The following is a 115,343-nucleotide window of genomic DNA, read 5'->3' as shown; positions in this document are numbered from 1 at the left end:
CTGCGACCGCCATCGCGGCATCGAGAATCGCGTTCAGCGTGCGCGCGCGGGTGAACTTCTCCATGCCAGCCTGCATGGCATCGCCGTGCGCGCCCGGCAGCGATTTCTGCAGTGCGCCGAGGATTTCGACCCGCTTGATCGAGTCGATGCCGAGTTCCGCTTCGAGATCCTGATCGAGGCCGAGCATGTCGGTCGGGTAGCCGGTGCGATCGGCGACGATCGTCAGCAGTTGCGCCTGCATCGATGCGCGGTCGATCGTTGCCGTTGCTGCCGCCACCGGAGGGGCCGTCGACGCCATCGCCACGGTCACGGGTGCCGCAGCTGCCGGCATCAGCGACACCGCGGCATCGAGAATCGCGTTCAGCGTGCGGGCGCGGGTGAACTTCTCCATGCCGGCCTGCATGGCATCACCCTGCGAACCCGGCAGCGCCTTCTGCAGCGCGCCGAGGATTTCGACGCGCTTGATCGAGTCGATGCCGAGTTCCGCTTCGAGATCCTGATCGAGACCGAGCATGTCGGTCGGGTAGCCGGTGCGATCGGCGACGATGGTCAGCAACTGCGCCTGCATCGACGCCCGGTCGATCGTCGGAGCTGCGGCCTGCGCGACCGCCTCTGCGACAGCGACCGGGGCCGGTGCCGCCATCGCCGATGCCGGAGCCAATGATGCTGCCGCATCGAGAATCGCGTTCAGCGTGCGGGCGCGGGTGAACCTCTCCATGCCCGCCTGCATGGCATCGCCCTGCGCGGCCGGCAGCGCCTTCTGCAGCGCGCCGAGGATCTCGACGCGCTTGATCGAGTCGATGCCGAGTTCGGCTTCGAGGTCCTGATCGAGCCCGAGCATGTCGGTCGGGTAGCCCGTGCGATCGGCGACGATCGACAGCAAGGTCGCTTGCGCTGCGGCGCGATCGAAGGCGCTGACCATCGGCGCCGACGACGTCACCGCAGCGGACACTGCCGCCGGCGCTGCAACGGCCACCGCCGGAATGATCGCTTCGGCCGCATCGAGAATCGCCGTCAGCGTGCGGGCGCGCGTGAAGCGTTCCATGCCGCCCTGCATCGCATCCGATGCCGAACCCGGAAGCGACTTCTGCAACGCCCCGAGGATTTCGACGCGCTTGATCGAGTCGATGCCGAGTTCCGCTTCAAGATCCTGATCGAGACCGAGCATGTCGGTCGGGTAACCGGTGCGGTCCGCCACGATCGCGAGCAGCGTGCCGGTCAGCAGTGCGCGATCGATGGCGGGTGCCGCCGCTGCCGACGTCACCGGTGCCGAGACCGCCACCGGTGCCGCGCCAGCGCTGCCGACGCCGAGCTTCGCAAGATCGGCCTTCGCCGTTTCAAGAATGGCGTTCAGCGTGCGGGCGCGGGTATAGCGCTCCATGCCGGATTGCATCGAGTCACCGACCGCGGCCGGCAACTTCTTCTGGAACGCGCCGAGGATTTCGACGCGCTTGATCGAATCGATGCCGAGTTCGGCTTCGAGATCCTGATCGAGCCCCAGCATGTCCTGCGGGTAGCCGGTGCGATCGGCGACGATTTCGAGCAGCGCCGCCGTCGGGTCGAAACTGACGGTCGGTGCGGCTGCCCGTACCGGCGTCGAAACGGGCGCTGCGACCGGCTTCGGCGCTTCGACGCGTGCCGGCGCCATCGCCACCGGTGCGGCCGGTGGTGTCGCAGCCATCGGCCCGGCAACCGGCGTCGGGACCGACACTGGCATCGGCACCGACGGCAGCGCGGGGGCCGCTGGCATCGGCACGACGGCACCCGTGCCGCCGGTCAGGAACTGCGACACGACGCGCTCCTGCAGCTGCAGGAACTGCCGCATGGTCTGCTGATACGCCGCCAGTGCTTCGGCGCCCAGCGCCGGATTGGCCGCCGCCAGCGCGGGCTGAGCGGTCGGAGCCTGCACAGCCTGTGGTGCAGGCGCGGCGGCCGCGAGAGCCTGCACGATGACCGTGCGAGCGGCCTTGAGCTTGGCCTGCGCCTCGGCCAGCGTCTGCACGTCGTACGCTGGCAGCTTGCCGGTGCGGAACGTGGCATCGGTCTGCTCGCGCGCACAGCCGCCGCTGACCATCCAGGCATGTTTCGGAATCGCGTCCGGCTTGACCAGATCGGCGAGCTTGTTCAGATCCAGCGTCTGCGGATCACGGCCGTCGAACAGGCGGGTCAGCGCCAGCGGCACGCCGGCGGCCGTCAGTTCGGCAAGGCCGAGCAGCAGGCCGCGCAGGCCGCCACCCTGACCATCCAGCGACACACAGGTGAATGAGCCCTGAGCGTCCTTGCCGGCGAGCGTTGCCTTCGCCATGTTGGCGCAGGTGCCCTTGGGGCCGAGTTCGACGAACACGCGGGCGCCCGCGACATACATCGCTTCGATTTCGGCAACGAATTCGACGCTGTTCAGCAGATGGCCGTCGAGCGTGGCCTTGATGCCGGCGGCATCGGTCGGATACGGCTTGCCGGTGGTGTTCGAGTAGACCGTGCACTGCGGCGTCGACACCTCTGCAGCGGCAATCGCCGCCGACAGGCCGGTCTGCGCACTGGCAACGAGTTCGGTATGGAACGCCCCGCTGACCGCGAGCCGGGTGACGCGCACGCCGGACGCTTCCAGTGCCTTGGCTGCCTGTTCGACACCCGCGGCAGGGCCGGAAATCACTGCCTGTTCCGGTGCGTTGTGATTCGCGAGCTTGACGCCGGCGATACCGGCGATTGCCGCGGCCACGACGTCGCGACGCGCCTGTATCGCGGCCATCGCGCCCTTTTCGCTGGTCGCCGCCGCTTCGGCCATGCAACGGCCACGGACAGCGGACAGCGCGAGGAAGTCGGCAGCGTTCAGCGCGCCGGCGGCATGCAGTGCCGCGTATTCGCCGTAACTGTGACCGGCCACGGACTGCGCCTTGAGGCCGAGGCGGCTGGCGAGGCGGGTATAGCCCAGCGCCAGTGCGCCGATCGCCGGCTGGGCGACGCGGGTATCGGTCAGCGCCTTGTTCTGCGCCGCTTCGGCATCGGCATCGAAAGTCGCCGGCGGCAGGATCGTGCGCGACAGCAGGGTCGGGAACTCGCTGCGCAGCGTCGCGTCGGCAAACTCGAGCGCGCCACGCAGTTCGTCGACATACAGCGCGGTCTCGCGCCCCATGTTGACGTACTGCGAGCCCTGGCCCGGGAACAGGAAAGCGACGTTCGGCGCGGTGGCTGGCAGATTGCGGCCGAGGCGCACCGCCTGCGGCAACGGCTTGCCATTGCCGGCGAGGCTCGCGATGGTCGCTTCGAGATCGGCGAGCAGGCCGGTGAAGTCCTTGGCGACCAGCGCGATGCACAGCGGTGAGCCGACGCGGGCTTCCGCCTGCTTGGCCAGCGAATAGGCGAGATCGCGGAACTTGACGTTGCTGCCGATGCGCAGCGCCGACACGAAGCGACCGAGATCGGCAGCAAGTGTCGCCTCATCCTTGGCGCGGAACACGAACAGCTCGAACGGCCAGCGCGCGGCACCCGCCGGCGAGGCCGAACCGAAGCTGCCCTTGTACTCCTCGAGCACGGCATGGAAGTTGGTGCCGCCGAAACCGAATGCCGAGACGCCGCCGCGGCGCGGATGATCCGGATGCGCCAGCCACGGCCGGGCATCCTTCAGCAGATAGACCGGGGAATTCGGATCGGCGATCGTGTCGATCGGCTTGTCGACGCCGTAGTGGGCCGGCAGCGTGCGGTGATACAGCGACAGGGCGACCTTGATCAGGCCGGACACGCCGGCACTGGCCTTGGTATGACCGAGCAGGGTCTTGACCGAGCTGATCGCGACGGTCTTCGGCGCAGCGCCTTCGCCGGCGAGCGATTCGGTGATCGTCCGCGCTTCGGCCTTGTCGCCAACCGGCGTGCCGGTGCCATGCGCTTCGGCCATGCCGAGCGTGGCCGGCGAGAAGCCGGCGCGTTCATACGCGCGCTTCAGGGCGAGCTTCTGGCCTTCCGGACGTGGTGCGGTGAGGCCGAGCGCACGGCCATCACTGGAACCGGCAACGGACTTGATGACGGCATAGATGCGGTCCCCGGCAGCTTCGGCATCGGCCAGGCGCTTCAGCACGACCACGGCAAGCCCTTCGCTGATCGCGATGCCATCGGCGCCCTGATCGAAGGTGCGCGGCTTGCCGTTCGGCGACAGCGCCTGCGTCTTGGAGAAACACAGGAAGCCGAACGGGCTCTGCACGGTATCGATGCCACCGGCGATGGCGACATTGGTACGGCCGGCTTCCAGCTCGTTGACGGCGATCGAGATCGCGGCGAGCGACGAGGCGCAGGCCGCATCGATCGTGAAGTTCAGGCCGCCGAAGTCCATGCGGTTGGTCACGCGACCGGCCGCCACGTTCAACAGCGTGCCGGCGAACGATTCCTCGGTCCACTCGGGCAGACGTTCCCACACGGTCTTGTCGTCGATGTCGACAAAGCGCGGCAGCTCGGCGCGAACGGCGTACTGCGTGCCGAGGTCGCCCAAGCCACCACCGGCACCGAGGATGACGCTGGTGTTCTCGCGGTCGTAGTCGCCATCGGCCATGCCGGCGTCGCCGAGCGCGCGACGCGTGACTTCGAGCGTCAGCAGCTGCATCGGATCGATCGACTTCATCGACTTCGGCGGAATGCCGTAGCTGATCGGATCGAACGCGACTTCATCGAGGAAACCGCCCCAGCGCGAGTAGACCTTGTCGCGGGCGCGGCGGTCGGCGTCGAAGTACATCTTCCAGTCCCAGCGATCCTTCGGTACTTCGCCGATCACGCAGACCTGGTCAAGGATGTTTTCCCAATACTTCTCGGCGTTCGTCGCCTTCGGCAGCAGCGTGCCGATGCCGACGATCGCGATGTCCGACGGCTTCGCGACCTGTGCCTTCGACTTGCGCGAGCCAACGGCGGACTCGAGCATCGTCATGGCGTCGACGGTCACTTCGCGGTGCAGGGCGTCGATCGTGACCACGTCGTCGCGCATCGTCGCGACCTGGCCGATCATAAACATGCCGTCCTTGTACTGGTCGGCTTCGGACACCGTGACGATCTGGCCCGAGGCATCGCGGTTCAGGCCCTTCGAGGCCACGCGCATGCGGCCCATGTTCATGTCTTCGAGACGGTCGCGCAGTTCTTCGGCCGTTGCCCCCTCGCGCAGCAATTCCTTGCGTGCTTCGCGGAATTCGCGGAAGAACGGGGTATCGACGCAGCGCGTCGAATGACCGGGGCCCGTCTCGAAATTGACGGTCTTGTCGCAGGAGATCGCGGCGTCGCGGAAGCCCTTGACCACGGCACCGCTGTCGACGATTTCCTGCGTGAACAGATAGGCCGTGCCCATGATGCAGCCGACCTTCATGCCGCGCGCGGCGAGCGGCGCGGCGAGGGCGGCGAGCATCGCGCCGGACGCGGCGTTGTGGATGCCGCCAGCGAACAGGATGTGGTAATCGCCTTCGCTGCCCGGCTTCACGTCGGCCAGCAGCACCTCGATCATCTGCTCCCACAGCGGGAAGCTGGCGAGCGGGCCGATGTGACCGCCGCACTCGCGGCCTTCGAACACGAAGCGCTTGGCGCCCTGCTCGATGTACATCCTGAGCAGCGCCGGCGCAGGGGCATGGATGTAGGTCGGGATGCCTTCCTTCTCGAAGTGCGCAGCCTGATCCGGACGACCGCCCGCGATCAGCGCGAATGTCGGCTTGCACTTCCAGACCGCGGCAATCTGCTCTTCGCGCAGCGAGTGCGGCACGAAACCGAGCATGCCAACGCCCCACGGCAGTTCGACGCCGCCTTGCGTCATCTTGGCCTTGGTTTCCTGCAGCATCTCGAGCACCTGCGGGCCGCGCATCAGCGCCAGCGCCAGGAACGGCAGCGCGCCGTTCTTCGAGACCTGATAGGCGAACTCCGGCGAGTCCGACACGCGGGTCATCGGACCCTGCGCGATCGGGAATGTCGTGCTATGCGACTTGGCGAGCGCACCGTTCGGTGCCATGAAGCCGGTCGCGACGGCGGATTCGATGTGCTTGAGGCTGGCCTTGCGTACGGCCTGGATGAAGCGACCGACGCTGCGATACTGGCTGCGATAGGTCGCGGCCATGCCGATGCCCTGGCCCACCGGCATCAGCTGCTCGCCGCCCGCCCAGCCCAGCATCGGCGTCAGGCGAGCGCGCCAGTCGGCAAGCGACAGTTCGCCGGCCTCGACCAGTCGGTTGTCGTTGTCGGCAGCCTTCAGCGTGGCAGTGCCCGGACGCGTGTAGACGCGACATGGCTGATCCACCAGTTCGCCAAACAGGCGGGTCTCGGCACCATTCAGCCGCGACAGTTCGTTCTGCAGCGTTTCCGGCAGCGGCGATTCGGCCAGCAGCAGCAACTGGTCTTCGAAGACCACGCCAGCAGCGCCCATCGCGCGGCACGCCGCGGCGCTGTGCACGCCGATGCCGCCCTGCATGTAGATCGGCAGCGATGTCGATGTGACGGCCTTGCCGAGCAGCTTCTGGGCGAGGATGTAGCTCGTGTCAGCGCCCACCCATCCGCCGGCTTCGTGGCCTTTGGCCACCAGACCGTGATGCGCAAAGGTGAAGTGGCCCACGTCTGTGACATCGATCACTTCCGCCAGCACGCGGTGCTGGCCAGACAGCGCCAACAGGGCGGACACTTCCGCCTGCTGCGATGGGGTTCCGGTCAGGATCACCGTCAATGGCCGCGCACCGGATTCGGCCAGCAGTCGGCCCGCGAGTGCGGCGTGGGCGATGTCGATGCGCAGGCCGATGCGCGCATCGGTCGCTTCGCTCAGCTTCAGGAAGTTGGCAGCGCTGCGATCGTCATCGCGGCTGAACTCGAGATCCAGCAGGCCCGTGCCGCCTGCTCGTGCTGCGGCGACGGCGACGCCGGGGTGGGCCGCGTCTGCGGGCGCGATACCGAATACATCGAAGCTGTCGTGAAGCACTGCCGCTCTCCCCATTGATGACTCAGCAGAATGACGCGTTGGTTCGTGGTCGAAGCCGTCGCGTTATCGCTTTTTCCCTTCCAGGAACGGTACTTCAAGAACCTTTTCGTGAACGATGGGGCCGTGGCCGAAGTAGCCGCCTTCGCCGAAGCACTCGCCGTGATCGGCGGTGATGACGAAATGCGTGCCGACCGGTGCCTTGGCGATCAATGCGTCGAGTACTTCGTCGATGTATTCGACGCAACGGATCTGCTGCTTGTGCAGGTCGCGCATCTGCTCGTCATCGAAGAACTTGTCTTCGGTCTCGACGCCCATGTTGTCGTCCATGCGCTTGAACACCCCATGCACGCCGGAGATGTGCGGCATGTTCTTCGGGTCCAGCATGAAGGGGTAGTGCGTCTCGCCCAGATTCAGGAAGTAGAACTGCGGCTCCGACTCGTCGAACTCGATCTGCTTGACCATGCCGGCGAAATCGTTGTGATTCGCCATCAGCTTGTAGTCGTCGAAGTGCTTGTTCAGGTGCGAGAACGGATTGAGCACCGGCAGCGAGACCTTGGCCGAGGTTCGATAACCGTTCTGCTGCAGCACGTGCGGCAGCGACAGCTGGGGGACGAAGCTCTTGAACGACAGGTCCTTGATGCCGATACGGTCGACCCACAGCGAGAAATCTTTCTTGTAGACCTCCGACGCGAACACGCCCTGCGGGCTGGTGTGCGGGATCATCCCCATCAGGTAGGTGTAGTGCGACGGGCTGGTCCAGGACGCGAACGAATAGCGCTTCTGCCCACCTCCCAGTCGGTCCATGTTCGGACGCTTGGCGGCGAGGTAGCTGTCGTAGCGGCAGCTGTCCATGACGATGAAGACGAGATTGTTGGCCGTCATCGCTTACTTTTTTGTTGATTGATCGAATAGTGGTTGAAATCAGCTACTCGGCTTCCCCAAGCCGTGGTGAAACAGCGCTGCCCCGTGAAGACTGCACGGGATCGCGAACAAGGTGAAAAGGGTGTTGATTGACATTCGCCGGTGGCCGGCGGCGCAGACTTCGCGGTTCACCGCAAATCGTCGGAATTCTCGCCGTGGGGTGTTGGTCTTTGATGACGGACGTATGGCCATTTCACGAAAAGCGTATGCACCTTCCATTTAGCAATAAGTGCACCATGAACCAGCCTCATAGCCCAATGCCGACCGGTATGACCGACCGGCACTGCTGTTCCGATGACCGGTTGACACCGGCCGCAGCCGATGTCAACCGTGGATTGCGGCCGCAATCCCCGAAATGGTGGAGGTGGCGGGAATCGAACCCGCGTCCAACAACCTTCCGTCCTTCGCTCTACATGCTTAGCCAGTCTTTAGTTTTCATTGATTGCTCCCGGACGGGCACGGAACGCAATCACCTATTCACTTTGGGTTTTAGCGTATTGGCCAGTGACCTGCCTTTATCGCGAGTTGATGAGAGTCGACGGCTGCTTCCGGGGCATCAACACCACCGGGGCAACCGCTCACCGCGATTAAGCGGCGAGGGCGTAGTTAGCGTCGTTCGCAACTAGCTTGGTTGCTTTCAAGTTTTACGAGGGAGGAAAGCACCTCGGCATGCACGTTGGATTTCCAGTCACTGTCGAGACCATGTCACCCCCGTTACAGTAGAAATATACCACTGTTCGTTCTGACAAATCGTTCGGGATTGACGAAAATCAAGCCGACCGCAAGATTGTCGCGCAGTCTGTTGAAAACGCTTGCAATCGTTGCCGATCAAGAGCCTGCAAAACGCCTCCGGCAACTTGATTCTGACAGGACCGCGCGCACGGTTCGACGGCCAACTTTGCTAAGTGCGGTATCCGGAATCGATGTGTTCGATAATCGGGTGAAAATCCCAATTTTCGGTTTACGTGCGTACCGGTGGCCGGAATCGGAAAAAGCAACTTTCTCCGCCCGCGGAAGGGGCGTGCAGACGTCGATCCTGCGTCAATACAGTGCGAAGCCGGTGTCAATGCACAAGCTGGCGTCGACGGCAGTGCATGGCGGCTCAGGCGTCGTGGCGAAGGGCGCGGCCCTTCTCCCGCTGCCAGTCTCGATCCTTCTCGGTCGAGCGCTTGTCGTGCAGCTTCTTGCCCTTGGCGAGACCCACGGTCAGCTTGGCGCGGCCTCGTGTCCAGTGCAGGTCCAGCGGCACGATGGTGTAGCCGGCGCGGTCGACCTTGCCCATCAGCAGGTTGATCTGCTTGCGCTGGAGCAGCAGCTTGCGGGTGCGCGTGGCGTCGGGCACGACGTGCGTCGATGCCGACAGCAGGGGGGTGAAATGCGCGCCGAGCAGGAACGCCTCGGCGTTCTTGATGATCACGTAGGCTTCGGTGATCTGGGCCTTGCCGACCCGCAGGCTTTTCACTTCCCAGCCCAGCAGCTGAATGCCGGCCTCGAACGTGTCTTCGATGAAATACTCGAAACGCGCGCGCCGGTTCTGCGCAATGTCGCGATCCGCCTCGTCTTCCTTGCGCTTGCCGCCCTTCTTCGCCTGATTCATCGTTGCATTATAGGAGTGTTGAAGGCGCCGCCGATGGCCCGCGTGACGGCGAGTGTCGCGCTACATCGCGGCAGGCTCGGGGAGTTCGCGGGTGACAGATCGACTGCAGGTGGAAGTGGTTCAGGATCGCCCGGGTGCCCCGAGGCGGATCATGCTGGCGTTGCCGCCGGGTGCGACCGTGGCCGATGCGGTGGCGGCGTCAGGCTGGATGCCGGCAGGCGAGCAGTGGACGGCCGGCATCCATGGTCGCCTCCGCGTGCCGGGCGATCGTCTTGCCGATGGCGACCGGGTCGAGCTGTATCGGGATCTGCTGGCGGATCCAAAGCAGGCGCGCCGGCAGCGCGCACGGCTGTCGCGGCGCTGAGCAGCGTGGCTGCGCAGACCGCCTGACGCTCAGGGCGCAGCCGGCTCGGCTGCAGGCGGCGTCTGAACCTCGATCGCCTCCTTCTTCTGCTGCTCGGCCTGAATCCGCTCGACGTCGGGCGAGTCCAGCGGTCGCGCGGCCCCGGCGATCTGCACGCCTTCCATCCGGGCGAGCTTGTCGGCGTCGAAATACAGACTGATCGTGCGGCTCGATACCTTGCCGCGCGGGTCCTTGTAATAGCCGAAGTAGTCCCAGCGATCGGTCCGGAACGGCGAGGTGGCGATCGGTGTGCCGAGCAGGAACTTCACCTGCTCGCGGGTCTGACCAACCTTCAGCAAATCGAACTGCTTCTGGTCGATGACATTGCCCTGACGCGTCGGCAGCTTGTAAACGATCGAGCAGCCCGAAAGGCCGAGCACCAGCAGGGACATCAGGATCAGACGCATGGACAGGACTTGGTGTTGTGGCTGAAAAGCGAGGTGCGATAATAGCCGAACCTCCGCCCCCCGCACGCCAGCCGGCCCCAGACGCCGAGCGCGCCGCCATTCGTCGCCCAGGAAGCCCCATGGAATCACAGGATTTGCGCAATGCCGGACTGAAGGTGACGCTGCCGCGCCTGAAGATCATCGAAATGCTGGAGCACAGCCCGACGCGGCATCTGTCTGCCGAAGAGATCTACCGGCGGCTGATGGACGGCGGCGAGGACATCGGTCTGGCGACGGTCTACCGGGTGCTGACGCAGTTCGAAGCGGCGGGTCTGGTCACCCGCCACCACTTCGAGGGCGGTCACGCCGTGTTCGAACTGGAACGCGGTCATCACCATGATCACATCGTCTGCATGCAGTGCGGCCGGGTCGACGAGTTCGAGGACGAGATCATCGAAAAGCGCCAGCGCGAGAAGGCGGAATCGCTCGGCTTCAAGCTGATCGAGCACAACCTGATCATGTACGGCGAGTGCCAGAAGAAGGACTGCCCGCACCTGAAGACCGCGAGCAACCGTCGGCTCTGAGCGACGAGTGACGCGCCGGCGACGAATCAGCCGGCCGCGCGCTTCAGCAGGTCCCGGGCCAAGGTCACGGTGCTGCCGCCGCTGCCGTCGCCGCCGAGCATTCTTGACAGTTCGACGACACGGGTCGCGGCATCCAGCCGCCGCACGCGCGTGAAAGTGCTGCCGGCTTCGACCGCTTTGGCAATGCCGAAGTGGTCGACACCCTGGGCGGCAACCTGCGCCAGATGGGTGACGCACAGGACCTGGCGGCGTCCGCCCAGTTCGCGGAGTTGACGTCCGACGACGTCGGCGGTGACGCCGCCGATGCCGGCATCGACCTCGTCGAAGATCTGCGTTGCCGCTCCCGCGTCGGACAGCAGGCTGACCTGCAAGGCAAGGCTGATGCGGGACAGTTCGCCGCCGGACGCGACCTTGGCCAGCGGCCGTGGCGGCTGGCCCGGGTTCGCCGAGAAATCGAAGCGCACCAGATCGGTGCCGTGCGGCAGCGGCTTGTCGCGACCAAGCGCTTCCACTGCGATCACGAACTCGGCATTCGGCATCCCGAGCTCGCGCACGCGGCGCGTGACATCGGCCGACAGCGCATCCGCCGCCTTGCGCCGGGCAGCGGTCAGCGCCGAGGCCGCCGTCGCAAAGGCCGCCAAAGCTGCCTTGCGCTGAGCCTCGAGCCGTTCAAGCGCGCTGCCGGCATCTTCGAGGCCGGCCAGTTCCTCGCGCAGCGCGGCATGACGGTCCGGCAGATCGTCGGCACGCACGCGATGCTTGCGCGCCAGATCGTGGATCGCGGTCAGACGATTCTCGACTGCGGCCAGACGTTCGGGATCGAGGTCGAGCTTGTCGAGCAGCCGACGCAGGCTGTCCGCGGCCTCGCGCGCCTGCGCCTGCGCGCTGGCGGCCAGTGCTTCGGCTTCGGCAAACCCTTCATGCAGCGGCGTCAGACCGCGCAGCGCCGCGACGGCACTCGACAGCTGGTCGTAGATGCTGGCGTCGCCGCCGTACAGCAGCTGTTGCGCGCCGAATCCTTCGTCGAGCAGCCGTCCGGCATTCGCCAGGCGACGGTGCTCGGCGTCGAGTTCCGGCAACTCGTCGGTGTTGAGCGCCAGGGCGTCGAGTTCCTGAAGCTGGAAGCGCAGGTATTCCAGCTGGGCCGGATCGCGGCTCTGGGCTGCGTGCAGCTTCTCGATCTCGCGCTCGATCTGCTGCACTGCCTGCGCCGCGGCAGCGACCGGCGCCAGCAGCTGCGGATGGCGGCCGAACTCGTCGAGCGCGCCGCGCTGGGCGTCGGTCAGCAGCAGGCTGCGACTTTCGCCCTGCCCGAAGATCTCGACCAGCCGTTCGCCGAGTTCGCGCAGGTCGGTGGCCGACACCGGGCTGCCGTTGACGAAAGCACGGGTGCGGCCTTCGGCATAGACCACGCGGCGGATCGTGCAGTCGTCGTGATCGGCACCGTCGCCGAGCAGTTCGCGCTCGGCCAGCCAGGCCCGGGCGTCGAGGCAGTCGGCAATCGAGAACTCGGCCGAGACCTCGGCCTTGTCGGTGCCGGCACGCACCAGCGAGGAGTCGGCGCGCAGGCCGATGACGAGGCCCAGCGCGTCGATCAGGATCGACTTGCCGGCGCCGGTTTCGCCGGTCAGCACGGTGAAGCCGGCGTTCCAGTCCAGGCTCAGCTCGTCGATGATCGCGAGGTTGCGGATATGAAGATGGCGAAGCATGCGGTCAGTTCTTGCCGGGCACCGAACCGGACGCGGCACCGGCAGGGGCGCGGCCGGGCCCGTTGCCGGTCGGGTGGCGACCCCAGTCGAGCTTGTCGCGCAGCAGTTCGAAATAGCTGTAGCTGCGCGGATGGACCAGGATCAGGTCATGTTGCGAGCGGCGGATTTCCACCGCATCGCTCGGATTCAGCGCCGTGCCGATCTGGCCGTCGCAGGTCATCGTGGCACCGCTTTCGTTCACGCCGAGCACGATGCGCACGGTGCGCGACGCCGGCACCACGATCGGGCGATCGGACAGCGTGTGCGGGCAGATCGGCACCAGGGCCAGCGCGGCCAGCGCCGGATGCACCACCGGGCCGCCGCCGGACAGCGCGTACGCCGTGGAACCGGTCGCGGTGGAGACGATGAAGCCGTCGGCACGATGCTGGCTGATGAACTCCCAGCCGCCGGCGTCGCTGGCGAGGTAGGTCGCGAATTCGACCATCCGGATCGCAGCCTGATTGCGCACGACGACATCGTTGACCGCGAGCAGCGGCAGGCTCAGGCCGCCATCGGCCCGACGCACGCTGGCTTCGAGCACGACGCGGGATTCCTTGATGTATTCGCCTCGGAACAGGGCATCGAGCGTGTTCGACATGTCTTCCGGGCGAACATCGACAAGGAAGCCGAGGCGGCCCTGATTGACGCCGAGGATCGGCACGCCGGCGCTGGCGAGACTGCGGCCGGCATCGAGCAGGGTGCCGTCGCCGCCGATGACCACGACCAGATCGCAGCGCGAGGCCAGTTCGTCACGGCCGACGGCGGTCCCGGTGCTGGCCGGCACCAGGCGCGCGGTTTCGGAATCGATCAGGATGGTCCGGCGATGCTGGCGCAGCAGCCCGCACAACTGGATCAGCGTGTCGGTCACGCGCGGATCGCGCCGCTTGCCGATCACGCCGACGGTCTGGAAAGGGCTCTGGGGCACAGGGCTTGCGTGGGAGGCCGGGGGTGGGCGACGGGCGCGCTTGATAAATGCGTGAGGTGCGCAAATTATCATGCTCATGCGGCAAACGCTGCCCGGCTTTCAGGCGTCTGCTGCCGGCCTCGCGATCGCGAAAAAGCCCGTATTGTCAGGAAATCCTATCGTCATCGATGTCGTTTCGAAGCCCGCCATGTCCGTCAATCTCGATCCCCGCGCTGCCGAACTGCTGAAACTGCTGATCGAACGCCATCTGCAGGATGGCCTTCCGGTCGGTTCGCGGACGCTGGCGCGCGCGTTCGGGGTCGAACTGAGCCCGGCGACGATCCGCAACGTCATGGCCGATCTCGAAGACCTCGGCTTCGTCGCGTCGCCGCACACGTCCGCGGGACGGGTACCGACGCAGGCCGGCTATCGCTACTTCGTCGACACCTTGCTGGCGCCGGAACCATTGTCGGCAGTCGAGCAGTCGCGCATCGCCGAAGAACTGCTGCCGGGCAACAAGTCGCCGGCCGACATGCTGCAGACCGTTTCCGGCCTGCTGTCCCGACTGTCGTCGATGGCCGGCGTCGTCACCGTGCCGCGGCGCAACGTCACGGTGCTGCGGCGGATCGAATTCCTGAACCTGTCCGGTGGACGCGTGCTGGCGATTCTGGTCGTCAACCAGCGCGATGTGCAGAACCGCGTGCTCGACATGGGCCGCGACTACACGCCGCAGGAACTCGAACGCTGCGCCAACATCATCAACGAGACCTTCGCCGGGCGCGATCTCTACACCCTGCGCCGCTCGCTGGCCGAGGATTTCCAGGAAACCCAGAAGCGCGTGCAGCAGGTGCTCGGCGAGGCTGCGATGCTCGCCGAAGCCGCGCTGCGCGGCGACGAGGCCGAGGATTACGTGCTGGCCGGTGGCACCAACCTGCTGGCGTTCCAGGAACTGGCCGACATCAACCGGCTGCGACGGCTGTTCGACGTGCTGGACCAGAAGCGCGACCTGCTGGAACTGTTCGACCAGTGCCTCAACAGCACCGGCGTGCAGATCTTCATCGGCGGCGAATCCGGCTATCAGGTGCTCGACGGCTGCAGTCTGGTCACCGCGCCGTACACGATCGACGGGCAGGTCGCCGGCGTGCTCGGCGTGATCGGGCCGACCCGGATGGCCTACCAGCGGATCATTCCATTGGTCAGCGAGACCGCGCGGCTGCTGGGGACAGGCCTGGGCACCGGGATGGGACCCGGGCTGGGCTCGGGCCGGGTTCAGGGCTGAAGCTGCCGGCCGGCGGGGCCGCGCTCGCGCCAAAAGCGAGGCCGGAGCGCCCGTCACGGCGGTTTTGCCGCCGCGCGCGGGCTTGAAACCCGTCGCGGCATCCCCAACAGGTTGTCAGGGCAGGGCGCGGGGGCGCTCTGACCGCCACCCCTGCATCCAGAAAATCCAGTGGAATCAATCATGACGGATCAATCCGAAGCGACACCGGCTGCGCCTGACAATGACCTGCCGGCGACGGTGTCGATCGAAGAATACGAAGCGCTGAACGCGCGCCTGACCGAGGCAGAAACCGCCGCCGCGACGGCGCGAGACAGCCACCTGCGTGCCGTGGCCGAACTCGACAATGTCCGCAAGCGTGCCGAGCGCGAGATCGACAGCGCCCGCAAGTACGGCGCCGAGCGCGTGCTGGGCGACCTGCTGACCATCGCCGACAGTCTGGAACTCGGTCTGAAGGCAGCCAGCGCGCCGGAAGCGACGGCGAAGTCGATTGCCGACGGCATGGCGATCACGCACAAGCAGCTGCACCAGATGTTCGAGAAGTTCGCGGTGGCCGTGGTCGACCCGGCGGGACAGCCGTTCAACCCGGACCTGCACGAAGCGGTTTCGGCGATCCCGAGCAGCGACGTGCCGCCGAATCACGTGCTCAGCGTCATGCAGAAGGGCTACCGCCTGCACGACCGACTGCTGCGACCGGCGATGGTGATGGTCGCCAAGGCGCCACCGGCCGCCTGACGTCTCGTTTCGGTCTCTGTGACACGCCGCGCTTGAATTAGCCCGGCCCGTCAACAGATTGCCTTCATCTATAACCCAGCTGCATTCACGAATACCGGAGCTCACAAGAACATGGCCAAGATCATCGGCATCGACCTCGGCACCACCAACTCCTGCGTCGCGATCATGGAAGGCGGCACCGCCAAGGTCATCGAGAACGCGGAAGGCGAGCGCACCACCCCGTCGGTCGTCGCCTACCAGGAAGACGGTCAGACCACCGTCGGCCGCCCGGCCAAGCGCCAGGCCGTGACCAACCCGCACAACACGCTGTACGCCGTGAAGCGCCTGATCGGCCGTCGCTTCGACGACGCCGTGGTCCAGAAGGACATCGCGATGGTGCCGTACAAGATCGTCAAGGCCGCCAATGGCGATGCCTGGGTCGAGGCGCGTGGCAAGGCGATGGCCGCCCAGCAGATCTCGGCCGAAGTGCTGATCAAGATGAAGAAGACCGCCGAAGACTATCTCGGCGAGAAGGTCACCGACGCGGTCATCACGGTGCCGGCCTACTTCAACGACGCGCAGCGCCAGGCGACCAAGGATGCCGGCAAGATCGCCGGTCTCGACGTCAAGCGCATCATCAACGAACCGACCGCGGCCGCGCTGGCATTCGGCATGGACAAGGTCAAGGGCGACCGCAAGATCGCCGTCTATGACCTCGGCGGCGGCACCTTCGACATCTCGATCATCGAGATCGCCGAGGTCGATGGCGAACACCAGTTCGAAGTGCTGTCGACCAATGGCGACACCTTCCTCGGTGGCGAAGACTTCGACATGCGCGTCATCGACTACATCGTCGAGGAGTTCAAGAAGGAATCGGGCATCAACCTGAAGAACGATCCGCTGGCGCTGCAGCGCCTGAAGGAAGCGGGCGAAAAGGCCAAGATCGAGCTGTCGTCGACGAGCCAGACCGATGTCAACCTGCCGTACATCACGGCCGATGCCACCGGCCCGAAGCACCTGAACATCAAGCTGACGCGCGCCAAGCTCGAATCGCTGGTCGATGACCTGATCAGCAAGACGCTGGAGCCGTGCAAGATCGCGCTGAAGGACGCCGGCCTGTCAGCTTCGGAAATCCAGGAAGTGATCCTCGTCGGCGGCCAGACCCGCATGCCGAAGGTGCAGGACGCCGTGAAGAGCCTGTTCGGCCGCGAACCGCGCCGTGACGTGAACCCGGATGAGGCGGTCGCCGTCGGTGCCGCGATTCAGGGCGCGGTGCTGTCCGGCGAAGTGAAGGACGTGCTGCTGCTCGACGTCACCCCGCTGTCGCTCGGCATCGAGACGCTCGGCGGCAAGATGACCAAGCTGATCGACAAGAACACGACGATCCCGACCCGCAAGTCCGAAACCTTCACCACCGCCGACGACAATCAGGGCGCGGTAACGGTGCACGTGCTGCAGGGCGAGCGTGAAGTGGCCGCGGCCAACAAGTCGCTCGGCAAGTTCGACCTGACCGACATCCCGCCGGCGCCGCGTGGCGTGCCGCAGGTCGAGGTCACGTTCGACATCGACGCCAACGGCATCCTGAATGTCAGCGCCAAGGACAAGGCGACCGGCAAGCAGCAGTCGATCGTGGTCAAGGCGAACTCGGGCCTGTCGGACGAGGAGATCAAGAAGATGATCAAGGACGCCGAGGCGCACGCCGAGGAAGACCGCAAGTTCAACGAGCTGATCACCGCCCGCAACCAGGGCGACCAGATGATTCACGGTGTCGAGAAGTCCCTGAAGGATCTGGCGTCGGAAGTGCAGGACGACGAGAAGAAGCAGATCGAGGACGCGATCGCCGCCCTGCGTGAAGCGATGAAGGGCGACGACAAGGACGCCATCGCCGCCAAGACCGAGGTGCTGGCGACGGCGTCCGGCAAGCTCGCCGAGCGCGCGTACGCCAAGGCCGGCGCCGCGGCTGGCGCACCGGGTGCCGATGCCGGCGCCGGCGCCGCCCCGGGTGCGAAGGACGGCGACGTGGTCGACGCCGAGTTCACCGAAGTGAAGGACAAGAAGTAAGGCTTTGCGCGGGAGGCGGGAGGCGGGAGGCGTTGGGCGTGAAAAGCCGAACTCCTTTCGACTCCCGCCTTTTGCGTTGACCGGGATCTACCAGGGAATTTTCGCGATGCCACGTCTTTACGTCTCACGCCTCACGCCGCACGTCGCACCAACAAAATGAGCAAGCGCGATTACTACGAGGTGCTTGGCGTCGCCAAGACCGCTTCGGACGACGAACTGAAGAAGGCTTATCGCAAGCTCGCGATGAAGTACCACCCGGACCGCAATCCGGGCGACAAGTCGGCGGAGGAGAAATTCAAGGAAGCCAACGAGGCTTACGAAGTCCTGACCGACGGCAACAAGCGTGCGGTCTACGACAAGTACGGCCACGAAGGCATGCAGCGCGGCGGCGGCGGCGGTGCGGACTTCGGCGGCGGCTTCGCCGACATCTTCGGCGACGTGTTCTCGGACATCTTCGGTGGCGGCGGCGGGCGCGGCGGCCCGCGTCGCGGCGCCGATCTTCGCTATCGCATCGAACTGTCGCTGGAACAGGCGGTGTTCGGCGCGACCGAAACGATCCGCATCCCCACCGTTCGCGACTGCGAGCCCTGCCATGGCCACGGCACGGTCGACGGCAAGGCGCCACCGACCTGCTCGACCTGCCGCGGACAGGGTCAGGTGCGCGTGCAGCAGGGCTTCTTCGTGCTGCAGCAGAGCTGCCCGGCCTGCCGTGGCCGCGGCACGGTCGTTGCCGATCCGTGCAAGACCTGTCGCGGTGCCGGCAAGACGCGTTCGGAAAAGACGCTGGAAGTGAAGATTCCGGCCGGTGTCGACACCGGCGACCGTATCCGTCTGACCGGCGAAGGCGAACCGGGCGAAAAGAATGCCCCGGCCGGTGACCTATACGTGCAGGTGGAAGTGAAGCCGCACGAGATTTTCGAGCGCGACAACAACGATCTGCACTGCCAGGTGCCGGTCGGGTTCGTCGTCGCTGCCCTCGGCGGCGAAATGGACGTGCCGACGCTGAACGGCAAGGCCAAGCTGACGGTTCCGGAAGGCACGCAGAGCGGCAAGGTGTTCCGCCTTCGTGGTCTCGGCGTCAAGCCGGTGCGGGGTGGTCCGCAGGGCGATCTGCTGTGCAGCGTCGTGGTCGAGACGCCGGTGCACCTGACGCGCAAGCAGAAGGATCTGCTGAAGGAATTCGGCGAGACCGTCGACAAGGGCGGCGAACGCCACAGCCCGGCGGCAACCTCATGGCTGTCCAAGGCCAAGCAGTTCTTCGACGAGCACATCAAGCCGGGTTGATGGCGCTGCCATCCGCCGCGTGACCGATGATCGAGGTCAATTCCGGTGCCGCTGCGCGGCGGATTCCCGCAAGGCTGGCGAAGGCGCGTAATCTAACGCGCCTTCGCTGACTGCTTCGTCATTCGTTCATGAATCCAGCTTTAGCCGTCGCCATCCTCGGCGCCTCCGGGCGCATGGGGCGTGCGCTGATCGATGCCACGCTCCGCTCCTCCGAACTGACGCTTTCCGCTGCGATCGAGCGGGCCGGCAATCCGGTCGTCGGCACTGACGCCGGCGTGATGATCGGTGCCGCCGCCGCCGGCGTGCCGGTGACCGATGCCCTGTTGCCGGCGCTTGCGCAGTCGGCCGTTCTGGTCGATTTCACCGCACCGGCCGCCACCCTGGCGGCGCTCGAGGCGTGTGTCGAGATCGGCCGGCCGATCGTCATCGGTACCACCGGCTTCACGCCGGAGCAGAAGGTGCTGATCGGCAAGGCCTCGCGCAGCATTCCGGTGTGCATTGCGGCCAACTACTCGATCGGCGTCAATGTTGCGCTGAAGCTGGTCGAGGTCGCGGCCCGGACCTTGGGGCCGGAGTACGACGTCGAGATCGTCGAGGCGCACCATCGGCACAAGGTCGACTCGCCGAGTGGCACGGCACTGGCGCTGGGCGAGGCCGCGGCCGCCGGGCTGGGCCGCGATCTGCGCAGCAATGCCGTCTATGGCCGCGAAGGCCAGATCGGGGCGCGCAACCCGAACACCATCGGCTTCGCCACGGTTCGCGGCGGCGACGTCGTCGGCGATCACACGGTGATGTATCTCGGTGACGGCGAGCGGCTGGAAATCTCGCATCGGGCATCGAACCGCGCGAACTTCGCCACGGGCGCGCTGCGTGCTGCGGTCTGGATGGCCGAGCAGCCGCCCGGCCTCTATTCGATGCGCGACGTGCTGTCGCTGAACGACTGATTCGCGTCTGATCCGCACTTGAACGCGCCGATACCGGCTGTCGAGCCCGAGGTGATTGCCGATGCGCGGTGATCGCAAGACCCTGAGTCTGGGCATTGCCGCGCTCGGCGTCGTCTACGGCGACATCGGCACTAGCCCGATCTACGCGCTGCGCGAATGCTTTTTCGGCGAGCACAGCATCGAGGCGTCGTCGGCCAACGTCCACGGTGTGCTCAGCCTGATCACCTGGGCGCTGATCCTGATCGTCACGCTGAAATATCTGGCGATCGTCATGCGCGCCGACAACCGCGGCGAGGGCGGCACGATTGCGCTGGTCGCGCTGCTGAACCCGTGGCGCTCGCGACCGGGTTCGACGCGCAACATCCTGATGATGGTCGGCCTGTTCGGTGCCGCCTTGCTCTATGGCGATGGCGCGATCACGCCGGCGATCTCGGTGCTGTCGGCGCTTGAAGGACTCAAGGTGGCGACGCCGGCGTTCCAGCCGATCATCCTGCCGCTGACCGTGATCATCCTGATCGGCATCTTCTTCATGCAGAAGCGCGGTACCGGCGACATCGGTGCCCTGTTCGGCCCCGGCATGGCGATCTGGTTTGCCACGCTGGGTGCGCTCGGCATCGCCGGCATCATCGGCAATCCGGGCGTGCTGAAGGCAATCAACCCCTTGTATGCGCTGCACTTTTTCACCGACAACGGCTTCGCCGCGTTCATCATCCTGAGCTCGGTATTCCTGGTCGTCACCGGCGCCGAAGCGCTGTACGCCGACATGGGTCACTTCGGCCGCTCGCCGATCCGCCGCGCCTGGGGCTGTCTGGTGCTGCCGGCGCTGCTGCTGAACTACTTCGGGCAGGGCGCACTGATTCTGGGCAACCCGGACGTCCACAATCCGTTCTATCAGCTCGCACCCGGCTGGATGACCTATCCGCTGGTCGCGCTGACCACCTTCGCGACGATCATCGCGTCGCAGGCGATGATCACCGGCGCGTTCTCGCTGACGCGCCAGCTGGTGCAGCTCGGGCAGCTGCCGCGGATGAACATCGTCCAGACCTCCGGCGAGGAGCAAGGCCAGATCTACATTCCGGCCGTGAACTGGCTGCTGATGCTGGCCTGCATCACTTTGGTGCTGGTGTTCCGCTCGTCGTCGAACCTCGCGGCCGCCTACGGCATCGCCGTGTCGTCGACGATGGTGGTGACGACGATCCTGACTTTCTTCGTCGCTCGCCGGTACGACTGGCCGCGCCGCATCGTCTATCCGCTGGCGGCCCTGTTCCTGGTCATCGATCTCGGATTCTTCAGCGCGAACCTGTTCAAGATTGCCGATGGCGGCTGGGTGCCGCTGATGATGGCGGCGCTGATCTTCACGCTGATGACGACCTGGAGCCGTGGCCGCAAGCTGTTCCACCTGCGCATTGCCACCGCCGAGGACACGACCGACGAGCTGGCGCGGCGCGTCCGCGAAGACCCGCCGCACAAGATTCCCGGCACCGGCGTCTACATGACCGGCGACGATCACGCACCGGCCTATCTGCTGCGCCACCTGGAGCGCAACCGCGTGCTGCACGAGCGCATCGTGCTGCTGACGGTGCAGACGGTCGACGAGCCGCGCGTGCCGGCAGTCGAGCGCCTGCGCGGCTATGGCATCGCGCCCGGCATCTACCGGCTGGTGATCCGCTACGGCTTCATGCAGACGCCGAACGTGCCGGTGGCGCTGCGCTTCAGCGAGCAGCTCGGCCTCGACATCGACATCGACAACGTCACCTATTTCCTCGGTCGCGCGACCCTGATCCCGTCCGACGATCTGCCCGGCATGCCGCTGTGGCGCGATCACCTGTTCGCCTTCCTGGCCCACAACGCCACCCGCGCGACCGATTTCTACGGCCTGCCGCCGGAAGACGTGGTCGAGCTGGGCTTCCATGTCGAGATCTGAGCCATGTTCGCGATCACCCCCGCCACGGTCGATGACGTGCCGACCATCCTGCGGCTGATCCGGGCGCTGGCCGACTACGAAAAGCTGTCGCACGAAGTGGTGGCGACCGAAGACGGCCTGCGCGACGCGCTGTTCGGCGATCGCCCCGGCGCCGAATGTCTGATCGGCCGCGAGAACGGCGAGGCCGTCGGCTTCGCGCTGTTCTTCCACAACTTCTCGACCTTCCTGGGCCGCCGCGGCCTGTATCTGGAAGACCTGTTCGTCGATCCGGACCATCGCGGCAAGGGCTATGGCCGCGCACTGCTCCAGGCGCTGGCACAACTGGCCGTGGCCCGGCAATGTGGCCGGCTCGAGTGGTCAGTGCTGGACTGGAATGCGCCGGCGATCGGCTTCTATCGCAGCGTCGGCGCCGTCGTGATGGACGAGTGGCGCATCTGCCGGCTCACCGGTGACGGCTTGCGGACGTTTGCCGCAGACACCGGCAAGGCCACACGCTAATCTCGCGGCTGATCTCCTTCAGCCGGTTCCCACGATGATTCGAAATGCCCTGCGCGCAGCCGTCTCGGCTGCGGCGATGCTGTCGGTCTGGCCTGTGCTCGCGATGCAGAATCCGCGCAGCCACGATCTCGATGATCTGGTCGACAGTGTCACCGACCAACTGATCACCGATCGCCGCTACCTGCACGAACACCCGGAACTGTCGAATCGCGAGTTCGAGACCAGCCAGTACGTCGCCGGCAGGTTGAAGGCGATGGGTTATCAGGTTCAGACCGGCGTCGCCCGCACCGGCGTCGTGGCGGTGCTGCGCGGCGGCAAGCCCGGGCCGGTGGTGGCGCTGCGTGCGGACATGGACGGACTGCCCGTGGCCGAGGAAGTCGACCTGCCGTTCGCCTCGAAGGTCAAGAGCACCTATGACGGCAAGGATGTCGGCGTCATGCATGCCTGCGGCCACGACTCGCACATGGCCATCCTGCTCGGTGCCGCGAAGATCTTCGCGCAGCGCAAGGACCGGCTGCCGGGCACGGTCAAGCTGATCTTCCAGCCGGCGGAGGAAGGCAAGCCGAAGGGCGAGGAAGGCGGCGCGGAGCTGATGATCAAGGAAGGAGTGCTGAGCCAGGCGCCGGTCCCGGAAGTGATTTTCGGCCTGCACGTGCTCACCCAGTACGAATCCGGCCAGTTGGGCTTTCGCGCCGGTGGCCTGATGGCGAGCGCCGACAACTTCAGCATCGTCGTCCACGGCAAACAGACGCACGGTGCCATTCCATGGGGCGGCATCGATCCGATCGTGGTGTCGTCGCAGATCGTGCTGGCACTGCAGACCATCGTCAGCCGTCAGGTCAACATCACCGAAGCGCCGGCCATCGTCACCGTCGGCAAGTTCGATGGCGGCGTGCGCAACAACATCATTCCGGAGTCGGTGACGATGAAGGGCACGATCCGCGCGCTGGATCCGAAAGCGCGCGAGCAGATTCACGAGGCCGTGCGCCGCACCGCGACCAGGATCGCGGAAGCGTCCGGCGCCACCGCCGATGTGCTGATCGGCGACGAGACCGCGTATCCCGTCACCTATAACGACCCGGCGCTGACCGCGAAGATGCGGCCATCGCTCGCGCGGATCGCCGGCGCGTCGAATCTGGTCGAGACCACGCCGCAGACGGTGGCCGAGGATTTCTCGTTCTACCAGCAGAAGATCCCGGGCCTGTTCGTGTTCGTCGGCGTGCGCAAGCCCGGCGGCTCGCCTGACGAGTACGCCGCCAATCACTCGCCGCGCTTCAAGATCGACGAAGCCGGACTGCCGCTGGGCGTCAGGACGCTGGTCGGACTGACCCTGGACTACATGAATTCCCCGCTTCCCAAAACCACGAGCAAAACCCCATGAAAGCCATCTGGAACGGAACCGTCATCGCCGAAAGCAATGACACCGTCGTCGTCGAAGGCAACCACTACTTCCCGGCCGATTCGATCAAGCGTGAATACTTCGCCGACAGTGCCACGCACACGGTCTGCGGCTGGAAAGGCACGGCCTCGTACTACTCGCTGAATGTCGATGGCGCCGGCAACAAGGACGCCGCCTGGTACTACCCGGAACCGAAATCGGCCGCCGCCGAGATCAAGGGACGGGTCGCGTTCTGGAAGGGCGTGAAGGTCGAGGCCTGAGGCTTCGATGGCGGTGCTGCGCAAGGGACGCGGCGCCGGCTCGAACGACGAGGGCCGCTTCGAGTCGCGCAGCATCGAGAAGGTGGACGACGGCTGGCAGCGGGAAGAAGAACCACTGCCGTCGTTCGAGACCATCGTGCGGACGGTGCAGGCGAAATCGGTCCTGACCCGCAACGAGTCGCCGGACATCGGCTTCGACCAGTCGATCAATCCGTATCTGGGCTGCGAGCACGGCTGCATCTACTGCTATGCGCGGCCGAGCCACGGCTACGCCATTAAATACATGGCGAGAGTTCTTCGACACGCATAAAAAAACGACATCAGCTTGGCATAATGGCCAGTCGCCTTATGCCATTGGGTCATCCTCGCATAAGACTTGACGACGAACAGCGTTGACGTTCTTCCTCGTACCACTGAAAGGCAGACACCAAGCAGGTCATTGCCCGGGACTTTTGGGGATCTTCTAGCGGAACCATTGAGCTATTGCTGGTTTAGCAAGGAGGCCTCGTGACTTAGTGCACCGAGTCACATCCCTTCAGGGAGAATTCAAAGAGCAACATCTGGTCAAATACCGCGCATGTAGGCATTGGCCTTTTTTAGGATGGCCCGACCCCGAAAGCGTAAGGAAAAGCAAGTGAACGCAGTTGAGATCGAGCAAGCCATCACCGACCTCGCGGATCGGCCTTTTGAGTCCGCTGAGTTCCCCTACGGATTCCTTGAAGCATTCGGTAACAAGGAGACGACCATCAAACGTCTCCGCGCGGGGGCGTCGAACAAGTCTGACCTCGGCGGTGTTCTCCAAACCAACAACATCCACATCCTGACCTGCGACGCAGGGCGGGTCACGCAGACGCTGGCCGCCCTCAAGGCCAGCCCGGCGACGGCCAAGGCCAAGGCCAAGTTCATCCTCGCCACGGACGGTGCGGACTTCGAGGCAGAAGACCTGTCCAGCGGCGAGACCGTCGCCTGTGCTTTCAAAGACTTTCCCGACCACTTTGGCTTCTTCCTGCCGCTGGCGGGTATCAATACCGTCCGGCAAATCAGCGAAAACGCTTTCGACATCCGGGCCACCAGCCGCCTGAACCGCCTGTATGTCGAACTACTGAAAGACAATCCCGAGTGGGGCATGTCAGAGCGCCGCCACGACATGAACAAGTTCATGGCGCGGCTGATCTTCTGCTTCTTCGCCGAGGACACCGACATCTTCAGCGACGCCTTCACCGACACTGTGGCGACGATGAGCGCCAAGGATGCATCCAACACGCATGAGGTGATCGCCACACTGTTCCGAGCTATGAACATTGAGCGCGAGGACCGGGCCACTGCGGGGATTCCTCGTTGGGCTACCGATTTCCCCTACGTTAATGGGCAGTTATTCTCAGGCAGTGAAGAGGTGCCTCGATTCAGCAGAATCGCTCGATCCTACCTGGTGCACGTCGGCGGGCTGGACTGGACCCTGATCAACCCCGACATCTTCGGTTCGATGATCCAGGCCGTTACCGAGGACGAGGAGCGCGGCGAACTGGGGATGCACTACACGAGTGTCCCCAACATCCTGAAGGTGCTGAATCCGCTGTTCCTCGACGATCTGCGGGAGAAGCTGGAGGAAGCAGGCGATAACGTCCGAATGTTGCTAAACCTGCGCAAGCGCATCGCCAAGATCAGGGTCTTCGACCCGGCCTGCGGTTCTGGCAATTTCCTGGTCATAGCCTACAAGGAAATGCGCGCAATCGAGGCCGAGATCAACCGTCGGCGCGGCGAACCAGATATACGCTCATTGATCCCGCTCACGAATTTTCGCGGTATCGAGCTGCGCGACTTCCCCGCAGAGATCGCCCGCCTTGCGCTGGTCATCGCCGAGTACCAGTGCGACGTCCTGTACCGGGGTAAAAAGTTGGCGCTGGCCGTTTTTCTTCCCCTGCGCAACGAGAACTGGATCACCTGCGGTAACGCTTTACGGCTCGACTGGTTGGCAATTTGCCCTCCCACGGGGAGAAGCGTGAAGGTGCTTGCAGATGACCTGTTCGGTACTCCTTTAGATCAAGCAGAGATCGACTTCGAAAATGAAGGCGGCGAAACGTATATCTGCGGAAATCCTCCTTACAAAGGCAGCAATTGGCGAACCAAGGAGCAAACGCAGGAATTGAGTGATCTCTTTAGCCATCGAACAACGACGTGGAAGGCACTAGATTACGTCTGTGGGTGGGTAATCAAGGCTTCCGATTACAGCCGCTACGTTGCCGCCGCGAGTGCGTTTGTGATGACAAACTCGGTTTGCCAAGGTCTTCAAGCTTCGATTCTGTGGCCCCTCATTTTCGAGACCGGCCAAGAAATTGCTTTTGCACACACCTCATTCAAATGGTCAAACCTAGCGAGCCATAATGCTGGTGTTTCTGTGGTCGTCGTTGGCCTTGCGACTAAGATCATTGGTGAACGCAAGCTCTACGAAACGAATAGCGAAGGACAGCTTCACAGCAGGCAGGTAACGAATATCAATGCCTATTTATTGAACGCGAAAAATGTGTTCGTGGAAGGCGCTAAGAAGACCCTCGGATTTGATGCTGAGATTACAGATGGTAGCGGCGCATTGGACGGCGGGTTTCTGATTCTGGATCGCCATGCGCGGGACCAGATCATCCAAATGCAGTCGGGCCGATTTGCCAAATATGTGCTGCCTTACATGGGCTCCGGGGAGTTTATTAAAGGCACCCTACGCTGGTGTCTCTGGATCGAAGACCGACACCTCGATGATGCATTGCAATGCGAAGAAATTGCCCGTCGAGTCGCGGCCGTAAAAGCGTACAGAATCGCCGGTGGAACGCGAGCCAAAACGGCAGTATCGCGCCCGCACAAGTTCGCTTGGATAAATAAGCGCAACACACCGCAGATCATCGTACCAACAGTATTCTCGGAGAAACGTGAATACGTAACAGCCGGCTATTTAGATAATACGGTGGTCGTCAATAATGCGGCAAACATTGTTCAGAACCCACAACTCTATGTGTTTTCAGTCGTCTCTTCGTCACTACATATCTGTTGGGTAGAGGCAGTTTCAGGCAAGCTCGAAGATCGTATTAGGTATACCTCTGCTACTTGCTACAACACTTTTCCCTTGCCTGAGCTGACCGAAAAGAACAAAGCCGACCTCACTCGCTGCGCCGAGGAAATCATACTTTCGCGGGAGCGCCACTTCCCGGCGACTATCGCCGAACTCTACGATCCCGATGCCATGCCCGCCGACTTACGGATGGCGCATGATCGCAACGACGAAGTACTAGAGCGCATTTACATCGGCCGCCGCTTCAAGAATGATACCGAGCGGCTGGAAAAGCTGTTTGACCTCTACACCAAGATGACCGCTTCGGCTGCACCGGCCAAGGGCAAGAAGCGCAAGGCGGGAGCCAATGCATGAGCGACAGTACCAAGGCTGTACCGACCGTTTCCGTCACCTACGCTCGCAATGGCGCATCGGCTAAGGCCAATACCCTTGGCATGCGCCCCATGCAGGAGCGTGCCTACGAGAAGCGTGGAGAGCAGTACCTGCTCATCAAGTCGCCACCCGCCTCGGGTAAGAGCCGTGCGCTGATGTTCGTGGCACTCGACAAGCTCAAGAACCAGGGCATCAAACAGGCCATCATCGTTGTGCCCGAGAAGTCCATCGGGGCCAGCTTCAACGACGAGCCGCTGTCGAAGTATGGCTTCTGGTCCGACTGGCACGTTGAACCTAAGTGGAACCTGTGCAACGCACCGGGCAACGACAACGGCGGCAAAATCAAGGCGCTGGGCGCGTTCCTCCAAGGCGATGACAAGGTGCTGGTCTGCACCCACGCGACATTCCGCTTCGCAGTCGATGTCTACGGCGTAGAAGCGTTCGACGATCGCCTGATCGCGGTTGACGAGTTCCACCACGTTTCAGCGAGCCCGGACAACAAGCTCGGCTTGCACCTCGGGCAGTTCTTTGCACGTGGCAAGACCCACATCGTCGCTATGACTGGCTCCTACTTCCGCGGCGACGCCGAGGCCGTGCTCGCGCCTCAGGATGAGTCGAAGTTCGATACCGTCACTTACACGTACTACGAGCAACTGAACGGCTACGAGTACCTCAAGCAACTCGACATCGGCTATTTCTTCTACAGCGGGCCTTACATCGACGACATCCTCAATGTCCTCAATCCTGCAGAGAAAACCATCATCCACATCCCCAACGTCAATTCGCGCGAGAGTACGAAGGACAAGGTGAGGGAGGTGGAACACATCATCGAGGCTCTGGGGGAGTGGCAGGGCATCGACGCCGCCACTGGCTTCCAGCTCGTCAGGCGCCCTGATGGGCACATGCTGCGCATCGCCGATCTGGTCGATGACGATGGAGCGAAGCGGGACCGGGTGTCCGCGGCTCTGAAAGACCCGGCGCAGAAGAACAACCGGGACCATGTAGACATCATCATCGCGCTTGGCATGGCGAAGGAAGGTTTCGACTGGATTTGGTGCGAGCACGCACTGACCGTGGGCTACCGCGCCAGTTTGACCGAGATCGTGCAGATCATCGGCCGCGCTACTCGTGACGCGCCTGGTAAGACCCGCGCGAGGTTCACCAACTTGATCGCCGAGCCGGATGCAGCCGAGGAAGCTGTTGCCGAGGCCGTCAACGACACGTTGAAGGCGATCGCGGCGAGCTTGCTGATGGAGCAGGTTCTTGCTCCGCGCTTCGAGTTCAAACCCAAGAACCCCGATAGCGGCCCGACGCCGGGATTTAACTATGGCGAGGGGGGATACGACCCGGACCGCTGCAATGTCGGTGTCAACGAGCAGACAGGGGCGTACCAGATTGAGATCAAGGGCCTCGCCGAGCCCAAGAGCAAGGAGGCGGCACGCATCTGTCAGGAAGACCTGAACGAAGTCATCGCTGCTTTCGTTCAGGACAAGCCGACTATAGAACGCGGCCTGTTCGATGAGGAGCTGGTGCCTGAGGAGCTTACGCAGGTTCGCATGGGCAAGATCATCAAGGACAAATATCCGGATCTAGACGCCGAAGATCAGGAGGCCGTTCGCCAGCATGCCGTTGCCGCCCTCAATCTCACCCAGCAGGCCAAGCGGCTCGTCACCGAAGGCGAGAGTGACGGCTCGCCCAACACCGCCCTGATCGACGGTGTGCGCCGCTTCGCGATGGACGTGCGCGAGTTGGACATTGATCTCATCGATCGCATCAACCCCTTTGGGGAGGCCTACGCCATCCTTGCCAAGACCATGAGCGAGGACAGCTTGAAGCAGGTCGCGGCGGCCATTTCTGCCAAGCGCACGTCAATCACACCCGAAGATGCAAAAGTGATCGCCAAGCGCGCGGTGGAGTTCAAACGCGAGCGTGGGCGTACCCCATCGGTTACCGCACAGGATGCCTGGGAAAAGCACCTTGCCGAAGGCGCGGCCGCGTTCATGCGCTTCAGGGCGGAAGGACGCTATGAGTAACTCCGATCTTGACGACCTCGCGGCAGAGCTGGCCGAGTTCGCACCGCCTGAGAAGAAAAATGGACGCCCGGCCGGCGAGGAGCGCGTCATCGCTGGCTTCGAGGAAATTCAACGTTTCACCGAGGAGCACGGGCGTGCGCCGGGGCATGGCGAAGACCGCGACATATTCGAGCGCCTCTATGCCGTACGGCTCGACCGTCTACGCGCGCTCCCGGATTGCCGCGCCTTACTTGAGCCGTTAGACCATCAGGACTTGCTTGCTGGCGCGCCAACCGTAGCCGCTTCGGCGGACGATTCGATCGACATCGACGACCTGGCTGCCGAGCTGGCGGACGTGGCCGACGCAGACGACATCACGGTTCTGCGCCACGTCCGTACCAGCGCCGAAAAGCGTGCAGCCGAAGAGATCGCGGATCGCAAGCCCTGCGAGGACTTTGAAATCTTCCGCCCCTTGTTCGAGCGCGTGCAAACGGAAGTCAAGACTGGCTTGCGCCAATCCCAGTCCATCGAGGCGGGCCGCCGCGCGATCGAGGCCGGCGACTTTTTCGTTCTCGATGGCCTTACGCTCTACGTCGCCGAGGTCGGCGAGCCACTGAAGACGACCGCGGGGGAGGTGGACCGCCGCCTGCGCCTCATCTTCTCCAACGGCACCGAGAGCAATCTGCTGTTGCGCTCGCTCCAGCGCGCGTTCTACAACGACTCCGCCGCACGGCGGCTGGCCTCACCTGAGAGCGGGCAACTCTCCTTCGGCGGCGAGCTTGAGGCCGATGATGTCGAAAGCGGGACGATCTACGTCCTGCGCTCTCTGTCTGATCATCCCTACGTCGCGCAGCACCGCGACGTCATCCACAAGATGGGCGTGACCGGCGGAAAGGTAGAGACGCGCATTGCCAACGCCGAACACGAGTCCACATACTTGCTCGCGAAGGTCGAAGTGGTGGCGACTTATAAGCTCGCGGGCATCAACCGCACCCGGATGGAGAACCTGTTCCACAGGCTGTTCGCACCTGCGCGCCTGAACATCACCATCAATGACCGCTTCGGTCACCCCGTGCAGCCCGAAGAGTGGTTTCTCGTTCCGCTGTTCGTCATCGACGAGGCCGTGGCGCGCATCAAGGATGGCAGCATCACGGGATATCTCTACGATCCCAAGGCTGCAAAGCTGGTGACTGCATAGACATATGACTACGGAAGCCGAGGCGCTCGCGAACATCCTCGTTTGGTCTGCTGACGGCCCCGGCTGGCAGCGAGACGCGTTGCGCCGACTGGCAACGCAAGCAACTCTGCAGCCGGGCGAGACCGACGAACTAGCTTTCATTTGCAAGGGTGACCGCCAGGCGGTTCCACTACAAGCGGCGCACCTTCGCGGCCAGCACCGAGATCAGGGTGTAGTTAACCTACGTCAGGTGCATGGGGTGAGAAACGTCAACGCCCTTGCTCCCGACCAACGGCTTACGCTTCACCGGCTTGGATTAACGATCATCTACGGGGACAACGGATCGGGAAAATCTGGCTACGCGCGGATTCTCAAAAAGGTGTGCCGCGCGCGCATGTCCGGACGAACTGAGGAAATTGCAGCCGACATATATGACGTTTCGCCTGGCACCCCGAGCGCAACGATCGAATACTCGGTCAACGGTCAGAACCGTACTTGCGCTTGGCAGCTCGGACAGCCTGCTGATACTGCGCTTTCAGGCATCAGCGTGTTCGATGCCCGCACCGCGAACGTCCACGTAGACGAAACGAATGATGTGGCTTACACACCGGCACCGCTCAAGCTGCTTGGCGGGCTGGCGCAGCTTTGTAGATCGGTCAGGGACAAGCTGGCAGCCGAGATCGAGCAGATAAAGGACCAAACTCCCGAAGCAATAAGTACACCGGCATGCGGCAGGGATACAGCGGTCGGTAGGCTTCTGTCTCGGCTTACAGCCGGTACTGCTCCTGCGACATTAGAAGTATTGACCACGCTCACGCAATCAGAGCAAGACCGATTGGTTCAGCTGACGGCGGATTTGGCAGGTGATCCGGCTCGTGCCGCGCGCCAGCTTTCGGCGTTGAAAGGCAAAGTTGATGGATACGTTGCGAGTTTGGACCGGCTGTTCGCGTCAATTGGTGACGCAGCCGCTAATGACCTGCACCGTCTTGCCGTGGATAGCGATTCCGCGCGCCGAGCTGCAAGCGCCGCCTCCGATGCACTTTTCCGCGACGAACCATTGCCGCAGATAGGCTCGGAGGTTTGGCAGGCGCTATGGGACAGCGCCCGAGCATTTTCTGATGCGGATGCCTATCCAGAACTGCACTTCCCCGTAACAGCCCCCGGCAGCGTATGCGTGCTTTGCCAGCAGCATTTGACGCCCGTCGCCGCTGATCGTCTCAATCGCTTTGAGGCTTTCGTGCGCAACGATAGTCAGCAACGTGCCGAGGCTGCGCGCGTCGCTTACGACGCGAGGTTGGCAACTTTCGAGGGTGGGGCGATTTCGTTGGTCGAGCTTGCGAGCATCGTGGCGACCGTCCGCGATGAACTGCGTCAGGACGCTTTAGCGATGGAGATTCGGAGGGCGACCCTATGTGCACTGTGGCGTCATCGCAAGATCAGACGGTGCCACGCAAAGCTAGGTGCCGTTCTTGGCGCCGCTGTTGGGGGATATCCGCGAAATGCGCTTGTCGAACAAGCAGCGGGCATTGAGACTCGGGCGGCTGCCCTAGCTGCGGAGGCTGGTTCTCCAGCTCGTGCCGCCTTGCTTGCCGAAAAGTCCGAGCTTACGGATCGGAATTGGCTTTGTGGCATGAAAGCCGACGTTCTTGCCGAAATCGAACGCCATAGACGAATCGCCCGGCTTGAGGCCGCGCTACGGGACACTGCTACCAACCGCGTTACCACCAAGAGCACCGAGATCGCTCAGGCTTTGGTGACGGACGCTCTTCGTACACAGTTCGCTCGTGAGGCGGCGAGCTTCGAAATTGCTGGCCTTGCCGTGGAGCTTCGCCAGCAAAATAGCGTGCAGGGCATTCCCAGATTTAAGGTTGCCCTCACACGAAAGCCTAACGCTGCGGTAGGACAGGTCTTGAGCGAAGGTGAACATCGATGCGTCGCCTTGGCAGCCTTCATGGCTGAACTCACCACCACCGAAAACAAGTCAGGCATCGTCTTTGACGATCCCGTTTCATCGCTCGACCACATGCATAGGGAAGCAGTGGCAAAGCGATTGGTTGCCGAAGCCGCTCATCGCCAGGTCATCGTGTTCACTCACGACCTCGCATTCTTATACGATCTGAATCGTGCGGCAGACGATGCTCAGCCCAAGCCGCTGGTCGCGATTAGTTCTATCAGTCGGGGGGCTGACAAGGCGGGCTTTTGCCGCACCGAGCCGCCATTTAAAGCGCGTCGGGTCAATGACATAACCGCAAGCCTGAGCAACCAGCTTGCCGGTGAACGCTACCACTTTGACCAAGGCAATCACGACGAGTGGCGAAAGTCTGTCAAAACCATCGCAACATCATTACGCGATACGTGGGAGATCGCAGTCGAAGAAGCCGTAGGTCATGTCATTCGGCGCCTTTCCAACGAGGTGAAGACCCCTGGCTTGGTAAAGCTGACCGCGATTACTGTTCCCGACTGCGAGGGAATGCGCGATGCATATGGTCGGTGCTCCGAACTGTTGCATAGCGCCGCCGCCACGTTAAATCGTCCTTTGCCGAGACCGGAAGCACTTTCTGCCGAGATTGAAATGCTGGCCGCATGGTCAGAGAGCCTTCGGCAGCGTCAAGGTGCCGCGAAACTGTCCTGAGCCTGTGGTGTTGCAAACAGCACTGCTCCGGCGGCGAATTCTGCCCCTTCTCGGGGCTCATCCGTTGCACTGCAACTTTTGTAGCTACCCTTGCGGTGTAGGCCATGGCGCATGACCTTTGCCATCGTCGGTTTTGGGCGGCTCGATCCCGCCGGATGCCATGTCCGTGATGAGGTTGACGAGCAAGTTGGTATCGCGTGACCGCGCTGTCGCACCGTAACGGCGGCGACTTGAGATGGGCGTTCTGAGTTGCCAGTCCCCGCCACGACCCTCCTAGCCCTATTTCGACAGCGCCTCGCCAGTACGGGCGACCAACACCTCAGCCGCCACACCTAGCTGCTGTGACAGGGCAAAAAGAGTACTCAGGGTGGGCTGGCGTTCCCCGCGCTCAAGCAGGGACACATAGGTGCGATCCATACCACAAGCAAGGCCCAGGGCTTCCTGTGAAACGCCAACCCGCGCCCGGGCGGCTCGAAGCACATCACCGAACGCGATGGCAACAGGGTTGCGTTTCTCTGACTTGGCCGGCATCCGCCGACAGTGACTCGCCGACGACTATTGATCTACGGACTATAGTCTGCGACGCTATGGGGATACCTGGGCCTGCTTTGTCCCTCGGCGGTAAGTTTGAGGGCGGGAAGCTCAGTTTCTCGACGCACAGCGGACAGTCCGAATTGCGAGAGGAGCACGGCGGGTGCGTGCTTCGTGAACTTTCGACAAGACTGAGGGTAGCGCGTGTGCTTTCGATTGACATATGACGATTCTGAAATTTGCTTGGCTCTCCGCTTCGATGGGCACATCGAAGAACGCCTGCTTCAGATCATCGGCAAGGCTGAGCCACAAGCAGCAGCCGAACGGGGGCGGGTTGATTTGTCGAGGCGCATCGTCGATTTGGTGACCGCTTTGCTCGAAGGAGAGTTGCTGCCGCCTACCGAAAAGCAGCTCAAATATGCGGTAGCGATCGCTCAAGAGCTGTCACTTGTGCTTCCAGCCGAGGTGCTGCAGTACCGCGAGACGATGAAGGCATTTCTCGACACCCATGCAGAGCACTACCGTCGGCGTAAAGGCTACCTTGGACCAGATGCAGCGATTCGGCCGTGAGCAATGAGTCTCCGGAAGAAATCGCAGTGCGAGTCCGCACCGCACTCATTGACGAGGCGGCCAGTGACTACGGATCGGACTTTAAAGATAAGGAATATCCCGAAATCGTATGGTCTATGTACGGCCTGCTGCGTACCAATGAGATCGCTGTCATCGCCGAGGTTGGATCGTTGAAACTGGGAATGGCGCGTGTTTCCTCGGTGGTATGGCCGGCAATGATTGATCGAATCTTCGGCGTAGACATTGAAGATCGAAACCTAGCACTATGGCTGTCGAAAGAACTGTGGGACGTTCGCTCCAACCAGTTGGTTACGGAGGCGATGCGAGTTCGTCATTTATCGAAAATCTTGGGACAAAATCGATAGAGCGACAGTCGTTCTTCTGCGGAGCCTGGGATACAAAGCATGAAAATTAGCGACCAATTACTTAACCCGGTTGATTGGTACAACTTTGCCACCGACAAACTGCTTCTTGAGTAAAAGGACCTCGGTCTCAAGCTCTTTGATACGAGCATGTGCGGTGGTCAATAGCTCTATTTGCTTCGCTTGCTCAATATGATAACGGTGGACCCAGTCCGAGCTCGCTTTGAACCGCTGATGCCAATAATCAGCACGCTCGGTTACTCTTTGACGAACCACACGCTTCCCTGTAATAAGGCGGAGACTGACTTCTTTCAACCATGTGTGCACAGATCTAAGGGTCGTGCTTTTGTGAGTAGGACCATGAAGAGTTACCTCATGCACACCCGCCCGCCGGCAAAGTTCAGCTGCCGATAAGCGTCCGCCGTTGTACGGATAGACCCCTTCATTCTGCTCGATGTCTAGCTCGATCACCGATTTCGCTGTATGAATCCGCGCTAGGACAGTTTTGGTTCGAGATTTAGCATAATCTTTGAGAGGATCACGCTTTTCGCTCATTTAGTTGCTCCCCCGATTAATACTGCGGGATCTCCAAACCGGATAACCATGGGATGATCGGCCCAGGCCTGATAGACCTCATCCCATCGATATAGCCAATTTCGAAGTTGTCCTTGCCACATCGTAACCGTGATTGAGTCAATATCAACTGCGCGTTGAAGTTGCTCAACGATAAATTCAACCGTGTCGTGGCATTCCGTCTTATGTCGGGCAAGCAAAAGTTGATGCCCGCAACCTGATTGACAGTGTCCGGGATCTCGTCCCCCTTGCCGTAGTCCGCATGGACCAGTAATACCCATCGGCAATGTACAAATGACGCCCGGCATTACGATGGCCCACGTGCGGCCATCAGCAGTCAATGATTCTGCGAGCTCAAAAGCGTCGTTAGGATCAAGACAAGACTTCCGGCGTACCCGAAGAAAAGAGGCTTTGGCCTCACGTACCTTACTGGCAACAGGGCCACCAAGCTCATCTGGACTAAGGATGGCATCACGTGCCATAAGAACTACCAGTTCTCTCTGCATTCTAAGAGCATCGCCAATGATTGCTTTGTCCGCCGTCATGTATCCGAGGGTCATTTGAGGGTCATCGTGACCAAAACAATCCATCAATATCAACTGTGCATCCGTGAGCGCCAAAGCAATAATTCGCGCAAGAGTTTTTCTGAATCTGTGCGAGTGAAGTCTGCGACCGTCGAGAAGGTGGGCAAGTTTAAACGTATGAACTAACCCGTCCAGATCTTTATTAAGCCCTGCAAGCGGATCACCTAATCGACTCAAACGGCTGCTTCTAAGCATCAGCCATATTTGTCTATCGTCGTCTTGCACGCTGTTAGGGTCCGACATTGTTCTCGCCAGTGCTGCAAGACGGATCTGTTGTTTGAGCGCTTGCGCGACACGTGGTGGTGCTGGCCAATCACGAAGCCGACCCGATATAGCTTGTTGCGTTTTGTATAGATGAGCTTCAACTCTTGCAACGCCAAACGATTCAGTATACGAACTACTCGTGTAACTCAATAGTGTTGACACACGTGGTCCGCTTGCAAGAAGAAGAATCCACGCATGGCATGCTTGAAGAATTTTGCAGAGCCTTATTACCTCCATCCAAGAGCGGGGCGGCCAAGAAAACTTTGTAAAAACATTCCTCGATATAGTCCTCTTCATTACCAAATCAAAAGTCAATTCCTGAATTGGTGTACCTTGGAAGTCAATCCATACCCATTCAGATATCAACTGTCCTCGTGCTTTAATGACAAGCTGCTCTGTATTCCTTGCAGTTCTTCCGCCTCGGTCAGAGTGATAAAAACGATCTGGTGGTGCCTTCACACGTAGGCATGCGTCGACGCAATCCAAAAGCGTCGGACCAATATTAGTAATAAACCAAAGTACCCGTCGCCCGCACTGTGCCACGAACTCGTCAGGCAGAGGCTGATACTCGTCTGGATCATTTACCATGTTTTCTGGAGCGGACTCGCCGAATCGATTACGTTCTATTGAATTTTCATCAAATGTCCGCTTCCTCGGTGATTCCGAGAGAAAGCCACGGTGATGTAGGCCGCGCAGTCGAGTAGCAATGTCGGTCCCTTTTCGGCCCAGGACGGAGATAATTTGGCAATCGGTTAAATAGCCCCACCAAGAACTGCTCTGCGCAGTTAAGTTTGTGGAAAGTAACGGAAGCAATCTCAGAGCAGATTTTCCGTTGTATATAACCGTAGTTGCTTTGTCAGGTCTGCCTTTTCGGCCGCAAACGAGAGAGCAAAGCAACATGAATCGAAGTACCTCAGTCCACATTCGACAACCAAGATCGGTTGAAGTGTCAATAGAAACGGTATGGCCTGCAGGAGTCCTGAATGTCGGTGGCAACCAAGTCAGCGGGACTTCCCATACTCCCCAACGGTCGCCATAGCCAAGCATAGTCTGAGTTGACAGAAGTTCCCGTGGACTTGCATGTTGAATAGCAAATAGATCAAAGTTCGTTGCCAAACAGTGATCACGCCGGTGCAAAAGGTCTGGATGAATAGCATTAACCCTTTGCATTGCGCTCACTGCTTTGCTCCGAAACGTATGACTTTGTGCCTACCCGAAGCGATCTCTGCGCGCCAGTATTCCATCCACTTATTCACCTGACTAACATCCCATTGCTTCAAGCTTGCGTTAAGAACTTCGAGATCTGCTGCGTAGTGGGATTCAGCCCAAACAAGGCCGGTCGTTTGTCGTTGAAGCCAAGTAAGTTCCGCGGCCCTGCGCGCTAACGCGCTTCCGTCGACAGCTCGCCCTGATGGGCAACCGGCACATCGTTCTCCCGAACGGCAGTTCATCGAGCCATCGCGAGGATTGCCTGGGTCAATTTCGGCGGGAGGATGCGTCAAGTCGCTGCAAATATGGCCCGAGTAAGTAATTTCGCTTTCCGCGATGACTCGTCGATGAGCGGCTAGACGGCATAGATCAGATTCGGATGGATCAAAATCAAACTCTACTTTCGCACGCAAGATTACCGCGTCTACCCGTTCGTTTATTTCGATGCCATCAATGAGGACCGTTACTAGCCTATTGAGCTTGCGTTCGCTGGCGTGACGCCAGAGGCGATTACGAAGGTAGTGTCGCGTCGATGATATATGCTTATGGCCAAGTGCCCATTGGACGATTACCCAGCTATACCTAGAATCCGCGAAAACGTATGAAGCATAAATATCTCTCCAATCGCTTGCGGTCATTGATTCAGGTATTTTCCGATGTTCGGCTGCTTGGAGGTTATGCGCATGCACATGTTGTTGCCACCACACGCAAACTCGGCCTCCCAGAGTTATTACGCTCCCTTTGCCGGTGCTGTCGGCGGCAATCCAAGGTGATCGTTCCGCAATCTTGGGTTGTAATGATCGCGAAGGGTCGCTTTTGACGAGTTCACGAAGTACTGCAGTTCGATCTCGAAGTCTTTTAACTATTTGAAACGGGCCAGTCGTTGTTTTCTCCAAACTTACGGTCCATTGAAATTCCCTTGATCTTTCTTTCCATGCCGTAATCATCCACAGCTTCGAGCTTGCGGTCTCCCCGTGTGGTGTTGCCCAGTGAGCGCCGCTTACGTCAAGCGATGCGACTGTCGCTTCGTTCCATCCAGTCCGTGCCATGTAAAGAACTGCTAAGCATGCGATATCATTCGCATTGGGATACAGCCCATCCTGAAGCTCGTTGAGTGAAATATTCTTACCGGCGTTTCGATGACCGGCTGGATACCGCGGCCACCAACGAGGATAATTGTTTTTTGCGTCTGTTTTGAATCCAAGCGCTCTACGAAGGTTGCCGATATTGGGAAGCGGAGACCGCGTTTCATTAATAATGGCACGGTAAGTGGCGTGTGCATCTGCCAGCGTTGTCGGTGCGATGCCTCGAATTAGCTTGCCGCGCCCGTTTCTTGATGCTTGAAGGAGGTTTCGACCTATTGCTGCAAGGCGATCGGCATCTTCCCAGCGATCAAATATGTTGCGGGCCTCGATCTTCAAGCTGTGCATGGCCGTCTTAATCTCCTGCTCAGACGGTAGATCTTTTGTTGACGTTATGTCGGCTTTTGGAAACGGCTCCCAGAGCCATATTCGAGACTGGCCGACATTGTTTTGCCATGTAGATCTCAAGATTCGCCCCGCCATTCTGTATGCCTGGCCATCTGGTACAGGCCAAGCCTGCGTTGGTGGACGCAACCAGAGTGTGGAAAATGCGGGTGGGAGATCGTCGATCTTCTTTATTGACGGCCAACCTCGTTCTTCGTAGGCGTCGAGAAATCGAAATAGACTGCGCAAAGCAGTCCTAGCACTTTCGCAAATGCCGGGTGATTTACCATTTAGGTAAGAGGTTAGGACAGGCCATATTTGTTCGGCGAGCTCGGGGCGACCGCTAAATTTACCTTTCCAGCGTGCTTGCCCTTTTGCAACTTCGTTTGGTGCTCCTTTCCAAAGATCATTGAAATCGAAGCTTCGATGAGATTGGTTGGGGTATGAGCAGGCGATAACACCGTTTGAATGAAATTTATTCATCAAACGGAGGCAACTCGCCGTCATCACAAAAGCTTTGCCAGCGTAAAGCTGGGTGCCCGAATTCTTCTAGTAGTCGTAGATGCACTGCTCGGAGATAGATCATCGTTGTGTCGTCGTCTATATGTCCAAGTAGTGGGGAAAGTAGAAGGCGAACTTGGTCTCTCATCGCACCTTGAAGCCAGCTCAGTTCGGGTGTTCCCTTATAGGAATAGGCTTGATAATGCTCCCGAACATATTTGACAATTGTTTCAACGGCAAAATACTCGCGACCCACATGTGGATGCCAGCCATCAGGACATCCTGCGGTGTTGGTCCAAGCGGCATAAAACTGCTGGTTTGCAAACGGCTGTTGGCTATATTCAGACAACCAAAGACGCGTTGGCTTTTCTTTCCGTTCACGTTGTGAGCGCTCGCTCTTCGTAGCTGCTGATCTTACCCAGCGCGCAAGTTGCATGGGTCTCGTCGTTGATCGGTAGTGGTCAATCCGATCAGCTAGTTCAATCGGAACGAGAACCTCCCGGGGGTTCACTGATTCCATGCTGTTTGGCGATATCTTTGAGCCCTTTATTCCGTACCGAATTTTCATTGGCAGAAAGCCGGCCCTTAATATTTTAGGCCATCGGTCCCGTGAAGGAAGATCGTTTAGATGGAGTTGATTTACCTCCGATATTCGCATTCCTGTTTCGATGATCAGTTCTGCCATCAAACTTTTTACTGGATAGCGGATTCGCATTGCGTGTATCCAGGGACCTACCTCCTTCGGCGATGGGATCAGTAACTCGCTAGGCCGTTGGCGAATTGACCCAACTCTCACAATAGAGTCGACAGATGCTCGTGAACCTTTCGAGCGGCCCCTGTTTGTTCTTGCGGACCGGTCTGAGTACACCGGGATCAAGATAGGGCTTCTTATCTTCGAGCCTGAAGCTGAAGGAATTTCTGAAGCCCATGTTAGGAAAAAGCAACATTCCGAAATGAGCGCGTTGACTGTAGCTGGTATCAATGCTTTGCCCGATGCGGAGGAGTTGCCGAGTTGAAGGCCAATCTGCCATTGCATCACATCAGTTGAGTAGTCAATAGTTTTCCAATCTCTTCCGGTCGATTGACACCAATTCAGGAAGGCGGCGAGACGCCGCGCGATCGCCATGCATGTCGGAGGGGTTAGAAACTTCTTCCGTGATTCGATTGCCGGCCCACCCGTTCCTATACGAAGCCCCCATTCACACATCGCTCTTGCCCGTAGGTAACGGTTTGCTTCCGCCGGATAAAAGGCGTCTTCACCAATCAGGTACGGGACGTGTGCGAGCGAAGGAAAGCCTGCGCTAATCAGATCGGGCGCGTTTGGCAGCATTACGAAGATCGCCATAAGACTCAGGTAGGCATGAGCATTCACCGGATCTTAGGTCGAAACGCAACCTCCAAGCTCCGTCGCATAATGTCTGGTCAGGCATGCATATATCTGAACCTGTCGGCCGGACTCGATTTCGAGACCCGGCTGTTCGTCAAGGCCAACGCCGCCGACGTGCTGGAGGCCGAGCTTCGGCGGCGCAGTTACCGGCCGGTCTTCACGATGATCGGCGCCAACACCGACTGCTACCAGCCGATCGAGAAACAGCACCGGGTGACCCGCGGCATCCTCGAGGTGCTGACGCGCTTCCGGCATCCCGTCGGCATCATCACCAAGGGCACGCTGATCGAGCGCGACCTCGATCTGCTGGCCGATCTCGCGCGCGATCAGCTGGTGACGGTCGGCATCACGCTGACGACCCTCGAGCCGGCTCTGAAGCGGACGCTCGAACCGCGGGCGGCGTCGCCGGACGCGCGGCTGCGCGTGATGCGCAAGCTGGCCGACATCGGCGTGCCGGTGCGGGTGATGTTCTCGCCGGTGATTCCGTTCGTGAACGATGCCGAACTCGAGCGCGTGCTCGAAGCCGGCCGCGATGCCGGTGCAACCTCCGCCAGCTACGTGCTGCTGCGGCTGCCGCACGAGGTGAAGGACCTGTTCCGGGACTGGCTTCAAACGCATGCGCCACTGAAGGCCGCACACGTCATGAGCCTGATCAATCAGAGCCGCGGCGGCAAGGATTACGATTCGGGCTTCGGCACGCGGATGAAAGGCGAGGGCGCCTTCGCCGATCTGATTGCCCAACGCTACCGTCTGGCCTGCCGCAGGCTCGGCTTGGACCGGCCACGATTCACGCCGCGCTGCGACCTGTTCCGCGTTCCGGCCGCCGGCGGACAGGCGGAACTCGGCTTCTGAGTGCGCCCAGCGCGCGGCGCCGCTGCACCGATTTCGGGCGCGTCTGGATGGACGCAATCGCCCCCGGCCCGTAAAATGGCGTCTTAATCCTGCGAGGGGGGCCAACCATCAAAAGTCCGGCCCCCCTTCGCGTGTGCGCGACAGGAGAAACCTTTAGATAAATCAAGGACCTCAGCCGCCTCATGCTCCAAACGACTCCGGCCCTCCTCACGCTCGCCGACGGCAGTACCTTCCACGGCGTCTCCATCGGCATCGAGGGCTCCACGGTCGGCGAAGTGGTTTTCAACACTGCCATGACCGGGTACCAGGAAATCCTCACGGATGCCTCGTACCGCGAACAAATCGTCACGTTGACCTATCCGCACATCGGCAACGTCGGCGTCAATCCTGAAGACAACGAATCGGAGAAGACCCAGCTCGCCGGTCTGATCCTGCGCGAAGTGCCGCGTCCGCCGTCGAACTTCCGCTCGAAGCAGTCGTTCAGCGACTACCTGCGCGAACAGCGCGTCGTCGCGATCGCCGGCATCGACACCCGCCGCCTGACCCGCATCCTGCGCGACAAGGGCGCGCAGAACGGCACCATCGTGGCCGGCCAGACCATCGATGAAAAGGCCGCGCTGAAGCAGGCGCAGGCCTGGCCGGGCTTGAAGGGCATGGACCTCGCGAAGGTCGTCACCACCGCCGCACCGTATGCGTGGACGCGCGGCAGCTGGGAGCTGAAGACCAATGCCGAGCCTGACATCACCGGCGGCGCGCGCCATGTCGTGGTCTACGACTTCGGCGTCAAGCGCAACATCCTGCGCATGCTGGTCGATCGGGCGTGCCGGGTCACCGTGGTACCGGCGAAGTCGACGGCGGCCGACGTGCTCAAGCTCAAGCCGGATGGCGTGATGCTGAGCAATGGTCCCGGCGATCCGGAGCCCTGCGATTACGCGATCGCCGCGGCCCGCGAATTCCTGGCGAGGAAGCTGCCGACGTTCGGCATCTGCCTCGGTCACCAGATCCTTGGCCTCGCGGCCGGAGCGAAAACCCTCAAGATGAAGTTCGGTCATCACGGCGCCAATCACCCGGTGCAGGACCTCGACACCCGCCGCGTGCTGATCACCAGCCAGAACCACGGCTTTGCCGTCGATGAAGGAACCTTGCCAGCCAACGCCGTGGTCACCCATCGCTCGCTGTTCGACGGCTCGAATCAGGGCATCCGTCTGACCGACGCGCCGGCGTTCAGCTTCCAGGGTCACCCGGAGGCGAGTCCCGGGCCTCATGACGTCAGTTATCTGTTCGATCGCTTCGTCACGCTGATCGATGCCTCGAAGGAGAGCGCCCGTGGCTAAGCGCACCGATCTCAAGAGCATCCTGATCATCGGTGCCGGTCCGATCGTCATCGGTCAGGCCTGCGAGTTCGACTACTCCGGCGCCCAGGCCTGCAAGGCGCTGCGCGCCGAGGGCTATCGCGTCGTGCTGGTCAACTCGAACCCGGCGACGATCATGACCGACCCGGAAATGGCCGACGCCACCTACATCGAGCCGATCCGCTGGCAGACCGTCGCGCGGATCATCGAGAAGGAGCGCCCGGATGCCGTGCTGCCGACGATGGGCGGCCAGACTGCGCTGAACTGCGCGCTCGATCTGGCGCGGGAAGGCGTGCTCGACAAGTTCAACTGCGAGCTGATCGGCGCCAACGCGCACGCGATCGATCTGGCCGAGGACCGCCAGAAATTCCGCGATGCGATGACCGAGATCGGCCTCGGCTCGGCCCGTTCCGGTGTTGCCCACTCGATGGACGAGGCGCGCACGATTCAGGCGACGATCGGCTACCCGGTGATCATCCGCCCGAGCTTCACCCTCGGCGGCTCCGGCGGCGGCATCGCCTACAACGTCGAGGAGTTCGAGGAGATCGTCACCCGCGGTCTCGACCTGTCGCCGACCACCGAAGTGCTGATCGAGGAATCGCTGCTCGGCTGGAAAGAGTACGAGATGGAGGTCGTCCGCGATCGCCTCGACAACTGCATCATCGTCTGCTCGATCGAGAACCTCGATCCGATGGGCGTACACACCGGCGACTCGATCACCGTCGCCCCGGCCCAGACCTTGACCGACAAGGAATACCAGATCATGCGCAACGCGAGCATCGCGGTGCTGCGCAAGATCGGCGTCGATACCGGCGGCTCCAATGTGCAGTTCGCGATCAACCCGGACGACGGCCGGATGATCGTCATCGAGATGAATCCGCGCGTGTCGCGCTCGTCGGCGCTGGCGTCGAAGGCGACCGGCTTTCCGATCGCCAAGATCGCCGCCAAGCTGGCGGTCGGCTACACGCTGGATGAGCTGCGCAACGAGATCACCGGTGGCGTCACCCCGGCGAGCTTCGAGCCGAGCATCGACTACGTCGTCACCAAGATTCCGCGCTTCACGTTCGAGAAGTTCCCGACCGCCGACTCGCGCCTGACCACGCAGATGAAGTCGGTCGGCGAAGTGATGGCGATCGGCCGCAACTTCCAGGAATCGCTGCAGAAGGCCCTGCGTGGTCTGGAAGTCGGTTCCGACGGTTTTGACCCGGTCGTCGTCCCCGAACACGGGAGCTTCTCGGAAGCCAATCTTACGAAGATCCGCGAGGAACTGGCCACGCCGCGCGCCGGCCGCATCTGGTACGTCGGCGATGCCTTCCGCGCCGGCATGAGCATCGGCGAAGTGTTCCGCTACTCGAAGATCGATCCGTGGTTCCTCGAGCAGATCGAGGAACTGATTCGGACCGAAGGCGAAATCGCCGCCGAGAAAGTCAGCAAGATCACCCGCGACGCGCTGCGCCGCTACAAGCGCCTCGGCTTCTCCGATCGCCGCATCGCCACGCTGCTGGGCGTGAAGGCGGCGTCGGTGCGTGCGCGTCGCCTGAAGCTGGGCATCCGCCCGGTTTACAAGCGAGTGGATACCTGCGCTGCCGAATTCCCGTCGTCGACGGCCTACCTGTATTCCTCCTACGACGAGGAATGCGAAGCCAAGGTCAGCGATCGCAAGAAGATCATCGTGCTCGGCGGCGGCCCGAACCGCATCGGGCAGGGCATCGAGTTCGACTACTGCTGCGTGCACGCCGCGATGGCGCTGCGTGAGGACGGCTACGAAACGATCATGGTCAACTGCAATCCGGAGACCGTGTCGACCGACTACGACACCTCGGATCGCCTGTATTTCGAGCCGCTGACGTTCGAAGACGTGATGGAGATCATCGAGCTCGAAAAGCCGGTGGGCGTGATCGTGCAGTTCGGTGGCCAGACGCCGCTGAAGCTGGCGCGCGCGCTCGAGGCGGCTGGCGCGCCGATCATCGGCACCTCGCCGGATTCGATCGACCTGGCCGAAGACCGCGAGCGCTTCCAGCAGCTGGTCGACGAGTTGAGCCTGAAGCAGCCGCCGAACGGGGTCGCGACCTCGCTGAAGGCCGCGCTCGCGGTGGCGCAGAAGGTGGGCTATCCGCTGGTGGTGCGCCCGAGCTACGTGCTGGGCGGCCGCGCGATGGAAATCGTCCACGACGATGCCGACCTGCAGCGCTACATGACCGAAGCGGTCAAGGTCTCGAACGATTCGCCGGTGTTGCTCGACCGCTTTCTCGAGAATGCGATCGAGGTCGATGTCGATGCGCTGGCCGATGCCGACGGCAATGTCGTCATCGGCGGCATCATGGAGCACATCGAGCAGGCGGGCGTGCATTCGGGCGATTCGGCCTGTTCGCTGCCTGCGTACAGCCTGAGCCAGAAGGTGCAGGACGACATCCGCACCCAGATCTTCAAGCTGGCGCGGGCGCTGAACGTCGTCGGTCTGATGAACGCGCAGTTCGCGCTGCAGGGCGAGACGGTCTATCTGCTGGAAGTGAATCCGCGCGCCTCGCGCACCAGCCCGTTCGTGTCGAAGGCGATCGGCCGGCCGCTGGCGAAGATCGCCGCGCGCTGCATGGCCGGGCAGTCGCTGCCGAGTCAGGGCATCGTCAAGGAAATTGTGCCGCCGTACTTCTCGGTCAAGGAGTCGGTGTTTCCGTTCGCGAAGTTTCCGGGTGTCGACCCGCTGCTCGGTCCGGAAATGCGCTCCACCGGTGAAGTCATGGGCGCCGGCCGTCATTTCGGCGAAGCGTTCAACAAGGCGCTGCTCGCCGCCGGCATGACGCTGCCGTCGACCGGCACCGCGTTCGTCTCGGTGCGCGAGGCCGACAAGACGAAGGCTGTCGATCTGGCACGCCTGCTGGTCGCCAAAGGCTTCAAGGTCGTCGCGACCGAAGGCACGGCGAACGCGATCGTCGCGGCCGGGCTCGCCTGCGAGCGCGTCAACAAGGTCAAGGAAGGCCGCCCGCACTGCGTCGACATGATCAAGAACGGCGAGATCCATTTCATCGCCAACACCACGGAAGGCAAGAAGTCGGTCGAGGAATCGCACTCGATCCGCGCCGCCGCCATCACCCAGAAGCTGTGCTACTTCACGACGATTGCCGGCGCCTATGCCGCCGCGATCGCCATGGACCACCTCGACAACGTCGACGTCAACCGTCTCCAGGACCTCCACCAGCAGATCGCCGCATGAGCACCAAGACCCCGATGACCCTGCGCGGCGCCGAGGCGCTGCGCGAGGAACTGCGCCACCGCAAGAGCGAACTGCGTCCGAAGATCATCGCGTCGGTCGAAGAGGCGCGTGCGCATGGCGATCTGAAGGAAAACGCCGAGTACCACGCGGCCCGGGAGCAGCACGGCTTCAATGAAGGCCGCATCGGCGAGCTGGAAGCGAAATTGTCGAACGCGCAGATCGTCGATCCGGCCACCTTGCCGAAGACCGGCAAGATCATGTTCAGCACCACCGTCGAGCTGGTCGATGCCGATTCCGGCGAGGAATTGCGCTACCAGATCGTCGGCGAGGACGAGGCCGACATCAAGAAAGGCCTGATTTCGGTGAACTCGCCGATCGCGCGCGCGCTGATCGGCAAGTCCGAAGGCGATGTCGCGCAGGTCCAGACCCCGCGCGGCGTGCGGGAACTCGAAGTCGTGAAAGTCAGCTACCTCTGAGACGGGCTTGAGCAAGCCGCGCAGCAAGAGCAGCACCCAATGGCTCGCCGAGCACGAAGCCGACCCGTATGTGCAGCTCGCACGCAAGGAAGGTTATCGCTCGCGCGCGGTCTACAAGCTCAAGGAAATCCACGAACGCGACAAGCTGCTGAAGACCGGCATGACGGTTGTCGATCTGGGCGCGGCGCCCGGCGGCTGGAGCCAGTACGCGCGGCCGCAGGTTGGTAAAACCGGACGGGTCGTGGCGCTCGACATCCTGCCGATGCCGCCGATCAATGGCGTCGAATTCATCTGCGGCGACTTCCGCGAGGAATCGGTCTTGCAGCAGATCGAAACCGCGGTTCCGGCGGGGTCTGCGGACCTTGTGTTGTCGGACATGGCCCCCAACATCTCCGGCATCGACATTGCAGATCAGGCGTCGTCGATCTACCTGTGTGAACTGGCACTCGATTTCGCGGTCCAGCGTCTGAAGCCCGGCGGTGCGTTTCTGGTGAAGCTGTTCCAGGGGCCCGGATCGGAGGTGTATCTGAAAGACGTCAGGAAGCAGTTCCGGACCGTGCAGATCCGCAAGCCCAAGGCTTCGCGGGCGCGCAGCCCGGAGGTCTACGTGCTGGCGCGCAATCACCGCGTCGTGTAGTGTCAAATGTGGTAACGCGATACACCCATTGAGGAAAATCCGTTGAACGATCTCGCCAAGAATCTGATGCTCTGGTTGGTCATCCTGGTCGTGCTGGTTCTGGCGTTCCAGAGTTTTTCCTCGCGCAACGGTGCTCCACCCAAACTCGCGTATTCCGAGTTCCTCGAGCAGGTCAAGGGCGGTCAGGTCGATACGGCCGAGATCGAAGGCCAGAACATTCGCGGCAAGCTGAAGAGCGGCCAGCCGTTCACGTCGACGAGCCCGGAAACGATTAACAGCGGCCTGATCAAGGACCTGATCGACAACAAGGTGAAATTCGACGGCGCGCTGCCGAAGGAAACACCGCTGGTCATGCAGATACTGTTCAGCTTCGGTCCGATCCTGCTGTTGATCGGCGTCTGGATCTACTTCATGCGCCAAATGCAGTCCGGTGGCGGTGGCGGCCGCGGAGCGATGAGCTTCGGCAAGTCGCGCGCCCGCATGCTCAATGCCGATCAGGTGAAGATCACGTTCAATGATGTCGCCGGTGTCGAGGAAGCGAAGGCGGAAGTTTCCGAACTCGTTGATTTCTTGAAGGATCCAGGCAAGTTCCAGAAGCTCGGCGGCAAGATTCCGCGCGGCGTGCTGATGTGCGGCTCGCCGGGTACCGGCAAGACGCTCCTCGCAAAGGCCATCGCCGGCGAGGCGGGCGTGCCGTTCTTCACCATTTCCGGTTCGGACTTCGTCGAGATGTTCGTCGGCGTCGGCGCCAGCCGCGTCCGCGACATGTTCGAGCAGGCGAAGAAGCATGCGCCGTGCATCATCTTCATCGACGAAATCGATGCCGTCGGCCGTCATCGCGGTGCCGGTCTCGGTGGCGGTCATGACGAGCGCGAGCAGACGCTGAACCAGTTGCTGGTTGAAATGGACGGCTTCGAGGGCAACGAAGGCGTCATCATCATCGCGGCGACCAACCGTCCAGACGTGCTCGACCCGGCGCTGCTGCGCCCGGGCCGCTTCGATCGTCAGGTGGTCGTGCCGCTGCCGGATGTCCGCGGCCGCGAGCAGATCGCGAAGGTCCACATGCGGGCGCTGCCGCTGGCCGATGACGTCAAGCCGGAAGTGATCGCGCGTGCAACGCCGGGCTTCTCCGGTGCCGATCTCGCGAATCTGGTCAACGAGGCGGCGCTGTTCGCTGCCCGCGGCAACAAGCGTCTGGTCAGCCAGGAAGATTTCGACCGCGCCCGCGACAAGATCATCATGGGCTCGGAACGCCGCTCGATGGTCATGAGCGAGGACGAGAAGCGCAACACCGCGTACCACGAGGCGGGCCATGCCATCGTCGGCCTGTGCGTGCCGGATCATGACCCGATCTACAAGGTCACGATCATCCCGCGCGGCCGTGCCCTCGGCGTGACGATGTTCCTGCCGGAAGAGGATCGTCACTCGCGTTCGAAGGAAAACCTGAACAGCCTGATTGCGGTGATGTTCGGCGGCCGAATTGCCGAAGAACTGACGCTTGGGCCGGACAAGGTCACGACCGGTGCCTCGAACGACATCGAGCGTGCGACCGAAATCGCCCGCAACATGGTCACCAAATGGGGGCTGTCCGAGAAGCTGGGTCCGCTCGCTTACAGCGAGAACGAGGGCGAAGTGTTCCTCGGCCGCAGCGTGACGCAGCACAAGAACATGTCGGATGACACGGCGAACGCGATCGACCGCGAAATCCGCCAGATCATTGACATGAACTACGCTCGCGCCAAGAAGATCCTCGAAGATCACATGGACAAGCTGCATGCGATGTCCGATGCGCTGATGAAGTACGAGACGATCGATCTCGACCAGATCCAGCGCATCATGCAGGGCAAGGACCCGGGTGCTCCGGGCTCGTGGACCGATGGCACGCGCGTGCCGCCGGTCAACAACAAGCCCAGCGGCCCGACCATCGCCCCGCCGCCGGCCACGCAGAAGCCGGCCAGCCAGAACTGATCGGTGTGATGCGAAACGAGGCCGGCGCAAGCCGGCCTTTTTCGTGGGCGACCGCACGATGAAACTTGAACTGCCCGGGCACCGCGTCGACCTGTCGGCGCCCTGCGTCATGGGGATTCTCAATGTCACGCCGGATTCGTTTTCCGACGGCGGCCGGCATGTCGACCTCGATGCCGCGCTGGCGGCAGCACGCCGGATGCTCGACGACGGCGCCACCATCATCGATGTCGGCGGCGAGTCGACTCGGCCCGGCGCGGACCCAGTCGATGAAGCCGAAGAACTGGCCCGCGTGATTCCGGTGATCGAGCGGCTCGTCGGCGAGACCGGCTGCGTCATCTCGATCGACACGATGAAGCCAGCCGTGATGCGCGCGGCGTGCCGGGCTGGTGCGGCAATGATCAATGATGTCAATGCCTTGCGCGCCGATGGCGCACTGGAGGCTGCCGCCTCCGGCGGAGCGGCCGTCTGTCTCATGCATATGCAGGGCACGCCGCGAACGATGCAGCAGGCACCGGCTTATGGCGATGTCGTTGCCGATGTTCGGCGGTTTCTTGCGCAACGGCTGCGGGACTGCGTCGATGCCGGCATCCCGGTGGATCGCCTGCTGATCGACCCCGGATTCGGCTTCGGCAAGACGCTGGAACACAATCTCGCGCTGCTGGCGCGACTCGCCGATTTCCGCACGATGGGTCGACCACTGCTGGTCGGCATGTCGCGCAAAGGCATGCTCGGACAACTGACCGGTCGCGCAGTCGACGAACGCCTGGCGGCAGGCGTGGCAGCCGCGACGGTCGCTGTGCTGCACGGCGCAAACATCATCCGGACACACGACGTTGCGGCGACGGTCGATGCCGTCCGCGTGGCATCGGCGATCCTGACTTCGGCGCAGGGTCGGCCGGCAACGTCATAATGTCGCGATGAGTCGACAATATTTTGGAACCGACGGCATTCGCGGCCGGGTCGGGCAGGCACCGATGACGCCGGAGTTCGCATTGAAGCTCGGCTGGGCGGCCGGCAGCGTGCTCGCGAGGACGGCTGGTGCGCGGGTCTTGGTGGGAAAGGACACGCGGCGGTCCGGCTATCTGTTCGAATCCGCGCTGGAAGCGGGCTTCGCGGCAGCCGGCGTTGAAACCTATCTGCTCGGACCGTTGCCGACACCGGCTGTGGCCTATCTGACCCGCGCCTTGCGGGCGCAGGCCGGTGTCGTGATTTCGGCCTCGCACAACCCGCATTTCGACAACGGCGTGAAGTTCTTTTCGGCCGAGGGCGACAAGCTCAGCGATGCGCTGGAAGCCGAGATCGAATCGTTTCTGGAACGCGATCTCGTGTGCGTGCCGCCGGAACTGATGGGGCGCGCGCGCCGTATCGATGATGCCCAGGGTCGGTACATCGAATTCTGCAAAGGGGCGTTCGCCGGCGATTCGCTGCGGGGCCTCAAGCTCGTCGTCGATTGCGCGAACGGCGCGTCGTACAAGGTCGCCCCGGCGGTGTTTGCCGAACTCGGTGCGCAGGTCGTGCCGATCGGCATCAACCCGAATGGCCTGAACATCAATGAAGGCTGCGGCTCGACCCATCTGCAGGCGCTGACCCGGGCTGTGGCCGAACACGGCGCCGATCTCGGCATCGCGCTGGATGGCGACGGTGATCGCTGTCTGATGGTCTGCGCCAGCGGGCAGACCGTCGATGGCGACGAAATCCTCTACGTCATCGCACAGAACCGGCATCGCGCCGGCCTGCTTCGCGGCCCGGTCGTCGGCACGGTGATGAGCAACTTCGGCCTCGAAAAGGCTTTGACTGACGGCGGCATCGATTTTCGTCGGGCGGCCGTCGGAGACCGACATGTGCTGGAGATGTTGCGTGCGACCGGCGGCATTGTCGGCGGCGAGACCTCCGGGCACACGATCTGCCTCGACCGTGCCCGGACCGGCGATGGCATCATTACCGCGCTGCAGATTCTTGAAGCGATGCAGGCGAGTGGACAGAGCCTGTCGGGCCTCGTCGCGGGAATGACCAAGCTGCCGCAGGTCCTGCTCAATGTGCCGGTGACCGGCAAAGCGAAGCCGGTGCTCGATCAGCCGAGACTGAAACTGGCGCTGGGCGACATCGAAGCGGCGCTGAGCGGTCGCGGTCGCGTGCTGCTCCGGGCGTCCGGCACCGAGCCCGTGATCCGCGTGATGGTCGAGGCCGATCAGGCGCTCATGGCGCAGCAGGCCGCGGAATCCTTGGCCGATGCGGTACGCGCCAGCGCAGCTGGCATGGCGATGTGAACGAATAATCGAGACTGGAACAGGGGAGTGGGCATGGCACGCGGTTATCTGGTGGCGGGCAACTGGAAGATGAATGGTTCGGCGGCGTCGAATGCGGCGCTGCTGGAAGGACTGGTCCGTGGTGTGTCCGAATGTCCGGCGATCGACGTGCTGGTCTGTCCGCCGTCGGTCTATCTGGATTCCGCACGCCGACATCTGAGTGCGTCTCCGATCGCGCTGGGTGGACAGAACCTCAGCGATCAGCCGCAGCAGGGCGCGTTCACGGGTGAGATCGATGCTTCGATGCTGCGCGATGTCGGCTGCGGCTACGTGCTGGTCGGCCATTCCGAACGCCGCACGCTGTACGGCGAGGACGACGCCTGCGTCGCGCGCAAGTATCTGCAGGCGCAGGCGGGCGGCCTGATTCCGGTGCTGTGCATCGGTGAGACGCTCGCCGAACGCGAATCCGAACAGACCGAGGCCGTGCTGGCGCGTCAGCTCGATGCCGTGATTGCCGCAGCCGGCGTGCGCTCGTTCATCAATGCCGTGATCGCTTACGAGCCGGTCTGGGCGATCGGCACCGGGCGCACGGCCAGCGTCGAGCAGGCGCAGGCCGCGCACGCATTTATCCGTGGCGTCATCGCGAAGAACGATGTTAAAATCTCAAATTCAGTTCGCCTGCTGTACGGCGGTAGCGTCAAGGCCGACAACGCGGCGTCCCTGTTCTCCTGCGAGGATGTGGACGGTGGCTTGATCGGTGGCGCATCGCTGAAAGCGCCGGAATTCCTGGCGATTTGTGCCGCAGCCCAGGTGCTCGCGGCGGCACAAGACGCCTGAACAAATAAAACGATCGGGTTTCATGTACACAATTCTGGTAGTCGCTCATGTGCTGGTATCGCTTGCGCTGATCATTCTCGTGCTGGTTCAGCACGGGAAGGGAGCAGACGCGGGCGCTGCCTTCGGCAGCGGTGCCTCGGGCACCGTCTTCGGTTCGCGCGGCTCGGCCAACTTCCTGACCCGCCTCACGGCTTGGCTCGCGGCCGCATTCTTCGCGCTGAGCCTGGCGCTGGCGTATTTCGTCACGGGCCGTCACGCGGCCAGCGGCAGTGTCGTCGACGGCATCCCGGCGGCTGCCGACACGGGCGCACCGGAGATCAAGCAGATCGAGTTGCCGCCAGCCACGGCCCCTGCCGGCGACGCGCCGGCGGCAGGCACCGAACCGCAGGTTCCGGCAGCGCCGGCTGCCGCGGCACCGGCTGCCGAAGCTGCTCCGGAACCAGCGAAGCCTCAGGTTCCGTGAATCGGAGCGTGAATCTCGATTTTCCAAAGCAACATCGTTGAACCCGCGTTATAATGTTCGACGCGGTGAGTGAATCAAGCGGTTAGTTTCATGTTTCAAGCCGACGTGGCGGAATTGGTAGACGCACTACCTTGAGGTGGTAGCGGGGAAACCTGTCCGAGTTCGAGTCTCGGCGTCGGCACCAACGTAGAAGAAGTCCCGGCGAAACCGGTATTTGTTCTGAAGTGAAACAAATTGTTGCTTGAGAGGTAGAGGCTCGTTATACTAGCTAACTGAACGGTGCGGGGTGGAGCAGTCTGGCAGCTCGTCGGGCTCATAACCCGAAGGTCGTAGGTTCGAATCCTGCCCCCGCTACCAATTCAGGTTGTACGCTGCATTCGGGCCCCGTGTGGGCCTTTTTTATTGGCTTTTTGTGGCTTTTGCTGACGATTTTGAAGGAAAGGTCTCGATTCGAGACCCATTCGACGAGGATGCTGGGTGCTGCGAGACCGTTTGATCGAATTGCTGGAGCCGGTGGTCAATGCCATCGGCTACGAGCTGATATTGCTGGAATACAGCCCGCGCGACGGGTCCGGCATGCTGCGGCTGTTCATTGACGCCGAGGCCGGCATCACGCTTGAAGATTGCGAAAAGGTCAGCCGCGAAGTCGCGGCGACGCTCGATGTCGAAGACGTGATCCAGCAGGCCTATCGCCTCGAAATCTCGTCGCCGGGATTCGATCGCCCGCTGGTCAAGCCAGCGCACTTCGAGCGATTCAAGGGCGAAATCGCGAAGATCCAGATGCTGGCACCGGTATCCGGTCGCCGTCGTTTTCAGGGCGTGCTGCTGGGCGCCACCGAAGATGCGGTGATGATCGATGCCGGCGATGGTCCTATTACCCTGCCGTTCGCCGATATCGACAAGGCGAAGCTGGTTCCGAATTTTGACAAGGAGAAGACGGGTTCATGAACAAGAACGTATTGCTCATGGTGGATGTCGTCTCCAACGAGAAGGGCGTCGAAAAGGAAATCATTTTCCAGGCGCTGGAGGCGGCACTCGTGTCCGCCAGCAAGGAACATTACGGCTCGGAGTGGGATATCCGAGTCACGATCGACCGCGACACCGGCGATTACGCGACGTTTCGCCGCTGGACCATCGTCGACGACGAGGACGAGAACTTCGAGACGCCGCTGCGGCAGATCCTGCTCGCGCGCGCTCAGGAAACCCAGCCGGACGCCGTGCCGGGCGATGTCCGGGAGGAATCGCTGCCGTCGATCGAGTTCGGTCGCATCGGCGCGCAGAAGGCCAAGCAGGTGATCTTCCAGCGCGTGCGCGACGCTGAACGTGCGCGCATCGTCGACGCCTACCAGGACCGGGTCGGCGAACTGATGACGGGGCTCGTGAAGCGCATCGAGCGCGGCGCGATCATCGTCGATCTTGGGGGCACCACCGAGGCGATTATTCCGCGCGAGCACGTGATTCCGCGCGAGCCGGTGCGCCCGGGTGACCGCGTCCGCGGCTACCTGTACGAAGTCAGCCCGCAGATGCGTGGCCCGCAGCTGTTCCTGAGCCGCACGCTGCCGGCGTTCCTGATCGAACTGTTCAAGCTGGAAGTGCCGGAAATCGCGCAGGGTCTGATCGAGATCAAGGGCGCGGCCCGTGATTCCGGATTGCGCGCCAAGATTGCGGTGCAGGCGAAGGACAAGCGCATCGACCCGGTCGGCGCCTGCGTCGGCATGCGGGGTTCGCGCGTGCAGAGCGTGTCGAACGAACTGGCCGGCGAACGCATCGACATCGTGCCGTGGGACGACAACATCGCGCAGTTCGTGATCAACGCGATGGCGCCGGCGGAAGTCGAGTCGATCATCGTCGACGAGGACTCGCACGCGATGTCGATTGCCGTTGCCGAAGACAAGCTGGCGCAGGCCATTGGCCGCGGCGGCCAGAATGTGCGTCTGGCATCCGAACTGACCGGCTGGACCCTGAACGTGATGACGGCGGCGGAAGCCGAGTCGAAGAAGGAACAGGAAAACCAGACGGTGCAGGCGATGTTCATGGAGGCGCTCGAAGTCGACGCCGAAGTGGCCACCATCCTCGTGCAGGAAGGCTTTGCCTCGATCGAGGAAATCGCCTACGTGCCGGATGAGGAATTGCTGAACATCGAGGAATTCGACGATCAGATCGTCGAGGAACTGCGCACGCGCGCGCGCGACTGGCTGCTGACCAAGGCGTTGGCCAAGGCCGAGCAGGCCGCGTCGGTGCAGCCGGCGGAAGATTTGCTGGCGGTGCCGGGTGTCGATGAAGACCTCGCGTATCGCCTGGCCGCAGCCGGCGTCGTCACTCGTGACGACCTGGCCGATCTCGCGACCGATGAACTGACTGAAAAAGTGCCGATGGACGACGAAGTCGCGGCCCGGTTGATCATGACCGCCCGTGGCCTTGAGTCACAGAAGTCCTGAACCACTCCGGAGCCCGCCGATGAGCAGCCTTACCGTGTTGGACCTCGCCGCCGAGCTGCGAAAGTCGGTCCCTGAAATGCTGACGCAGCTCAGGGATGCCGGCGTCGCCGTCGCCAGCGAAAAATCACCCATCAGCCCGGCCGACAAGGTCGCGCTGCTGCAGCACCTGCAGAAGCTGTCGCGCATGCCGGCGCCGTCTGGTGCCGCGCTCGGCGCCGGTGCCGCGAGCCGCATCTCGATCAAGCGCAAGGAAACCACCGAGCTGAAGCTCGGCGGCGGACGTGGCGCGCCGACCAAGACGGTCAGCATCGAAGTCCGCAAGCGCCGCACCTACGTCAAGAGCGACGAGCTCGACGTGCCAGAAGTCGTGGCCGCACCGGCTGCGGCAACGCCGGTCGCCGCACCGACGACGGTTCCGGCTGAACCGGTTGCCGTTGTCGAAACGCCCGCGGTCGAGACAGCCGCTGCGACTCCGCCGCCAGCACCGGCTCAAGACTCTGTCGTGTCCGAAGCGGCTGCCGCCAAGGCGGCTGCCGAAGAAGCGGCGGCCAAGGCTGCCGCGGAAGAAGCCGAGCGCGTTCGCGCCGCAGCCGAGGAAGCCGAGCGGGTCAAGGCCGCCGAAGCGGAGCGGATGCGCACCGATCCGATCTACCGCGCCCGCATGGACGCGGAGTCCTCGCGTCGTCGCGCCGCCGAGAACCTTCGCCGCGCGACCGAAGTCAAGATCATTCCGACGCCGGCCCCGGCAGCGCCGGCCGCAGCCGCCAAGAAGCCGGATCGCGCCGATCGTGACAAGGATCGCGCCGGCGGTGGTGGCGATCGTGGCCGCGAGCTGCATCTGGCGGCGGGCAAGGGCGGCAAGCGCGACAAGAAGACCAAGCGCAAGCCCAGCGGTCAGATTCATGTCGAGAACGCGCATACCTTCGAGCGCCCGACGGCGCCGGTCATCCGCGAAGTCGAAGTGCCGGAAGCGATCACGGTTGCCGAGCTCGCCAACCGCATGGCGGTGAAGGCGACCGAGCTGATCAAGGTCATGATGAAGAACGGCCTGATGGCGACGATCAACCAGATCATCGACCAGGACACCGCGGCGATCATGGTCGAGGAAATGGGTCACAAGATCCGTCTCGTCAAGGACAGCGATGTCGAGGACGGCCTGATGACGGCCGCGACCGGCGAGGTCACGGAAACCAAGGCCACGCCGCGTCCGCCGGTCGTGACCATCATGGGCCACGTCGATCACGGCAAGACCTCGCTGCTCGACTACATCCGCAAGACCCGCGTTGCCGCGGGCGAGGCCGGTGGCATCACGCAGCACATCGGCGCGTATCACGTGCAGACGAAGAAGGGTGTCATCACCTTCCTCGACACGCCGGGTCACGCCGCGTTCACCCGCATGCGTGCCCGCGGCGCGCAGCTGACCGACATCGTCATCCTGATCGTGGCCGGCGATGACGGCGTGATGCCGCAGACCAAGGAAGCGATCCAGCACGCGAAGGCGGCTGGTGCGCCGGTCATCGTCGCCATCACCAAGATCGACAAGCCGGATGCCGACGTGGCCCGGGTCAAGACCGACCTGCTGAAGGAAGAACTGGTTGCCGAAGATTTCGGCGGCGACGTTCAGGTCGTCGGCGTGTCGTCGGTCAGTGGTGCCGGCATCGATGAATTGCTCGACGCGATTCTGCTGCAGGCCGAAGTGCTGGAACTGAAGGCCCCGGTCGACACCATGGCACGCGGCACGATTGTCGAAGCCTCGATCGAGAAGGGCCGCGGCCCGGTCGCGACCGTGCTGGTTCGCTCCGGCACGCTGCGTCAGGGCGACGTGATCATCTCGGGCGCCCATTACGGACGTGTCCGCGCGATGTTCAACGAAGCCGGTCAGGCGGTGAAGGAAGTCGGTCCGTCGATTCCGGTGGCCGTGCTTGGCCTGTCCGGTGCGCCGGAAGCCGGCGACGACATCGTTGTGGTCGCGGACGAGCGCAAGGCACGCGAGCTGACCATCCTGCGCGAATCGAAGCAGCGCGAAGCCAAGCTGGCATCGAACCAGGCGGTTCGCATGGACCAGGTCTTTGCCCGCATGGGCGATGGCTCGGCCGAGCAGAAGTCGCTGAACCTGATGATCAAGACCGACGTGCAGGGCAGTGCCGAAGCGCTGGCCGAAGCGCTGCGCAAGCTGCCGAGTGCCGAGGTCAAGGTCACCGTGGTGTCGAGCTCGATCGGTGGCATCAGCGAGTCCGACGTCGATCTGGCGCTGGCGTCGCGCGCGATCATCATCGGCTTCAACGTCCGTGCCGACAGCGTCGCCCGCCGCCGTATCCAGGATACCGGCATCGATGTCCGCTACTACTCGATCATCTATGACGTGCTGGACGACGTGTCCGACGCCATCGGTGGCCTGCTGGGTACCGAGACGCGCGAGCAGATCGTCGGCATCGCGCAGGTTCGCGACGTGTTCCGTTCGTCGAAGTTCGGCGCCATCGCCGGTTGCTTGGTGATGGACGGCGAAGTCCGCCGTGGCCTTCCGATTCGCGTGCTGCGCCAGAACGTCGTCATCTTCGAAGGCGAACTCGAATCGCTGCGTCGTCACAAGGACGACGTCACCAAGGTCGTCGTCGGCACCGAGTGCGGCATCGGCGTGAAGAACTACAACGACGTCAAGGCCGGCGACCAGATCGAGTGCTTCGACCGGGTGCAGGTCAAGCGCACCGTGAAGGCGGAAGCTTAGTGCCGAGGGAGTATTCGCGAACCCTGCGGATCAATTCCCAGCTCCAGCGCGAGCTGTCCGAATTGATCCGCGACGAGTTGACCGACCCGCGCATAGGCCGATTGACGATCACCGACGTGGTCGTCGCCAAGGATGTGCGAAACGCCAAGATCTCGGTCAGCCAGCTTGGCAGCGACGACGAGCTGAAGCAGGCGGTCAAGGCGCTGAACGGCGCTGCCGGTCGCCTGCGTCATCTGCTGGTCGATCGACTGCGCATTCGGCATGTGCCGACGCTGCATTTCTCCGCGGACATGGCGTTGCGCGATGCCGATCGCGTTGGCGGGCTCATTCGCGCGGCCATCGCCAGCGATCTGGCCAGTGAACAGGCTCACGAGCGGCCGAGCGGCGACAACGTCGCGCCGCAGACTCCGGATGACGATGAGCAAGCGGCATCGTGAACGGAGGCTGATCGACGGCTTCCTGCTGCTCGACAAGCCGGCTGGCGCCAGCTCCAACAACGTGCTGCAGCAGGTCCGGCGGCTGTTCGATGCCGAGAAGGCCGGGCACACCGGCAGTCTCGATCCATTCGCGACCGGCCTGCTGCCGATCTGTTTCGGCCAGGCAACCAAGCTCGGCGGCTATCTGCTTGAATCGGACAAGCGCTATCAGGCGGTGGTGCGGCTCGGCGAGAAGACCACATCGGGCGATCCGGAAGGCGAGGTCATCGAGCGTTCGGATCCGACGACCGTGACCCGCGAGCAGGTCGAAGCCGCGCTGCCGAAGCTGCTCGGCGAAATCGAGCAGATTCCGCCGATGTTCTCGGCGATCAAGCGCGATGGTCGGCATCTGTACGAACTGGCGCGGGAAGGCATCGAGATCGATCGCGAACCACGCCGGGTCACGATTCATGAACTCCGCCTGCTGAAGGTCGATTCTGGTGGCTTCGAGTTCGAGGTGTTCTGCTCGAAGGGCACCTACATCCGCACGCTGGCCGAAGACTGGGCAGCGCTGATCGGGCAGTGCGGGCACCTGGTCGGCCTGCGGCGCCTCGAAACCGGGCCGTTTCGCAAGGTCCGGATGGTGACGCTGGCGGAGCTCAATGACTGCAATTTCGATCTCGACCGCCTGTGCAGCCATCTGCTGCCGCTGTCGGCGGCGCTGCAGGACTGGCCGCGGCTCGATGTCGATGCCTTCGATGCGGCCCGCCTGCGTCGCGGCCTCGAATGCGGGCCGTATCCCGCGGCGCAGCCGGGCGAAATGGTCGCCTACAACCCGGAAGGACTGGCCTGCTGCATGGTGCGGGTTGGCCCGAATCGCCGGGTTTCGTCGAAACGCTGGATTGGCCCGGAACCGTCGGCCGAGATGCTGGCCGCCACTTTTTTGCCCAGAAGCACCTGAACCTCCGCCCCCGAACGGTGCGGTTGTGACCCATGGTCACGACCGCTACAATAGCGGGCTTACAGAACCGTAAAGCAATTATTGGAGTTTGATGATGTCTCTTTCCGTTGAACAGAAGTCCGCTGTTGTCTCGAAGTTTGCCCGCGCCAAAGGCGACACCGGCTCGCCGGAAGTGCAGGTTGCCCTGATCACGGAGCGGCTCAAGACGCTGCAGCCGCACTTCGAAGCCAACAAGAAGGATCATCACTCGCGCCGCGGTCTGACCATGATGGTCAACCAGCGCCGCAAGCTGCTGGATTACCTGAAGCGCGAAGACGAAGGCCGTTACTCCAAGCTGATCGCCGAACTCGGTCTGCGTCGCTAAGCCGACGCAGCACCCGCGGTTTCCCATCCGAGTTCGACGGAGCCAGTCATGGTCTATCCCGTAGCGCCCATCAAAAAGTCATTCCAGTACGGTGCCCACACCGTCACCTTCGAAACCGGCGCGATCGCCCGTCAGGCGTCCGCCGCGGTCATCGTCACGGTGGATCAGACCGTGGTCATGGTCACCGTCGTCGCCAAGAAGGATGCGAAGGAAGGTCAGGATTTCTTCCCGCTGACCGTCGATTACATGGAGCGCACCTACGCGGGTGGCCGTATCCCGGGTGGTTTCTTCAAGCGTGAAGGCCGTCCGACCGAAAAGGAAACGCTGACCTCGCGCCTGATCGACCGGCCGATGCGTCCGCTATTCCCGGAAGGCTATTACAACGAGATTCAGGTCGTTGCGATGGTCATGTCGTCGAATCCGCAGATCGACGGCGACATCCCGGCGCTGCTCGGCGCGTCCTGCGCCATGTCGCTGGCCGGCGTGCCGTTCCAGGGCCCGATCGGCGCCGCGCGCGTCGGCTACATCGATGGCGCGTACGTGCTGAACCCGACCCACAAGCAGCTCGAGGAATCGAAGCTCGACCTCGTCGTCGCCGGCACGTCCGATGCGGTGCTGATGGTCGAATCGGAAGCCCAGCAGCTGTCGGAAGACGTTATGCTCGGCGCCGTCCTGTACGGCCACGAGCAAATGCAGGCCGCGATCAAGGCGATCAATGAACTCGTCGCCGAGTGCGGCAAGCCGAAGCAGGCGTGGACTGCGCCGGCCACCAACGGCGACCTGACCGCTGCACTCGAAGCCTACACGGCCGATGTCACCGCCGCGTACGCGATCACCGACAAGCAGGCTCGTCAGGATGCTGTCCGTGCGGTTCGCGACGCCGCGATTGCCGCGCTGGCCGCAGGCGAGACGCCGAAGTTCGAGGCCGCGAAGGTCAAGACTGCGTTCGGCGATCTCGAATACAAGGTCGTCCGAGACCGGATTCTATCGGGCGCGCCGCGCATCGACGGTCGCGACAACAAGACCGTGCGCCGCCTCGACATGGGCGTCGGCATCCTGCCGCGTACCCACGGTTCGTCGGTGTTCACCCGCGGCGAGACGCAGGTTCTGGGCGTGGTCACGCTCGGTACCGGCAAGGACGCGCAGCTGATCGAGAACCTGCAGGGCGAGTCCCGCGATCAGTTCATGCTGCATTACAACTTCCCGCCGTACTGCGTCGGCGAAACCGGCCGCCTGAACGCGCCGAAGCGCCGCGAAATCGGCCACGGCCGTCTGGCCAAGCGCGGCGTCGCTGCCGTGATGCCGGATCTGGTCAAGGATTTCCCGTACGTCGTCCGCGTCGTTGCCGAAGTCACCGAATCGAACGGTTCGTCGTCGATGGCCTCGGCCTGCGCCGCCAGCCTGGCGCTGATGGACGCCGGCGTGCCGATCAAGGCGCCGGTGGCCGGTGTCGCGATGGGCCTGATCAAGGACGGCGACCGCTGGGCCGTGCTGACCGACATCCTTGGCGACGAGGATCACCTCGGCGACATGGACTTCAAGGTCATCGGCACGACTTCTGGCGTCACCGCGCTGCAGATGGACATCAAGATCACCGGCATCACCGGCGAGATCATGAAGCAGGCGCTGGAACAGGCCCGCGCGGGTCGTCTGCACATCCTCGAATCGATGACCGCGACGATTGCCAAGCCGCGTGCCGAGATGTCGGAGTTCGCGCCGCGCATCACGACGATCAAGATCCACCCGGACAAGATCCGCGACATCATCGGCAAGGGCGGCGTCACCATCCGCTCGATCACCGAAGAGACCGGTACCTCGATCGACATCGACGATGACGGCACGATTCGCATTGCCGCCATCGACGGCGATGCCGCGAAGGCCGCCATCGCGCGCATCGAAGCGCTGACCCGCGAAGTGCAGGTCGGCGAAGTCTACGAAGGCAAGGTGGCCAAGCTGATGGATTTCGGCGCCTTCGTGACGATCCTGCCGGGCAAGGACGGCCTCGTGCACATCTCGCAGATCTCCGAGAAGCGCGTCGAGAACGTGGCGGACGAGCTCAGCGAAGGCCAGACCGTCAAGGTCAAGGTCCTCGAAATCGACAAGCAGGGGCGCATCCGCCTGTCGATGAAGGCGGTCGACGTCGCCTGATCAGGCCACGACCGGCGGGCGGGCAAACCGTCCGTCGGTCTTCGAAACCTGTGCAATCGTCGGGCTTGAAACAGACGAATCGTTGGTAGAGAATCGCTCCGCCGTCACCAAGATTGATCTAAAAAACGACGGACAAAAAAAACCCCCTGTTGCAGGGGGCAAGGTGCGAGAAAGGCGCTAGGCCTTTCTGGAGGAGACATTCAAGGCGCAGATAATAATAATTTGCTGCGCCTTTTCATTGTTGGGTAATTGTTGCGGTGCAGTATAAGTGCGTGATTTCGGACTGTCAATTTGGCAGTACTACGTCAAAGCAAGAAAAATCAGCAGCTTGCGGAACCAGTAAGAAGTTTTGACGGCCGTGTCAAATATCCGGACGAGTGGTTGACCGCCGTTACCGTCTAATCTTGCCCGCCTCGGCCTCATAGACAACCAATTCGCGTGCCAATCACTCGCGGCCAGCCGTCGCGGCCTTGGCGCGCGTCAGGTTCTTCAGGAACTCCTTGCGGACCGTGCGCCAGATCGGTACCTGACGTTCGGCCAGTTCCTTCAGACGCTGGACGGGTTGCTGAGCCTGACCCAGCAGGTCCTTCAGCTGCTCGCTGAAATGGGTCTGCTGCTGCAGGAACAACTGCAGCGACATCTCCAGATAACGGCTGATGCTCGGCTGCATCGGATCGCCATAGAAGCGGATGATGTGGGTCAGCAGTTCCGAACTGAAAATCGGATTGCCGCCTTCTTCCTGCTCGGAAATCACCTGCAGCAGGATGCTGCGCGTGATGTCTTCCTTCGTCCGCTTGTCCTCGACCCTGAACTTCACGTTGCTCAACACGAGCTGGCGCACCTCTTCCAGCGTGATGTAGCGGCTGACGTTGGTGTCGTACAGGCGACGGTTCGGATACTTCTTGATGACGCGGATGTCGTTCATGCGATTCACGATGTTGCGGTGCGCAAAGAATGCCAGAGTGAGCCGCCGTTCACCATTCGGACAATCAATCCCGGTGAATTCAGACGACGCTACGCCGCCGACAACGACAGTACGTGCGGAATCAGGCGTGGATTCCAGCGCCGGATCGCTTCGCCAAGAATCTCGTCGACCCGGCCCCGCCAATCCGCAGCAAACGGGATCTGGCCGAGCAGCGTCAGGCCGCGGATCAGGTTCTGGGCGGCTGCCTCGGCATGGATCGGGGCCGCGTGGTTCTGCTTGCTGAGCTTCTGACCGAAGGCGTCGATCAGCACCGGCACATGCAGGTAATGCGGCACCGCGTGGCCGAAATGCTGCATCAGCAACTGCTGTCGCAGGCTGGAGCCGATCAGGTCGGCACCGCGCACGACCTCGGTAATGCCCTGTTCGCGCTCGTCGACCACGCAGGCCAGCTGGTAGCCGATGCGGCCGTCCGAGCGGCGGATGACGAAATCTCCGACATCCCGAACGAGGTCGCGACGGATCACGCCATGCAGCGGATCTTCAAGCGCGATCTCGCCAGCACCGACGCGTACCCGCCAGGCCACCGAGCTGCCCGGGGAGTCGACAATGCTCAGGCTTCGGCAAGTGCCTGGATAGACCGGACCGTCGATGCCGGCGGCCGAGGTTTCCGCCAGTCGGGCACGGGTGCAGCTGCAGCGGTAGCAGTGGCCATCTTGCCGCAGGTGTTGGAACGCCGCCTCGTACGCCGGCAGATGCTGCGACTGGTAGCGCTCGGCTTCATCCCAGTGCAGGCCATGCGCGTCGAGTTGGCGAAGGATCGTCGTGACATGTTCCGGCTTGCACCGCGGACCATCGATGTCGTCGATCCGCAGCAGCCAGCGCCCGCCGGCCTGCCGCGCGGCAAGAAAGCTCGCCAGCGCCGTGGCAAGCGAGCCGAGATGCAGCGGCCCCGACGGGGTCGGCGCGAAGCGGCCGCGATAGCCGACCGCGGGAGCGGCAGCAGACGGGACGTCGGCGGCAAGCGGGGAGAGAGTCACGGTGGGAACGGGCAGGCCGGGTCAGAAGGCGGATCGCACGCTGTGCATGGTCGATGCTGCTGTCATCGGCGGCAAGGTCGTCCGACCCGACCCGACACTTCGCGGCAACCGGGCCGGACGATTCGCGGATCGACGACCACAAAATCGCGTGATTCGCCGCCAGACTGACGCAGAATGGCAAGTCACGGCGGTACGCCAACCTCACGCACCCTCGATCACGCCAATCAACGCTCATGACGCAGAAATCCGCCGTCGGCTTTGCCGTGCTGTACCAGTGGGAGGTCAAGCCGGGCAAGGTCCGCCAGTTCGTCTCGGCCTGGGCCGATCTCAGCGAGTCGCTGCGCGCGGAGCGTGGCGCGCTCGGCTCGCGGCTGCACCGTTCCGAGCACGGCACCTGGATGGCCTATGCCCAGTGGCCGACGCGGGCCGCCTACGAACGGGTCGGCTCGCTCGATGCGGTCAATCAGGACGCCCGCGAACGCATGCTCGATGCGATCGAAGACACCTGGCCGCCAGTGTTCCTGACGCCCCACGACGACCGACTGGACCCGATCGACTGAGGGCGCAGGCGGCAGCCAGCGCGCGTGGCGGCCGCAGCAGCCGGATTCAGTGACCCTGGAAGCCGTTCCACATCGCCGGCGGCAGCGAGACCACGTCGGCAAAGTCCGGCTTCCACGACGGATCGCGATGCTCGACAGTGACGTGCGTGTAGATGCCGCCACGGACATACCAGTCGGCGGTCAGACGCATGAAGCGCGGCTGGGTGACGGCCACCAGATCGTCCAGCAGCTTGTTGGTGACCTTCTCGTGGAACGCGCCTTCATCGCGGTAGCTCCACAGGTACAGCTTCAGCGACTTGAGCTCCACGCACAGCTCGTTCGGGATGTATTCGAGATACAGCGTCGCGAAATCCGGCTGGCCGGTTTTCGGGCACAGGCAGGTGAATTCCGGCATCCGCATGCGGATGACGAAATCACGGCCCGGATTCGGGTTCGGGAAGTTTTCCAGCTCGCGCGACGGCTTGGTCGACATGGTTCAAGGCTTGGGGTTGGGATTCGAGGCGCGCATTGTGCCAAATGACCGCACGGCCGACCTGCGAGCGCGTTTCCGGGCGCACGTCGCTGCCGCGAATCTGCAACACGGGCGCGATCCATTAAACTTGCGGCCGCTGCAACGGGCTGGCACCGATTTCCGGAAAGCCCCGCGGCGCATCCCACCGCCTGCTCTACGAATCCCTGAATGCGTCTGTCCGGAATCAAACTCGCCGGGTTCAAGTCGTTTGTCGACCCAACCAGCCTGCCGCTGCCGTCCCGGCTGACCTCGGTCGTCGGTCCGAACGGCTGCGGCAAGTCGAACCTGATCGACGCCGTGCGCTGGGTGCTCGGCGAGGCCAGCATCAAGAACCTGCGCGGTGCCGATTCCGAGGACGTCATCTTCAACGGCTCGCGCAGCCGCAAGCCGGCCGGCCGCGCCAGCGTCGAACTGACGTTCGACAACAGCGATTTCCAGGTCACCGGGCCGTTCGCGGCGTATGCCGAACTGGCGGTCAAGCGCGAACTGACGCGCGACGGCGGCAGTCAGTACTACCTGAACGGCACCAAGTGCCTGAAGCGCGATGTCACCGACCTGTTCCTCGGCACCGGTCTCGGCGGCAAGAACCAGTACGCGATCATCGAGCAGGGCATGGTCTCGCGGATGGTCGAAGCCAAGCCCGAGGAGCTGCGCCAGCTGCTCGAGGAAGCGGCCGGCATCTCCAAGTACAAGGAGCGCCGCCGCGAAACCGAGTCCCGGATCAAGCAGACGCGCGAAAACCTGAGCCGTCTCAACGACTTGCAGGGCGAACTTCGGGCGCGGCTCGACGTCCTCGCGAAACAGGCCGCCAATGCCGAAAAGTACAAGCAATTCAAGGAAGAAGAGCGACGTCTGAAAGCCGAGGTGCTGCTGCTGCGGCTGCGCGCGCTCGAAGCCCAGGCGGTTGCGCAGGAAGCGTCGATCGAAGGCTTCGACGAAGCGCTCGAAGCCGCCCGCGCCGCGGTGGTGACGGCCGAGGAAGCGCGCGATGCCGCCGATGCCCGGCTGCGCGAGGCGAGCACCCGGCTCAATGCCGAACAGGGGCAGGTCTACGAGACCGAAAGCGCGCTGGCCCGCCACGAGCAGAATCTGGCGCATGCCCGCGAGCTGAAGAATCTTCGCGTGCGCGAACTGGAGCAATTGGAAGGGCAGTTGTTCGAGCTGACCCGGCGGCGCGATCAGGAACAGCTGCGCCACCAGTCGCTGACCCAGGCCGCTGCCGCCGCGCAAGCGCGCGCCACCGAGGCCGAGGAGCGCGAGCAGGCGCAGCAGTTCGCGCTGGCCGATGCCGAATCGAACGTCGCCGAAGAGCAGAGCCGCTGGGAGGCGTTTTCGCAGCGCTCGCAGGCGCCGATGCTTGCGGCTGAAGGCGAGCGCGTGCGCGTGCAGGGTCAGGAGCGGGCGCTGACTCAGACCGAGGAACGGCTGCGCCGGCTGAGTGCCGAGCACGCCGCGCTCGATGCCACGCCGATCCGCGATTCGCTGAGCGAGGTCGAAGCGGAACTGGCCGGGCTCGATGACGAGCTGGCCGAAGCGCAGTCACGCCTGCAGTCGGCCGATGCCGAACTGCAGGCCGCGCGCGAGCAGCGCACGGCGGTCGAAACCGGCCTGCATGAAGCCCGTCAGGCGCTGCAGAGCGCTCGCGGCCGTCAGGCCTCGCTCGAAACCTTGCAGCAGGCGGCCTTGCGCGAAGACGACGCCGATCTCGGCCACTGGCTGCGCAGCAACGGTTGGGCAAACCTGCCGCGTCTGAACACGGCGCTGCAGGTCGAAACCGGCTGGGAAGCGGCGGTCGAGCACGTGCTGAGTGGCCTGCTGCAGGCACCGCTGCTGCCGGAATGGCATGACAGGCTGACCGCGACCGGTCCGAAATCCGGCGCCACGCTGCTGCATGCCGAGGCCGGCGCACCGGGATATGACGGCACGCTGGCGGCGCGTGTGACCGGGCCGGCCGCGGTGATCGATTGGCTGTCCGGCATCCGCGCCGCGGCGTCCGCTGACGAGGCCGCGCGGCTGGCGGTGACGCTCGGCCCGGGCGAATCGGTGATCACGCCGGATGGCACCTGGCGGGGGCGCGCGTGGATTCGCTACCCGAAGCTCGATCCGCAGCACAGTGGCGTCATCGCGCGCGGGCTGCTGCTGAAGCAGCTGAAGGCTTCGGTCGAGGAGCTGACCGTGGCGGTCAAGACCGGCGAACAGCAGCTGATGGAGATGAACACCCGCCGCGTGCAGCTCGACAACGAGCGTCGCGGAGTCGCAGCCCGGCTGGACCAGACCCGCAGCCGTCATGGCCAGCGGCTGGCGCATCGGCAGGCGCAGGCGGTGCGGCTGGAGCAGACCGAGAACCGCATCCGGCAGCTCGGGCAGGAGGTCGAACTGCTCGCCGCGCAGCGTCAGCAGCAGGCGGATGAACTCGACGAAGCCCGCGCGCGGCTGCTGGAACTCGAAGACACCGCCGAGCGCCTGCGTGCGGAGCGCGCCGAGCGCAGCCGCGTGCTGGCAAGCAGCCGCGAAGCGCTGACCCAGGCACGCAGCGCGGCACAACAGGCGGCGAGCCTGCGCAATCAGGCGCAGATTCAGCTCGCCAGCCAGAACAGTGCGCTGGCGGCGGCGAATCAGTCGCTGCATTCATTCGCCGAACAGCGCGAGGCGCTGGAACAGGCGCTGCAGTCGCGCCGCGCGGCCGGCGAGGAACTCGATGCGCCGATCGCCCAGAAGACCGCGGAAGTCGAAGCCGCGCGCGCGGCCGTGGGGGAAGCGCGGGATCGCTTGCGGGTCGCCCGCGAGGCGCTGACGGCATCCGAAACCGCGCAGGCCGAGGCCACGCGGACGCTGCGCGCCGCCGAAGGCCGCAAGGAAGCCGCGCAGGAGCGGCTGCAGAGCGCGCGTCTCGAATTCGAGAACCTGCGCGCCCGGCGCGAGGGTGCCGACGGTCTGTTCGCCGAAACCGGCTTCACCCGCGAGGAACTGGCCGAAGACCTCACCCCGGATGCCAACGGCAACCTGCCGCTGGAACTGTGGGAGGAAAAGCTCGGCGCGATCGGCCGACGCATCGACCGACTCGGCGCGATCAACCTCGCCGCGATTCAGGAACTCGAGGAAGGCCGCGAGCGCGAGGCCTACGTCAACACCCAGCACGCGGACGTCAGCGCGGCGCTGGCCACGCTCGAAGAAGCGATGGGTCAGCTCGATCGCGAGACGACCGACCGCTTCAAGACCACGTTCGATCAGGTCAACGACATCTTCAAGGCCCGCTTCCCGCAGCTGTTCGGCGGCGGCGAGGCCTATCTGGAGCTGACCGGCGACGCGCCGGAAGGCGAGACCGCCACCGTGCTGAACCGCGGCGTGAAGGTCATGGCGCGGCCGCCGGGCAAGCGCAATTCGACGATTCAGCTGCTGTCGGGTGGTGAAAAGGCGATGACGGCGGTGGCGCTGCTGCTGGCGCTGTTCCAGCTCAATCCGGCGCCGTTCTGCCTGATGGACGAGGTCGACGCACCGCTCGACGATGCCAACGTCGGCCGCTTCTGCGAAGTCGTGCGGGAAATGTCGCAGGGCGTTCAATTCATTATCATTACGCACAACAAAATCACGATGGAGCTGGCCGAACATCTCCACGGCGTGACGATGCAGGAACCGGGCGTGTCGCGACTGGTCAGCGTCGATGTGCAGCAGGCTGTTGCGCTCGCCGGTTCGCCCGAGGAAGCGGCGGCCGAAGCGGCACCGCCGGCAGCGTGAGTTCGGTCAGCGAATCAGGGCCAAAGGCGAAACGATGAGTCCATTGCAGTGGGCGTTGCTGATTTTCGCGGTCATCGCGGTCATCGCGATCTATTTCCTGTCGCGTCGCGACCGCCGCGCACTGAACAGCGATGACGAGCCGGCCGGCGAACTGCGTCCGGGCAGCGGCCGCGAGCGGCAGCTCGACATCTTCGGTGCCGAAGGCCAGCAGTTCGACGAATTCGGGGTCGGCAAGCCGCGTCGCGTGGAGCCGCGCTTCGATGCCGGCATCGCTGCCGACGCCCCGGCCGCGCCGGTGCCGCCGCGCGGACCGTCGCTCGCCGCACCGATCCCGGCACCGCCGGTCAAACCGCTCGTGGCGGACAAGCCGCAACAGCAGAAAATCGTGTCGCTGCTGATCGCCGAACGTGAAGGCGTGCAGATTCTCGGGCCGGAACTGCATGCGGCGCTGGAATCGGTCGGCCTCGAATTCGGCGCGCGTCAGATCTATCACCGCCTGTCCGGCGGCGAAGCCGTGTTCAGCGTCGCCAGCCTGCTGAAGCCTGGTCATCTCGATCCAGCGGCCGCCGACCATTTCTCGACGCCCGGCTTGACGCTGTTCATGGTGCTGCCGGGGCCAGTCCGCGCCTCGGACGCGATCCGCGACATGATCGGCACGGCGGAAAAGCTGGCTCGCGCGCTGAACGCCGAGGTCTTCGATTCAAAGAAGCAGAGCTTCACGCCATCGTCCGCCCGGGCGCTGCAGCAGGAAGTAGAAGCCTGGGCACGCCAGCACGCGCCGCACTGACATGACGACGGCGGCGACGCGCGCCGCCGAACTGCGGCGGCAACTGGAGCGGGCCAACCACCGCTATTACGTGCTCGATGATCCGGAGCTTCCGGACGCCGAATACGACCGGCTGTTTTCCGAGCTGCAGAAGCTCGAAGCCGACCATCCCGAGCTGAAGACGCCGGATTCGCCGACCCAGCGCGTCGGCGGCGCGCCATCGCCGGCATTCGCGCCGGTGCGTCACCGCCAGCCGATGCTGAGCTTGCGCAAGGCCGACGATGAAGCGGCGTTGCAGGATTTCGACCGTCGTGTACGCGAGGTGCTGCTGAAGGGCAGTGTCGACTACATCGCCGAGCCGAAGCTCGACGGTCTGGCGGTTTCGCTGATCTACCAGAACGGCGTGTTCGTGCAGGGCGCGACCCGCGGCGATGGTGAAACCGGCGAGGACATCACCGCCAACCTGCGCACGATCCGGTCGCTGCCGCTGAGGATTCAGGGCGAGGCACCGCCGCTGATCGAAGTGCGCGGCGAGGTCTACCTGCCGCTGGCCGGCTTCCGGAAGATGGTGGCGGACGCCGAGGCCCGAGGCGAGAAGCCGCCGGTCAATCCGCGCAATGCCGCGGCCGGCAGTCTGCGGCAGCTCGAATCGGTGATCACGGCGAAACGGCCGCTGGCGTTCTACGCCTATGCCGTCGGCGTGTCCGAAGGCTGGGCGGCGCCCTTGCAGCATCGCGACGTGCTGCGGCAGCTCCGCGACTGGGGCTTCCCGGTGTCCGAGCTGATCGAGCCGGTGACCGGCGCCGATGGCTGCCAGGCCTACTTTGAGCGGATGGGCGCGAAGCGCGCCAGCCTGCCGTTCGACATCGACGGCGTGGTGTTCAAGCTCGATGACCTCGCCGGTCGCGAGGAACTCGGCACCGTGTCGCGCGAGCCGCGTTGGGCGGTCGCCTACAAGTTCGCGGCCGAGGAAGCGGTGACGGTGCTCGAAAACGTCGAGTTCCAGATTGGCCGCACCGGCGCCGTGACGCCGGTCGCGCGGCTGAAACCGGTGTTCGTCGGCGGTGCCAATGTCAGCAATGCCACCCTGCACAACATGGACGAGGTGCAGCGCAAGGACGTGCGCATCGGCGATACCGTGGTCGTACGCCGTGCCGGCGACGTGATTCCCGAGGTCAAGGAAGTGGTGCTCGCGCTGCGGCCGGCCGATGCCCGCATCGTCAGCCTGCCGGCGGCCTGTCCGGTCTGCGGCGGCCAGATCGCCCGAGAGGAAGGCGAGGCGATCGCCCGCTGCACCAACGGCCTGTCGTGCCGCGCGCAGCTGCACGGCGCGCTGATCCACTTCGTGTCGCGCAAGGCGATCGACATCGACGGCCTCGGCGAAAAGCTGCTGGCGCTGGTGATCGACGAACGGGGTGTCGCCACGCCTGCCGACATCTATCTGAAGCTGAATGCGGAGAATCTGGCCGCGCTGGAGCGGATGGGCGAGAAATCGGCCCAGAACCTGGTCAAGGCGATCGATGCCAGCCGCCACACCACGTTCGGCCGCTTCCTGTTCGCGCTCGGCATTCCGGTGGTCGGCGAAACCACGGCGCGTGACCTCGCGCAGCATTTCGGCACGCTGGAGGCGCTGATCGCCGCGGCTGAGAGCGACGCGAAGCACGCGGAAGCGCGCCATCGCCTGCGGATCGAACGCGAAGCCGAAGAGCACCGCACCGAGAAGAAGATCCGCCGCAGCGACGCCGAGCGGGCGCCGGCCTATCCGCAACTGCAGGCGGTGCCGGATGTCGGCGAGACCGTAGCCGCGTCGATCGCCCATTTCCTTGCCGAGCCGCGCAATCGCGCCGTGATCGACACGCTCGTCGCCCCGGTCGAGGCGGGGGGGGCGGGCATCCACTGGCCAGCCCCGAAGGCGGCAGCGGAAGGTGCCCTGACCGGCAAGACCTTCGTCATCACCGGCACCTTGCCCGGTATGAGCCGCGAGGACGCCTCGGCACTGATCGAGGCCAACGGCGGCAAGGTCAGCGGCAGCGTCTCGGCCAAGACCGACTACCTGCTGGCTGGCGAAGCGGCAGGCTCCAAGCTCGCGAAGGCCGAGAAGCTCGGCGTGCCGGTGCTGGATCTCGACGGCCTGCGTACCCTGATCGCCCCGTAAGCCGCCTCAGGCAGCACTTAATGGGGGTCAGATACACATTTATTGACGTGTATTCGACCCGGATTCAGAGGTGACCCCGTCAGCGCGCTGACTTGCGCCGCCACAGCTGCCAGATGACGGCGTAGCCGAGCACGGTCACGCCGATCGCCGGCAGCGCCGCGCGCACGGCGCGGGTCAGCACGGTGCGCCCCGCGAATGGACTGTCGTGGCCGCTGGCGGCGGCCAGCGCGAACGCGGCAATGGCGAGCGAGGATACGGCGATCAGGCTGATCCGCATGGTGATCGGCAGGATCAGCGTCGGGCGCACGGCCGGCGGCGTGCGTTGCCACCAGCGCAGCAGCCACAGCGCCAGCAATGCCAGCCCGATCATGGCGCTGCCATGACGCAGCAGGTCCTGCGGATAGATCGGCACGCCGCGGATCACGGTCAGCGGCGCAATCAGAGAGGCGGTGTACGGCAACGAGAAATTGATCGTCGTCATGCGATCCCAGACGACGTGGGTCAACCAGCCGAGCACAAGACCGAGCGTGATCCGCCCGACCTCGACGAACGTGCGCGGCAGCGGCGCTTCCGCCGGCAGTCGCGCCGCGAATCCGGTAGGTGCCAGTGCCAGCAGCGGTTCGCGCAGCAGACGCTGGAAGATCAGCCAGACCAGCCAGCCGGCCGGCACGCTGTACATCAGCAAGCCGCGCCGGCCATGCGTGAAGCCGCGCGGCAGGTCGATCGACAGGAAATGTCCGGCATCGGCAACCATGCTGCCGATGACGAGAGCGGACAGTGGCGCGAGGCGGCGCAGCGGAACCACCGCAGCGGGATGAGCAAGCGTGAACGGCATCGGGGAGCGTGAAAGATCGAGGCAATGCGGCCGGTGCGCAGGCTGCAGGTTTCAGGCCGATATCGCCAGTAGATAGAGCGCACCGATGCCGCGAACTGCCAACCCGTTCGCAATGCGTTGCAACGTGCTGGCAGGTCGAATCGCGGGGCCGCATGCCGGGGTCTGGCAAGGTGTTTGCCAGAGCGTCGCGTGAGCGCGATTCCGGCCGAACGACGCGGATCGCCCGGCAACCGCGCCAGATCATGGTCTTTGCCAGCGCTTTCCCGTAAAACACGCGTTCGCCGCGTGCCGGCACCCCGAAAATCGACTCGAATGGCGCTCAAGGCCACCATCTTCAAGGCACAACTGCAGATCGCCGACATGGATCGCGGCTATTACGCGGAGCATGCGTTGACCATTGCCCGCCATCCGTCGGAGACCGACGAACGCATGATGGTGCGCGTGCTGGTGTTCGCGCTGCACGCGCACGAGCGGCTGGAACTCGGCAAGGGCTTGAGCGATCCGGACGAGCCCGACCTCTGGCGCAAGGATCTGACCGGCCTGGTCGAGGAATGGATCGAACTCGGCCAGCCGGACGAGAAGAACGTGATTCGCGCCTGCGGCCGCGCCGGGCAGGTCTTCGTCTATGGCTTCAATCGTGCGGCGGATCCGTGGTGGCAGCTGGCGGAGCCGAAGCTGGCGCGGGCGAAGAACCTCGGCGTGCGCAAGGTCAATGTCAGCGGCGACGTGACCTTGGCGCAGCTGGCACAGCGGACGATGCAGCTGCACTGCACGATTCAGGATGGTCAGGTCTGGCTCGGCGATGGCGAACGCACCGTCGCCGTCGACCTCGTGACCCTGCGATGAACTCGGCCGCCCGCGTGCGCATCGGCATTCTCTACGCGATCCTGGCCTGCGCCGGCTGGGGCTTTGCCTTCGTCGGCCCGCTGATCCTCAGCGACTGGCCCGGACTCGCGGTCGCCGCCGGGCGCTACATGGCTTATGGCCTGGGTTCGATCGTGACCCTGTGGCTGCTGCATCGGCGCGGCCGCGTGAATCTGCGGGATGCCGCGTTGTGGCGCGAAGCCGCGGTGCTGACCTTGTTCGGCAATCTTCTGTACTACGCGCTGCTCAGCGTGTCGGTGCAGAAGGCTGGCTACGTGATGCCGACCCTGATCATCGGGCTGCTGCCGGTCACCGTCTCGCTGGCCGCACGCATTCGGGATCGGCAGCCGCTGACGGCGCGCTATCTGTGGGCGCTGCTGCTGATCCTCGGCGGTCTGTGGCTGGCGCAGGCCCCGACGGCCGCGAAGGGCAGCACGGCCTTCGTCGATGGGCCAACCCGCGACGAGCTGATCGGCTGGGCCTGCGCCACCGGATCGCTGCTGCTGTGGACGGTCTACGGCGTGATGAATGCCGAGCGCCTGAAACTCGCCGTCGCCAGACCCGGCGGCATGACCGGCCTGCAATGGACGTCATTGCAGGGTGCCGCGGCGCTGCCGTTCTCGCTGCTGCTGTTTGCCGCCACCCAGCCGGCCACCATCCCCGTGGCGCAGGGCTGGTGGCTGTTCGGCGGCATCAGCCTGTTCCTCGGACTGGTCACGTCGTGGGCGGCGAATACCCTGTGGAACATGTCGAGCCACAGCCTGCCGTCGTCGCTGCTCGGCCAGATGATCGTGTTCGAAACCATTGCCGGCATTGCCTACGGCGCGGTCTGGAGCGGTGCTGCACCACCACTGACCGTGCTGATCGGCACCGCGATCCTGATTGCCGGCGTGATCGTCGCGGTCAGCGAGCGCAGCCGTGCGGCCGCGCCGCAAGCCGCCTGAGCAGCACCCCTGACTACCGAGACTGACGATGACCTTCAGCTACGACGCAATCCTGATCGGCGGCGGCCACAACGGCCTGGTCTGCGCCACGACCCTGGCCAAGGCCGGGAAGAAAGTGCTGGTGCTCGAACGCCACACGGTGGTCGGCGGTGCCGCGGTGACCGAAGACATCGCGCCCGGTTATCGCGCCTCCACGGCGTCCTACCTGATCAGCCTGCTGCTGCCGGAAGTGGTTGAGGAAATGGAACTCGCGAAGCACGGCTACAAGGTGCTGGGCCGCAACCCGTCGTCATTCACGCCGCTGCCGGACGGCCGCTCACTGCTGATGGGACCGGACGAAGCGCTGAACCATCGCGAGATCGCGAAGTTCTCCGCCCGCGATGCCGAGGCCTACCCGAAATACGAAGCTTGGCTGACGCGCGTCGCCGAATGCATCGAGCCACTGCTGACCGAGCCGCCGGCCGATCTGCTGCCGCTGCCGGCCTCATGGCGCGCGCGGGGCTGGCTGTCGCGCCTGCGCGAGCTGCGCCGCAGCCGCAAGCTGTATCGCGCGATGCAGGCGCTGGGCGACGAACTGCCGCAGAGCATCGAACTGCTGACCGGCGCGGCGCGGCCGATCCTCGATCGCTGGTTCGAGTCCGACGTGCTGAAGGCCACCCTCGCCACCGATGCCGTGATCGGCGCGCAGCAACCGATTTCGGCACCGGGCACCGGCTACGTCCTGCTGCACCACGTCATGGGCACGGCCGGCGGCGCCCGCGGCGTCTGGGGCTATGTCGAAGGCGGCATGGGCGCGGTGACGCAGGCAATGGCTGCGTCCGCGCGCGCGGCGGGTGTCGAGATTCGCCTCGGGGCGGAAGTCGGCGAAATCGTGGTCGAAGACGGCCGTGCGGTCGGCGTACGGATGCGTGGCGGCGACGTGATTCGCGCGAAGACCGTGATCTCGAACGCGACGCCCGACGTCACCTTCCGCAAGCTGCTGCCGGCCACGGCGCTGCCGAAGCCGTTCGCCGACGCGGTGGCCCGCATCGATTACGCCAGCGCCTCGATGAAGATCAATCTCGCAGTGTCCGAGCTGCCGGATTTCACCGCGATGCCGGGCAAGGCGACGGTCGGCCCGCAGCATCGCGGCACGATCCACATCAGCCCGACGATGGAATACCTCGAAGCCGCGTACGACGATGCCCGCCGTGGCCAGCCGTCGACGGCGCCGATCCTCGAACTGACGATTCCGACCTCGGTCGACACCACCTTGGCGCCGCCGGGCCATCACATCGTGCAGATGTTCGTCCAGTACGCGCCGTACCAGCTTGCCGAAGGCCTGCACTGGGATGCGATCCGCGAAGACTTCGCCGACCGCTGCATCGCCGCCGTCAACGACTATGCGCCGAACTTCGCCGCCAGCGTGCTGTACCGTCAGATACTGACGCCGCTGGACCTCGAACGTCGCTTCGCCCTCACCGGCGGCAACATCTTCCACGGCTCGATGGCGCTGCACCAGCTGTTCTCGATGCGCCCGATCCCCGGCTGGGCCGACTACCGCACGCCGCTGCGCGGCCTGTTCCTGTGCGGCTCCGGCAACCATCCGGGCGGCGGCGTGACGGGTGCTCCGGGACGCAACTGTGCGCATGAGGTGCTGCGCGGCGGCTGATCGCGGCGTACCGTGCGGCGGTTCGCGTCCTGTCTCGCGGATCGCCCGGGCAGGGCAACAGCCCGTGCCGACGGGCGTACCATGCGCGCCTGCCTTTTCGAGAATTTTCCGTGAATGCCTTGCCTGCCGCCTCGGGGCGGCTGCCGCTGTTGGTGTGGCTGTCGCTGGCGGCCGTGTATTTCGTCTGGGGGTCGACCTATCTGGCGATCCACTTCGCGCTGGCGGAGTATCCGCCGCTGTTCTTTCCGGGGCTGCGCTTCGTCATTGCCGGCAGCGTGCTGATGGCGTTCCTGCGGCTGCGTGGCCATGCGCTGCCGACACGTCGGCAAGTCGGGTTTTCGATCGTGATCGGCTTCCTGTTGCTGAATGTCGGCAATGGCGCGGTGGTCTACGCGCAGCAGTCGGTCGGGTCGGCGCTGGCGGCGACGGCGGTGGCGACGATGCCGCTGTGGGCGAGCCTGTTCGGCGGTATCTGGGGCGCCTGGCCGAAGGCCTTGCAGTGGCTCGGGCTGCTGGTCGGCTTCTCGGGCATCGTGCTGCTGAATCTGGATGGCGATTTCGCGGCCAATCCGCTGTCGGCCAGCCTGTTGATCATCGCGCCGGTGAGCTGGGCGTTCGGCTCGGTCTGGAGCCGGCGGATCGATCTGCCGAAAGGCGCGATGAGCACGGCCTGCCAGATGCTGTCGGCCGGCGTCGTGTTCCTCGGTGCGAGCCATGCCGCCGGCGAGTCCTGGCAGCTCGTGACCACGCCGAAGGCGATGCTGTCGGTGGTCTACCTGACGCTGGCTGGCAGCGTGCTGGCGTTCAGCGCGTACATCTATCTGGTGCAGACGGTGTCGCCATCGCTGGCGACGAGCTATGCCTACGTCAATCCGGTGATCGCGCTGCTGCTCGGCGTGACCTTTGGCGGCGAAGTGTTCACGGCGACCGAGTTGGCCGCGATCGTGCTGGTGCTGGCCGGCGTGCTGCTGATCGTCCTGTACAACCGGCCGGCGCCTGCGCAACCCGTGCCGACGGCATCCGGTGCCGCGAAGTCGCCGTAAGCGAGGCATCGGCATCGTCGCCGTGGCTGCCGATTCGCGGGCACTTGCTGGCCGATCGGCGGTCTACCGCTGCCTGATGCCCGACGCTGGACGCGCCCGGTGCGTTGCCCGACCCGAGAATCCGTTTGAAGCTGCCTGACTCCTCATCGATCCTGCCTCCCGAAACCGGCTGGGAACTCGCGGGCCGCCTGCTGCGCGGCAACCTGCTGTTCGTGCTGGTGGTCAGCGCCTGGCTGGCGTCGCTCGCCGGTGCGGCCAGCCTGAGCGGCCTCGTGGTCTGGGCGGCCGGCCTGCTGTACGTCAGTTACGACACCTCGCTGCTGCTGTACGTCGCCTGGCAGACGCGCGGGCTGCGCTTTGCCGGCGGGCACAAGGCGGCGACCGCCACAGCCGCGCAACGGGTGACCGTCGGCGTGATCGTGGCCGCGCGCAACGAGCGCGAGATCCTGCCGAGTTGCATCCGCGCGCTGCAGGCGCAGACCGATCCACCGGACCTGATCTTCATCGCCGATGACGGCTCCACCGACGACTCGCTGGCGCGGCTGCGCCGCGAGTTCGCGTTGGTCATGGGGCCGGATGGCATCGAACGGGCGGGGCGGCTCGCCGTGCTGGCCAAGCCGCACAGCGGCAAGGCGCGGTCGATGAACGAGGCGCTGCCGCGGATGACGACCGAGGTCGTCGTCACCATCGATGCCGACACCGTGCTGGCACCGGACGCCATCGCGGCGCTGCGCCGGGACTTCGCGGCGAACCCGAAGCTAGTCGCCGGCTGCGGCGTGCTGCGGCCGCGCTGCGCGCCGGGCGTGTCCGGACGGCTGTTCGAGTGGTTCCAGACCTTCGAATACCTGCGCGCGTTCATCTCGCGCGAAGCCTGGGTGCGTTCCGATGCCCTGCTGCTGGTGTCGGGCGCGTTCGCCGGCTACCGCCGCGAGCCGCTGCTGGCGGTCGGTGGCTTCGACCCGCTGAGCCGGGTCGAGGATTACGAACTGATCCATCGTCTACATCGGCACTCGTACCGGCACGGGCTCGACTGGCAGGTGCGCGTGTTCAGCGAGGCTCATGCCGAGACCGATGCGCCGGCAACCCTGCGCCAGTTCCTGCGTCAGCGCAGCCGCTGGTTCGGCGGCTTCCTCGAAACCATCTTCGAGAACCGCGACATGGTCGGCAGCCCGCGCTATGGCAAGGTCGGCGTGCTGATGCTGCCGGTGAAGGTGCTCGACACGATGCAGCCGGTGTTCGGTGTCACCGCGTTCGCGCTGCTGTGCTGGTACGCCATCAGCGGCCAGCCGGTGATCTGGCAGATTCTCGCGACGATCGCGACCAAGCTCGGCATCGATCTGGTCTATCACGCGTGGTCGGTGCATCTGTATCACCGCTGGCTGGGGCAGCGCGTGAGCCTGAAGACCTGGGGGCTTGCGCTGGGTGCGGCACTCGCCGAACCTTTCAGCTTCCAGCTGCTGCGTCATGCCGGAGCCACGCTCGGCTGGATCAGCTTCCTGCGCCGCCGCAACGACTGGGTGCCGACCCTGCCGCCGCCAGCCGCATCATCGCCGAATCCCTGAACTGCTCGAACCCTTGCCGCCATCGACATGAGTACCCTGCCCGAGAAGTACACCCGCGTCGCCGTCGCCCTGCACTGGCTGATCGCCACGCTGATCGTGGTCAACGTGCTGCTGATCTGGTCGGTCGATTTCCTGCCGGATGCCTGGGTGCGGCCAGTGATCGATACCCACAAGTCGACCGGCATCACGGTGCTCGGTCTGGCGCTGATGCGGCTGTTGTGGCGCGCCACGCATCGGCCGCCGGCGCTGCCGGCCAAGTATCCGGCGTGGGAGAAGATCGCCGCGCACATGGCGCATGCGCTGCTGTACGTGGTGATGATCGCGCTGCCGCTGTCGGGCTGGATGCACGACTCGGCATGGAAGGATGCCGCCGAGCATCCGATGTTCCTGTACGGCCTGTTCGAATGGCCGCGAATCGCGGCGATCAGCAGCGTCGAGCCGGGCTTCAAGGAAGTGCTGCACGACCGCTTCGGCCTCGTGCACGAGGTCTTCGGCTTTCTGCTGTACGGGCTGTACGTGCTGCACGTCGGCGCCGCACTGAAACACCAGTTCCGCGACAAGGAACCGGAAATCCAGCGGATGCTGCCGTAAGGACTCGCCCCGACGCCTTCGCTCGCGCGAGCCGAAGGCGTTCGAGTCGGCTCAGACGATGGTCAGGATGTCGGCCATCGCCTTGCGCCGGATGTCCGGCACCTTGACGTCGTCGGCCGGGTAGCCGGTCACCAGCAGCAGATACGGCGTCTCGTTGACCGGGCGCTGCAAGATCTCGCGCAGAAAACCCATCGGGGACGGCGTGTGGGTCAAGGTCGCGAGTCCTGCCTGATGCAGGGCCGCGATCAGCAGGCCGGTGGCGATGCCGACCGATTCCGGCGCGTAGTAGGTCTTGAACTTCGAGCCGTCCGGCTTGACGCCGTGGCGCTCGTAGAAGATCGCGATCAGGTACGGCGCCGTTTCGAGGAACGGCTTGTGCTCGTCGGTGCCGAGCGGGGCGAGTGCGGCCAGCCACTCGTCCGGCGCGCGGCGGCCATAGAACTCGCGCTCCTCGGCTTCGGCACCTTCGCGGATCTGCTTGCGAACGTCCGCACGCTCGACGATCACGAAATGCCACGGCTGCTGGTTGGCGCCGCTTGGCGCCGATGCCGCAGCCCGCACGGCATCGACGATCACTTCGCGAGGCACCGGCCGCGGCGAATATTCGCGCACGGTGCGGCGACGATGCATGTCATCGGCAAACGCAGCGGCGCGCAAGCGCATCTCGTCGTGCGGCAACTCGCGCCAGGTTTTCAGCGGTACGAAATTGGCTTCCGTGCTCATCGACTCAGGCCTCCGCCTTGACCTTGAACCCGGCACGCGGGAAATGGACGACGACATCGCCGGCGCGTTCGTCGACGCGCTTGATCGCGATCTCGAACACCGAGGCGTGCATCAGCACGCCGTGCACCGGATCGACCCCGTAGTCGGTTGCCGCGACGACGACCTTCGAGCCGATGCGCACGCCTTCCGGCTCCAGCAGCGGGCCGTCCGGGGGCTGCAGGCCGGTGCTGCTGCGGGCGATTTCGATGGCATCGGCGCCGGACAGATCGGTCGGCTGGCCATGACCCAGCGCCTTGATCCGCTCGGCCCAGGCCAGCAGGTTCTTGAACGGATCGAGCAGCGGCGCAACGCCCGAGTTGCCGAGAATGAACCAGACCGGGTGGTACGACGTGAAGTCGGCCAAGGTCGGCGCTTCTCCGAGCAGGAACGGCGACGTCGCGAGCTGCTGGTCGAGCGCATTCATCAGCGGCAGGAAATGGGTCTTCCCGAACTCCGGTCCCGGACGGGATGTCGTGCCGCCGGTGAACAGGCCAGCACGGTCCTTGGAAAAGGTGTCGAGCGCCTGCGGCCCGAGGCGTTCCATCATCACCTTCAGCCCAGCCGGCTGGAACAGCGTCGGGACGGCCGCGAAGAACAGCGTCTGTTCGAGCGCGGCAAACGCGGCGCAGCTGGCCTTGTGCGCGAGCGGCATCAGCGGCGGCGTCGGAAACAGGCGATCGAGCACGCGCACCATCAATGCGGTATCGCAGTAGATGTCGCGGCCGATCTGCATCACCGGTGCCTTGCGGTAACCACCGGTCAGCGGCATCAGGTCCGGCTTCGGCATCACGAACGGCGTGATCACCGATTTCCATGCCAGCTGCTTGTATCCAAAAATCGCGCGCAGCTTTTCGCTGAACGGCGACATCGGATAGTGGTGCAGGATCACGTCGGACATCGAATCTCCTCGAATTCTGGGAATGAAGGACGCCGTTCGGCGGCCATTGCGGTCATCGCCGCGATCAGCGCCGAAGTATAGCGGCCGGGTTCCGCATGCCGATTGCCGGACCGATCACGATCAATTCCGCGCGCACCCATCCGTTCGCCAGCGCACGCAAGGCATCAGCTGCGTGACGATGCGCGCAGTCCGCGTGGCGTCAGCAGCCGTTCCAGTCCGCTGAACAGGGCAAGCACCAGCAGCGCGAGCGCCGATGCCGGGATCGCGCCTTCGAGGATCAGCGGAATGTTGTCGAGGCGGATGCCGGTGAGAATCGGCTCGCCATAACCGCCGGCGCCGATCAGGGCGCCCAGGGTCGCCGTGCCGACATTGATCACGGCGGCGGTGGAGATGCCGGCGAGGATCGTCCGCAGCGCCAGCGGCAGTTCGATGCGGCGCAACTGCACGGACCACGGCAGCCCCAGTGCAGCGGCCGATTCGCGCAGGTTCGGCGCGATCGTCGCAAGGCCGGTCTGCGTGTTGCGGACGATCGGCAGCAGGCTGTACAGGAACAGCGCGGCGATGGCCGGCTTTGCACCGATGCCGAGCAGCGGAATCAGGAACACGAACAGGGCCAGTGACGGCAAGGTCTGCAGCAGCGCCGTCAGTGCCAGCGTGATCTGACCGACGCGCGGCAGCTTTGCCGCGAGCACGCCGAGCGGCAGGCCGATCAGCAACGCCAGCAGCATCGAGATGCCGACCAGCCGCAGGTGCTCGGTGGTACGCGCCAGCAGGCGTGCGGTGCGATCGTCGGCCGGCGGCGTGCCGGTGGCGGCGAGGCCGAGAAAGGTCTGCGCCACGTCGGTTTCGCTGCGCTTGCCGAAGCTCACCGCCGAGTTCAGGCGGCTCATCTGCTCGCGCGTGATGCGGCCGGCCAGTGCCTCGATCGCCTGCTTCAGCGCGGGGCGTTCCTCGGCACGGTCCAGCCGATACAGCCAGTGCGCCTCGTACGGCGGAAAGTAGTGGCGATCATCGTCAAGCACGGTGACGCCGTAGGTCGAGATCTCGGCATCGGTAGTGTACAGGTCGATGACATCGGCGGCCGCCGAATTCAGCGCGCGATAGGCGAGGCCATGATCCATGCCCTGGACGGTGCTGTTGCGCAGGCCGTACGCAGCCTTGAGGCCCGGCCAGCCGTCGGCCCGGCTCATGAACTCGTTCGACAGCGCCAGCCGCAGTTCCGGGTGGCGCACCAGATCGCTGATCGACCGCAGTCCGAGCGTGGCGGCGGTATCGCCGGACACGCCGAGCGCATAGCTGTCATCGAAGCCGAGGCTGGGGCCGATGCCAAGACCACGCTGCTTGAGCGCGGCCGCCAGTTCATCGACGTGGGCCGTCGCCGGCACGTCGCCTTTCAGAAGTTCCTGCGTCAGCGTGCCGCTGTATTCCGGGTAGGCGTCGATGCTGCCGGCCTGCAGCGCCTGCCACAGGATCGCGCTGCCGCCCATCGCGCGCCGGTGCTCGATCGTGGCGCCGGCGCGCGCCGCTTCCAGCCGCAGCACTTCGGCCAGCACGATCGACTCGGTGAAGTTTTTCGAGCCGATGGTCAACGGCCGCTCGTCCGCCCGCGCGAAGCCGATGGCCAGCAGCATGGCGAGCGTGGCCAGCAGGTGCCTCATGCCGCGCGCTCCGGCAGGCCGCGCTGGGCTTCGACGAAACGGCGGACGAAGTCGCTGGCCGGCCGTTCGATCAGGTCGGCCAAGGTGCCGTCCTGCACCTGCTTGCCGTGCTGCATCAGCACCAGTCGCGGCGCGAGGAACGCGGCCTCCGGCAGATCGTGCGTGACCAGCAACACGGTCTTGCCGAGGCTCGCGAACAGCGCCTTCAGCTCGTCCTGCAGATCATGGCGAACGATCGGATCGAGTGCGCCCAGCGGCTCGTCGAGCAGCAGCGCCGGCGGATCGGTCATCAGCGCCCGCATCATCGCCACGCGCTGGCGCTGGCCGCCGGAGAGTTCCGACGGATAGCGTCGCAGCGTGTCCGCCGGCAGCTGCACCAGCGCGCGAAGCTCATCGGCACGGCGGTCGATGCGGGCATCGCTCCAGCCAAGGTGACGCGGCAGCAGCGCCACGTTGTCGCGCGCGCTCAGGTGCGGGAACAGGCCACCGTCCTGAATCACCGTGCCGATGCGCTGGCGAATCGCGAGCCGGTTGCGCCGGGTCACCGGCTCGCCGCCGACCCGCACCTCGCCCTGATCCGGCCAGTCGAGCCCGAGCAGCAGGCGCAGCACGGTCGACTTGCCCGAGCCGCTGCTGCCGATCACGGCCGTGACGGTGCCGGCCGCGAACGACAGGCTCAGGTCATCGAGCGCGACGACTGCGCCGTAGCGTCGCGACACCTTGCGCAGTTCAAACAGGATCGTTCTCCGGTGGCATCGGCCGTTGCAGCGCGCGCGCCTCGTGCAAGGCCAGCAGCAACGCTTCCGCCGCGCGCGACAGCGTGCGCCGACGATGGCTGACCGCGCCGAGCTGCCGTTGCATGCGCAGCCCCGGAATCGCGACCGCGCGGATCGTGTCGTCGATCATCGACGCCGGCAGCACGCTCCAGCCCAGACCGATCGCGACCAGCATCTTCAGCGTTTCCAGATAGTTGGTCGCCATCCGCACGCGCGGCGCCACGCCATGCTCGCGCAACGCGGCCGTGACGATGCGATGGGTGTAGGTGCGATCGTCCGGCAGCACGGCGGGGTGTTCGGCCAGCTCGATCAGGCGGGGCGCGGCCTTCAGCGCCAGCGGGTGGCCGGGCGCGGCAACGACCGCAAGCGGGTCATCCCAGATCGGCTGGACCACGAGATTGTCGATCTCGACCGTCGGCAGGGTGACGATGCCGAGTTCCAGCTTGCTGTGCACGACCGCCTCGCAGGCGTCTTCGGAATCCATGAACTGGATGTCGAGATCGACGTCGGGGTACTGGTTGGTGAACGCCCGCAGCACCGGCGGCAGTCGATGCAGGCCGATGTGATGGCTGGTGCCGATCGACAGCCGGCCGCTGACCGCGCCGGACAACTGCGCCAGCGCCCGCCGCCCGTCCTCGATCTGCTGCAGCACCTGCCGCGCATACGGCAGCAGGGTGCGACCGGCATTGGTCAGGCCGATCTGACGACCGACGCGGTCGAACAGCGGCGCGCCGATCGAATCCTCGAGTGCCGCGATCCGCTTGCTGATGGCCGGTTGCGACAGGTGCATGCGCTCGCCGGCCTTCGAGAACGAACCCGATTCGGCCACTTCGAGAAAGGCGCTGAGGCCGTGGGTGTCCATCGGGGATCGGCGGCCGGTCGCGCGTCAGTTCGCCGGCGGCGAACGGCCGAGCCGCGCTTCCAGCTCGCGGGCGCGCTGCGACGCGGCCCAGTACTTGTCGAGGTCGAAGCTGCAATAGACGCAGAACGGCGTGTCGACCTGGCGATAGCGGCAGCGCGGGCACTGGATGCGGCCGAGCGCATCGACTTCCTTGGCGATGTGCAGCACGGCCTGCGGTGGCGGAATCGCCGACGGCACGTCCGGCCGGCTCTCGGCCTTCGGCACCGGCGGTGGCTCCGGCCGTGCGGCCTTGGTCACGGTCGGCGAGAACGCGGAAACCGGCGGTGCCGTCTTCACCACCGGGGCCGAGACCGGCAACGGCGGGATGTCGGTCGCGAGCAATGTCGAGACGTCGGTGGCCGTCTCCGCCGCGGGCTCCGGCGTCGGCACCACATCGACGGCGACGGGCGCGGTCTCCGCGACGGGTTCCGGAAGCGCTTCGGACCGTGTTTCGGGTGGCGTCTGCTCGTCGTGCGACGCCCCGTCGGGTTCCGGCGAGTCGATGGGTTCGAAAGCGGGCGTTTCCGCCGCGGCCTCGGCAGAGCCTGCAGCCGCGCGCTCGGCGACGGTATCCATGTCGATGATCGCCGAATGAGGCACCGCATCGGCTTCGGCCGCAGCGACCGAATCGTTGCCGATCGCATCCACAAATTCGGCCACGGCAGTCGCTGGCTCGCGCGGCACTGCGGCGGGCTCGCGCAGCGCTGCCTCGTCGCGATCGACACTGACGGCGGCCAATGGCGATTCGGCGACGAGCTCGAGGTCATCGGTGGGCGGCGCGAGGTGTACGCCTTCGATGTCCGTCGCCAACGGTGGAGAGGCGATGTCGCGGGCGGGTTCGACCACCTCGGACTCGGCGCTCGTGACGGCGGTCGCCGCCGGCGTTTCTGCTTCGAAAGCGGGCGCGGCGTCGCCATCGTCGGCTACCGGGTGCTGCATTCCGGACGACGTCTCGGGCGCCGCAAGCGGCACGACGGGCTCGATCGCTTGGCCCGCGTCCAACGCCGGCGCGGGCTCGGCGGCGGTCGAGAGGTCAGTCGACGGTTCGGTCGACAGGTCGCCGGACGCCATCGCGCCCAAGTCCTCGGCGGCCCTGACTGTCACGTCGATCGGGGCAGCAGGCGCTTCCGTGATCGGCGCATCGAGCCCCATCTCGTTCAGCACCACAGCCGGTATCGCAGGCGGGTTGGGCAGCGTCGGCAGCACCCGCTTCGGCACTGGCGCCGGCGGGAACGGCAGCGGCACGCTCGGTCCCGGCAGGTTGACGGCGCTGATCGGAATCGGGCGCGCGGCATCGACTTCGGCGGCATCGAGCAGGCTCAGCGCTCGCAGCCCGAGCACCGCCACCAGCCCGAACAGCGCGTGCACGGCGATGCCGAACGGCAGCAGCGGGTTCGGCACGCTGACGCCACGTTGCGCGATCAGCACGGCGAGCAGCAGGTGCAGCGCGCCGGTCACGATCCACGCGACGCGCGAGCGCCGGGCGCCGCGCTGAGCGAGCACCGCGAGCAGCAGGGCCAGCATCGCGGACACGGCCACTTTCGGTTCCAGCGCCAGCAAGGCGTACGAGCTTGCGGCCGTCGCCGGACTGCCGATCGCGAGAATCAGGGCCAGTCGCCGCAGGCGTTGTTCGGCAATTCGCAGGGCGTCGAGCAGGGCGGACACGGTCGGCGGGCGGACGGGAAGCGGAAACGGGATGGGCGAGTTGCAGCGTCATAGCGTGCGGGACGGCGATGTGGCCAGCAAGCGAGGCCGCGACGATGCCGAGTCCGATCAATGATAACCAACGCGACTTCAAAGAATGAAGACGATTCATTGGAGTTATTAGGGGGGCGCTCCTACACTGCGCGCCATTCAAGACCCGGTTGCGCGCGCTGCGACGTGCGGAACCCGCTGCCAGGAAGACCGACGATGACCACCTCGACCCGACCGAGAACCCTGTACGACAAGTTGTGGGATGCCCATGTGGTGCTCGACAACGGCGACGGCTCGGCACTCGTCTACATCGATCGCCAGTTGCTGCACGAAGTGACCAGCCCGCAGGCCTTCGACGGCCTGCGTCTGGCCCAGCGCCAGCCGTGGCGACTGTCGGCCAACCTCGCGGTGGCCGATCACAACGTGCCGACGACCGATCGCTCGGTCGGCATCGAAGACCCGATCTCGCGGGCGCAGGTCGAGGCGCTGGACGCCAACTGCGCCGAGTACGGCATCACCGAATTCAAGATGAATGACGCCCGTCAGGGCATCGTCCATGTGATCGGGCCGGAACAGGGCGCGACCTTGCCGGGCATGACCGTGGTCTGCGGCGACTCGCACACCTCGACCCATGGCGCGTTCGGCGCGCTGGCGTTCGGCATCGGCACGTCGGAAGTCGAGCACGCGCTGGCCACGCAGACGCTGGTGATGAAGAAGTCGAAGAACATGCGGGTGACGGTGCGCGGGCAGGTTGCGCCCGGCATCACGGCGAAGGACATCGTGCTGGCGATCATCGGCAGGATCGGCACCGCCGGCGGCAACGGTCACACGATCGAATTCGCGGGCGAAGCGATCGAGCGGCTTTCGATGGAAGGCCGCATGACGGTCTGCAACATGGCGATCGAAGCGGGTGCGCGCGCCGGCCTGATCGCGGTCGATGCCACGACCATCGCCTATGTCCAGAACCGGCCGTTTTCGCCGACCGGCGAAGCGCTCGCCAAGGCCATCGCCTGGTGGAACACGCTGCAGTCCGATGATGGCGCGGTGTTCGATCGCGAAGTCGAGATCGATGCCGCGTCGATCCAGCCGCAGGTGACCTGGGGCACGAGCCCGGAGATGGTGCTGCCGGTCTCCGGCCGCGTCCCGAATCCGGCGAACGAGGCCGATCCGGTGAAGCGCAACTCGATCGAACGCGCGCTGCACTACATGGGCATCCGCGCCGACCAGCCGATCACCGACATCGCGATCGACAAGGTCTTCATCGGCTCCTGCACCAATTCGCGGATCGAGGATCTGCGCGCCGCCGCCAGCGTGCTCAGAGGCAAGCGCATCGCCGGCAACGTCAAGCTGGCGCTGGCGGTGCCGGGTTCGGGGCTGGTCAAGCGGCAGGCGGAAAGCGAAGGCTTGGACAAGGTCTTCATCGACGCCGGCTTCGAATGGCGCGAGCCGGGCTGTTCGATGTGCCTCGGCATGAATGCCGATCAGCTGTCGCCGGGCGAGCGTTGCGCGTCGACCAGCAATCGCAACTTCGAAGGTCGCCAGGGTGCCGGCGGCCGCACGCACCTCGTGTCACCGGCGATGGCCGCCGCCGCGGCCGTTGCCGGGCGTTTCGTCGACGTACGCCACATTTCCGCGGGGAACTGACCATGCAGCCCTTCACCATCGTCACCGGCAAGGTTGCGCCGCTGGATCGCGCCAATGTCGACACCGACGCCATCATTCCGAAGCAGTATCTGAAGTCGATCAAGAAGACTGGCTTTGGCCCGTTCCTGTTCGATGACTGGCGCTACCTCGACAAGGGCGATCTCGACATCGACCCCGCCACGCGCCGCAAGAACCCGGATTTCGTACTGAACGACGCCCGTTTCGCCGGCAGCACCGTGCTGATCGCGCGCGAGAACTTCGGTTGCGGCTCGTCCCGCGAGCACGCGGTGTGGGCGCTGACCGACTACGGCTTCCGCGCCGTGATCGCGCCCGGTTTCGCCGACATCTTCTTCAACAACAGCTTCAAGAACGGCTTTCTGCCGCTGACCCTGAAGGCCGAGGAGGTCGACGCGCTGTTTGTCGAAAGTGCCTCGGCCGCCGATTTCCGGCTGACCATCGACCTGCCGGCGCAGACGGTGTCGACGCCGGGCGGCTTGCGCTTCTCGTTCGAGATCGACCCGTTCCGCAAGGATTGCCTGATCCGCGGACTCGACGAGATCGGCCTGACCCTGCAGCACGCCGACGCGATCCGCGCCTATGAAGCGCGGCAGAAAGTCAGCGCGCCGTGGCTCGCGGCCTGAGGTGGTCAGTGGGCAATTCCCGCCGGAGTGCGGGAACCGGCGCGCGCCGCACTTGCCCAAGGCGGGCATTCCGCGCGAGCCTGCGCGCCTTTTCCGTTGCCTTGCAAGGAGCTGACCGATGCGTGCCCTAGTCTGGTTGTTGTTGATGTCGTCCTCGCTGCTGGCCCGCGCTGCCGGGCCGGATCCGACCTGGGTCGCCAAGGGTTTTGCGCAGCCGGAATCGGCGCTGTACGTCCCGGAACAGGACCTGATCTACGTCAGCAACATCGACGGCGAGCCGGGCGCGAAGGACGGCAAGGGTTTCATTTCCCGCGTCGCGCCGGACGGCACGATCGTCAAGCGGGCGTGGATCAGCGGCCTGAACGCGCCGAAGGGCATGGCCTACAAGAACGGCCTGCTGTACGTGTCGGACATCGATCAGCTTCTCGTGATCGACACCGGCAACGGCCGCGTGATCAAGCGTTATCCGGCGCTGGGTGCCAAGTTCTTCAATGATGTCGCGGTCGACAAGGCCGGTCGCGTCTATGTGTCGGATACCGGCACCAATGCGATCTGGCGGCTGGCCGGCGAGCGCTTCGTGATCTGGGTGCAGGAAGCCCGCCTGAATCATCCGAACGGCCTGCTGGCCGAACGCGGCCTGCTGGTGGTGGCCCCGTACGGCACGCAGGGCGAGAACGGCGAGGCCGGCTTCCTGCTGACGGTCAATCTCGAAACGAAGGAAATCAACTACCGCTTCGGGCCGATCGGTGTCGGCTCGCTCGACGGGCTGGTGCCTGATGGTCAGGACGGCTACTACCTCAGCGATTTCGAGCACAGCAACGTCTATCACGTGCATGCCAACGGCGATCACCTGCTGTGGGTGCTGCAGGAGCCGCCGGGCACGGCGGACCTCGGCCTGATCCCGGGCAAGCTGGTGCTGGTGCCGCACATGAAGGAAGGCACGCTCAGCGCGTACAAGGTTGAGCGGCTCGAAAAGCCGGCAGCCGCGAACTGATCGGCCGGCATCCGCAATTTCTCACAGATTCAGCCACCTGCATTCAACGACGATGACTCAGAAGATCCTGCTGCTCCCCGGTGACGGCATCGGCCCGGAAATCACGGCCGAGGCGGTCAAGCTGCTGACCGTGCTGCGCGACCGGCACGGGTTTGACGCCACCTGGAGCAGCGCCCCGATCGGCGGCGCCGGCTATGACGCTGCCGGCCATCCGCTGCCGCCGGCGACGCTGGAAGCCGCAAAGGCCGCCGATGCGATTCTGCTGGCCGCGGTCGGCGGTCCGAAATACGACAGCTTGCCGAAGGAACTGCGCCCGGAGCGCGGCCTGCTCGGCATTCGCGCGGGTCTGGGCCTGTATTCGAACCTGCGGCCGGCGATCCTGTATCCGGAGCTGGCCGACGCCTCGTCGCTGAAGCCGGACGTGGTGTCCGGGCTCGACATCCTGATCGTCCGCGAACTGACCGGCGGCATTTACTTCGGCAAGCGCGAAACCGGTGTCGAGACCGACTACAAGGTCGGCAGCCATGTGATCCCAAGCGCCCGCGTCGCGCGTGACACCGAGGCCTATTCGGACTTCGAGATCGCCCGCATCGCCCGCACGGCGTTCGAGGCGGCGCGCCTGCGCGGCAAGCGCCTGTGCTCGGTCGACAAGAACAACGTGCTGGAGTCCTCGCAGCTGTGGCGCGAGGTGGTGATCGAGGTGTCGAAGGAGTATCCGGACGTCACCCTGAGCCATCTCTTGGTCGACAACGCCGCGATGCAGCTGGTGCGCGCGCCGAAGCAGTTCGACGTGCTGGTCACCAGCAACATGTTCGGCGACATCCTGAGCGACATCGCTGCGGAACTGACCGGCTCGATCGGCATGCTGCCGTCGGCCTCGCTGAACGAGCGCGGGCAGGGCCTGTACGAGCCGAGCCACGGTTCGGCGCCGGACATCGCCGGCCTAGGTGTGGCCAATCCGCTGGCGATGCTGTTGTCGGTGGCGATGATGCTGCGCTACTCGCTCGGTCGCAGTGATCTGGCCGACCGGATCCAGGCTGCGGTCAAGACGGTGCTGGCCGCGGGTCTGCGCACCGGCGACATCGCCAAGCCGGGCGAAGCGCGCATCGGCACTGCTGCGATGGGCGATGCCGTGGTGGCCGCGCTCGGCCACTGATTCATTGTCGTAGTCCCCGCGCAGGCGGGAATCCCGTTCTCGCACCCGGCACGCCTGTCGTGAACGGCGCGGCGATGTCCTGATGCAACGCGGTTTCGTGGAGAAGCACTGATGTTGAAGAAGCTTGGAATGGTCGGCTGGCGCGGCATGGTCGGCTCGGTGCTGGTGCAGCGCATGGTCGAAGAGAACGACTTCGCCGCCGTCGAGACGCATTTCTTCTCGACCTCCAACCCCGGCGCGCCGGGTCCGTGGCTGTACGGCATCGAATCGCCGCCGCTGAAGGATGGCAACAGCGTCGAAGCGCTGAGTGCGATGGACATCATCATCACCTGCCAGGGCGGCGACTACACCAACGCCGTCTACCCGAAGCTGCGCGCGGCCGGCTGGAATGGCTACTGGATCGACGCCGCCAGCGCGCTGCGGATGAAGGACGATGCCGTGATCATCCTCGACCCGGTCAACCGCGGCGTCATCGATGACGCGCTGGCGAAGGGCATCAAGAACTTTGTCGGCGGCAACTGCACGGTGTCGCTGATGCTGATGGCGCTCGGCGCGCTGTACAAGGCCGATCTGGTCGAGTGGATGTCGGCGATGACCTATCAGGCCGCGTCCGGCGCCGGTGCCGCCAACATGCGCGAACTGCTGTCGCAGATGGGCGCTCTGGAATCGGCCGTTGCCGCCGAACTGGCCGATCCGGCGTCGGCGATCCTCGAGATCGACCGCAAGGTGGCCGCCACCCAGCGCTCGGCCGAGTTCCCGACCAAGAACTTCGGCGCGCCGCTCGCGGGCTCGCTGATTCCGTACATCGACAAGCAGCTCGACAACGGCCAGTCGAAGGAAGAGTGGAAGGGCCAGTCGGAGACCAACAAGATCCTCGGCCGCGAAGCGAACCCGATTCCGGTCGACGGCATCTGCGTGCGCATCGGCGCGATGCGCTGCCACTCGCAGGCGCTGACCATCAAGCTGAAGCGCGACGTGCCGATTGCGGAGATCGAAGCGATGATCGCGGCCGACAACGAATGGGTGCGCGTGGTGCCGAACACCCGCGAAGCCAGCATCCGCGATCTGACGCCGGTCGCCGTCACCGGCACGCTCAATGTGGCGGTCGGTCGCCTGCGCAAGCTGAACATGGGGCCGGAGTATCTCGGCGCCTTCACCGTCGGTGACCAGCTGCTGTGGGGCGCGGCCGAGCCGCTGCGCCGCATGCTGCGCATCCTCGTTCAGGCCGGGGTGCCGGCATGAGCGCCGGTGACGGGCGCAAGTTCGATGTCGCCGTCGTCGGCGCCACCGGTGCGGTCGGCGAGCAGCTGCTCGACATCCTGAAGCAGCGCGAATTTCCGGTCGGCAAGGTCTACGCGCTGGCGTCCGAGCGCAGCGCCGGCTCGACCGTCAAGTTCGGCAACCGCGATCTGGTGGTCGAGGATCTGGCGACCTTCGACTTCGGCAAGGTACAGATCGGCCTGTTCTCGCCGGGGGCGGCGGTGTCCGCGGTCTATGCGCCGAAGGCCGCGGCCGCCGGCTGCATCGTGATCGACAACACGTCGCAGTTCCGCTACGTCGACGACATTCCGCTGGTGGTGCCGGAGGTCAATCCGGAAGCGATCGCGCAGTACAAGAACCACGGGATCATCGCCAACCCGAACTGTTCGACGATCCAGATGCTGGTGGCGCTGAAGCCGATCCACGACGCGGTCGGCATCGAGCGGATCAACGTCTGCACCTATCAGAGCGTGTCCGGCACCGGCAAGGACGCGATCGAGGAACTGGGTCGCCAGACCGCAGCGCTGCTGAACTTCCAGGACGCGGTGCAGACGGTCTACCCGAAGCAGATCGCGTTCAACGTCATCCCGCAGATCGATGCCTTCCAGGACAACGGCTACACCAAGGAAGAGATGAAGATGGTCTGGGAGACCCGAAAGATCCTCGGCGATGACGCGATCATGGTGAACCCGACCGCCGTCCGAGTGCCGGTGTTCTACGGCCACTCCGAAGCCGTGCACATCGAGACCCGGAAGAAGATCACGGCGGACGAGGCGCGGGCGCTGCTGGAACAGGCGCCCGGCGTGGTCGTGATCGACCGTCACGAGGACGGCGGCTACCCGACCGCGGTCAGCGATGCCTCGGGCGAGGATGCGGTGTTCGTCGGCCGCATCCGCGAGGACATCTCGCATCCGCGCGGGCTCGACCTGTGGATCGTCTCGGACAACATCCGCAAGGGCGCGGCGCTGAATTCGGTCCAGATCGCGGAACTGCTGATCCGTTCGTACCTGTAGCGGCTACGGCTGTCATGTCGACCGGTTGGTTCGCCTTGTTTCGTAAGGTATAAAGGCAGTTGGCGCCGATTCCTGAAGTGGCGCAGCCGGTTTCCGGCCGATCAGACAAGGGGAACATCATGTTGCGTACTCTGGCATCCGCGCTGGGCCTGGCTTCGATGCTGTGGCTCTCGTCGGCGCAGGCGCTGGGCCTTGGCGATATCGACGTTCGCTCGCGCCTGAACCAGCGTTTCAGCGCGAGCATTCCGGTGCTGTCGGCGACGCCGGCCGAACTGGAAAGTCTGACGGTGCGCATCGCCGGCGCCGAAGAATTCGCGCGCTCCGGCATCGAGCGCTCGGACTATCTGGCGTCGATCAGCTTTGCCGTGACCGGCAGTGGCAGCGCCACGCAGATCAAGGTCAGCAGCGACCAGGCGTCGCGCGATCCGTTCTTGAACTTCATCGTCGAAGCCCGCTGGAACGGCGGCAAGCTGCTGCGCGAGTACACCGTGCTGCTCGATCCGCCGGGCGGCGCACCGACCTTGGCGACGCCGGCACCGTCGGCTGCGCCGAAAACCGCGGGCCCGAAGCAGCCGCTGGCGGAATCGCCGAAGCCGACCGCGGCCGCGTCAGCCGCAGTGCCCGCGCAGGCGACGAAATCGTATGGCCCGGTGCAGGCCAGCCAGACCCTGTGGAGCATCGCGAAAAACCTGCGCATCGATCCCAGCGTGACGATGGATCAGATGCTGCTGGCGCTGTATCAGGGCAATCCGCAGGCCTTCGAGGGCGGCATCAACGGGCTGCTGACCGGCAGTCGGCTGAAAGTGCCGTCGACCGAAGAGGCCAAGGCGGTCGACGCTGCCACCGCCAAGGCACGCGTCGCCGAACTGCGCGGCCTGCCGACCGCAACGGCGCCGACCCCGGCTCCGTCACCTGCACCAACGCCGGCACCCGCTGCGGTGACACCGGCGCCAGCGGCAAAGCCGGTCGCGCCGGCGTCGGCCCCGGTGCCGGCCCCGTCCGCACCAGCGCCCGCTGCGGCCCCGGCCCCGGCCCCGGTACCGGAGCCGGTTCCGGCAGCTGCGCCGTCGCCGGCGCCGGCAGCGACGCCGGAAGCCGGTGCCGCGGTGATCGAAGCGCCGTCGCCTGCCGCACCGGCAGCAGGCGGCGAGACACCGGCACCGGCCGAGGCGGTCACCGAAAAGCCCGCGGACGCTGCGCCACCAGCAGCTCCCGCCCCCGCACTGACCCCGGCACCGGCACCGACCTTGGCCGAACCTTCGGTCTTCGACGACTTGCCGCTGCCATTGATCGGCGGCCTGCTTGCCCTGATCGCCGGCCTCGTCGCAGTCATCGTGCTGCGTCGGCGCAAGGCCGAACAGGCCGCGGCGCGCAGCGAGCCGAAGCTGATCCGCGCCGCCGAAGCGCCGTGGCTCGATTCCGGCACGGCGGATCCGCTGCTGGAAACGGTCAAGCCGGTGCCGGCAGCGAAGCCGTTGACCGATGACACGCCGACGGTGATCGCGCCGGTGGCTGCGGCCGCTGCTGCTGCCGCCGCTGCGGACAGCATCCGCGATGACGAGGAAGCCGAAACGCCGGCCAGCGTTGCCCGTTCGATCGCGTTGAATGTCGACGCCAGCGATCCGCTGACCGAGGCCGATTTCCATCTGGCCTACGGTCTGTACGACGAAGCGGCGCAGATGCTGAAGCAGGCGATCGCACAAGACCCCGAACGCACCGAACTGAAGGTCAAGCTGGCGGAAACCTATGCCGCCGCAGCCAAGCCGGTGGAATTTCAGGAAGTGGCGGAGGAACTGCGCGGGCAGATCAGCGATTACGAATGGCAGAAGATCGCGACCATGGGGCGCAGCCTGAGCCCGAATCTGGCGCTGTATGGCGCCACGCCGGAAACCCTGGCGCCGATGCCGCCGGAAGCACCGCCCACGCCGCTGGAAGAACTCAGCGTCATCGACTTCGACCTCGACGCCGACACCCGCACGCCCGATCCGATCGCGCCGCCGCCGCCCGTCGCACCGGCGCCGGAGCCATTCCCGGTGCTGCAGCCGTCGGTGCCGGCGTCGAACGGGCTCGGTGACATCGATCTCAGCAGCTTCGATCTCGACAGCGACTCGGCGGAAGCCAAGGCCGACGCCAACCGCATCGACTTCAATCTCGACGAACTCGATCTCGACAAGGTCGAGGACTCCGGCGACCTGCCGGCGATGGGCGACGAGATCGACACCAAGCTCGACTTGGCGCGCGCGTATGCCGACATGGGCGACAACGACGCCGCGCGCGGCCTGCTGGCGGAAGTGATCGACGGCGGCAACCCGCAGCAGCAGCAGGAAGCCCGGGCGCTGTCGCAGCGTCTGCAGGGCTGATCCGGTCGCGGTTCCGGCACGATACCGGCACGTGACGCGCTGGGTCGCGGGGGTCGAATACCACGGCACCCGGTTTTCGGGCTGGCAGGTGCAGGCCGGGCGACCGAGCGTGCAGGGTGCGCTGGAGGACGCGCTGTCATCGGTCGCCGCACACCGGGTCGAGACCATCTGCGCCGGGCGGACCGACGCCGGCGTGCACGCGTTCGGTCAGGTCGTCCACTTCGACTCGGATGCGGCGCGCATTCCTTACGCGTGGCTGCTCGGCACCAACTCGCGGTTGCCGCCGGAGGTGTCGCTGCGCTGGGTGCAGCCGGTGGAATCGCCGGATGGGGCAGAGTTCAGCGCGCGCTTCAGTGCCGTGTCCCGTCGCTATCGCTATGTCATCCACAACCATCGTGCGCGCTCGGCCCTGCTGGCCGAGCGCGCGACCTGGTTCGCCCACACGCTGGATGCCGACGCGATGCACCGCGCCGCACAGGTGCTGGTCGGCGAGCATGACTTTTCCGCGTTTCGCGCCGCCGAATGCCAGTCGACGACGCCGATGCGCAATCTGCAGTCGATCCGCGTCTGGCGCAGCGGCAGCTTCGTCGTGCTCGACATTCGCGCCAACGCCTTCCTGCATCACATGGTCCGCAACATCACCGGCACCCTGCTGGAGGTCGGTACGGCGCGAAAGCCGGAGACCTGGGTGGCGGAACTGCTGGCCGAGCGTGACCGGACGCGATCCGGCATGACGGCGGCCGCGCAGGGCCTGTATTTTGTCGGCCCCGATTACCCCGCCGCGTTCGGTCTGCCGACGCCGCAAGACCCGTGGTTTCCCGCATGAGCGATCCGCTCGCCCGCCGCACCCGCATCAAGTTCTGCGGCATGACCCGCGCTGCCGACATCGCCGAGGCCGTGGCGCTGGGCGTCGACGCGATCGGCCTGATTCTGGTACCTGCGAGCCCGAGGGCGCTGACGCTCGATGCCGCCGTGATCCTGAGGCGGGCGATTCCGCCGTTCGTGACCACCGTGGCGCTGCTGCGCAATCCAGACGAGGCCACCGTCCACGCGGTCATCCGGCAGCTGTCGCCGAACCTGCTGCAGTTCCACGGCGAGGAAAGCGCGGCGTTCTGCGCCAGTTTCGGCCACCCGTACCTGAAGGCGATCGCGATGCAGCACCAGACGCGGCCGCTGTCCGAGATCGCTGCCGAGTACGCCAGTGCCGCGGCGCTGCTGCTCGATGGCCACGCGCCGGGCGGGCTCGGCGGGCAGGGCTTGTCGTTCGACTGGGCGCGAGCGACCGAATCGGTGCCGCTGCCGGTGATGCTGGCCGGCGGCATCCGGCCGGACAACGTTGCGGCCGCGATCCAGGCGGCGCGGCCGTATGCGGTCGATGTTTCCAGCGGGATCGAGGCGGCCCCCGGCCTCAAGGATTCAGGCAAAATGCGGGACTTCGCGCGCGAGGTTCGCCGCGCTGACCAGATTCCCTGAAATCGAGCCGCCACCGCCTGATGATCTACGAAAACCTGCCGGACACGAGAGGCCATTTCGGCCCCTACGGTGGCCGTTTCGTCGCCGAAACGCTGATGGAACCGCTGCGCGAGCTGGAAGTCGCCTACAACCAGCTGAAGAACGATGCGGCATTCCGCGCCGAGCTGGACAAGGATCTGGCGCTGTATGTCGGCCGTCCCAGCCCGCTGTATCCCGCGGAACGGCTGACCAAGAAGTGGGGCGGGGCGCAGATCTTCCTGAAGCGCGAAGACCTCAACCACACCGGCGCGCACAAGATCAACAACACGGTCGGTCAGGCGCTGCTGGCCAAGCATCTCGGCAAGACCCGCATCATCGCCGAGACCGGCGCCGGCCAGCATGGTGTGGCGTCCGCGACGATCGCGGCGCGTCTCGGCCTGAAGTGCGTGGTCTACATGGGTGCCGACGACGTCGAACGGCAGAGCCCGAACGTGTACCGCATGAAGTTGCTCGGCGCCGAAGTGATTCCGGTGCAGAGCGGCACGAAAACGCTGAAGGACGCGCTGAACGAAGCGCTGCGCGACTGGGTCACCAACGTCGACGATACCTTCTACGTGATCGGCACCGTTGCCGGCCCGCATCCGTACCCGATGCTGGTGCGTGATTTCAACGCCATCGTCGGCCGCGAAGTGATCAATCAGTCGCGCGACATGCTCGGCCGCCTGCCGGATGCGCTGGTCGCCTGCGTCGGCGGCGGCAGCAATGCCATTGGCCTGTTCCATCCGTTCATCGAGCACGACGGCGTCAAGATGTACGGCGTCGAGGCCGGTGGCGACGGCATCGAGACCGGCCGTCACGCCGCACCGCTGTCGGCCGGCAAGCCGGGCGTGCTGCACGGCAATCGCACGTATGTGATGGCAGACGACAACGGCCAGATCATTGGCACGCATTCGATTTCCGCCGGCCTCGACTATCCCGGCGTCGGCCCGGAGCACTCGTGGCTCAAGGACATCGGCCGCGTGAACTATGTGTCCGTGACCGATACCGAAGCGCTCGAAGCCTTCCACGAATGCACGCGCACCGAGGGCATCATCCCTGCGCTGGAGCCGTCGCACGCGATGGCCTACGCGAAGAAGCTGGCGCCGACCATGCGCCGTGACGAGATCATCGTCGTCAACATGTCCGGCCGTGGCGACAAGGACATCTTCACCATCGCCAAGCTCGAAGGCATCAAGCTGCTGTAATCGACGAAGACATCAGACCCATGAGCCGTATCGAAGCCACGCTTGCCGCGATCAAGGCCAGCCAGCGCAAGGCGCTGATCCCGTACATCACCGCCGGTGATCCGCATCCGAGCCACACCGTGGGCCTGATGCATGCGTTGGTCGCCGGCGGTGCCGACATCATCGAACTCGGCGTGCCGTTCTCCGATCCGATGGCCGATGGCCCGACGATCCAGCTCGCCTGCGAACGCGCGCTGGTGCACAACACCAGCCTGTGGAACTGCTGCGCGATGGTTGCCGAGTTCCGCAAGACGGATGGCCGGACGCCGGTCGTGCTGATGGGCTACCTGAACCCGATCGAGACGCGCGGGCTGGAGGCGTTCTGCCAGCTGGCGAAGGATTCCGGCGTCGACGGCGTGCTGATCGTCGATCTCGCGGTCGAGGAAGCGCCGGATTTCGCGCCGAAGGTGCGTTCGTTCGGACTCGACCTGATCTTCCTGCTGGCGCCGACCAGCTCCGACGCCCGCATCGCGGCGATCGCTCGGGAAGCCAGCGGCTATCTCTACTATGTGTCGCTAAAGGGCGTGACCGGCTCGGCCGCGCTGGACATCGACAGCGTCTCGGAAAAGCTGGCGCAGATCCGGCTGCACACCGATTTGCCGCTGGCCGCCGGCTTCGGCATCCGCGATGCCGAATCGGCCGCGAAGGTTGGCAGCGTGGCGGATGGCGTCGTCGTCGGCAGCGCGCTGGTCTCGCAGATCGAGAAACATCAGCACACCCCGGAAGTGCTGCCGGAGCTGCTGAAGGCGCAGCTGCACGGGATGCGGGTGGCGCTGGATGCGCTGCAGGCGTCGCCCGAACCGGCACTGGCCTGATCGTTGCTGCCGCTTTTCCGCCGTCGCGCTATTGTCTCAGCCCTGAAACACGAGATCGGAAACTGTCCATGAGCTGGCTCGAAAAAATCTCCGGATCGAAACTGCTGACCGGCGGCGTGCGCAAGAAGAGCGTGCCGGAAGGTCTCTGGATGAAGTGCGACTCCTGCCAGTCGGTGCTGTATCGCGCCGAACTGGAACGCACGCTCGAGGTCTGCCCGAAGTGCGGCACGCACCGCGCGATCTCCGCGCGAGCCCGCATCAATCACCTGCTCGACGCCGAGCCGCGGGTCGAGATCGGCGGCCGCGTTCGCGCCACCGATCCGCTGAAGTTCAAGGATTCGCGCAAGTACACGGAGCGTCTCGCCGAGGCCCGCGAGGACACCGACGAAGAAGACGCGCTGATCGTCGTTCGCGGGCAGCTGATCGGCCTGCCGGTCGTCGTCTGCGTGTTCGAATTCGGCTTCATGGGCGGCTCGATGGGCTCCGTCGTCGGCGAAAAATTCGTCCGTGGCGTCAACGAGGCGCTGGCGCACGGCTGTCCGGTGATCTGTTTTGCCGCATCCGGCGGTGCCCGCATGCAGGAATCGCTGTTCTCGCTGATGCAGATGGCCAAGACCAGCGCCGCGCTGGCCAAGCTCGCCGAGCGCGGCCTGCCGTTCGTCTCGGTCCTGACCCATCCGACGATGGGCGGCGTGTCGGCGTCGCTGGCAATGCTGGGCGACATCCACATCGCCGAGCCGAAGGCCCTCATCGGTTTCGCCGGTCCGCGCGTGATCGAGCAGACCGTCCGCCAGAAGCTGCCGGAAGGCTTCCAGCGCGCCGAATTCCTGCTGGAGAAAGGCGCGATCGACATGATCGTCGACCGCCGCGAACTGCGCGAAAAGCTGCACCGCCTGCTGGCGATGCTCACGCACTTCGCGCCTGGCGTGCCGCCTTCGGCCGGTGCCGTTGCCGCCCACTGAGGCGGTTTCGGGTTCCGCAGGCGGCGGTACCCGTCCGCAACCGGACTGGCCGCTGGCCGACTGGCTGGCCTGGCAGGAGCGGCTCAATCCTCGCGCGATCGAACTGGGCCTCGAACGCTCCCGGGTCGTTGCCGGCCGCGTCGGCCTGCTGACCCCCGCCGCCGTGACCGCCACGGTCGGCGGCACCAACGGCAAGGGTTCCAGCGTCGCGCTCGCCGATGGCATCTGGCGCGCGGCGGGCTACCGCGTTGGCCGTTACAGCTCGCCGCACCTGCTGCGCTACAACGAACGCATCGTCATCGACGGCCACGAGGCTACTGACAATGCGATCTGCCGCGCGTTCGCGGCCATCGATGTCGCGCGCGGCAGCCTGCCGCTGACCTATTTCGAGTTCGGCACGCTGGCCGCACTCTGGCTCTTCCGTGAGGCCCGCTGCGACGTGCAGGTGCTCGAAGTCGGCCTCGGCGGCCGTCTCGACGCCGTCAACATCGTGGATGCCGATGCCGCGCTCGTCACCAACATCGGGCTCGATCATCTGGACTGGCTCGGTCCGGACCGCGAGGCGATCGGCTTCGAGAAAGCCGGCATTTTCCGCAAGGGCCGTCCGGCAATCTGTGCCGAGCAAGCGCCGCCCTTGAGCCTTGGCGCGCATGCGGCCGCTATTGGAGCGGACTGGCGTCAGGCTGGCGTCGCGTTCGATGTGACGCGCGGCGCATCGAATTGGCACTGGCGCAGTGCCGTCACCGCCACCGAATGGCGCGATCTGCCGCCGCCCGCATTGCCGGGCGCGATCCAGATCGACAATGCCGGTGGCGTGCTCGCGCTGGTGGACGCACTGTCGGACCGGCTGCCGGTCACGCGCGCCGCGATCGACTGCGGCCTGCGCACCCTGGCCCTGGCGGGCCGCTTCGAGCGCCGCGGGCAACTGATCTTCGATGTCGCGCACAACGCCGAATCGGCGCAGGTGCTGGCCGACAACCTGCGGGCGGTGCCAGTGTCTGGTCGGACGCGACTGGTGCTCGGCATGCTGAGCGACAAGCCGGTGGCGGAGGTCTGTCGCGCGCTGGCGCCGGTGGTCGACGATGTCTACTGTGCGCGCTTGCCGCCGCCGCGCGGGCTGGGTGACGATGCCCTGCGGACGGCCGCCCACGCCAGCGGGATGGTGGCGCGAGCGTGCGGTACGGTCGCCGACGCCTTGCGGGCCGCGCGAGCCGACGCGGCGGGCGACGATCGGATTGTCGTCTGCGGATCATTTCTCACGGTGGCGGAAGGCATGCAACTGCAGGGCGGATCACAGGAATGAATGAGGTGTTTCGCCGCCGCCTGGTCGGACTCGCCGTGCTGCTGGTGCTGCTGTTCGTGCTGTCGTTGCTGCTGCCCGGCGCGCCGACGCCGGAAGAATCGCTGCCGTCCGAGACCATCAGCCTGAAGGCGCCGCTGCCGGCGGCACAGGCTGGGGCGACGTCCGAGACGCCGCCGGTCGCTACCGACGCCCCGGCTGCGCGTGAACCGGTTGCCGAGGTCGCGATCTCCGATGTCGAGCGTCCGCCGGCGTCGTCGGCGCGCGTCGAGCCAGCGGCGAGGCCGGAACCGGCACCACCCGCGCCGAAGAACGCGGAGCTGAAGCTGTCGCCGAAGGTCACGCCGGCTCCACCGAAACCGGCCCCGGCGCCGCCGGTGACGAAGCCGTCGCCGAAGCCGGAAGCCACCGTCGCACCGAAGCCGAGACTGGCGGAATCGGTCGCGAAGCCGCCGAAACCGGCCGACAAGGCGACGCCCAAGCCGGCTGACAAGCCTGCGGCGTCCGGCTGGTATGTGCAGGTCGGCAGCTATTCCGACGCCGGCAAGGCCTCGACCATCGTCAGCCTGCTGCAGAAGATCGGCTATCGCGCGGAGAGCTCGAAGATCGTCAATGCCCAGGGCAAGACCTTGCACCGCGTTCGGCTCGGGCCGTATCCGTCGGAAGCAGCGGCGAAGGCTGCGCAGGACAAGGTTGCGAGGCAGGGTTATCCGCAAACGCGGCTGGCACAGGAAGGCGGGCGCTGAGCGCCGCTCCCGGCGCCACACTGGGCCACGCCGGGCAATTCGCCTAGAATGCGCGGCGCGAGCAGCATCGCGGAGAGATGGCAGAGTGGTCTATCGCGGCGGTCTTGAAAACCGCTGACCTTCACCGGTCCGGGGGTTCGAATCCCTCTCTCTCCGCCACTTTTCCAAAAGACCGACTCAATGTCGGTCTTTTGGAAAAGCGAGACGGAAAACGAGGGAGGGATTCGAAGCCGCGGCAGCGGCTGGGCCCGAAGGGACGAATCCCAAGCGGCAGGCAGTGAGCGAAGACCGTCCTGACTCAATGTCGGTCTTTTGGAAAAGCGAGACGGAAAACGAGAGAGGGATTCGAAGCCGCGGCAGCGGCTGGGCCCGAAGGGACGAATCCCAAGCGGCAGGCAGTGAGCGAAGACCGTCCCGACTCAATGTCGCTCTTTTGGAAAAGCGAGAGGAAGGACAAGAGAGGGATTCGAAGCCGCGGTAGCGGCTGGGCCCGAAGGGACGAACCCCAAGCGGCAGGCAGTGAGCGAAGACCGTCCCGACTCAATGTCGGTCTATTGGAAAAGCGAACAATCTGTACCTGACCCCAATTAAGTTTACAAACCGAGTTCAGAGCGCCCGTAGCTCAGTCGGATAGAGCATCGGCCTTCTAAGCCGAGGGTCGCAGGTTCGAATCCTGCCGGGCGCGCCAGTTTCGAGTCGCATCGCTCCGTCCTAGACTTAGGACCATCAGGGAGGATGCCGATGCCCGTCACCGAAACGCGCGGCGAGTTGCTCACCAGCGGCCTGATCACCGATTCGCGGCTTGACGATCACCCGCCGCACTTCCGCGTGGCGTGGATTCCGTGGCATTCCGGCTTTCGCGGCAGCGGTCTGCGCGTGGGTGACCGGATCGTCGCGGTGCAGGGCGTGCCGGTCGCTCGACCTGACGATGGCCGCGAACTGCAGCGATACACGCAAGGCTTCGTCGGTCAGCTGTCCGAAAGCCGGACGTGGGCCGAGCAGGGCCTTGCCGATGACGCTGCGCTGTCGCTGACCGTGCGTCGTCGCAGTCCGGACGGTGTGAGCTGGCAGCACCTCGACATCACGGGCCGCGTCCGGCTCCAGCGCATCTGGCGCGATGACAGCGGGCGGCAGTGTCTGGGTGTCGATGGCCCGTCGATCTTCGAGCGCGATGGCCAGCCGGAGCCGTGGGGACGCTGGGTCGACGAAGTGCTGCCGCGCGTGCTTGGCAATGCCCTGGACGGCATCTGGCAGCAGGCCGGTGCCAGCACCCGCTACGAATGGCAGGAACTGCAGAAGCTCGGGCCGCAGGTGCAGTGCCTCAGCGCACGCTATCCGGGTGCTTGTGCGCGCGCCGTGCAGGAGGATTACGACGCGGCGCTGGCCATGCTCGATGCACCGCGCCCGGCGCTGACCGAAGCCGAGCTTGCGTGGCGCAAGGCGGGGGACGAGCGGGTGGCGGAAGTGCAGCGGATGGCGCAGGCCGCGTGGAAGGCCTGTCTCGATGCCCATGCGGCCGAGATCATTCCGGCGTTCCCTGCGCCGAATCCGTTCGTCGATGATCCGGACCGTGTCGTCGGCCGCTGCCTCGTGCTGCCGCCGATCCGCAATCGCGACTGGGTGGTCGAAGGCCATCACAACTGGTGGGCGGCTCGTGAAGGAAACGGCGTGTGGCTGTGCGATACCGAGCATCCGCAGGCCCTGCAGGTGCGACTGGCGGCGCGGCGCTACCAGCGCCGGGTGTCGCCCGACCTGCCGGCCGAGTATCGGCTGCTGGCCCGCGTGCTGCCGGAGCCGCGAATGCTGTTCGCGAGCAACATGATCTTCAAGGGCTACGCCGTCGAACCGATCGCGGCGCTGGTCGGTGATGCGATGTTTGTTGCCTGCGTGCCGACCGGCGAACCGGCCTTTGCCGGCGAGGACAGCACGCAGCCGCATGCGGCCGTACCTGCGGACGATGCCAGTCCGCGCGAGGTGATCGAAGCCTTGATTGCCGCCGCAAAGCTCGGCGATCAGGCCGGCTTCAATGCCCTGTTCGCACCGTGGCGGCTTTCCACGCGCAAGGGCCAGACGATGGTCTTTCCGAATCCGGCACCGGTCTCCCATGATGACTGGGAACGCACCCGGCGCTGGCTGTCGCAGCGCGTCGCGGATGTTCGCGTGGTCTGGGTCGACGAAGTCACGAGCGTCTCGACCGCAGACGGCTTTCCCGGTGCGCCGGTCATCGATGCGACCGTCGTCGAGGTCGAGCACTGGGGCGTGTTCGATGGCCAGACCCATGCCTTCATGAACACCGGCCTCAATCGCCGCTGGCCGCTGCAGCGGATCGATGGCGGGCCCTGGCGCATTGCGCGCGGGCAAAGCATCTGATGCCGCGCCGCTCGATCCGCGGGCTCGCATCCGCCGCGCTTTTCATCCGCCATCGTCGCAGGACGCTGACATGACCACGCAAGATCGCCGCATCCGCGAGCTGCAGGATCGGCACACGACGATCCAGGGCAAGCTGCTGGCCGAGGAAGTGCCACGGGCACCGCAGGCGATGGCCGCCTACTTTCCAGCCAAGGTCGAGCATCTCAAGGGACTGCTCGGCATTCTCGGCGGCAGCGAGGAAAGCCGCGCCAAGGGCTTCGCCGATCGGATCGCCGAGGCCACGCGCACGCTCGATGGCTCGCTCGGCGCCATCTATCGCGACGTGCGTGATCCGAGTCTGACCGCGCTCGTGTTCGAGACGCAGGCGCATACCGAAGAGCGCCGCTATTTCGAGAGTCTGGCCGCATTGAAGCTCGGCGAGATGCGCGACGAGCTGCTGGGGAAGGTTGCAGCCTTGAAGACGTTCACCGACGGCCTGCAGCGCAAGTGGGACGAAACCCTGGTCAACAATCAGAGCCTCGTGCGGGTCGAGCAGGAAGCCACCGCCGAGATCGGGCGTGCGGTCGATGCCGGTGTCGAGCAGGCCAAGCGTCTGACGGTTGCCCTGCAGGGCCTGCCGGCAAAGTTCGAGGACCGTTTCAAGGACGTGAAGAAGGCCGGCGAGCAGGCCATCGCGGACCTCTGGAAGCTGCACACCGGAGACGACCGGTACCACGAGGCAGTCGGCAAGGAAGCGCTGTATCTCGTGGTCGAGAAGGCGAAAAGCACGTTGACCGCACTGGTCGCCGCGCAGGTGCCGGTGATGCTCGATGGCGTGACCAAGTCGCAGCTGGAGAGCGCCAAGCTGTTCGCCGAGCAGGAACTGGCGATGTTGCGATCGCGCTCGGCCGAGCAGCTCGAGAAGTACCGGCAGGGCATCCGCCAGCAGACGCAGGGTGTCGCCGTGCTGTTCTCGGTGACCCGGAAGGACACCGAGGAATTCGCTCGCCAGAACGACTTCGAAGCCGGCAAGAAGATCTACCAGGAGATGCGCGAAGCGCTCGATCGCTGGGTTGCCGGTCTGCCGAGCGATGGCCTGAAAGGCGATGCCGGCGAGTTCGCGCAGGCCTGTCTCGATGCGGTCAGCATCCACCTGAAGCGGATGGAGGAGACGTACAACGATTTCGTGTCACGCAACCGCGCCCGGTTCTATGGCCCGGTCGGGCCGGAGATCACCGAACAGCTGGCCCAGAAGGAAAGCTGGCGCAGCCATGAGGACACGCTGTGCGGCAAGGGCCTGGAAACGCATCTTCGGTACTTTCGCGATGCCAGTCGCCAGTTCCTCGACTACGACATCCAGTACGTGTTCGAACGCAACGCCCGCGCGCCGGACGCCATGCCGGCCGAGCTGAAGCAGGCCTACTCGGTCTACCTGTCGGCGATGCGCGACATGATCGTGGCCGAGGTCAAGGCCAAGGTCGGCGAGGTCGATCGCAAGGCCGAGGAAGCGGCGAACGCCCTGTCCGAGCAGAAACTGCGCGAGGGCCTGAGCCGCAGCGAACTGGCTGCTCGGATTGCCGCCGGATGACGCCGGTTTTCCACTGGATCGATCGTGAACGCCGACACCGCCGCGCATTGATGCAAGCGCTTGCGACGGCCGTGAAACGGGCAGGGCCGGGCGATGCTTGATCCCGTCACCGAGCGGCACTACCGCGATCTCGCTGGCTGGATCGCGCTGCGCCATGCCGCATCGGCTTGGCGTGTCTTCGGCGTGCACGGCGCGCAGGGCTCCGGCAAGAGCACGGCGGTTCGCTTGCTGCAGCAGCAACTTGCGGCGGACCACGGCCTGCGCGTGGCCACGCTGGCGCTCGATGATTTCTATCTGCCGCGCGCGGCGCGGCAGGCGCTGGCGGCGAAGGTTCATCCGCTGCTGGTCACGCGTGGTGTGCCCGGCACCCACGAGGTGTCGTTGGGCGTGGCCACGATCGACCGGCTGCTGCGGCTCAAGCCCGGCGAGACGCTGCCACTGCCGCGGTTCTCGAAGGCCGACGACGATCGTCTGCCGGCCGATGCGACCGACCCGGTCACCGGGCCGATCGATCTGGTGCTGTTCGAAGGCTGGTGCGTCGGCACGCCGGCGCAGACGGCATCGGAGCTGGCAGCGCCGGTGAACGCGCTCGAGGAAACCGAGGATGCCGACGGGCGTTGGCGTACCTGGGTCAATGCGCGTCTGGCCACGGACTATCGGGCCTGGTTTGCGTGGATCGATGCGCTGATCGTGCTGCAGGTGCCGGATTTCGACTGCGTACGCCGCTGGCGCTGGCAGCAGGAGCAGGAAACCGCGCGGGCCGCTGGCGCAACGGGCGCCGGGTTGATGTCGGAGCCGCAGCTCGAACGCTTCCTGCAGCACTATCAGCGTCTGACCCTGCACGCGCTGCGAACTTTGCCGGCGCAGGCCGATGTGCAGGTGATCCTGCGCCGCGATCACGGCATCGACGAGATGCGGTTCCGGTCGCGCTGATCGGCTGCCCTGGCTGCGCATCGAATGGATCGCCGCGCATTCAATCCAAAACGGCCGTTGTCAGCATCCAACGCGTTGACGGGCGCGGCACGGCGAACTCCCGTGCGCAGCCGCCGAAGACCCGGTTCTCCCGCCTTGACCTCAGGATCAACCTCATGCGCTTACCGTTCACCTTGCTGGGCCGCGGCCTGATCGCCGCGTTGCTGTTCTGTGTCAGCGCGGCATGGGCCGCCGATGGCAGCACGCTCGAAGCCCGCCGCAAGGCGCTGAACGATCTGCTGGCCGAGCAGTGGCAGTACACGCTGGCGCAGAGTCCGGAGTTCTCGACCATTCTCGGCGACTACAGCCTGAATGACCGCTGGGGCGACAACTCGCTCGCGGCCATCGCCCGTCGCCAGAAAGAGTCGGAAGCGTTCCTGAAGCGCTTCGAGGCGATCGACACCACCGGCTTTCCGGAGGTCGAGCGCCTGAACAAGACGCTGATGGTCGATCAGCTGAAGGATGGCCTTGAGCAGCAGCGGCTGGGCCTGCACCTGCTGCCGCTCGATCAATCCGGCGGCGTGCATCTGCAGTACCCGCAGTTCGGCGCGCTGGTGCCGACCGACACGGTCAAGCATTACGAGGACTACCTGGCGCGCCTGAACACGCTGCCGGAGCAGATCGACCAGCTGATCGCGATTGCCCGCGAAGGCATGAAGGCCGGGCTGATGCCGCCGAAGTACCTGCTCGGCAAGGTCGTGACCCAGTGTCAGGCGATTGCCCGGCCAGCCGGTGTCGACAGCCCGTTCGCGTCGCCGCTGCAGAAGTTTCCCGACGCGATTTCGGCCGCCGATCAGGCGCGGCTGAAGGCGGCGATGATCAAGGCCATCGATACCAAGGTGCGGCCGGCCTACGACCGGCTCGCGAAGTTCGTCGAGAAGGAATACGCGCCGAAGGGCAGAACCGAGCCCGGCCTGTGGTCGCTGCCGAACGGCGATGCGCTGTACCGCTTCCAAATCCGCTCGCAGACGACGACCACGATGGACCCGCAGGCGATCCATGACCTCGGTCTGGCCGAAGTGGCGCGGATCGAAGCCGAGCAGGCCGAGATCGCCAAGCGCTTCGGCTATCCGGATCTGAAAAGCTTCCGCGACGACCTGAAGCTGGACCGCAGCACGTTCGCCAGCTCGCGGCAGCAGATCGTCGACCTGTACACGAAGTACAACCGCCAGATGGAACCGGAGTTGCCGAAGCTGTTCGGGCTGCTGCCGAAATCGAACGTCGAAGTGAAGGCCGTCGAGGAATATCGCGAGAAGGAAGCGTCGGCCGCGTCGTACACGCAGGGCACGCCGGACGGCAAGCGCCCGGGGCAGATCTACGTCAACACCGGCGACTTCCAGAACCGCTCGCTGCTGACGATCGAATCGACCGCGTACCACGAAGGCTCGCCGGGCCACCACATGCAGATCGCCATCGCCCAGACCCTGCCGGAACTGCCACCGTTCCGTCAGCAGGGCGGCTACACCGCGTATGTCGAAGGCTGGGCGCTGTACTCCGAGCGGCTCGGCAAGGAGGTCGGTTTCTATCAGGACCCGCTCAGCGACTACGGCCGGCTGTCCGATGAACTGCTGCGCGCCAACCGTCTGGTGCTCGATACCGGCGTCCACTACAAGCGCTGGACCCGGCAGCAGATGGTCGACTGGTTCCACGCGCATTCGTCCGACGACGAGCCGGACCTGCAGTCGGAAACCGATCGCTACATCGTCTGGCCGGGCCAGGCGCTGGCCTACAAGCTCGGCCAGTTGAAGATTCTTGCGCTGCGCGAGGATGCCAAGGACAAGCTCGGCGACAAGTTCGACATCCGTGCCTTCCACGACACCGTGCTCAGCGGCGGCGCTCTGCCGCTGGACATCCTCGATGCCCGGGTCAAGTCGTGGGTGGCCGAGACGCTCGCCAAGTGAGCATCGGGGTCGACTCGGCGATCCGCCGTGTCGACCCCATCACGGCTCGGCCGTGCAGACAGGCTTACGCCTTCGCCGTTCGACCGTTCAGTGCTTGCGACGCAGCGCTTCGAGGATGCGCAGGCCGGTCAGCGCGGCCGATCGGCTGCTGACATCGGCGCCGATGACGATGCCGGCGCCGGCCTGCTCGTGGAAGATGCGGCCACTGACATGGACCACGAGGTTCGGATTGCGCGAGGCGCGGCGCAACTCGGCAATCGTCACCGCCATCCGCGGCAGCCAGTGCTCGCGTCGGAACGAACTGCTGAGCGTCAGGTCGACGGCATCGAACCAGGATTCCGACACCAGCGACTCCAGTGCGGCGTCGTCGGCCGGTGCTTCGAACTGCGTCTGCCATCCGGCCTGCCACAGCATCTCGGCATCCAGCGCAGCGCCGAAGCGGTGCAGTTCGCCCGGCTGCGGCACGACCAGCACCGACGGCAGACCGTGGATCGTGGCGCGTGCGGCCGGTGCCATCAGGCGATGCAGCATCGACTGCAGGCGGCACAGGCCGATGGTCATCGCCACTTCCGTGCAGTCGTCGTGCTGCCACAGGTCGCCGAGCGCGCGCGCCGCCGGTTCCAGCAGGCGCAGGCAGCGCGCGGCGCTGCTCAGACGGCCGGTATCGAGCGACTGCATGTGGCGAATCGCGGCGGCAGGGTCGTCTGCCACCAGCAGATGGACCAGTGCATCGATGTCATCCGTATCCGGAAGCGTGATCGGCAGCGGCGCTTCGGTGCCGATCAGCGCCGAGAGCCGCGGCAGCACCAGCGTCTCGACCACCTGCTGCAGATGGCGCGGATCGAGCGCGCGCTTCGGCGCGACCCGCACATGATCGAAGCGCGGGAAATCGGCGCTGCCCAGCGTCTGCAGCCACTTGCCGTGACGATGGAGCAGCAGTTCGGCATCCTGCGGCCGTCGCTGCAGCTTTTCGATCAGCTCCAGCTGCGCCGTCATCGCGCGGCCGAGCCCATCGCTGGCCACCGTCGCGCGGGTCGACAGCTGCAGGTTCCAGCCTTCGAAGCTGCGGGCATCGACCGGGTGATGGCTCATCAGCTCGATGTCGGTATGGCGCGGGTCGCGGCTGACCGAGGCCCAGATGCGTTCCAGGCTGTCTTCCGGGCCTTCCAGGCACTGATAGAAGCTGCCGGCGTCGTAGATCACGAGGCCGGTGACCCCTTCCACGCGATTGCGCGACTGGGCCCGCTCCTGCAAGCCGCGCAGCGCGGCGTCGGACATCGGGGCAACCGCACGGCTGTGATAGATCAGCGTCCAGAGCGGCACGCGGAGACTGGTGGCAGTCGCGGCGGTCGGTTCGGAACTTGCGGCGTAACGGGCTTGCAGCATGGCGTGCACCTCCGCACGGTCGCCTCTGCCAAGCACCACGCGGGAATGCGGGGCTGCTGCAGGCTCGACGCCCGGCAACGCCCGTCATTCCATCGGTGCACCCCGCCCGAGGTTCATCAAGAGCTTCGGCAGGTCTCCTGGCTTGCGGGTCCGCGTTTGCGATCCGCCTTCCCGGTAGCCTCACCAGTGGCGCGTCCGTCACGACGCATCGATCGCCAACTCGCCGCTTACAGTTGCGGGGGCAGCCCCGGAATTGCCGTACCGCTGGCGCACCGGATTCCCTCTTCGCCGCCCATCCTGTCTGTGCTGCCGACAGTCCGGTCGGACCGAAGCTGAACGAAGATTGCGACGGCATCACGGCACTGTCAAGAAAAACTGTCATAGCCGTGTTCAATGAAATTGACATCTGGCGTTGCCAGAAACGCAGCGGATTCCAGCCCGGCAACGTCAACCTCTGCATTGCGTGCAAAGGCGGCCGCGGAGCCCCCGGCAACCGAGCCGCAAGCGCGCTACGGCTCGACTCCGCCACGCCATAATCCCGCCATGCGCACGATCCTGATCATCGACGACAACCCCGGCGTGCTCGACGCGCTGAGCCTGATGTTTTCGCTGCACGACATTCGCGTGGTCACGGCCTTGTCGCCGCAGGCCGGGCTCGATTTGTTGACGCGTGAGCCGATCAGCCTCGTCATTGCCGACATGAACTTCACCGCCGATACCACCAGCGGCGAAGAAGGGGTGGCGCTGTTCCGCGCGATCCGCGATCGCAACCCGGACCTGCCGGTGATCCTGCTGACCGCGTGGACCCACCTCGCCACGGCGGTGGAACTGGTCAAGGCCGGTGCCGCCGATTACCTCGCCAAGCCTTGGGACGACGCCAAGCTGCTGGCCACGGTCGAGAACCTGCTGGAGTTGGCCGAAGCCGCGCGCGAAGCCACTGCGCGCCGTGCCGAACGCCGCCGCCGCAGGGATGCCTTGGCTGCACGCTTCGATCTCTGCGGCATCGTCTACGGTGCCGACAGCACCGAGCGCGTGGTCACCATGGCCTGCCAGATCGCCCGGTCCGATGTGCCGGTGCTGATCACCGGCCCGAACGGCGCCGGCAAGGAACGCATCGCCCAGATCGTGCACGCCAATTCCAGCGTCAAGGCCGCCCCGTTCATCGCGGTGAACTGCGGCGCACTGCCGACCGAACTTGCGGAAGCCGAACTGTTCGGTGCCGACGCCGGGGCCTACACCGGTTCCAATCGCAGCCGCGAAGGGCGCTTCGAGATCGCCGAAGGTGGCACGCTGTTTCTGGACGAGATCGGCAACCTGCCGCTGTCCGTGCAGGTGAAGCTGCTGCGCGTGCTCGAAACCGGCGACTACCAGCGACTGGGCTCCAATCGGGTGCGCAAGGCGAGAGTGCGGGTGCTCAGCGCCACCAACTCCGACTTGCCACAGATGATCCGCGACGGCCGCTTCCGCGAGGATCTGTTCTATCGCCTGAACGTGATCGAACTGAGCCTGCCGCCGCTGACCGAGCGCAGCGACGACATCGACCCACTCGCCGAACACTTCCTGCGCGACAGCGCCGTGCAATTGTCCCCGGACGCCCGCGAGCTGCTGCACGCCCATCACTGGCCCGGCAACGTCCGCGAACTGAAAAACGTGCTCGAACGCGCCCGCCTGCTGTGCCAGAACGGCGTGATCCTGCCGAGCGATCTTGGCCTTGTCGTGCAGCCGCGCCCGGTCGCCCGGTCACTGGACGACCCGAGCAAGGAAGCGATCGAAGCCGCCCTGGCCAAAGCCGGCGGCATGGTGAGCCGCGCTGCGCAGGCGCTCGGTCTGTCCCGTCAGGCGCTGTATCGGCGCATGGAACGATTCGGCATTGCGCAGGACGATCCAGCGCCGTGACGGTCAGGCCGGGCCCCGCCGGTCCATCAGGGAGGCTGGCCGCGAGATGGCCGAACGACCATCAGTGCACGTCACCGGCGGCTTCACGGCCAGATGTCGGCAAGCCAGCCGCTCGGCATGTACGTGGCGGTGCGGGGCGGGGGATGGTCATCACCAAAACTCGCACGACTGACCCCTTCCACCCCCGTCATTATCCTGCATACCCCCGTCGTTCCCGCGAAGGCGGGAATCCAGCGCGATCCGCATCACGCAGAATTTCCGTGAGTTGAATTGCACCGGAATCGGTTGACGGTTGGCACCCGCGCCGACCAACAACACCAACGAACAGCGCGATGCACCGGACTGCGCGCAGTTTCAGAAGCTGCCGACATCGCGTCTGACACCTCTGACCACTCATGCGCGCGGCCTGATCGCGCGTCAGCAGGTCAAGACAACCGTTCCAACACGCCCGCACGCACTTCCAATGACTGCGACGCACGTTCAATCACAGCCGCAATAGCTTCCGCCATGCCAGTCGGGCCGTGCGATAGCGACGCGAAATGGCGAAACCCGCTGACCCAGCGTGCAACCGATCACGGCACCGGTTCAATCGACTGCGCGATCAGTGAAGACGATGAAAACGCCGCATCAATCTGCATAACGCGTCGATAAAACGTCAAATCCAGCGGTTGCGTCGAGCACCACGATACGGACAGCAGATATCGCTGCCGATGAATCAACGCCGTCGATACTGAAGATTGAACAAGTCCCCGCTCCGACGGTGCCAACAGCGATCGGGGCGAGCCGATATCTGCAGCAATGGTCATCGACCCACCGATTGATCACGCAAAACCTGAATGCGCGGTAGCCATTCAATGACACATACCGCCGCGATCGCTGCAGTAGGCGAAGCCATCGAAAACGCACCAATTCGGCAAGCCCGCAAGTCTCGAATTCGCCATTGGAAACCAGACCTGCGTCACAGTCGCGGCTGGACAGTGCGGAAAACGAGTTTCACGCTTGAATCTGGAGACAAGGTTGTCCCAGTCCACATCCCAGCAAGGAGGCACCTGCATGAACAACCGCGACCTGCGCCGCTACGACCGCCTGACCCGTGTCCAGACTTTTGGCCGAGAACGCATCCGTGATTTCAATCCGACTAGCAAGGCCGGCGCCTTGTTTGCACGCATCGACCGCTATCTGGTCGATGTCGATGCTGCCCGCATCGAGCAGGTGCCGAACCGTGTCGACAAGGCCGGGCTGCTGACGCGCATTCGCCAGAACTGTCGCAACATCACCCGAACCGCGCAGGCCATTGCCGTCAGCGAGCCGGATTTCATTGCCGCGTTCAAGCCCAAGCGCACGGTGTCGGAAGCCGCCGTCGCAGCGCATACCGATGCGCTGCTGGCCCAGCTCGAATCTCAGCCCACTGACAACGCAGACGCCCAGAGCGCCAAGCAGGCTTTGCGCGACCGTTTCATCGCCTACGAAATGGAAGCGGAATTCGTCACCAACCTCCGCGCCGACCGCGAAGCCCTGCGCATCATCATCCAGCAGAACCAGGGCGAAACGCAGGAGGGCATCGAAAACACCGCAATGATCACCTCGCTGTTCGACCGTGCCGGCGACGACATTCAGGAACTGAACGCCCTGATGATCAACCGCTACCAGCGCGAACCCGAAAAGCTCAAGACCTGGCGCGCCGCCAGCCGCATCGAAAGCGCACCGCAGCGGGCAGGGCGCGCTACACCCGCAACCGGGCTGACAACCGCGGCCTCACGAGACACCAACGCAACCGACGCTTCGAGTCGCTGAAACCCATGACCGGATCGTTGATCGACACATTCATTCGCGTCATTCACCTGGCGGTGTGTCGACTGCGATCCGGTCATTCCCTGCGACGATCGCAGACAGAGGCAAATGTTAGTTGGTCGGGTGCCCGGTGCGATGTTCAGCGTGTTGTGTGTCGTCGGGGACTGCCGATGTGTTTTGATCTGCATCAACGAACCTAAGATCAATGATTAGTTACACACATACGCGATATGTCGAAAGCCATGAGTCCCATAACAAAGCGTCGGCTGCCCATCCGCTTGCTTTCAGCATCGTCGGCGTACGATGCTCGCAAGACCAGCTGCCCTAACATTTCACGTGCGCGACGACTTACCTGACACCATAACGAATGTCGTTGACTCTGACGTGTTATCCGACAAAATGACGCCTAACGCAGCAAGGGCGAGTTTATCCGACAAATTTGTAGCTAATTGGCGTTGGTAATCAGGCAGAGACGAAGTCATAGACTCTTCTCAAAGCCTTCGATGATGCACGAATTAGGAGGGGTTTATACATGGCCGCTGTTTATGCTATTTCAAAGCCTTTACCGCAGCGACGTATAACGAGTTCATCCATCGCTGCGGTAAAGGCTTTGAAAGGAGCGTCCATCGCGAAACGGGTTCCCTTTTTGGCAATCGGGGGCGTCGCGAATTCTGAGTTAGGCGATGGCCTGATTTCCAACCAGTCGTTGAACCGTACATTTTTGCCGGCAGGTGTTTGCGCAATGATCGATCTAGGCGCTACGGCAAAAACGACGGTTAACTTCATGCGTTGGACCTCATGAAAGGAATGAACGGAATCATCGGCGCGTTTGGCGTCGCAATCGCTCTAAGCGCATGCGTGTCTGCAGAAAGGCGCAAAGAATCGGCAGGGTCTGTTGCAGCTGAATGTGTCTCGGTTGGCGCGCCTATATCGGCCGTAAAGCCGTGCCTTGCCGGTCATGGCCTGCCAAGTGTTGGCACGCCTATCCGAGGGGAGTATTCGTTTCAAAAATGCGGCCCATATTGGGGCTGGCCGTTCATGGCATCGTGCGGTGGCATCATCATCGCCACCAGATCGGAGGCTGTTGTTTCTTGGCGTTCGTGGGGTGCACTAGATGGCGTGTGAGGTCCAACTAGCGGTTCCACGCGACGTCCACGCCTTCGGCGTGGCCGCGCGTGAACGTGGGCGTTGGGCACCATGAAAGTGAATCAGCTCACTCGCGGCCAGGTGCGTCGCGTCATGTACATCGAAAACAAAGACGGGTTACTTGAGGGCACGCACGCCAGAATCGGCTGGGTCGCCTTCTCAAAGTCTGGGCGCACCATCTACTACAAGGGCCGCTCACTCACTGCCATCGGTGGCAGAGGGATACGAGGCAACTTCATGGACGCAGAGACACATGAGGAGTTTTGGGTGTCTGGTGTAAAGCAGCGGGGCTCCAATGTTCATCCTGCGGAGTCAGCCTCCGTCGTGGTTGATGATGACGCCAAGCAGGAGTACGCACGTCTGCGCGCTGGTGCCCAACCAACGGTTCAAGCCGACGCGGCTTCGCCGCGCGGCTTAACCTGAGCGTTAGGTTTGAAAAGCATGGACTCAGCAACACTCACTGAGCTTCGCAAATTGCAGAGGTCGCGTAGCGAGTCATCGCCGTTTGCTTCTGCCGTCGACTTCGATGCATGGGCAGACAAAGCATTGCCGCTGCTCGCATTCGAGCCACGCCTGCAAAATGAATTCAAGAATCTAGTTCTTTCCATGGGGACGTGTCGCGCTTTCAAAGCGCATCAGCAAGAAACAGAAAACATCAACAGCGCCATTGGCTTGGTCAACCAAGCCGTGTCACTACTTGAAATAAATCCCAAATCAAATACCGCAGGCCAACCAGCCGAACGCCCAAGCAATCCAGAAATTCAGCAGTGGCATCAAAAGCCACTTGGTTCTACGTGGCTCACCATCGTCGGCGGCGTGCTTACTGCGCTTGCGGTCTCCGTCATCGGCAAGGTTCTTGGCATTGAGTTCTAAATCTAACAAGGCATTCAAGCGGACGGGCTTCGCCCCCCCCCCCGCTTAACTTAAGCGTTAGCGCCTCATGACCTCGTACACACTCGAACGTTCCGTCCTCGTTCCAACACCGCTAGGGCAATTGCGGTGTCGCTCGCTATTAAAGAGCAAGGAGCCTCTCGAGTCTTACGAGCCTCCACTGCTCCTAGCTCGATCCTTCGTTCCAGATCTTCCCGAAGGAATGTCCGTTGAGGGGTGCGTTGGAGTCCTCTTCCAATACGAAGCCAAAGTGCAGCTCTCGGGTCTTCGGTACGAGTGTGAGTGGGTTCGGCGGACTGCCGCGTGCACAG

The 115,343-nt window shown here is 64.4% G+C and carries 90 protein-coding genes, 4 tRNA genes, 1 other RNA gene, 1 pseudogene and 1 riboswitch (1 of these 97 running past the window's edge); of the genes and pseudogenes, 71 read left to right on the top strand and 25 right to left on the bottom strand.

Translation table 11 applies throughout. The features are described from left to right. From QZ951_RS07645 to smpB, 4 genes are all read right to left on the bottom strand, one after another. Window positions 1-6,922 carry the 5' portion of a type I polyketide synthase gene (locus tag QZ951_RS07645; protein ID WP_292999945.1) on the bottom strand. The gene continues 2,861 nt to the left of window position 1, outside the view, so the window shows 6,922 of its 9,783 coding nt (coding positions 1-6,922); its start codon is at window positions 6,920-6,922; the stop codon falls past the left edge of the window. Between the two features lie 63 nt (window positions 6,923-6,985). Then, window positions 6,986-7,804: a sulfatase-like hydrolase/transferase gene (locus QZ951_RS07640; RefSeq protein ID WP_292999944.1), complete on the bottom strand. Its 819-nt coding sequence runs from the start codon at window positions 7,802-7,804 to the stop codon at window positions 6,986-6,988. Window positions 7,805-8,199: 395 nt separating this feature from the next. Continuing rightward, window positions 8,200-8,556: a transfer-messenger RNA gene (gene ssrA, locus QZ951_RS07635) on the bottom strand. A 389-nt stretch (window positions 8,557-8,945) separates the two neighbouring features. Further along, window positions 8,946-9,440, bottom strand: coding sequence for an SsrA-binding protein SmpB (gene smpB, locus QZ951_RS07630; RefSeq protein ID WP_292999943.1), 495 nt, complete (start codon window positions 9,438-9,440; stop codon window positions 8,946-8,948). A gap of 109 nt (window positions 9,441-9,549) precedes the next feature. On the opposite strand from smpB, the gene QZ951_RS07625 reads away from it, so the two are divergent. After that, on the top strand, window positions 9,550-9,804 hold the full coding sequence (locus tag QZ951_RS07625; protein ID WP_366943847.1) for an RnfH family protein: 255 nt from the start codon (window positions 9,550-9,552) through the stop codon (window positions 9,802-9,804). A gap of 29 nt (window positions 9,805-9,833) precedes the next feature. On the opposite strand, the gene QZ951_RS07620 is transcribed toward QZ951_RS07625, so the two are convergent. After that, the gene (locus QZ951_RS07620; RefSeq protein WP_292999941.1) at window positions 9,834-10,250 is read right to left on the bottom strand and encodes an outer membrane protein assembly factor BamE; all 417 of its coding nucleotides are present in this window, start codon (window positions 10,248-10,250) and stop codon (window positions 9,834-9,836) included. Between the two features lie 119 nt (window positions 10,251-10,369). Between QZ951_RS07620 and fur the strand changes: the two genes are divergently transcribed. Then, the gene (gene fur, locus QZ951_RS07615; RefSeq protein WP_292999940.1) at window positions 10,370-10,813 is read left to right on the top strand and encodes a ferric iron uptake transcriptional regulator; all 444 of its coding nucleotides are present in this window, start codon (window positions 10,370-10,372) and stop codon (window positions 10,811-10,813) included. Between the two features lie 26 nt (window positions 10,814-10,839). Here fur and recN read toward each other — a convergent pair whose 3' ends face one another. Both recN and QZ951_RS07605 read right to left on the bottom strand, forming a co-directional pair. After that, window positions 10,840-12,522 (bottom strand): DNA repair protein RecN, encoded by a 1,683-nt coding sequence (gene recN, locus QZ951_RS07610; protein WP_292999939.1) that lies wholly within the window; start codon window positions 12,520-12,522, stop codon window positions 10,840-10,842. Window positions 12,523-12,526: 4 nt separating this feature from the next. Beyond that, complete coding sequence (locus tag QZ951_RS07605) at window positions 12,527-13,486, bottom strand: NAD(+) kinase (protein ID WP_292999938.1); 960 nt, start codon at window positions 13,484-13,486, stop codon at window positions 12,527-12,529. A 187-nt stretch (window positions 13,487-13,673) separates the two neighbouring features. On the opposite strand from QZ951_RS07605, the gene hrcA reads away from it, so the two are divergent. From hrcA to QZ951_RS07535, 14 genes and pseudogenes are all read left to right on the top strand, one after another. Next, window positions 13,674-14,744, top strand: a complete 1,071-nt coding sequence (hrcA, locus tag QZ951_RS07600) for a heat-inducible transcriptional repressor HrcA (protein ID WP_292999937.1) — start codon at window positions 13,674-13,676, stop codon at window positions 14,742-14,744. 180 nt (window positions 14,745-14,924) lie between these two features. Beyond that, entirely contained in the window at window positions 14,925-15,476 is a 552-nt protein-coding gene (gene grpE, locus QZ951_RS07595) for a nucleotide exchange factor GrpE (RefSeq protein ID WP_292999936.1), read from the top strand. A 111-nt stretch (window positions 15,477-15,587) separates the two neighbouring features. After that, the gene (dnaK, locus tag QZ951_RS07590; protein ID WP_292999935.1) at window positions 15,588-17,516 is read left to right on the top strand and encodes a molecular chaperone DnaK; all 1,929 of its coding nucleotides are present in this window, start codon (window positions 15,588-15,590) and stop codon (window positions 17,514-17,516) included. A gap of 156 nt (window positions 17,517-17,672) precedes the next feature. Further along, window positions 17,673-18,800, top strand: a complete 1,128-nt coding sequence (gene dnaJ, locus QZ951_RS07585; protein ID WP_292999934.1) for a molecular chaperone DnaJ — start codon at window positions 17,673-17,675, stop codon at window positions 18,798-18,800. Window positions 18,801-18,928: 128 nt separating this feature from the next. Next, window positions 18,929-19,744 carry a 4-hydroxy-tetrahydrodipicolinate reductase gene (dapB, locus tag QZ951_RS07580; protein WP_292999933.1) on the top strand — a complete coding sequence of 272 codons (816 nt, stop codon included), beginning with the start codon at window positions 18,929-18,931 and terminating at the stop codon, window positions 19,742-19,744. Window positions 19,745-19,805: 61 nt separating this feature from the next. Next, window positions 19,806-21,668: a potassium transporter Kup gene (locus QZ951_RS07575; protein ID WP_292999932.1), complete on the top strand. Its 1,863-nt coding sequence runs from the start codon at window positions 19,806-19,808 to the stop codon at window positions 21,666-21,668. A 3-nt stretch (window positions 21,669-21,671) separates the two neighbouring features. Beyond that, window positions 21,672-22,166 carry a GNAT family N-acetyltransferase gene (locus QZ951_RS07570; protein ID WP_292999931.1) on the top strand — a complete coding sequence of 165 codons (495 nt, stop codon included), beginning with the start codon at window positions 21,672-21,674 and terminating at the stop codon, window positions 22,164-22,166. A 34-nt stretch (window positions 22,167-22,200) separates the two neighbouring features. Then, window positions 22,201-23,547, top strand: coding sequence for an amidohydrolase (locus tag QZ951_RS07565; RefSeq protein ID WP_292999930.1), 1,347 nt, complete (start codon window positions 22,201-22,203; stop codon window positions 23,545-23,547). Beyond that, window positions 23,544-23,825 carry a DUF427 domain-containing protein gene (locus tag QZ951_RS07560; protein ID WP_292999929.1) on the top strand — a complete coding sequence of 94 codons (282 nt, stop codon included), beginning with the start codon at window positions 23,544-23,546 and terminating at the stop codon, window positions 23,823-23,825. The genes QZ951_RS07565 and QZ951_RS07560 overlap by 4 nt, the downstream gene beginning before the upstream one ends. Window positions 23,826-23,838: 13 nt before the next feature. Continuing rightward, window positions 23,839-24,096: pseudogene (locus QZ951_RS07555) on the top strand (radical SAM protein); the annotation flags it as partial. 363 nt (window positions 24,097-24,459) lie between these two features. Then, complete coding sequence (locus QZ951_RS07550; protein ID WP_292999927.1) at window positions 24,460-27,237, top strand: DNA methyltransferase; 2,778 nt, start codon at window positions 24,460-24,462, stop codon at window positions 27,235-27,237. Then, window positions 27,234-29,288, top strand: a complete 2,055-nt coding sequence (locus QZ951_RS07545) for a DEAD/DEAH box helicase (protein ID WP_292999926.1) — start codon at window positions 27,234-27,236, stop codon at window positions 29,286-29,288. Before QZ951_RS07550 ends, QZ951_RS07545 begins: the two co-directional genes overlap by 4 nt. Continuing rightward, a complete protein-coding gene (locus tag QZ951_RS07540) occupies window positions 29,281-30,465 on the top strand; it encodes a GIY-YIG nuclease family protein (protein ID WP_292999925.1) in 1,185 nt (394 codons plus the stop codon). The genes QZ951_RS07545 and QZ951_RS07540 overlap by 8 nt, the downstream gene beginning before the upstream one ends. A gap of 4 nt (window positions 30,466-30,469) precedes the next feature. Then, window positions 30,470-33,076, top strand: a complete 2,607-nt coding sequence (locus QZ951_RS07535) for an AAA family ATPase (protein ID WP_366943836.1) — start codon at window positions 30,470-30,472, stop codon at window positions 33,074-33,076. A 279-nt stretch (window positions 33,077-33,355) separates the two neighbouring features. Here the strand turns inward: QZ951_RS07535 and QZ951_RS20380 are convergent, their stop codons facing one another. Continuing rightward, the gene (locus tag QZ951_RS20380; RefSeq protein ID WP_366943835.1) at window positions 33,356-33,607 is read right to left on the bottom strand and encodes a helix-turn-helix transcriptional regulator; all 252 of its coding nucleotides are present in this window, start codon (window positions 33,605-33,607) and stop codon (window positions 33,356-33,358) included. Between the two features lie 243 nt (window positions 33,608-33,850). On the opposite strand from QZ951_RS20380, the gene QZ951_RS07530 reads away from it, so the two are divergent. Together QZ951_RS07530 and QZ951_RS07525 are read left to right on the top strand one after the other, a co-directional pair. Beyond that, window positions 33,851-34,177 (top strand): hypothetical protein, encoded by a 327-nt coding sequence (locus QZ951_RS07530; protein ID WP_292999923.1) that lies wholly within the window; start codon window positions 33,851-33,853, stop codon window positions 34,175-34,177. Continuing rightward, window positions 34,174-34,542 (top strand): hypothetical protein, encoded by a 369-nt coding sequence (locus QZ951_RS07525; protein WP_292999922.1) that lies wholly within the window; start codon window positions 34,174-34,176, stop codon window positions 34,540-34,542. Before QZ951_RS07530 ends, QZ951_RS07525 begins: the two co-directional genes overlap by 4 nt. Window positions 34,543-34,599: 57 nt before the next feature. On the opposite strand, the gene QZ951_RS07520 is transcribed toward QZ951_RS07525, so the two are convergent. From QZ951_RS07520 to QZ951_RS07505, 4 genes are read right to left on the bottom strand one after another with little or no spacing between them, the layout of a single operon-like run. Further along, window positions 34,600-35,094, bottom strand: a complete 495-nt coding sequence (locus QZ951_RS07520) for a hypothetical protein (RefSeq protein ID WP_292999921.1) — start codon at window positions 35,092-35,094, stop codon at window positions 34,600-34,602. Further along, window positions 35,091-37,139 carry a hypothetical protein gene (locus QZ951_RS07515; RefSeq protein WP_292999920.1) on the bottom strand — a complete coding sequence of 683 codons (2,049 nt, stop codon included), beginning with the start codon at window positions 37,137-37,139 and terminating at the stop codon, window positions 35,091-35,093. The genes QZ951_RS07520 and QZ951_RS07515 overlap by 4 nt, the downstream gene beginning before the upstream one ends. Next, window positions 37,136-39,118 (bottom strand): hypothetical protein, encoded by a 1,983-nt coding sequence (locus QZ951_RS07510; protein WP_292999919.1) that lies wholly within the window; start codon window positions 39,116-39,118, stop codon window positions 37,136-37,138. The genes QZ951_RS07515 and QZ951_RS07510 overlap by 4 nt, the downstream gene beginning before the upstream one ends. Continuing rightward, window positions 39,111-39,572: a hypothetical protein gene (locus QZ951_RS07505; RefSeq protein WP_292999918.1), complete on the bottom strand. Its 462-nt coding sequence runs from the start codon at window positions 39,570-39,572 to the stop codon at window positions 39,111-39,113. Before QZ951_RS07505 ends, QZ951_RS07510 begins: the two co-directional genes overlap by 8 nt. Window positions 39,573-40,550: 978 nt before the next feature. On the opposite strand from QZ951_RS07505, the gene QZ951_RS07500 reads away from it, so the two are divergent. The 19 genes from QZ951_RS07500 (at window position 40,551) to pnp (ending at window position 61,617) form a co-directional block, all read left to right on the top strand. Further along, window positions 40,551-41,375 (top strand): radical SAM protein, encoded by an 825-nt coding sequence (locus QZ951_RS07500; protein WP_292999917.1) that lies wholly within the window; start codon window positions 40,551-40,553, stop codon window positions 41,373-41,375. A 182-nt stretch (window positions 41,376-41,557) separates the two neighbouring features. Next, on the top strand, window positions 41,558-42,709 hold the full coding sequence (carA, locus tag QZ951_RS07495) for a glutamine-hydrolyzing carbamoyl-phosphate synthase small subunit (protein ID WP_292999916.1): 1,152 nt from the start codon (window positions 41,558-41,560) through the stop codon (window positions 42,707-42,709). Next, a complete protein-coding gene (gene carB / locus QZ951_RS07490; protein WP_292999915.1) occupies window positions 42,702-45,938 on the top strand; it encodes a carbamoyl-phosphate synthase large subunit in 3,237 nt (1,078 codons plus the stop codon). Before carA ends, carB begins: the two co-directional genes overlap by 8 nt. After that, window positions 45,935-46,414, top strand: coding sequence for a transcription elongation factor GreA (gene greA, locus QZ951_RS07485; RefSeq protein ID WP_292999914.1), 480 nt, complete (start codon window positions 45,935-45,937; stop codon window positions 46,412-46,414). The genes carB and greA overlap by 4 nt, the downstream gene beginning before the upstream one ends. Before the next feature lie 7 nt (window positions 46,415-46,421). After that, on the top strand, window positions 46,422-47,051 hold the full coding sequence (rlmE, locus tag QZ951_RS07480; protein WP_292999913.1) for a 23S rRNA (uridine(2552)-2'-O)-methyltransferase RlmE: 630 nt from the start codon (window positions 46,422-46,424) through the stop codon (window positions 47,049-47,051). A gap of 42 nt (window positions 47,052-47,093) precedes the next feature. Further along, window positions 47,094-49,019 (top strand): ATP-dependent zinc metalloprotease FtsH, encoded by a 1,926-nt coding sequence (gene ftsH / locus QZ951_RS07475; protein WP_292999912.1) that lies wholly within the window; start codon window positions 47,094-47,096, stop codon window positions 49,017-49,019. 58 nt (window positions 49,020-49,077) lie between these two features. After that, on the top strand, window positions 49,078-49,929 hold the full coding sequence (gene folP / locus QZ951_RS07470) for a dihydropteroate synthase (RefSeq protein ID WP_292999911.1): 852 nt from the start codon (window positions 49,078-49,080) through the stop codon (window positions 49,927-49,929). A gap of 7 nt (window positions 49,930-49,936) precedes the next feature. After that, a complete protein-coding gene (gene glmM, locus QZ951_RS07465) occupies window positions 49,937-51,286 on the top strand; it encodes a phosphoglucosamine mutase (protein WP_292999910.1) in 1,350 nt (449 codons plus the stop codon). Between the two features lie 33 nt (window positions 51,287-51,319). Continuing rightward, window positions 51,320-52,102 carry a triose-phosphate isomerase gene (gene tpiA, locus QZ951_RS07460; RefSeq protein WP_292999909.1) on the top strand — a complete coding sequence of 261 codons (783 nt, stop codon included), beginning with the start codon at window positions 51,320-51,322 and terminating at the stop codon, window positions 52,100-52,102. A 22-nt stretch (window positions 52,103-52,124) separates the two neighbouring features. Further along, on the top strand, window positions 52,125-52,565 hold the full coding sequence (secG, locus tag QZ951_RS07455; protein ID WP_292999908.1) for a preprotein translocase subunit SecG: 441 nt from the start codon (window positions 52,125-52,127) through the stop codon (window positions 52,563-52,565). Between the two features lie 99 nt (window positions 52,566-52,664). After that, a tRNA-Leu gene (locus QZ951_RS07450) sits at window positions 52,665-52,749 on the top strand. Between the two features lie 96 nt (window positions 52,750-52,845). Beyond that, window positions 52,846-52,922 (top strand) — tRNA-Met (locus QZ951_RS07445). A 120-nt stretch (window positions 52,923-53,042) separates the two neighbouring features. After that, a complete protein-coding gene (rimP, locus tag QZ951_RS07440; protein WP_292999907.1) occupies window positions 53,043-53,513 on the top strand; it encodes a ribosome maturation factor RimP in 471 nt (156 codons plus the stop codon). Then, the gene (nusA, locus tag QZ951_RS07435; RefSeq protein WP_292999906.1) at window positions 53,510-55,003 is read left to right on the top strand and encodes a transcription termination factor NusA; all 1,494 of its coding nucleotides are present in this window, start codon (window positions 53,510-53,512) and stop codon (window positions 55,001-55,003) included. Before rimP ends, nusA begins: the two co-directional genes overlap by 4 nt. A gap of 19 nt (window positions 55,004-55,022) precedes the next feature. Further along, window positions 55,023-57,728: a translation initiation factor IF-2 gene (gene infB, locus QZ951_RS07430; RefSeq protein ID WP_292999905.1), complete on the top strand. Its 2,706-nt coding sequence runs from the start codon at window positions 55,023-55,025 to the stop codon at window positions 57,726-57,728. Further along, window positions 57,626-58,165, top strand: a complete 540-nt coding sequence (rbfA, locus tag QZ951_RS07425) for a 30S ribosome-binding factor RbfA (RefSeq protein ID WP_366943834.1) — start codon at window positions 57,626-57,628, stop codon at window positions 58,163-58,165. The genes infB and rbfA overlap by 103 nt, the downstream gene beginning before the upstream one ends. Then, on the top strand, window positions 58,146-59,105 hold the full coding sequence (gene truB / locus QZ951_RS07420) for a tRNA pseudouridine(55) synthase TruB (RefSeq protein WP_292999903.1): 960 nt from the start codon (window positions 58,146-58,148) through the stop codon (window positions 59,103-59,105). The genes rbfA and truB overlap by 20 nt, the downstream gene beginning before the upstream one ends. A 94-nt stretch (window positions 59,106-59,199) precedes the next feature. Next, window positions 59,200-59,469, top strand: coding sequence for a 30S ribosomal protein S15 (rpsO, locus tag QZ951_RS07415; protein ID WP_292999902.1), 270 nt, complete (start codon window positions 59,200-59,202; stop codon window positions 59,467-59,469). Between the two features lie 48 nt (window positions 59,470-59,517). Beyond that, the gene (pnp, locus tag QZ951_RS07410) at window positions 59,518-61,617 is read left to right on the top strand and encodes a polyribonucleotide nucleotidyltransferase (protein WP_292999901.1); all 2,100 of its coding nucleotides are present in this window, start codon (window positions 59,518-59,520) and stop codon (window positions 61,615-61,617) included. Window positions 61,618-62,062: 445 nt separating this feature from the next. Here the strand turns inward: pnp and phaR are convergent, their stop codons facing one another. Together phaR and gluQRS are read right to left on the bottom strand one after the other, a co-directional pair. Next, window positions 62,063-62,542: a polyhydroxyalkanoate synthesis repressor PhaR gene (phaR, locus tag QZ951_RS07405; RefSeq protein WP_292999900.1), complete on the bottom strand. Its 480-nt coding sequence runs from the start codon at window positions 62,540-62,542 to the stop codon at window positions 62,063-62,065. Window positions 62,543-62,631: 89 nt separating this feature from the next. After that, entirely contained in the window at window positions 62,632-63,579 is a 948-nt protein-coding gene (gene gluQRS / locus QZ951_RS07400) for a tRNA glutamyl-Q(34) synthetase GluQRS (protein ID WP_292999899.1), read from the bottom strand. 233 nt (window positions 63,580-63,812) lie between these two features. On the opposite strand from gluQRS, the gene QZ951_RS07395 reads away from it, so the two are divergent. Beyond that, the gene (locus tag QZ951_RS07395) at window positions 63,813-64,139 is read left to right on the top strand and encodes an antibiotic biosynthesis monooxygenase family protein (RefSeq protein WP_292999898.1); all 327 of its coding nucleotides are present in this window, start codon (window positions 63,813-63,815) and stop codon (window positions 64,137-64,139) included. A 46-nt stretch (window positions 64,140-64,185) separates the two neighbouring features. On the opposite strand, the gene queF is transcribed toward QZ951_RS07395, so the two are convergent. After that, window positions 64,186-64,611, bottom strand: coding sequence for a preQ(1) synthase (queF, locus tag QZ951_RS07390; RefSeq protein WP_292999897.1), 426 nt, complete (start codon window positions 64,609-64,611; stop codon window positions 64,186-64,188). Between the two features lie 207 nt (window positions 64,612-64,818). Here queF and smc point away from each other — a divergent pair, with 207 nt between their 5' ends. The 3 genes from smc to ligA are packed head-to-tail and all read left to right on the top strand — an operon-like array spanning window position 64,819 to window position 71,306. Beyond that, window positions 64,819-68,385 carry a chromosome segregation protein SMC gene (gene smc / locus QZ951_RS07385; RefSeq protein WP_292999896.1) on the top strand — a complete coding sequence of 1,189 codons (3,567 nt, stop codon included), beginning with the start codon at window positions 64,819-64,821 and terminating at the stop codon, window positions 68,383-68,385. A gap of 34 nt (window positions 68,386-68,419) precedes the next feature. After that, window positions 68,420-69,172: a cell division protein ZipA C-terminal FtsZ-binding domain-containing protein gene (locus QZ951_RS07380; protein ID WP_292999895.1), complete on the top strand. Its 753-nt coding sequence runs from the start codon at window positions 68,420-68,422 to the stop codon at window positions 69,170-69,172. Window position 69,173: 1 nt separating this feature from the next. Further along, window positions 69,174-71,306 (top strand): NAD-dependent DNA ligase LigA, encoded by a 2,133-nt coding sequence (gene ligA / locus QZ951_RS07375; protein WP_292999894.1) that lies wholly within the window; start codon window positions 69,174-69,176, stop codon window positions 71,304-71,306. Window positions 71,307-71,385: 79 nt separating this feature from the next. Here ligA and QZ951_RS07370 read toward each other — a convergent pair whose 3' ends face one another. Next, window positions 71,386-72,141 carry a DUF4184 family protein gene (locus QZ951_RS07370; RefSeq protein ID WP_292999893.1) on the bottom strand — a complete coding sequence of 252 codons (756 nt, stop codon included), beginning with the start codon at window positions 72,139-72,141 and terminating at the stop codon, window positions 71,386-71,388. A gap of 312 nt (window positions 72,142-72,453) precedes the next feature. Here QZ951_RS07370 and QZ951_RS07365 point away from each other — a divergent pair, with 312 nt between their 5' ends. The 6 genes from QZ951_RS07365 to QZ951_RS07340 all read left to right on the top strand — a co-directional run bounded on the left by QZ951_RS07365 (window position 72,454) and on the right by QZ951_RS07340 (window position 78,796). Next, window positions 72,454-72,987: a YaeQ family protein gene (locus tag QZ951_RS07365; protein WP_292999892.1), complete on the top strand. Its 534-nt coding sequence runs from the start codon at window positions 72,454-72,456 to the stop codon at window positions 72,985-72,987. After that, the gene (locus QZ951_RS07360) at window positions 72,984-73,949 is read left to right on the top strand and encodes a DMT family transporter (RefSeq protein ID WP_292999891.1); all 966 of its coding nucleotides are present in this window, start codon (window positions 72,984-72,986) and stop codon (window positions 73,947-73,949) included. The genes QZ951_RS07365 and QZ951_RS07360 overlap by 4 nt, the downstream gene beginning before the upstream one ends. A gap of 28 nt (window positions 73,950-73,977) precedes the next feature. Next, entirely contained in the window at window positions 73,978-75,600 is a 1,623-nt protein-coding gene (locus QZ951_RS07355) for an NAD(P)/FAD-dependent oxidoreductase (RefSeq protein WP_292999890.1), read from the top strand. A gap of 119 nt (window positions 75,601-75,719) precedes the next feature. Next, the gene (gene yedA, locus QZ951_RS07350) at window positions 75,720-76,643 is read left to right on the top strand and encodes a drug/metabolite exporter YedA (protein ID WP_366943846.1); all 924 of its coding nucleotides are present in this window, start codon (window positions 75,720-75,722) and stop codon (window positions 76,641-76,643) included. Window positions 76,644-76,768: 125 nt separating this feature from the next. Continuing rightward, complete coding sequence (locus tag QZ951_RS07345) at window positions 76,769-78,205, top strand: glycosyltransferase family 2 protein (protein ID WP_292999888.1); 1,437 nt, start codon at window positions 76,769-76,771, stop codon at window positions 78,203-78,205. A 27-nt stretch (window positions 78,206-78,232) separates the two neighbouring features. Next, complete coding sequence (locus tag QZ951_RS07340) at window positions 78,233-78,796, top strand: cytochrome b (RefSeq protein WP_292999887.1); 564 nt, start codon at window positions 78,233-78,235, stop codon at window positions 78,794-78,796. Window positions 78,797-78,847: 51 nt separating this feature from the next. Here the strand turns inward: QZ951_RS07340 and QZ951_RS07335 are convergent, their stop codons facing one another. From QZ951_RS07335 to QZ951_RS07310, 6 genes are all read right to left on the bottom strand, one after another. Continuing rightward, window positions 78,848-79,519, bottom strand: a complete 672-nt coding sequence (locus QZ951_RS07335; protein WP_292999886.1) for a nitroreductase family protein — start codon at window positions 79,517-79,519, stop codon at window positions 78,848-78,850. A 4-nt stretch (window positions 79,520-79,523) separates the two neighbouring features. Continuing rightward, window positions 79,524-80,456: a glutathione S-transferase family protein gene (locus tag QZ951_RS07330; RefSeq protein WP_292999885.1), complete on the bottom strand. Its 933-nt coding sequence runs from the start codon at window positions 80,454-80,456 to the stop codon at window positions 79,524-79,526. A 164-nt stretch (window positions 80,457-80,620) separates the two neighbouring features. Next, complete coding sequence (locus tag QZ951_RS07325) at window positions 80,621-82,087, bottom strand: glycine betaine ABC transporter substrate-binding protein (RefSeq protein WP_366943845.1); 1,467 nt, start codon at window positions 82,085-82,087, stop codon at window positions 80,621-80,623. A 23-nt stretch (window positions 82,088-82,110) separates the two neighbouring features. Then, window positions 82,111-82,851 (bottom strand): ATP-binding cassette domain-containing protein, encoded by a 741-nt coding sequence (locus tag QZ951_RS07320; protein WP_366943844.1) that lies wholly within the window; start codon window positions 82,849-82,851, stop codon window positions 82,111-82,113. Continuing rightward, complete coding sequence (locus tag QZ951_RS07315) at window positions 82,844-83,752, bottom strand: LysR family transcriptional regulator (protein WP_292999882.1); 909 nt, start codon at window positions 83,750-83,752, stop codon at window positions 82,844-82,846. The genes QZ951_RS07320 and QZ951_RS07315 overlap by 8 nt, the downstream gene beginning before the upstream one ends. A 24-nt stretch (window positions 83,753-83,776) precedes the next feature. Then, on the bottom strand, window positions 83,777-85,456 hold the full coding sequence (locus QZ951_RS07310; RefSeq protein WP_292999881.1) for a hypothetical protein: 1,680 nt from the start codon (window positions 85,454-85,456) through the stop codon (window positions 83,777-83,779). 246 nt (window positions 85,457-85,702) lie between these two features. Here QZ951_RS07310 and leuC point away from each other — a divergent pair, with 246 nt between their 5' ends. From leuC to QZ951_RS07210, 20 genes are all read left to right on the top strand, one after another. Continuing rightward, window positions 85,703-87,130, top strand: a complete 1,428-nt coding sequence (leuC, locus tag QZ951_RS07305) for a 3-isopropylmalate dehydratase large subunit (protein ID WP_292999880.1) — start codon at window positions 85,703-85,705, stop codon at window positions 87,128-87,130. Window positions 87,131-87,132: 2 nt separating this feature from the next. Continuing rightward, entirely contained in the window at window positions 87,133-87,771 is a 639-nt protein-coding gene (gene leuD, locus QZ951_RS07300) for a 3-isopropylmalate dehydratase small subunit (protein ID WP_292999879.1), read from the top strand. A 118-nt stretch (window positions 87,772-87,889) separates the two neighbouring features. Further along, entirely contained in the window at window positions 87,890-88,765 is an 876-nt protein-coding gene (locus QZ951_RS07295) for a hypothetical protein (RefSeq protein ID WP_292999878.1), read from the top strand. A 52-nt stretch (window positions 88,766-88,817) separates the two neighbouring features. Next, a complete protein-coding gene (gene leuB, locus QZ951_RS07290; RefSeq protein WP_292999877.1) occupies window positions 88,818-89,921 on the top strand; it encodes a 3-isopropylmalate dehydrogenase in 1,104 nt (367 codons plus the stop codon). 114 nt (window positions 89,922-90,035) lie between these two features. Then, the gene (gene asd / locus QZ951_RS07285; protein WP_293000288.1) at window positions 90,036-91,163 is read left to right on the top strand and encodes an aspartate-semialdehyde dehydrogenase; all 1,128 of its coding nucleotides are present in this window, start codon (window positions 90,036-90,038) and stop codon (window positions 91,161-91,163) included. After that, window positions 91,160-92,194: an aspartate-semialdehyde dehydrogenase gene (locus QZ951_RS07280; RefSeq protein ID WP_292999876.1), complete on the top strand. Its 1,035-nt coding sequence runs from the start codon at window positions 91,160-91,162 to the stop codon at window positions 92,192-92,194. The genes asd and QZ951_RS07280 overlap by 4 nt, the downstream gene beginning before the upstream one ends. Before the next feature lie 119 nt (window positions 92,195-92,313). Next, window positions 92,314-94,554, top strand: coding sequence for a FimV/HubP family polar landmark protein (locus QZ951_RS07275; RefSeq protein WP_292999875.1), 2,241 nt, complete (start codon window positions 92,314-92,316; stop codon window positions 94,552-94,554). A gap of 31 nt (window positions 94,555-94,585) precedes the next feature. Beyond that, window positions 94,586-95,380, top strand: a complete 795-nt coding sequence (truA, locus tag QZ951_RS07270) for a tRNA pseudouridine(38-40) synthase TruA (protein ID WP_292999874.1) — start codon at window positions 94,586-94,588, stop codon at window positions 95,378-95,380. Continuing rightward, window positions 95,377-96,027, top strand: coding sequence for a phosphoribosylanthranilate isomerase (locus tag QZ951_RS07265; RefSeq protein WP_292999873.1), 651 nt, complete (start codon window positions 95,377-95,379; stop codon window positions 96,025-96,027). Before truA ends, QZ951_RS07265 begins: the two co-directional genes overlap by 4 nt. Before the next feature lie 20 nt (window positions 96,028-96,047). After that, window positions 96,048-97,250: a tryptophan synthase subunit beta gene (trpB, locus tag QZ951_RS07260; RefSeq protein ID WP_292999872.1), complete on the top strand. Its 1,203-nt coding sequence runs from the start codon at window positions 96,048-96,050 to the stop codon at window positions 97,248-97,250. A 20-nt stretch (window positions 97,251-97,270) separates the two neighbouring features. Next, window positions 97,271-98,104 carry a tryptophan synthase subunit alpha gene (trpA, locus tag QZ951_RS07255; protein WP_292999871.1) on the top strand — a complete coding sequence of 278 codons (834 nt, stop codon included), beginning with the start codon at window positions 97,271-97,273 and terminating at the stop codon, window positions 98,102-98,104. Window positions 98,105-98,172: 68 nt separating this feature from the next. Then, on the top strand, window positions 98,173-99,066 hold the full coding sequence (gene accD / locus QZ951_RS07250) for an acetyl-CoA carboxylase, carboxyltransferase subunit beta (RefSeq protein WP_292999870.1): 894 nt from the start codon (window positions 98,173-98,175) through the stop codon (window positions 99,064-99,066). Next, the gene (gene folC, locus QZ951_RS07245) at window positions 99,053-100,369 is read left to right on the top strand and encodes a bifunctional tetrahydrofolate synthase/dihydrofolate synthase (RefSeq protein WP_292999869.1); all 1,317 of its coding nucleotides are present in this window, start codon (window positions 99,053-99,055) and stop codon (window positions 100,367-100,369) included. The genes accD and folC overlap by 14 nt, the downstream gene beginning before the upstream one ends. A gap of 5 nt (window positions 100,370-100,374) precedes the next feature. Next, window positions 100,375-101,112, top strand: coding sequence for an SPOR domain-containing protein (locus QZ951_RS07240; protein ID WP_292999868.1), 738 nt, complete (start codon window positions 100,375-100,377; stop codon window positions 101,110-101,112). A 71-nt stretch (window positions 101,113-101,183) separates the two neighbouring features. Next, window positions 101,184-101,271: transfer RNA gene (locus tag QZ951_RS07235), tRNA-Ser, on the top strand. A gap of 452 nt (window positions 101,272-101,723) precedes the next feature. Then, window positions 101,724-101,800: transfer RNA gene (locus QZ951_RS07230), tRNA-Arg, on the top strand. 53 nt (window positions 101,801-101,853) lie between these two features. Beyond that, window positions 101,854-103,482 (top strand): hypothetical protein, encoded by a 1,629-nt coding sequence (locus QZ951_RS07225; protein ID WP_292999867.1) that lies wholly within the window; start codon window positions 101,854-101,856, stop codon window positions 103,480-103,482. A gap of 70 nt (window positions 103,483-103,552) precedes the next feature. Beyond that, a complete protein-coding gene (locus tag QZ951_RS07220; protein ID WP_292999866.1) occupies window positions 103,553-105,049 on the top strand; it encodes a hypothetical protein in 1,497 nt (498 codons plus the stop codon). A gap of 93 nt (window positions 105,050-105,142) precedes the next feature. Further along, window positions 105,143-105,982: a hypothetical protein gene (locus QZ951_RS07215; RefSeq protein WP_292999865.1), complete on the top strand. Its 840-nt coding sequence runs from the start codon at window positions 105,143-105,145 to the stop codon at window positions 105,980-105,982. A gap of 155 nt (window positions 105,983-106,137) precedes the next feature. Continuing rightward, window positions 106,138-107,922: a DUF885 family protein gene (locus QZ951_RS07210; protein ID WP_292999864.1), complete on the top strand. Its 1,785-nt coding sequence runs from the start codon at window positions 106,138-106,140 to the stop codon at window positions 107,920-107,922. 87 nt (window positions 107,923-108,009) lie between these two features. Here the strand turns inward: QZ951_RS07210 and QZ951_RS07205 are convergent, their stop codons facing one another. After that, complete coding sequence (locus QZ951_RS07205) at window positions 108,010-109,308, bottom strand: BLUF domain-containing protein (RefSeq protein ID WP_292999863.1); 1,299 nt, start codon at window positions 109,306-109,308, stop codon at window positions 108,010-108,012. Between the two features lie 109 nt (window positions 109,309-109,417). Further along, window positions 109,418-109,654, bottom strand: a riboswitch (cobalamin riboswitch). A 197-nt stretch (window positions 109,655-109,851) separates the two neighbouring features. On the opposite strand from QZ951_RS07205, the gene QZ951_RS07200 reads away from it, so the two are divergent. Further along, window positions 109,852-111,204: a sigma-54 dependent transcriptional regulator gene (locus QZ951_RS07200; protein WP_292999862.1), complete on the top strand. Its 1,353-nt coding sequence runs from the start codon at window positions 109,852-109,854 to the stop codon at window positions 111,202-111,204. 572 nt (window positions 111,205-111,776) lie between these two features. On the opposite strand, the gene QZ951_RS07195 is transcribed toward QZ951_RS07200, so the two are convergent. After that, window positions 111,777-112,010 carry a hypothetical protein gene (locus QZ951_RS07195; protein ID WP_292999861.1) on the bottom strand — a complete coding sequence of 78 codons (234 nt, stop codon included), beginning with the start codon at window positions 112,008-112,010 and terminating at the stop codon, window positions 111,777-111,779. A gap of 247 nt (window positions 112,011-112,257) precedes the next feature. On the opposite strand from QZ951_RS07195, the gene QZ951_RS07190 reads away from it, so the two are divergent. After that, a complete protein-coding gene (locus QZ951_RS07190) occupies window positions 112,258-112,998 on the top strand; it encodes a hypothetical protein (protein ID WP_292999860.1) in 741 nt (246 codons plus the stop codon). 540 nt (window positions 112,999-113,538) lie between these two features. On the opposite strand, the gene QZ951_RS07185 is transcribed toward QZ951_RS07190, so the two are convergent. After that, window positions 113,539-113,781, bottom strand: a complete 243-nt coding sequence (locus QZ951_RS07185; protein WP_292999859.1) for a hypothetical protein — start codon at window positions 113,779-113,781, stop codon at window positions 113,539-113,541. Window positions 113,782-114,192: 411 nt separating this feature from the next. On the opposite strand from QZ951_RS07185, the gene QZ951_RS07180 reads away from it, so the two are divergent. Beyond that, on the top strand, window positions 114,193-114,564 hold the full coding sequence (locus QZ951_RS07180) for a hypothetical protein (protein ID WP_292999858.1): 372 nt from the start codon (window positions 114,193-114,195) through the stop codon (window positions 114,562-114,564). A gap of 9 nt (window positions 114,565-114,573) precedes the next feature. Continuing rightward, complete coding sequence (locus tag QZ951_RS07175) at window positions 114,574-115,014, top strand: hypothetical protein (RefSeq protein WP_292999857.1); 441 nt, start codon at window positions 114,574-114,576, stop codon at window positions 115,012-115,014. Window positions 115,015-115,343: the final 329 nt, after the last annotated feature.

The sequence above is a fragment of the Nevskia sp. genome (genome assembly GCF_021732705.1).
Classification (GTDB): Bacteria; Pseudomonadota; Gammaproteobacteria; order Nevskiales; family Nevskiaceae; genus Nevskia.
The sequence above is the reverse complement of the archived record's forward strand: the minus strand, read 5'-3'. Positions and strand labels throughout refer to the sequence as shown.

Bases quoted from the DNA above. Each gene is read 5' to 3' on its own strand.
- queF (WP_292999897.1), bottom strand. From the start codon at position 64,611: ATGTCGACCAAGCCGTCGCGCGAGCTGGAAAACTTCCCGAACCCGAAT.
- truB (WP_292999903.1), top strand. From the start codon at position 58,146: ATGAGCAAGCGGCATCGTGAACGGAGGCTGATCGACGGCTTCCTGCTG.
- QZ951_RS07620 (WP_292999941.1), bottom strand. From the start codon at position 10,250: ATGCGTCTGATCCTGATGTCCCTGCTGGTGCTCGGCCTTTCGGGCTGC.
- folP (WP_292999911.1), top strand. From the start codon at position 49,078: ATGAAACTTGAACTGCCCGGGCACCGCGTCGACCTGTCGGCGCCCTGC.
- QZ951_RS07355 (WP_292999890.1), top strand. From the start codon at position 73,978: ATGACCTTCAGCTACGACGCAATCCTGATCGGCGGCGGCCACAACGGC.
- dapB (WP_292999933.1), top strand. From the start codon at position 18,929: ATGAATCCAGCTTTAGCCGTCGCCATCCTCGGCGCCTCCGGGCGCATG.
- QZ951_RS07640 (WP_292999944.1), bottom strand. From the start codon at position 7,804: ATGACGGCCAACAATCTCGTCTTCATCGTCATGGACAGCTGCCGCTAC.
- dnaJ (WP_292999934.1), top strand. From the start codon at position 17,673: ATGAGCAAGCGCGATTACTACGAGGTGCTTGGCGTCGCCAAGACCGCT.
- leuD (WP_292999879.1), top strand. From the start codon at position 87,133: ATGCAGCCCTTCACCATCGTCACCGGCAAGGTTGCGCCGCTGGATCGC.
- QZ951_RS07335 (WP_292999886.1), bottom strand. From the start codon at position 79,519: ATGAGCACGGAAGCCAATTTCGTACCGCTGAAAACCTGGCGCGAGTTG.
- leuB (WP_292999877.1), top strand. From the start codon at position 88,818: ATGACTCAGAAGATCCTGCTGCTCCCCGGTGACGGCATCGGCCCGGAA.
- QZ951_RS07360 (WP_292999891.1), top strand. From the start codon at position 72,984: ATGAACTCGGCCGCCCGCGTGCGCATCGGCATTCTCTACGCGATCCTG.
- QZ951_RS07215 (WP_292999865.1), top strand. From the start codon at position 105,143: ATGCTTGATCCCGTCACCGAGCGGCACTACCGCGATCTCGCTGGCTGG.
- QZ951_RS07265 (WP_292999873.1), top strand. From the start codon at position 95,377: ATGAGCGATCCGCTCGCCCGCCGCACCCGCATCAAGTTCTGCGGCATG.
- QZ951_RS07220 (WP_292999866.1), top strand. From the start codon at position 103,553: ATGACCACGCAAGATCGCCGCATCCGCGAGCTGCAGGATCGGCACACG.
- fur (WP_292999940.1), top strand. From the start codon at position 10,370: ATGGAATCACAGGATTTGCGCAATGCCGGACTGAAGGTGACGCTGCCG.
- QZ951_RS07535 (WP_366943836.1), top strand. From the start codon at position 30,470: ATGACTACGGAAGCCGAGGCGCTCGCGAACATCCTCGTTTGGTCTGCT.
- greA (WP_292999914.1), top strand. From the start codon at position 45,935: ATGAGCACCAAGACCCCGATGACCCTGCGCGGCGCCGAGGCGCTGCGC.
- QZ951_RS07210 (WP_292999864.1), top strand. From the start codon at position 106,138: ATGCGCTTACCGTTCACCTTGCTGGGCCGCGGCCTGATCGCCGCGTTG.
- QZ951_RS07500 (WP_292999917.1), top strand. From the start codon at position 40,551: ATGTCTGGTCAGGCATGCATATATCTGAACCTGTCGGCCGGACTCGAT.
- QZ951_RS07180 (WP_292999858.1), top strand. From the start codon at position 114,193: ATGAAAGTGAATCAGCTCACTCGCGGCCAGGTGCGTCGCGTCATGTAC.
- QZ951_RS07365 (WP_292999892.1), top strand. From the start codon at position 72,454: ATGGCGCTCAAGGCCACCATCTTCAAGGCACAACTGCAGATCGCCGAC.
- tpiA (WP_292999909.1), top strand. From the start codon at position 51,320: ATGGCACGCGGTTATCTGGTGGCGGGCAACTGGAAGATGAATGGTTCG.
- hrcA (WP_292999937.1), top strand. From the start codon at position 13,674: ATGTCCGTCAATCTCGATCCCCGCGCTGCCGAACTGCTGAAACTGCTG.
- dnaK (WP_292999935.1), top strand. From the start codon at position 15,588: ATGGCCAAGATCATCGGCATCGACCTCGGCACCACCAACTCCTGCGTC.
- QZ951_RS07190 (WP_292999860.1), top strand. From the start codon at position 112,258: ATGAACAACCGCGACCTGCGCCGCTACGACCGCCTGACCCGTGTCCAG.
- QZ951_RS07565 (WP_292999930.1), top strand. From the start codon at position 22,201: ATGATTCGAAATGCCCTGCGCGCAGCCGTCTCGGCTGCGGCGATGCTG.
- accD (WP_292999870.1), top strand. From the start codon at position 98,173: ATGAGCTGGCTCGAAAAAATCTCCGGATCGAAACTGCTGACCGGCGGC.
- QZ951_RS07295 (WP_292999878.1), top strand. From the start codon at position 87,890: ATGCGTGCCCTAGTCTGGTTGTTGTTGATGTCGTCCTCGCTGCTGGCC.
- QZ951_RS07275 (WP_292999875.1), top strand. From the start codon at position 92,314: ATGTTGCGTACTCTGGCATCCGCGCTGGGCCTGGCTTCGATGCTGTGG.
- QZ951_RS07195 (WP_292999861.1), bottom strand. From the start codon at position 112,010: ATGACCATTGCTGCAGATATCGGCTCGCCCCGATCGCTGTTGGCACCG.
- grpE (WP_292999936.1), top strand. From the start codon at position 14,925: ATGACGGATCAATCCGAAGCGACACCGGCTGCGCCTGACAATGACCTG.
- smpB (WP_292999943.1), bottom strand. From the start codon at position 9,440: ATGAATCAGGCGAAGAAGGGCGGCAAGCGCAAGGAAGACGAGGCGGAT.
- QZ951_RS07325 (WP_366943845.1), bottom strand. From the start codon at position 82,087: ATGCTGCTGGCCATCGGCTTCGCGCGGGCGGACGAGCGGCCGTTGACC.
- phaR (WP_292999900.1), bottom strand. From the start codon at position 62,542: ATGAACGACATCCGCGTCATCAAGAAGTATCCGAACCGTCGCCTGTAC.
- QZ951_RS07225 (WP_292999867.1), top strand. From the start codon at position 101,854: ATGCCCGTCACCGAAACGCGCGGCGAGTTGCTCACCAGCGGCCTGATC.
- QZ951_RS07570 (WP_292999931.1), top strand. From the start codon at position 21,672: ATGTTCGCGATCACCCCCGCCACGGTCGATGACGTGCCGACCATCCTG.
- secG (WP_292999908.1), top strand. From the start codon at position 52,125: ATGTACACAATTCTGGTAGTCGCTCATGTGCTGGTATCGCTTGCGCTG.
- leuC (WP_292999880.1), top strand. From the start codon at position 85,703: ATGACCACCTCGACCCGACCGAGAACCCTGTACGACAAGTTGTGGGAT.
- QZ951_RS07395 (WP_292999898.1), top strand. From the start codon at position 63,813: ATGACGCAGAAATCCGCCGTCGGCTTTGCCGTGCTGTACCAGTGGGAG.
- QZ951_RS07510 (WP_292999919.1), bottom strand. From the start codon at position 39,118: ATGAATAAATTTCATTCAAACGGTGTTATCGCCTGCTCATACCCCAAC.
- QZ951_RS07330 (WP_292999885.1), bottom strand. From the start codon at position 80,456: ATGTCCGACGTGATCCTGCACCACTATCCGATGTCGCCGTTCAGCGAA.
- QZ951_RS07575 (WP_292999932.1), top strand. From the start codon at position 19,806: ATGCGCGGTGATCGCAAGACCCTGAGTCTGGGCATTGCCGCGCTCGGC.
- QZ951_RS07545 (WP_292999926.1), top strand. From the start codon at position 27,234: ATGAGCGACAGTACCAAGGCTGTACCGACCGTTTCCGTCACCTACGCT.
- QZ951_RS20380 (WP_366943835.1), bottom strand. From the start codon at position 33,607: ATGCCGGCCAAGTCAGAGAAACGCAACCCTGTTGCCATCGCGTTCGGT.
- rpsO (WP_292999902.1), top strand. From the start codon at position 59,200: ATGTCTCTTTCCGTTGAACAGAAGTCCGCTGTTGTCTCGAAGTTTGCC.
- QZ951_RS07540 (WP_292999925.1), top strand. From the start codon at position 29,281: ATGAGTAACTCCGATCTTGACGACCTCGCGGCAGAGCTGGCCGAGTTC.
- QZ951_RS07340 (WP_292999887.1), top strand. From the start codon at position 78,233: ATGAGTACCCTGCCCGAGAAGTACACCCGCGTCGCCGTCGCCCTGCAC.
- QZ951_RS07560 (WP_292999929.1), top strand. From the start codon at position 23,544: ATGAAAGCCATCTGGAACGGAACCGTCATCGCCGAAAGCAATGACACC.
- QZ951_RS07280 (WP_292999876.1), top strand. From the start codon at position 91,160: ATGAGCGCCGGTGACGGGCGCAAGTTCGATGTCGCCGTCGTCGGCGCC.
- QZ951_RS07505 (WP_292999918.1), bottom strand. From the start codon at position 39,572: ATGCAACTTGCGCGCTGGGTAAGATCAGCAGCTACGAAGAGCGAGCGC.
- QZ951_RS07370 (WP_292999893.1), bottom strand. From the start codon at position 72,141: ATGCCGTTCACGCTTGCTCATCCCGCTGCGGTGGTTCCGCTGCGCCGC.
- trpA (WP_292999871.1), top strand. From the start codon at position 97,271: ATGAGCCGTATCGAAGCCACGCTTGCCGCGATCAAGGCCAGCCAGCGC.
- recN (WP_292999939.1), bottom strand. From the start codon at position 12,522: ATGCTTCGCCATCTTCATATCCGCAACCTCGCGATCATCGACGAGCTG.
- QZ951_RS07380 (WP_292999895.1), top strand. From the start codon at position 68,420: ATGAGTCCATTGCAGTGGGCGTTGCTGATTTTCGCGGTCATCGCGGTC.
- QZ951_RS07185 (WP_292999859.1), bottom strand. From the start codon at position 113,781: ATGAAGTTAACCGTCGTTTTTGCCGTAGCGCCTAGATCGATCATTGCG.
- carA (WP_292999916.1), top strand. From the start codon at position 41,558: ATGCTCCAAACGACTCCGGCCCTCCTCACGCTCGCCGACGGCAGTACC.
- nusA (WP_292999906.1), top strand. From the start codon at position 53,510: ATGAACAAGAACGTATTGCTCATGGTGGATGTCGTCTCCAACGAGAAG.
- pnp (WP_292999901.1), top strand. From the start codon at position 59,518: ATGGTCTATCCCGTAGCGCCCATCAAAAAGTCATTCCAGTACGGTGCC.
- QZ951_RS07315 (WP_292999882.1), bottom strand. From the start codon at position 83,752: ATGGACACCCACGGCCTCAGCGCCTTTCTCGAAGTGGCCGAATCGGGT.
- smc (WP_292999896.1), top strand. From the start codon at position 64,819: ATGCGTCTGTCCGGAATCAAACTCGCCGGGTTCAAGTCGTTTGTCGAC.
- ligA (WP_292999894.1), top strand. From the start codon at position 69,174: ATGACGACGGCGGCGACGCGCGCCGCCGAACTGCGGCGGCAACTGGAG.
- trpB (WP_292999872.1), top strand. From the start codon at position 96,048: ATGATCTACGAAAACCTGCCGGACACGAGAGGCCATTTCGGCCCCTAC.
- QZ951_RS07200 (WP_292999862.1), top strand. From the start codon at position 109,852: ATGCGCACGATCCTGATCATCGACGACAACCCCGGCGTGCTCGACGCG.
- QZ951_RS07520 (WP_292999921.1), bottom strand. From the start codon at position 35,094: ATGAGCGAAAAGCGTGATCCTCTCAAAGATTATGCTAAATCTCGAACC.
- QZ951_RS07205 (WP_292999863.1), bottom strand. From the start codon at position 109,308: ATGCTGCAAGCCCGTTACGCCGCAAGTTCCGAACCGACCGCCGCGACT.
- infB (WP_292999905.1), top strand. From the start codon at position 55,023: ATGAGCAGCCTTACCGTGTTGGACCTCGCCGCCGAGCTGCGAAAGTCG.
- glmM (WP_292999910.1), top strand. From the start codon at position 49,937: ATGAGTCGACAATATTTTGGAACCGACGGCATTCGCGGCCGGGTCGGG.